Genomic DNA, 111157 nt, shown 5'->3' with positions numbered 1-111157 from the left:
CCGAACGGCGCGCCGGGCAGGAGCCGGGGCAGTTCCTCGGAGAGGTCGACGCCGGTCCAGCCCAGGTTGGGGGCGGTCAGTACCACGTTCCGTTCCGTGTCCACCAGTCCCGGTACCGTCAATTCCCCGCCAAGAAGTTCGACGCCGGACGCCGCCGCCGCTGTTGCCGCGCGTTCGGCCATGTCCACGAGGAGGGGCAGGATTTCCGCGGGCCCGCTTCCGCGGTTGCGGCGTTCGACGCTTTCGTGGAAGGTCAGTTCCCCGGCGAAATCCAGCACGCCGACGGCGAGGTGGTCCACGTTGATTTCGGCGGCGAGGACGCCGCGGGCCGGGTTGAGCATGAGCCCCGTCCCCGGCCGCCCGCGTTCCCCGTCGCGGGCAAGGCTGTCCTCCCGCACCAGGCCCGACTCAAGCAGATCCGCCACCAGGCTGGACACCGAGGCCTTGGTCAGCCCGCTGTCCGCGGCAAGCCGGGCGCGCGTCACCCCGCTGTTCCGGTGGATTCCGGCGAGGACGAGCGCCAGGTTCTGCCGGCGGACGTCGCCGACCCGTCCGGCGGTGCCGGCGGTTCCGGCGGATCCAACGCCGGGCGTGGCGGGCGTCAGCTTCCTGTCTCCGTGCGCCAGCTGTGGCGCGGCTCGAAGCCCAGGAGCCGGCGTGCTTTGTCGATGCCGAGCAGGGTCTCGTGCTCGCCAAGGTTCCTGGTCACGCGGACATTCGGGAAGACCTCGGCCGCGAGGGAGGCGGAGGAGCGTTCCATGACCGTGTCCGCTGCGGCGATGACGTAGGCCTCGAACCCCGGCCGGGCGGCGAGGAGTGCTTTCTCAACTGCCTGGGCACCGTCCCGTCCGTCGATGTAGCCCCATAGGTTCCACTTACGGGCCCGCGGATCATTGTCGAAAGACGGGAACTGCGCATAGTCTCCGGGGTCCATGACGTTGGAGAAACGCAGGGCGGAGATACTCAAGCGCGGGTCCCAGCGGCACAGCTGGCGGCCCATTTGCTCCTCGAGGTGCTTCACGAGTGAATACGTGCTCTCGGGGCGTGCTTCGTACTCCTCGTCAACGGGGATGTACGGCGGGTCCTGGTCGAACGGCAGGCCCAGCACCGTTTCGCTGGACGCGTAGGCGATGCGCTTGATGCCGAGCCGCCGTGCGGCCTGGAAGACGCTGTGCGTTGCGAGGATGTTGTTGCGGAACGTCGCGGCGTCCGGCACGAGTCCCGGCGCCGGAACCGCGGCGAGATGGACCACGGCGTCAACCCCTTTGTGGCGGTCGTCGACGCCCGCCATCGCGTCGATCACCTGGCCGTAATCCGTCAGGTCCGTCTGGATGAAGCCGGGGTCGCGGTCCCCTGCGCGGTCCAGGTTCCACACTTCATGGCCGGCCTCACGCAGATACCCGAGGGTGACCCGCCCGAGTTTCCCGCTTCCGCCTGTAAGCGCGATCTTCATTTAGTTCCTCCGGCCGAGTAGGGGTAGACACGCAAGCACAGCCTACCGATTTCATGTTTGGGGGCGCAGCAGAACTTCACCAGCCAAGAACTTCACCAGCCACCAGTGCCGCCGCTTTGCCGTAGTTCTCCAGGATCTCCACCCGGAAATCCGGCTCGGGCATGGCATCGAGGGCAACGGGCCAGTCCGGCCGTTCCCCTGCGAGCGCCCACGCCGCCTGGACCGCAGCACCCCGGGCAACGTATTCACCCGGGCTCGGCACCACGACGGGAAGCTCGAACACCTGGGCCGCGATACGCTGCACGGCGGGATTCTGCACGGCACCGCCGATCAGCAGCAGCCGTTCGGCGCGGCCACCCTGGGCACGCAGCGCATCTAGCCCGCCGGCGAGCCCGCAGAGCATGCCTTCGATGGCTGCCCGGGCGATGTTCGGGCGGGTGGTGGAGGCGATGCTGAGGCCGTGGAAACTTGCCTTCGCATGCGGCAGGTTGGGGGTCCGCTCCCCCTCGAAGTACGGCACCAGCACCACGCCGCCGGCTCCCGGTTCGGCCTCAAGGGCGAGCCGGGAGAGTTCGTCGAAGTCGACGTCGAGCACTCCCGCCACCGAGCTGAGCACGCGGGCGGCGTTCAGCGTCACGGTGATCGGGAGGTATTCGCCGCTGGCGTCCGCGAAGCCGGCCACGGTACCGCTAGCGTCCTGTCCGGGCGAGGTGTCGACGGCGAAAACGGTACCGCTGGTGCCCACTGACACAACGACGTCGCCGGCCTTCGCCCCGAGGCCGAGCGCCGCGGCGGCGTTGTCGCCTGCGCCCACGCCCAGCAGGATTCCCTCGGCACCTCCCACCCGGGACGTGCCGAAACAGTCCTGATGGATCCGCCCCGCGGCGTCGCCGGGACCCAGCACGCGCGGCAGGATCACGACGCCGGGCACGTCGCCGCCGTCGGAAGCGGCGCCGGCTTCCCGGGCGTCCCGGCCGAAAGCCAGCTTGAACAGCCCAAGGTCATAGCGGCCGGTCAGCGGGCTCCAATACCCGGTGCCGCTGGCGTCCGAACGGTCCGTGGTGAGGGCGTCCAGGTCCGGCCCCAGCGGGCTCGAGCCCGCCGGGCCGTAGCCGCGCAGGCGCCAGGTGAGCCAATCGTGCGGAAGCGCGACAGCGGCCACCCGGTCCGCCAGATCCGGTTCATGGTCCCGGACCCAGCGGACCTTGGTGACGGTGAAGGACGCCACGGGCACCAGGCCGGTGCGCCGGGCGAAATCCTCCGCCCCCACTTCGGCGGTGAGGTCCGCCGCGGCGCCCGCCGAACGGGTGTCGTTCCACAGCAGGGCCGGGCGGATCACGTTGCCGTCGCGGTCCAGCAGCACCATGCCGTGCTGCTGGCCGCCGACGGACAAGGCGCTGACATCTGGCAGGCCGCCGGCATCGTCGAACGCCTCGGAGAGCGCCCGCCACCACTCGTCCGGATGGACTTCCGTGCCTTCCGGGTGGCTTGCGCGTCCCTGGCGGAGCAGCGCGCCGCTGTCCGCGTCCAGGACCACCACTTTGCAGCTTTGGGTAGAGGAATCAACCCCGGCAACGAGTTTCAAGGAAGCAGCCGGCACGGTATCAGCGTGCTCCGAGAAGGTGTTCGATGAAGAGCTGCTGAAGCTTCACGAAGCCGAAGCCCTTGCCGCCGAAGTAGGCGTCGGCGTCGAAGTCCTCGTAGGAGGACTTGTCCGCGCGGAGCTGCTCGTAGCCTTCGCCCGGGTTCAGGGTGGGTTCGTTGATTTCGGAGACGCGGGACGCCTGGAGCGCGGCCTGGACCTCGGGGTCGGCGCGGAATGCCTTGGCGCGCTCCTTCAGGAGCAGGTAGGTCTGCATGTTCGCGGCCGCGGAGTCCCACACTCCGTTGATGTCCTCGGTGCGGCTGGGCTTGTAGTCGAAGTGGCGCGGGCCCTGGTAGGAGGGTCCGCCGTCGGGTCCGCCGTTTTCGAGCAGGTCCACCAGGGAGAAGGCGTTCTGCAGGTCGCCGTGGCCGAACACCAGGTCCTGGTCGAACTTGATGCTGCGCTGGCCGTTGAGGTCGATGTGGAAGAGCTTGCCCTGGTACAGCGCCTGGGCGATGCCGTGTGTGAAGTTCAGGCCGGCCATCTGCTCGTGTCCGGTCTCCGGGTTGATGCCCACCAGCTCGGGGCGTTCCAGGGTTTCGATGAACGCCAGGGCGTGGCCGAGGGTGGGCAGCAGGATATCGCCACGGGGTTCGTTCGGCTTCGGTTCGATGGCGAAACGGATGTTGTAGCCCTTGTCCGTGACGTAGTCCCCCAGGAGGTTCACGGCCTCGCGGTAACGTTCCAGGGCTCCGCGGATGTCCTTGGCGGCGTCGTACTCGCTGCCTTCGCGGCCGCCCCACATGACGAAGGTTTCGGCGCCCAGTTCGGCGGCGAGGTCGATGTTGTCCAGCACCTTGCGCAGGGCGAAGCGGCGGACACCGCGGTCGTTGCTGGTGAAACCGCCGTCCTTGAACACCGGGTGGCTGAACAGGTTGGTGGTGACCATCGGAACCACCATGCCGGTGGACTTCAGGGCGCCCTGCAGGCGGTCGATTTCGCGCTGGCGGTCGGCCGCCGAGCAGCCGAAGGGGAAGAGGTCATTGTCGTGGAAGGTGATGCCGTAGGCGCCGAGGTCGCTGAGCCGGTTGACGGCTTCCACGGTGTCCAGCGGCGGGCGGGTGGCGGAACCGAACTGGTCCTGGGCCTCCCATCCCACGGTCCATAGACCGAAAGAAAACTTGTCTTCGCGGGTGGGCTGAATCGTCATTGAGGGCTCCGGGGTGCTTGGGGTGGGCTTGCCACGCTTATTTGTTTCGCTATCCAACATATTATGGATTTCCGTGATGTCAACCACTTGTGCCAGCAAATCTGCCGGAACTCGCTAAGGTTGAAAGCCCGCGAAAACCCTAGCCTGACACCAACCACCGCTGGTATGTTGTTGAGAACATCAAATAGGACACCTCGGACGAAGGATTCAACCGTGACTGATCAACTGGTAGCCGAACGCAACTGGGCAGGGAACTACAGCTACCAAGCCCCGCAGATCGCCCATCCGGAAAGCGTGGCGGAACTCCAGGCCCTGGTGGCCGGCGCACGGCACATCCGGGCGCTCGGGTCCCGGCATTCCTTCAATGCCATCGCGGACACCACGGGAACCCTCGCCGTGCTGGACCGCCTGGAGCCCGGGATCAGCGTGGATGCGGACAAGATGACGGTCACGGTAAGCGGCGGCACCCGCTACGGAATGCTTGCCACGGAACTGCAGCGCCAGGGTTTCGCCCTCCACAACCTCGCCTCACTGCCGCACATTTCCATCGCGGGAGCAGTCTCGACGGCGACCCACGGCTCCGGTGACGCCAACGGCAACCTCGCCACCGCCGTCGCCGGCCTCCGGATGGTCACCGCCGACGGCGGCCTGATCACGGCCCGCCGCGGGGACCCGGACTTTGACGGCATGGTGGTGGGGCTGGGCGCCCTCGGCATCGTCACCGAGCTGACCCTGGACATCGAGCCAAGCTTCGAGATCTCCCAGAACGTCTTCGAAAACCTCAGCTGGGAGGACGTTCTGGCGGATTTCGACGCCGTGACGTCCTCGGCCTACAGCGTCAGCCTCTTCACCGACTGGAGCGGGGAAACCATCAGCCAGGCGTGGCTCAAGCGGCGCAGCACCATTCCCGGGCAGGACGCGCCGGCGGCATTCTTCGGCGGCGTTCCGGCAACGGAGGCCAGGCACCCGCTTCCCGGGGTGTCCGGCAGCAACTGCACCCAGCAGCTTGGCGTCCCCGGGCCGTGGTCGGAGCGGCTGGCGCATTTCAGGATGGAGTTCACCCCGAGCCAGGGCGACGAACTGCAGAGCGAATACTTCATCCCCCGCGAGCACGCCGTGGAGGCCCTGCGCACCATGCGCAGGCTCTCCGATGTGGTGACGCCCCTGCTGCTGATCGGCGAAATCCGCACCATGGCCGCGGACAGTCTCTGGCTGAGCCCCAACTACGGCCGCGACAGCATCGGCCTGCACTTCACCTGGCGCCAGGACCAGCCGGCCGTGGAGGCCGTCCTTCCGCTGATCGAAGCGGAACTGGCCCCCTTCGCGGTGAGGCCGCACTGGGGCAAGCTGTTCGACGCCGGTGCTGCCGCCGTCGCGCCCTTGTACCCGCGCTTCGGCGACTTCGTCGCCCTGGCTCAGAAGCTGGATCCCAGCGGCAAGTTCCGCAACGGATTCCTCGACCGCACCGTGTTTGGCAGCTGATATTCTCGCGATGATGTCCGCAACAGCCCGTCCCGCCGCAATGGCCGGCGACCTTGATCCGTCCCGCCGGAACAACCTGGCCTTGATTTCGTCCCTGGTCCACCACCACGGCGTCCTCAGCCGCGCGGAGCTGACCAAGAGGACGGGGCTGAACAGGTCAACCGTGGGCACCCTGGTGGGGCAGCTCGTGGCCCTCGGTCTCGTCTACGAAAGCGCGCCGTCCGGGGAGGGGCAGGTGGGCCGTCCCAGTCCGGACGTCCGGCCCGATCCCTCCACGGCAGCGCTGGCCGTGAATCCCGAGGTGGACGCCGTCACCATCGGGCTGGTGAGCCTGGGCGGAAAGGTGCAGAAGAAGATCCGCTTCGCCACGGAGCGGATTCCCACGGCCAAGGAAGCCGTGAACATTGCCGCCGCTGTCATCGCCGGGATGCGCTCCGAGCTCGATGCCTCCTACCGGATCACCGGCATCGGCATGGCCGTTCCGGGCCTGGTCAACAGGGCGGACGGGATGGTCCGGCACGCGCCGCACCTGGCCTGGCGGGACGAGCCCGTGGCCCGGATGATGAGCGAGGCCACCGGCTATCCCTGCCTGGCGGACAACGACGCCTCGCTGGGTGCGGAAGCCGAGCTGATCTTCGGAGCCGGCGCCGGACGCGGCAACCTCGTCTACCTCAACGGCGGCGCCAGCGGCATCGGCGGCGGCATCATTGCGGACGGGGCACTGCTGCGCGGCTCCGCCGGATACGCGGGCGAATTGGGGCACACCTTCGTGCGCACCGACGGCAAGGGTTGCCATTGCGGGGCCACCGGATGCCTTGAGACCGAAGTGTCGCAGTCCCCCCTTTTTGAGCTGGCCGGGCTGGAAGGCGGCGACGCCGGGCAGCTCGAAGAAGCGCTGCGCGCCAAGGACGGCCCGGAGCTGGGCGCGGAAGTCGCCCGGCAGCTGGGCTTCCTGGGAATCACCCTGCGGAACGCGGTCAACACCTTCAACCCGGACACGATCGTGCTCGACGGCTTCCTGGGCGTCCTCCATTCCCTTGCCCCCGGCACCTTGGAAAACCTGCTCCGCACCCAGGCCCTGGGCGCAGCGGACAAGACCAGAATCAAGCGCGCTGCGCTGGGGTCGGACCTGATGATGATCGGGGCCGCCGAGCTGGTGTTTGCCCGGTTCCTGGCGGACCCCGCCGGGGTCAGGGAGCTTCCGGTCCCCTCGGCAAAGGGTCGCGGAGCCTGAAAGCCGCGGGCACGGCAGCCGGCGCCGCCACATAAACGTCAGAGGGCAGTGAACACCAGCGACGCGTTGTGCCCGCCGAAGCCGAAGGAGTTGTTCAGCGCGGTGCGGAGCCGCGCCGTCCGTGGCGCGCCGGCAACGACGTCCAGCTCCACTTCCGGGTCAAGCTGCTCCAGGTTCAACGTGGGAGGAACGGTTCCGGTCTCGAGTGCCCGGATGGTGAGGATTGATTCGACCGCCCCGGCCGCGCCGAACATGTGTCCGATTGCGCTTTTCGGCGCCGTCACAAGCGCGCCGGTCCCGACAGCCCGGGCGATTGCCGCTGCTTCGCCGACGTCACCGACCGGTGTACTCGTCGCGTGGGCGTTCACGTGGTCGATGTCCGCGCCGGTCAGTCCGGCCATCCGGATCGCCGCCGCCATGGCGCGTTCCTGCTCGCTGCCGTCGGCGAGGGGTGCGGTGATGTGGAAGGCATCCGAGGTAATCCCCCACCCGGCGAGTGTGGCGTGCGGGCGGTGCCCGCGCGCAACAGCGTGATCCGCGCGCTCGAGGACCACTATCCCGGCGCCCTCGCCGAGCACGAAGCCGCGCCGGTTTACGTCGAATGGCCGTGAAAGCGTAATCGGGTCCTCATCGCCGGGTTTCGCAAGTGCCTGGGATTGGGCGAATGCCGCCATCGCAACCGGCGTCACCGCGGCCTCGGTGCCACCGGCGATGACGACATCGGCCTCGCCCGCGACGATAAGTCGCGCGGCCGCCGCGATTGCCTCAGCGCCGGACGCGCAAGCTGAGACCGTTGTGTACGCCCCGGCACGGGCGCCGAATGCGATGCTGATCTGCGCGGCGGCACCGTTGGCCATGAGCATCGGCACGGTCCGCGGCGAGACCCGTCGCAGGCCAGCGGCACCGAGTACATCGTGCGCGTCGAGGAGCGACTCGATTCCGCCGATGCCGGTGCCCACGACCACAGCAAGCCGGTCGCCCTCCACCTGGGGAGTCCCGGCGTCTTCCCACGCCTCGCCCGCAGCGACCAACGCGAGTTGCTGATTGCGGTCGAGCCGGTTTGCCCGGACGCGGCCAAGCGCCGCGTCAGCGTCGAGGGCAGCGTCCGCGGCGACGCGGATCGGAACCTGCTCCCACAGGGCGCCGTCCCGCTGGAGCCTCCGCACACCGGAGCGCCCAGCAACGAGGGCTTCCCATAGGGCGCCGACGCCGTGGCCGAAGGGGGAAACCGCGCCATAGCCGGTGATCGAGACTTCCACGTAGAACTCCTTACTTGTATGGCAAACAAGTAAAGTTGTATCACGTACAATTCTGGATGTGGAAATCAGAGTGGACAGCCCGCAACTCCCCCGCGGAGCGGCGACCCGCGCGAAAATTCTCGCCGCCGCGGCCGAACTGCTCAGCGGCGGGGCACGCGGAATCACCGTGGGCGAGATCGCCCGCGCAGCCGGCGTGTACCCGAACCAGATCACACATCACTACGGCTCGAAGGATCGCCTGGTCCTCGACGCTGCGTTCAGCCTGCTCCTCCGCGATACCGCGCGGCTCCAGACCGCCGGAAGGCGCGCCCGCTCCGCCGGCCAGTTCCGGCAGGTGCTCGCGCGCACCGCCCTGGTGATGCCATCAACAACACTGGCGGTCCGCGCCCTGGCCACGGCAGGGAACGACGATGCACAGCGGGAACGCGTCCGCACCCTCCTGGAACTGCTCTTCCGGCAATCGGAGCGGTACCTCGAGCGGGTCATCATTGAGCGAGGGTGGACCAGCCGCAGCGGGACTGGCCGCGACACGCGAACGTTCTGGAGCGCGGTCTTCGGGGCAACCCTTCTCGCAGACGCCGGTGCAACGGGCGGTCCCTCGGACCTGGACCTCGCCAGCACAATATCGGTCGACTGAGGAAGGGTCCGGGTAGCACCACCAGCCATATGCGGTCATCGGCGCCTCCGAAGCGATCGACCGCAACGACACCAGCCTGTGGACCCGCAAGTAGGGGCTCCTCGCGCGGTGGTTCAGGGAGCAGTGCGTTCCGCCGGCGGAGCGACGGGCGCACTGCTGCGGCCGTGAAGCCGCCCGCTCAGCTCGGCGTCGAGCGTTTCCTGCGCCACGCGCATCCCCTCGGCGTAGACAGGGTCCCGCAGGCGCTCCCACATCAGCTCTTCGGGGACATCCTCCACATGGCTCACCACCCACCAGATGTTGCCGAAGGGGTCCTTGATTCGCCCTCCCCGCTGCCCGAAAGCACTATTGGACAGCTCGGTGACCACCCGGGCGCCGGCGGCCACTGCCTTCGAGAATGTCGCGTCTGCGTCGGGGACGAACACGCGCAGGAGGCTCGGCATCGCCGGCCAATCCGGGCGGCGATCGAAGCCCAGCACCACCGTATCGCCGACCCTTATTTCGGCATGCCCCACCAATCCATCTTCCGTGACCACCCGGGCGAGCTCCTCGCCGTCGAACACCTGCGCAACAAAGGCGAGGAAGGCCCCGGTGTCGTCAGTGACGACCCACGGGGCGAGCGTGGTGTAGCCGGCGGGAGCGGCATTTTCCTGCCTGGACATAAGCAGTTCCTTTCGAAGCTGTTTTCCTCGGTATCAACGAACGATAGACCTCAATCAGGTCTGTTGCTGTCCTGAATCGCGGCGGGATTTAATGCCCGGCAGCAGAAGGTCAGGGCGACGTCGTCGATTGCCTTCCGGAGGTCCGGCGCGTCCGGGCGCGCCCGCGCCGTAAAGGTGTCCACCACGAGATTGGCGACGACGGCGGCCACGTCACCTGCCGGGGCGGCGCCCCGCTGGCTCGCGACGTTCGCCGCGGAATACTCCGCGGTGGCGTTGATCAGGCCGGTCTGGTCCTCGAAGCGCCGGATGACGGTCTGAACAGTGACGCCCGAACGCTCGACGACGGCGGCAAGGGGGACTGACTCGAAATTTCTGACGTGTATGGGGTGTTCCCTCGCGGAGCGTCCTGCTCTACGCTCGGGTCCGATGCATCAGTCGTTGGGGGACCACATTCCGGGGCAGGCTGCGATTCATGAGCTCTTGTCGCAGCGGCAGCGCGATGCGCCGGTCTCCTTGCTCGGACGCATCTTCGGCGCAAACCCCCTCAGCACGGAGACTCGGCCTTGGTTCCAGGGTGCGCTCGGGGAAGTGGCTGTAGGAAAGATCCTCAGTTCGTTGGGGCCGGAGTGGACTGTGCTGCATGCTGTGCCTGTCGGAGTAGGTTCCTCGGACATCGACCACGTGGTTATCGGCCCGGGCGGCGTCTACACGATCAACACCAAGAACCACACGGGCCAGCCGGTGTGGGTGGCAGGGCGAACCCTCATGGTCGCCGGCCAGCGCAAGCGCCACATTCCAAATGCGGAGTTCGAAGCTCAGCGTGCCGCCAAGTTGCTTTCGGCAGCGACGGACAGGCCGGTTGGTGTGACCGGACTCGTGGTGGTTGTTTCACCGAAAACCCTGGTCATCCGGGAGCGGCCCTCAAATGTTGTGGTGCTGTCCGATCGCCAGCTGTCGTCCTGGCTTCGCCGGCGGCGAGCGGTGCTTTCGGGCGAGGACGTCCAAGGAATCACCGCGGCGGCAATCAACTCACGAACGTGGCACCGGAATGCGCCGGTTCTCGGCGACCCCGCTGAGCTCGGGGCACGCTTTGAAGAGCTGAGAAGGCAGGTGAACAGGGCGGCGCTTCGTCGGCTTGGGTGGGTGCTCGGATTCCTTGCGGCGGTGGTGGCGGGGCTCCTCTTCCCCGCGTTGCTGCGGTAGCTCATCGACTCATTTGGACACCCTTAGCCCCCCGACGCACAAACGGACTGGCGCTACGGGAATTCCCGCAGCGCCAGTCCGTTTCCGCAGCGTAAAGCCCTACAGCACCGTGGTCCGCGAAAGGGACAGGTTTTTCGTCTCGCGGAAGAACAGGATGACGACGACGGCGGACACCACCGCGACGCCCATCAGGTAGAACGCTGGGGCCAAGGGAGTCCCGAAACCGGCGACGAGGCCGGTGGCCACGAACGGTGCGGTCCCGCCGAAGAGCACGTAGGCCAGCGTGTAGCCGATCGCCGAACCGGAGGCGCGCACCGAGGACGGGAACATCTCCACCAGTGCCGGCACATTGGACGTACCAATCACGGCCACCAGGGCGCCCAGGATGCTGGTGCCCACAATCGCCCAACCCAGGCCAAGCGGCATGATCGCGAAAGCGGGGATGGTCATCACCACGAAGCCCAGGCAGGCGGTCAACAGCATCTTCTTGCGGCCGAAACGGTCGCTGGCGCGGGCGGCCAGCGGGCAGGTGATGGTGTAGACGAGCATGGTGACCATGCTGGTGATCATCGAGTCCGTGCTGGAGTAATGCAGGCTGGATGTCATGTAGGCGATCATGTAGCTGCTCATCAGGTAGTACGCCACGGCGTTGGTGATGCTGTATCCGAAGAGGGTGAAGATCTGGCGTGCGCAGAGCCGGATGGCGTCACCCAGCGGCTTCTTGGCCACCTCACCTTTCTTCTCCAGGCCGCGGAATACCGGGGTGTCGTCCACCCGGGAGCGGATGTACAGGCCAATCAGGCCCAGCGGCGCGGCCAGCAGGAACGGAATCCGCCAGCCCCAGGCCTGCAGGTCCTCGGTGCTCAGATTCGCGGTGATGGCCGCGCCCAGCAAGGCACCAGCCACGGAGGCCAGGCCCACGGTGGCCGGGATGATGCTGGCATAGGTGGCGCGCTTGCCTGCCGAGGCATACTCCACGATGAAGGCGGAGGAACCCGTGTATTCGCCGCCGGTGGTGAAGCCCTGTACGGCCCTGAAGAGGAACAACAGGATGGGCGCCCACACCCCAATCACCGCGAAGGGCGGCAGGATGCCGATGCAGAAAGTGGCCGCGCTCATGATCAGCACACAAAGGCCCAGCATCTTGTTGCGGCCGATCCGGTCACCGTAACGGCCAAAGAACGCAGCCCCCAACGGACGTGCGATGAAGCCGCCGGCGAAGATCGCCCACACGGCCAGCAGGGCGGCCGTCGTCGAATAGCTGGGGAAGAAGAGCTTGGCGATCGTCACGGACATCACGGCGTAGGCGGCCGAATCGAACCACTCCACGAAGTTGCCGATGGCCGCCGCGGCGGCGACGCGCTTGAGGTTCCGCCGCGGGGAGGTTTCGGTTTCGACAGGATTCACAGTCAAGGTTTTCATGAGGGCTGTCCTTCGTGTTGGGGAGTGGAAGGGACGGGGTTGGGGAGGGCGCGGAGCTGGGCCCGCTGGACCTTGCCGGTTGCCGATTTTGGCAGTTCCGGGAGGTATTCGATGAATCGGGGGTAGGCGAAGCGGGAGAAGTTTTCCTTCACGTGGGCCACGATCTGCCGGTCAAGTTCTTCGCCGGCGGCATGCCCGGGAGCCAGTTGGATCCAGGCTTTGATGGACTGGCCGCGCAGCGGGTCCGGGACCCCGGTGACGGAGACGTCCCGCACGGCGTCAAGTTCACGGATCACGGCTTCGAGTTCGTAGGGGCCCACCCGGTAGCCGGAGGTCTTGATGACATCGTCCGTCCGGCCGAGGAACCAGAAGTAGCCGTCCTCGTCCATGTAGGCCTGGTCCTTGGTGTGGTACCAGTCCCCGCCGAATGCTGCCGCGGACGCCTCGGGCATATTCCAGTATCCCAAGGGGAACTGCGGGTTGCAGTTGCTGCGCAGGCAGATCTCGCCGGTTTCGCCCTGTGGCACCTCCTGTTCGTTGTCATCCAACAGCAACACGACCCAGCCGGGCAGCGGTCGTCCCATGGAACCGGGTTTCACGGGCACGCCGGGGAAATTGCCCAGCAACGGGTAGGACTCGGTGGAGCCGTAGTAGTCCATCAGGGTCACGCCGAACTGCTCCCGGAACCAGTCGATCAGATCCGGCGTCAGCGGCTCATTGGAGGAACAGACCGTCCGCAGGGACAGCGGGAAGCGGGCTCCGGCGTCGGGCACGTCCTCCCGCATTTTCCGCAGGAAAGTAGGGTTGACCAGCGCGCTGGTGACGCCGTGGCGGCTCATGCTGTCCAACAACGACGCCGGCTCGAAGCCGCCCCCGGGCCGGAACACCAGATGGGTGGCGCCGGCACGCAGCGGGCCCATGAGCTTGGCCATGGACCAGGCCCAGTCCCCCGCCCCGTAGAAGACGTCCCCGTCGCCGAGTTGGTGGCAGTATTCGAACTCGTTGTGGCCCAGCAGGGTGCGGTGCGCGTGGACGATCCCTTTGGCCCGGCCGGTGGTGCCCGAGGTGTAGAAGATCAGCGCGGGATCGTCGGCGCGCGTTTCGACGTCCTGGAATTCGGTGGGGGCCGCGGCGATGTCCGGGCTGTCGACGTCGATGAAGCGGCCTTGGTAATCCTCGAACAGGTGCCTGGCGGAGTCCTCGGCGATGATCACGGTGGCGCCGCTGTCCTCCAGCCGGAAGCGGATGGGCTCGGCCGCCCAGAGCAGCGACATGGTGACCAGCACGGCACCGGTGCGCAGCACGCCCAGGTACACCGCGGGAGTGTCCGCGCGCTGCGGCAGCAGCACTGCAACCCGGTCCCCCTTCTTAACTCCCGCCACCTGCAGGGTGGCGGCCACTTGCCGGGAGCGGTCCTGGATTTCGCCCCAGTTCACTTCGCGGTGGCCTTCGACGGCGGATTCCAGGATGAGCGCACGCTTGTCCCGCGGGTGACGGTCGGCGACGTCGGAGGCCATGTTGTAGAACTCCGGAACCTCCCAGCGGTGGGCTTTCACCATCTCGGCGTAGCGGTCTTCGGTGAGTTGGGTGGTCATTTCCCTGGTCCCCTTCAGCCCTTGCGACCGGCCAGGAAGCGGGCCATTTCACGCTGCGGTTCACCGGTTCCATAGGCCTCGCGGTGCACGCGCTTGGCTTCGGCCATGGCGTCGCTGAGGTCGTCTTCTTCGAGGCTGCGCAGGCGGTTCTTGGTCAGGCGGACCGCTCCCGGAGGAAGGAGGCTCAAGCGCGAGGCGAGTTCCTTCGCGTAATCCAGCACCGCGCCGTCGTCGGCCAGGTAGTTCAGCAGGCCCAGCCGCTGGGCTTCGGCGGCGTCCACCAGTTCGCCGGTGAGCACGAACTGGGAGGTCTTGGATTTGCCCAGGATGCTCCACATGGCCCAGATGCCGGTGATGCTGGGGATCCCGGAGAGGACCTCGGGCTGGCCCATGCGGACCTTGGAATCGCCCACGCGGAGGTCCGTGAGGAGCGCGTACTGGAAGCCCGAGCCGGCGGCCACGCCGTTGACGGCCGCGATGGTGATCTGGTCCAGGTCCCGCACGGCGCGGTAGAGGCGGTCGAAACCGTCGATCCAGGCCTCGGCGGCGGCGTGGTCCTCGGGGTCCATGGTGGTGGTTTCGGCGAGGTCCTGGCCGGCGCAGAACGCGCGGCCGCTACCGGTGAGGATCACGGCGCGGATGCCCTGGTTGCCCTTGAGGCCTTCAAGGTGGCCGATCAGTTCACTGCGCATGGAGGCGGTCCAGGCGTTGAGCTTTTCCGGGCGGTTGAGGGTGATGATGGCCGTCTGGCCGGACTGTTCGAAGAGGACGTCCTGGGACATTGGGTTCCTTTGTTCTTGTTCTTGGCTTGTGTCCCATCAGAGCACCGCGGGATGTGACCCGTCTAACATCAAAATCCACTCGCCTCGATACCAAACTGATATGGTGCGCGGCATGGATATCCATCATCTGAAGTACTTCGTGGTGCTCAGCGAGGAGCTTCACTTCGGCCGCGCGGCGCAGCGCCTGCACATGGCGCAGCCGCCTCTTTCCCAGCGGATCAAGGACCTGGAGAAGGAACTCGGGGTGCTGCTGTTCCACCGCCGGCGGACCGGTGTGGAGCTGTCCGAAGCCGGGGCTTTGCTGCTGGAGCATGCCCGGGCCGTCCTGGACAACGTGGCCCTTGCGCAGGAATCAATGAGGCGGATCCGGCCCGGGACGTCAGGTGTGCTGCAGGTGGCGGTGCCGCCGGATACGAATCCTGTTGCGCTGTCCGCGATGGTGTCTTCGTTCAGCTCGCTTGCCCCCGATGTGCTGCTGAACCTGCACGAGCTCACCACTGTTGAGCAGGTGGAGCGATTGCGCGACGGCGAACTGGACGTTGCGGTGGTCCGTCACCCTTTGAGCGCGGTGGGCTTTGAGTCGGGGCCGGTGTTCTCGAAGGCTTTGGGGGTGGTGCTGAATGCTTCGCATCCCCTAGCTTCTTTGGATGCGGTGCCGCTGGGCGAGCTTGCTGGGAATCCGTTGATCATCTTTCCCCGGCATATGGCCCCGCCGCTGTACGACTCGTTCCTGCAGACGTGCCGGGATGCTGGATATCTCCCGGCGGCGATTGTGCATGCCAGGAACCAGCACTTCACGCACGGCCTGATCCTGGCCGGCCGTGGTGTGCACTTCAACGAGGAGCCGTGGACACCGTTGCCTGCGGGGATTGTATGGCGGCCGTTGGTTGGGGATCCCTTGGCTTGGCGGACCTCGGCATTGTGGCTGAAGAGCCGGCGGTCAGCGGAGACGGATGCGTTCGTGGAGGCAGTTGGGGTTGGGTTGGGGGCTGGTGGGCATGGGTGAGCAGGCAGACACTGTCGAGACCGGCTTCTGAAAATGAGGCTTCCAGGAACAAAGAGGAAGCCAGCTTGCAGCATCGTATTGGTACTGCCCGGTGATTGCCGCCATGGCCAGGGACGCTCAAAGGCCAAGATCGAGCCGAACCGCTGGAAGCATCACTCGAAACGGATGTTTTCTCAACAGAGGCCGCTGAGCGGCGGGCGACGATGAAACCATGAAAGGATCATTGCCATTGCCGCCTCACCCTTCGAGGGTTTCTGGCAAACTGTCGCCATGACGGTGGGTCAATGGCTGTTGGACAACTTCTGGAACAACACCCAGCTGCTTATAGATTTCAGCAAGCGCGGCGGAGTCATCATGGCGTTTCTGGGCGCAATCATTGCGGCGCCCGAAGGTTTCAGGCATCGCATCCGCTGGATACTCAAACCATTGGCTCGGATCGGAACTGCCATCAACAAGATGTTGCAGTTGTTTCGACCGCCCCCTCAGGAGGTCCGCCCGCAGGGGTTCGATGCAAGCCGCTCAGGCAATGGCCGCCTTACGATATTGGATGGCTTCCATTGGGAACCGGCAGCAGATCCCATCCAGAAGCTGGATTGGCTCAAGGAAGGCTTGGAGAATCTTCGCGCTGCGCTGCAGGCGGAAGCGCAGCACCGGGGCACCGCGATCGACAGCGTTCAGAGTGAGCTTGCGGAAATTGATGGCAGGCTCAACTCTGAAATCAATTATCTTCTACGGCTGATAAAGTCCTCGGAGGCCAAGACAACCCAGATTGATTCGCTTGGGCTTGGACCTATCGCAGCCGGAATTATACTGAGCGGCATTCCTGAGGACGTGGCCCACTGGGGTGCTGCAGGCTGGATCTTCTGGGGAGCCTGCGCCACGGTAACCCTCCACGCCCTGTATTCAAGCTTCAGCAAGGGGCACCTGATCACGAATAGGACGGCTTCGCCACTGCGAACAATATGCCCAAAACGGACAACCATAATACCCGCCAGACCGCCGTCAGAGAAATTTACCTCACGGTCCGCTTCAACAATCCGGCACGAAGACCTCCCAATTCTGAGACTATGGTCAAGTGACGAAGAACCTACTGCCCGAAGACTTCGTGGAGCCCGCAGAACCGAACCACGAAGCCTTCCTTCTCTATTTCGACCAATTCGTCTGGATCGAACTTGCCAAGGCGCGGAAGTCGAGACTGGGGCCATACTGGAAATTGCATCAAGCCCTTGAAGAGCATTGCCACTCCAAGAAGATCCAAATCGCCCTTTCCGCGACCAATTACCTCGAACTTTGGCACAGACGCGAGCACGGATCTCGATCCGATATCGCAAGGGTCATGCGCGACTTCACGAAGTACGTGACTCTGAAGGCTGCCCACAGCGTTCAAGCGGAGGAAATCAGGCTAGCTGTCGAGCACTTCGCAAGTGGTCCACGTCCCTCGATCAGCTCTATCGAACGGTCCTTCATCCTAGGCTCCGGCGCGAATCACGCTTTCGGATCTAGCACCGGAAGATTTCGCTTCGTCGAAACACTCGCTACAGAGGAATCCGAAGAAGGCGAAGCAGCTCCCGTTCCTGAGTCGTTCGCAACTCTCGCCCGCGAATGCGAACCAGGAATGTGGGAATGGTTGAACCTTGTCGGCATCGATGATTCGTACGACATCGAAGGAATTGACTATCGTCCAGGTCATCGCATTGGCACTGAATTCGCGGACCACAAGAATCAGGTGAATCCGTTCGTAAAGTTCGTCAACAGCGACTCATCCTTCATGTACCGGCTCCTCATCCAGAGAGAACTCGCGGCCATGAGAGACCTCGTGGTTGAAGAGTTCGGTACTGAGACAGCATTCAGGAAATATTTCACCGGCCCCCCGCGAGGAATAGCATTTGTGAATCATGTTCCAACCGCAAATACGAAGGTCGAACTGGAGTACCAGTCCTTGGCTAACCCGAACTATCGCTATAAGCAGCATGATCGAGGCGACATCCTCGCCGCTTCTCTGGCATTGCCTTATTGTGATGCAATCTGGCTCGACAAGCACTGGACGCACACCGCAAGATCGGCGCGGCTCAGTCAAGAGTACGGAACACGAATGATTGAAAGCGCGTCAGATTTGCTCGATCTACTGGAATCACCTGACTTATCTCTGGGTCAGCCACATCGTCAAGCCTGCCCCTAACCCTGCTGTAAGACGAAGCTGCGGACCTTGCGAAGGTCACACGAACGCGCCCGGCCAAGAGCACGGCGGATCATGCGGGCATTTCCGGCCCTGTCGCTGATTAGCCATGGGGAGCGCCCCGTACTCAGTCTTGAAGAGCTGGAGCAGACCTGACTCAACGCATTCCGGATCAAAGCCAGGTGTTGGAGCCCAGCAAACAACGAGCCGGGTCACCGCTTCCTCAACCTGCCAAATGGCCCGCCCACCCCGATGAGTCACGTCCTCGCCGGCGCCATAGCGTCGGTAAAGACTCAATCGCCCCCACAGAGTAGTACCGCCACTAATTCCACCGGCCTTACCTAAATACAGGACGGGCGTCGGCAACTCCCATCTGGGTTGCAAGTTCGCCAGCGAGTAGGCAGGGTCTTTGCCTTGGTGCCAGAATCCTGAACTTGCCTTGTTGAGCCGCACTCCTTCTTGAGGGGGTCGTAGCACGGCGTAGACGCCCTGAGTGAGGAGCCCAGGCATAGATTCTTCCAGCGCTACGAAGGGGACAAATCCACCGAACCCTGTTCCAGCTAGACCTTCAGCCGTGAACTCCATGTCAACCTCCAATAGGCACAGGGGCCCGGAACCTTCTGTTCGCCATAATGAACCCTGAGACGAGGTTCGGCCAGAGGCAAGAGTTGTCGGCGTGATCCATTAGAAGGCCAATGGAGTGTAACTGCTGCCGGCCACCTTGGTATCCCAAACCACGCCTCCCCACGTCACCCCTTGACTCCCCCACCCCACCTTCCCTACACTTTTCATAAAGCAGAATCTAAATTCCACAAAGCGGAAACCTAAGAAGAAGCTGAAGCGGAACCACGATCCAAAGCCCCTCCTCGGAAGGACACCTACGATGACGTACACAGTGAACTGCTCCATCCTGCTGACGGAGCTGCCCCTGCTCGAGCGCCCGGCCGCCGCCAAGGCTGCCGGTTTTGACGCCGTCGAGTTCTGGTGGCCGTTCGACACCTCCGTCCCGTCGGATGCAGAAACGACGAAGTTCGAAAACGCCATCAAGGACGCCGGCGTGCAGCTCACCGGCCTGAACTTCAACGCCGGTAACATGCCCGGCGGCGACCGCGGCCTGGTCTCCTGGCCCGCCCGCTCTTCCGAATTCCAGGACAACATCGACGTTGTTGCGGGGATCGGTGAGCGCCTGGGCTGCAAGGCCTTCAACGCCCTCTACGGCAACCGCGTTGACGGCGTCTCCGCCGAAGAGCAGGACGCCATCGGCGCCGAGAACCTCGCCAAGGCAGCCCAGGGCGTGGCCCGCATCGGCGGCATCGTCCTCCTCGAACCGGTCAGCGGCGCACCAAAGTACCCGCTCCTCACGGCGCAGGATGCACTCGCCGTCATCGCCCGCGTCAAGGAAGAGTCCGGCGTCGAAAACGTCAAGCTGCTGGCCGATTTCTACCACCTGGCAGTCAACGGCGACGACGTCGCCGCCGTGATCGAGAACCACGCCAAGGACTTCGGCCACATCCAGATCGCCGACAACCCGGGCCGCGGCGCCCCCGGCACCGGCGAACTCCCGCTCGGCGAATGGATCGCGCGCAGCCGCGAACTCGGCTACGAAGGCTACATCGGCCTTGAGTACAAGGAACCGCAGGAAACCGCCTTCGCCTGGGCCATCCGCGAACGCGCCTCCCGCTAACAGCGGCCCACCAAGCCAACCAGCACACCTGAGTTAACAAAGACTTTTCAGCAAAGGATTCACAATGAGCAACGTTGCAGTCATCGGCCTCGGAATCATGGGCCTGCCCATGGCCATCAACCTCGTCAAGGCCGGCCACACCGTCACCGGTTTCAACCGTAGCCAGGACAAGATCGACAAGCTCGTCACCGAAGGCGGCAAGGGTGCTACCAGCATCGCGGACGCCGTGAAGGACGCCGACGTCGTCATCACCATGGTGCCGGACTCCCCCGATGTCGAGGGTGTCGTCAGCGGCGAAGAAGGCGTGTTCGCCAACGCCAAGCAGGGCACCCTGTGGATCGACGCTTCCTCCATCCGCCCGGACGTCGCCGTCCGCCTCGCCGAAGCCGCCAGGGCCGCCGGCATCCGTCCGCTGGACGCCCCGGTCTCCGGTGGCGAGCAGGGCGCCATCGACGCCGTCCTGTCCATCATGGTGGGCGGTTCCGCTGAAGACTTCGAGGCAGCACAGCCTGTCCTCAACGCCGTCGGCAAGACCATCGTGCACGTTGGCCCCTCCGGCTCCGGCCAGACCGTCAAGGCTGCAAACCAGCTGATCGTGGCCGTCAACATCGAGGTCCTCGGTGAAGCCATCGCCTTCCTCGAGGCCTACGGCGTGGACACCGACGCCGCCCTCAAGGTCCTCGGCGGCGGCCTGGCCGGCTCCAAGGTCCTGGACCAGAAGGGCCAGAAGATGCTCGACCGCAACTTCGACCCCGGCTTCCGCCTCGCCCTGCACCACAAGGACATGGGCATCGTCACCTCCGCAGCCCGCGAGGCCAACGTCTCCATCCCGCTCGGCGCAGCTGTCGCCCAGCTGGTCGCCGCCACTGTCAACCAGGGCGACGGCGGCCTGGACCACTCGGGACTCTTCAAGCAGGTCCTGCAGCTCAGCGGCCGCAAGTAACCGAGCCGTAAGTAAGCCAAGTTGAGTGCTCAGTTGTGGCGGGCATTCCGCGGAATAAGCCACCAGAACTGAGCACTCAACGGGCAGGAAGGCCCCCGAAACCGCGGGGCCTTCCCTCAGTACACCCAAAACCGCCCCGCGCAGGGGCAAACAAACAGACTTTCAAGGAGCACACAATGGCAAAGATGCGCACCGTTGACGCGGCAGTCGCCATCCTGGAAAAGGAAGGCGCCATCGAGGCGTTCGGCCTGCCCGGCGCGGCAATCAACCCCTTCTACTCCGCCATGCGCAAGCACGGCGGCATCCGCCACACCCTGGCCCGCCACGTTGAAGGCGCCAGCCACATGGCCGACGGTTTCTCCCGCGCCAAGGACGGCAACATCGGCATCTGCATCGGCACCTCCGGCCCCGCCGGCACCGACATGATCACCGGCCTGTACGCCTCCTGGGCCGACTCCATCCCGATGCTCTGCATCACCGGCCAGGCCCCCGTTGCCAAGCTGCACAAGGAAGACTTCCAGGCCGTGGACATCGAGTCCATCGCCAAGCCGGTCACCAAGATGGCCATGACCATCCTGGAACCGGGCCAGGTTCCTGGCGCTTTCCAGAAGGCCTTCCAGCTGATGCGCTCCGGCCGCCCGGGCCCGGTGCTGCTGGACCTGCCCTTCGATGTGCAGATGGCCGAGATCGAATTCGACATCGACACCTACGAACCGCTCCCCGTGGAGAAGCCCAAGGCCAGCCGTAAGCAGCTGGAAAAGGCCCTGGACATGCTCACCGCCGCAGAGCGTCCGCTGATCGTCGCCGGTGGCGGCATCATCAACGCCGGCGCCTCCGCGCAGCTGGTGGAGCTGGCCGAGATCCTGAACGTTCCGGTCATCCCCACCCTGATGGGCTGGGGCGCCATCCCGGACGACCACCAGCTGATGGCCGGCATGGTGGGCCTGCAGACCTCCCACCGCTACGGCAACGAAACGCTCCTGCAGAGCGACTTCGTGATCGGCATCGGCAACCGCTGGGCCAACCGCCACACCGGCGGCCTGGACACCTACACCGCGGGCCGCAAGTTCGTGCACATCGACATCGAGCCCACCCAGATCGGCCGCGTGTTCTCCCCCGACTTCGGCATCGCGTCCGACGCCGGTGCCGCCCTGGACGGCCTGCTGGAAATCGCCCGCGAACGTAAAGCCGCAGCAAGCCTGCCGGACTACTCCGCCTGGGTTGCCGACTGCACCAAGCGCAAGGGCTCCCTGCAGCGCAAGACCCACTTCGAGAATGTGCCGATCAAGCCGCAGCGCGTCTACGAAGAGATGAACAAGTCCTTCGGCAAGGACACCACCTACGTGACCACCATCGGCCTGTCGCAGATCGCCGGCGCGCAGCTGCTGCACGTCTTCGGCCCGCGCAAGTGGATCAACGCCGGCCAGGCAGGCCCGCTGGGCTGGACCGCTCCGGCCGCCCTCGGCGTCGTGCGCGGCAAGCCGGGCGAGACCGTTGTTGCCCTCTCCGGTGACTACGACTTCCAGTTCATGATCGAAGAACTGGCCGTGGGCGCACAGTTCAACCTGCCGTACATCCACGTGGTGGTGAACAACTCCTACCTGGGCCTGATCCGCCAGTCGCAGCGCGGCTTCGAGATGGAACAGAACGTCTCCCTGGCGTTCGAGAACATCAACTCGCCGGAAACCAACGGTTACGGCGTGGACCACGTCAAGGTCACCGAAGGCCTGGGCTGCAAGGCCATCCGCGTGGAAAACCCCTCCGACCTGCCCGCCGCCTTCGACAAGGCCAAGGCGCTCATGGAGGAATTCAAGGTTCCCGTGGTGGTCGAAGTGATCCTGGAAAAGATCACCAACATCTCCATGGGTGTTGAGATCGACGGCGTGAACGAGTTCGAAGAACTGGCCGAGCGCGGCGAGGACGCCCCCACCGCGATCATCGCGCTGCTGGACTAATCGCGGAACGCACCAAACAGGAAAGTACAAGGAGGTACGGAATGCGTGTGGTCATCGCCCCGGACAAGTTCAAGGGCTCACTGTCCGCGCCCGAGGTCGCCCGGCACCTGGCGGACGGCCTGAAGGCCGGCTTCGCCGCGGCCGGTGTCGCGGACACACTGGAGACCTCACTCATTCCGGTGGCCGACGGCGGCGAGGGAACCCTCGACGCCGCCGTCGGCTCAGGCTTCACCCGCCGCAGCGCCACGGTCACCGGCCCGCTGGGCACGCCGGTGACGGCGGACTTCGCGGTCCGCGGCAACCAGGCCGTCATCGAAATGGCGGCGGCCTCCGGGCTGGCCCTCCTCCCGGACGGCGCGCTGCTTCCGGAAAACCGCAGCTCCACGGCGAAGGAAGCCACCAGCCTGGGCACCGGCGAACTCATCCGCGCCGCCCTGGACCTGGGCTGCCGGAAGATCATCCTCGGCGTCGGCGGCAGCGCGAACACCGACGGCGGCGCCGGCGTTCTGCAGGGCCTCGGCGCCCGGCTGCTGGACGCCGACGGCAACGAACTCGAACCCGGCGGCGGCGCGCTGGCCCGCCTGGCCGGCATCGACTTCTCCGGCCTGGACGTCCGGCTGGAGGACAGCCGCTTCGTGCTGGCGTCCGACGTCGACAATCCCCTCCGCGGGCCGCTCGGCGCCCCGGCGGTGTTCGGTCCGCAGAAGGGCGCGACGCCGGAAGATGTCACAGTGCTGGACGCCGCACTTGCCCGGTTCGTCGAGGTCCTCGGCGAAGAGATCGGCGACCGCGCCGGACGTGCCGCGGAGGCACCGGGCGCGGGCGCGGCAGGCGGCGTGGGCTACGCCGCCATCGCAGTGCTGGGTGCGGCACGCCGGCCGGGGATCGACGTCGTCCTCGAATTCACCGGGCTCGCCGCACAGCTGGCAGGTGCCGACCTGGTGATCACCGGCGAAGGCAGCCTGGACGAACAAAGCCTGCTCGGCAAAACCCCCATGGGCGTGGCCCGTGCAGCGGAAACCGCGGGCATTCCCGCAGTGGCCGTCTGCGGCCGGACCACCCTGAGCCAGGAGCAGCAAAGCGACTCGGGATTCCGTCAGGTCCTTCCCCTGACCAGTATTGAATCCGACGTCGAAGTATGTATAAGGGAAGCAGGAACCTTGCTCGAAAAGCTGGGACGGACCATCGGCGAACAGCTGGCGGCTACGTCCCGCACGAAGGAGTCTCTCAATGTCTGAAAGCTTTGACCTGGTCATCCGTGGCAAGCGGATCCTCACCACTGCTGGCATCGCCGCCCGCGAGGTCGGCGTCCGCAACGGCGTGATCGCCGCCATCGAACCGCTCGGCAACGGCCTTGCCGGCGGCGAAGTCATCGACCTGGCCGACGATGAAACCCTCATCCCGGGCCTCGTGGACACCCACGTCCACGTCAACGAGCCCGGCCGCACCGAGTGGGAAGGCTTCGCCTCCGCCACCCGTGCCGCGGCAGCCGGAGGTGTCACCACCATCATCGACATGCCGCTGAACTCCATCCCGCCCACCACCACCGTGGAAGGCCTCAAGCTCAAGCGCGAGGTGGCCGAGGACCAGGCGTTCATCGACGTCGGATTCTGGGGCGGCGCGATCCCCGGCAACAAGGCCGATCTGCGCCCGCTGCACGACGAGGGTGTGTTCGGCTTCAAGTGCTTCCTGCTGCACTCCGGTGTGGACGAATTCCCGCACCTGGACCCGGACGAGATGGAAGAGGACATGCGCGAGCTGAAGTCCTTCGACTCGCTCATGATCGTCCACGCCGAGGACTCCCACGCGATCGACCACGCCCCGCACCCGGGCGGCGACCACTACGCCACCTTCCTGGCCTCCCGCCCCCGCGGTGCCGAGAACAAGGCGATCGCCGAGGTCATCGAACGTGCCCGCTGGACCGGCGCCCGCGCGCACATCCTGCACCTGTCCTCCTCGGACGCCCTGCCCATGATCGCTTCGGCCAAGCGCGACGGCGTCAACCTCACCGTTGAGACCTGCCCGCACTACCTGACCCTCATGGCCGAGGAAATCCCCGACGGCGCCACCGCCTACAAGTGCTGCCCGCCCATCCGCGAGGCATCCAACCGCGAACTGCTGTGGAAGGGCCTGGAAGACGGGACCATCGACTGCATCGTCTCGGACCACTCCCCCTCCACCCTTGACCTCAAGGACCTGGAAAACGGCGACTTCGCCGTGGCCTGGGGCGGCGTCTCCTCCCTGCAGCTGGGCCTGTCCCTGATCTGGAGCGAGGCACGCCACCGCGGCATCACCCTCGAGCAAGTGGTCTCCTGGATGTCCGCCAAGCCCGCCGCCCTGGCCCGCCTGTCCAACAAGGGCCAGCTGGCGCTCGGATACGACGCCGACTTCTCCGTGTTCGCAGCGGACGAAGCGTTCGTGGTGGACGTCAAGAAGCTCAAGCACAAGAACCCCATCACGCCGTACGACGGCAAGGCGCTGTCCGGCGTCGTCCGCAAGACCTACTTGCGGGGCTCGGTGGTGGACGGCCAGACTCCCGGCGGAAAGCTGATCCGCCGCGGCGGCGTCTAAGGCGCACGCGATGGCCGTCAACGCCCATACGCTTCCGCCGGCCGGCGCGCGCCAGGCCTTGCGCGCCGGCCATCACCCGGGCCCCTTGGCGGGTGCCCGGCCGGGCCACCACCCCGGCGTCCGCCCCGGCTTGGCTCCCGGGGTCCAGGCCCGCGGCCTGGCCGTCTGGGTGGAGCCCGCCGCAGGCCAGGACATTGACCCGGAGATCTGGGCCAAGGCCGCGGAAGCGGTGCTCGCCCGGGCCCGCCGGCTGGCTCCCCAGGCCGAGCTGCACCTGCGGCACGGCGCCGCGTCCGGCGTCGTCGCCCAGCCGATCGCCCTGTCCGGCCGGCGCAGCAGCCTCGCCGTGGATCTGGCAGCGGACACCGTGCTGCTCGACGGCGTCCCGGTCACCTTCACGTTCATGGAGCACAAGCTCCTGCGCTACCTCGTGGAGAACCTTTCCCGTCCCATCCCGCGTGAAGAATTGCAACGCTTCCTGGAGTCACTCGACTGCCCCGGCGCGGCGTTCCGTTCGATCGACGTGTATGTTGGACGCGTCCGGCGCAAGCTGGGCTCAGCCCGCAACGCCATCGCCACAGTACGCGGCGGCGGTTACCAATTTGTGCCCGGACCCGGGTCCACAGTGCGCGGGCCGGCGGAATACTGCATCTAGGCAGACCGTTATTTGTATGAGAGATCGCCGGCCACGGCGGTTACCCGACTAGTCAAGGATCACAACATGACCCAGAAACTCCTCGCCGGAACCCAGGCCCCCGATTTCGCCCTGCTCGACTCCACCGGCCAGAAGGTTTCGCTTTCCGATTACCGCGGCCGCAACGTGATCGTGTACTTCTACCCGGAGGCTTCCACCCCCGGCTGCACCACGGAGGCCTGCGACTTCCGCGACAGCCTGGCCAGCCTCCAGGGCTCCGGCTACGAAGTCCTGGGCATCTCCCCGGACGCGCCGGAGAAGATCGCCCGCTTCGTTGACGAATTCGCACTCACCTTCCCGCTGCTCTCCGACGAGAACCACGCCGTGGCCTTGGCCTACGGCGCCTGGGGCGAGAAGCTGGTGGACGGCGAAGTGGTGGACGGCCTGGTCCGCTCCACCGTGGTTGTCAACGGCGAGGGCAACGTTGTCCTCACCCAGTACCAGGTGAAGGCCCAGGGCCACGTCGCCGAGCTGAAGGAAGAACTCGGCGTCTAGTTCTCCTTTCGTTTCGCGCCGCGCTTCCTGACCTTCTTTGCGCAGCAACTGCCCCGACACACCGTCATCCACGGAGTGTCGGGGCAGTTCGCGTTTCAAAGAAGGTCAGGACGGACTCCCTGAAGCAGCCCTACTTTTGCGGTGGCAGCAATCCGTCACCCGGAAGATGCAGCAGTTTCCTGTCCCCCAGCGGCTTGTCCAGGGTGATGGCACCGTCATGTAGAGGCAAGAACGCTGGGCATGGAATCGCGGTGGTGCTCGGTCGGTAGATCGGGACGATGGCCACGGCAGAGTCAGTCTGTGCAACAAGGACACCCCGGTCCCCGTCACAGCCTCCGCCCCAGGAATACCGGATCACCAAGTGCGTGCCGCTGTCATCGATCGACAGCAAGCGCCAGTCCCTGATGTGGTCCTCGTCCTGACGGTAGGAGTCGACGAGGGGAGCTGGGTCTGGCGTTTTCTGGCCGGGGGCAAACCCCTCTGGCTTCAAGGGATCGGGCGTTCCCTGATCCCAGAGGGACTTCGGAATCCCCGCGGGCGGTGCTTGTTCCGGGGTGCAGGCCGGTGCCAGCAACAACACAAGCGCCAAGGAAAAGTACAGAACGGTCTTGCTTCTTGCTTTCACCGCAAACATGTCCGCCCCCATGCGGCCGAACCCATCAAGTCCCTAGAAGCTACGCCCAGCCGGCATCTGCCGCAAGGCTGCGCCCTGCCGTGGGCTGCCCTGCCCATCGCGGCTGTCCGCGGAACCGTGCAAGGATGGCTGGAGGACTGTACGTACCGGAAACCGGGGGAAACATGGACTGCACGGGATCGAATGACGCACGACGCCGGAGCCGCCTTGCCTTCGCGGCGACCCTATCGCTTCTGGGAACCGCGCCCCTGGCGGCCTGCACCGGGCCGGCCGCCCCGCAGCCTTCCGGCAGCCCCAGCGCATCCTCTCCCGCCGGCGCCGGACCCGTGGCAGAAAGCTTCGCAAAATACGAAGCCGTGCGGACCGACGTCGTAGCGGCGCTGGAAAAGAAGCTGCCCGGCATCAGCTGGAACGTCGACTCCCCGGCCACCATGCAGCGCCGGAGCGACGGGACCTGCATGCTGTTCCTGGCCAAAATGAAAAGCCCCAGGGACATCGTGGAACCTTCGAAGAAGTTCCACGATGTCTTCGCCGCCGCCGATCCGGTGCTCGCAAAGCACGGTTTTGAAGCATTCGGCGGAACGGACAAAGTGCCGGGCGGCTGGCTGGTTGCCAGCAGCAAGGACGACGCCGGTGCCGCCCTTCGGATCGAGTCGAAAGGCATGGCCTACGTGCGCCTCAGCGTCCCGGTGACGTCCGCGGACTGCAGCCCGACGGAGATTCCCGCGGACTGAGCGGCGACAGCTACCGCCACCTTGGCGCACTCCGACGTCGAATAGAAGCGCCAGATCAGTAGGGGTCCAGATCAGTAGGGCGCGAGCTGGCAGCCGTAAGAGAAGGCGGCGTTGCTGCCCACGTGGATGCCTACCACCTTGCCGTCAGAGAGGGCCACGTAGGCCGATCCCGAATCACCAGGCACGGTGACCTTGGCATCAAGGCGAATGAACGTATCGAACCAGGCATAGCTGCCGGGAGCCGGCCACTGAAGTGTCGTCGCGTAGACCAGGCTGGAGATCTTTGCCTTCCGGATGGTGCCGGTTTCCTTGCCGACCAGCACGACTGATTCCCCCGGCACTGGGGCGCGGACGCCGCTGGGGGTGCCGATCTGCGTGATTTCAGGGGACCCCACCAACGGCGTGAGGTACGTCCAGGCCAGATCCTGGGTGTTGTAGTGCGGATACGGCTCGGTGGAGGTGGGGTAGGTGACCACGGGAATGAATCCGTTGACGACGCCGATCTTGTTGTTCGCCCCGATGCTCGGCTGGTAGACGTCGGCACCCGCATTGGTGTTGCAGGCGATGACATGGTTGTTCGTCATCAGCCGGTATTTGGACGCCCACACGATGTTGACGCCGAGCGTGCCGGTCCCGGGCATGTTTTCAGCCTTGATCTGGTAGCCGCCCTCGGCTGGCCGGATCCTCTCGTTGTTGACGTCGAGCCGCGGCTCGCCGACCTCGACGACGTCCGTGGGGACGGTGACGTCCAGCACCGCACCATCCGCGTCCAACACGTGGGCGGCGAACGCTTCCGGAATGGGGAAGTCATCCTCGCCAAGCTGGGCTGCGGGCACTTTCTTCACCACATGGACCACAATCGAGCGCTCATCCGTCGCCTGGCCATTAACGGTTTTCGTGCCGACGTCCAAGCCGACAATATTGGGCCGCGACAGCCAAGGCTTGGCGGCCTCGATCAGTGCAGCATCGCTTGGAGTATTTTCAGCAGGGCTCATGGCAGTAACGCCTCTCAAGGAGTGCGGCTTCCCCCATGCCCTCCGGCGGTGCCGCTGCCCGGCCCGGAAGACCCGATGACGGACCGAGCACACCCCCCATGGTGCGGCTCGCGCGGGGAGTGTGACTCGGTCCGTTTAATTACGTTACAAGCTGTAACAGGATGGTAGGCCTGCGCTGCGGCAAAGGCAACCAAGGGGCCCGCGCCCGGGCCCACGCCAGGTTACCCGGCGGTGTTCCAGGCCTCCTCGGACACCGGGATCCACCAGTCACGGCCCGGCCCCGAGCCCACATACGCGGGCCAGCGGAAGTCCGTGGGCGCGCTGAAATCGGCAGGCAGCAGCGGCGGCACGGCACCGCGGCGGGCTTTCTCGGCGTCGAACTCGGCCTTGGCCTGGGCCAGAACGCCAGGCGAGGTGAGCAGGTCCAGCACCATGCCGGCCACCATCTTGCCTGTGGCCGTGATGGTGGGGTCGATGGTCTCGGGGATGCCGCCCAGCGCGGTCATGGCCCAGCCCGGGTAGGGCTTTCCGTCGGGCGACGGCGCCAGCGTGGGACGAGCCGTGTAGAAACGGATGGTGGGCGCGTACCAGGTCATTTCCACGTAGTCGTCGCTGGTCCAGTTCAGCTGGGTGGCCGGGATGTGGCGGCGCAGCTCGGCCTCCGCGTCGGCAGGGCTGATGAGCTCCGCCGTCGCCGGATGGAAGGGGTCCTCCATTGGCTCCACGCCGCAGGAGGTCTGGATTTCGCGGCCGATCTCCCTGGCCCGCTCATCCAGCACCGGGGCGCCGACGGCGGCAATGTTCTCCCACGCCAGCTGCGCCACCGTGCGGTTGGCGATGCCGGGGCGGTTGCGTGCCACCCAGCGCGAGCTGACGGTACAGTGCGACGCCGCCGCGGCCAGTTCGGCGTTCCGGTCCAGCACCGCGAGCACCGAGTCCGCCTCGGCGACGCCGGGACAGCGCCAGGAGTACTGGATCTGGGCCAGGCCCGCGGGCTGGTTATCCGCCGTCGCCTGCCCCGCGGTGAGGATCGCTTCGGAAAGCGACCAGCCGCCGGCCTGCGGGAGCATCGAATCCTGCGTGGTCTTGGTGAGCGAGAACATCGTGAACAGGGCCGCGTCCGCGCCGGGCGCCCGGGCGGCCGAGTGCGAGGACGGGATGGGGCTGTCCCCGTAGGTGTTGTTCCAGTCCTCCGGGTTGTCGCAGGTGAAGGTGTAGATCTTGCTGTAGTACGCCCCGCAGTGCGTGTCCCAGCGGGCGGTGTTGCACAGCGGCAGCATGTAGAAGGGGTGGTAGGAGATGATTGCGTCAAGGTTGTCGTAGTAGCCGCGCAAGCCGTGGACCACCTTGGAGCCTTGCACCTTCTCCGCCGGCTCGCCCGTGTAGACGAGCGTGCCGGGGATGTTGTGCCGCTCCATGGCGTCCTTGGCCGCGAGGAACCCGGCCAGCGTGGAGATGCCCAGCGCCGAATGCGGATCCGTGTGGCCCGGAGCGAAACGTGACATTCCCTGGCGCGGTTCACGTTTGGTGGACGCCGCCTGGCAGTTGCCGGGGATGGCATCGTATTCGGCGTAGCCCAGGATCCGCGGGCCCGGCCCGGCGGGAGACGTCCATTCGGCGGCGAAGGCGGTAGGCATGCCCGCGCTGCCTTCCTCCACCGTGAATCCGTGCCCGCGCAGAGTCTTCACGTACCAGGCGCACGATTCGTATTCGCGCCAGGCCGGCTCCGCCAGATCCCAGATGGTGCTGTGCCAGGCGGACAGCTCGGCCTTCCGCCCCTCCACCCAGTCCCAGGCGGTCTTTTTCAACTCGCTCATGTTGTTTCCCCCTCAGATGCTTACGTGAACCAGACTGGGTCCCTTGACGGCCATGGCCTGCTTCACGGTGGCGGCGAGATCGTCCAGGGATTCCACCGCGAAGCCGGTCAGCCCGAAGCCCTCGGCCATCCGCACCCAGTCCGGCTGAGCCAGCTCCACGCCCACCGGTTCCAGGTCGCGGTCCGCCATGTTCTGCTTGATCTCGCCGTAGCCGCCGTTATCGACGCAGATGATCGGAAGGTCCACGCCCTGCTCCACGGCCGTGATGAATTCCTGCACCGCGAACATCAGCGCACCGTCGCCCAGCAGGCACACCACCGGGCGGTCCGGGGCTGCGACCTTGGCCCCGATGGCCGCCGGCAGCCCGTAGCCGAGTGTGGCGTACGCCGGGGTGTACAGCAGCTGGTGCGGCTGCTGCATGGGGAAGAACGAGGTGGTGCCGAAGTAGGTGATCTGCGAGGAGTCGCCGGCAACCACCGTGTCCGCGGGCAGCACTTCGGCAAGGATCTCGTTGATCTGCGACAGCACCGGCGCCATGCTCCGGGCCTCCGCACGCAGCCGCTGCCGCAGCCCGTTCAGTTCAGGTGCGGTGCCCGGCTCGTGTCCCTTCAGCGCGGCAAGCAGTTGGGGCACGACGGCGGCCGCATTGCCTTCCAGCCCGATATCCGGCACCAGGTTGCATTTCAGCTGGACCGCATCGATGTCGATCCGGATGCACTTGCCCTCCGGGACGATCTTGCCGCCCCAGAGCTCGGACTCCCCCACCTTGGAGCCGACCACCAGCAGGGCGTCGGCACCGTTGCAGAGGTCCTGGGCGGCGGCGAGCCGGACTTCCGAGCCCAGCGAAAGCGGGTGGGTTTCGGGAATGGCGCCCTTGCCGTTGATGGTGGTGACCACCGGCGCCTGCAGTGCCTCGGCGAGCGCCAGCAGCGCGCCGCTTCCTGAACCGCCGCCGGTTCCCAGCGAGCCGCCGCCGGCCAGGATCACCGGGTTGGACGCCCGGCGGAGGATGTCTGCGGCGGCGGCGACGGCGTCGTCGTCGGCCCGCTTCGGAGCGCCCAGCGGGCGGGCCTCCAGCGCGCTTTCCGGAACGTCGCTGGGGCCTTCCAGCACGTCCAGCGGGATCTCGATATGCACGGGCCGCGGGCGTCCGTGGGCGAAGAACGCGAAGGCCTCGTGGATCAGCTCCACGGCCTCGCTGCCGCTGGCCACGCGGGTGCTGCGGACGATCAGGGCACGGACCGCGCCGGTGGGGTCGCGGGTTTCGTGCAGCAGGCCGATGTCCGAGAACTCGCTGCCGCGCGGGGCTCCCGGGGACAGGATGATCATGGGCCGGGACTCGCAGTAGGAGGTGGCCGCGGCGGACAGCGCGTTCAGCAGCCCGGGCCCGGAGGTGGTGATCACGACGCCGGGAAGCCCGGTGAGCTGGCTCCAGCCGTCCGAGCCGTACCCGGCCCCCTGCTCATGGCGGTTGGTGACGGGGTAGATGCCCAGCGGCTTCAGGTGCCGGTAGAACTCGAGGTTGTGGGTGCCGGGAATGCCGAAGATCGTGTCGATCCCGTAATTCCGCAGCGTGGTCATGACGGCGAGGCCGACGTTGTTGCCAGGGATGGTCATGGGGGTCCTTTTGAATCTGTGGTGGTCAGAGCACGGGTAGTCAGAGCACTTTGGAGAGGAAGGCCTTGGTGCGTTCGTGCTGCGGGTTGGAGATGATCTCCCGGGGATCGCCGGCCTCGACGATCACGCCGCCGTCCATGAACGCCACCACGTCCGCCACTTCGCGGGCGAAGCCCATCTCGTGGGTGACCACGATCATGGTCATGCCGTCGCGGGCCAGGGCCTTCATCACGTCCAGCACCTCGCCCACCAGTTCGGGGTCCAGGGCCGAGGTGGGCTCGTCGAAGAGCATGAGGTCCGGCTTCATGGACAGCGCCCGGGCGATGGCCACGCGCTGCTGCTGGCCGCCGGAAAGCTGGGCCGGGTAGTGGCCGGTGCGCTCGGCCAGGCCCACCTTCGCCAGGAGTTCGCGGGCCTCCGTTTCGGCCTGCTCGCGGGGCACTTTGAGGAGCTTGACCGGGCCCATCATCACGTTCTCCAGGGCGGTCATGTGGCCGAAGAGGTTGAAGGACTGGAACACCATGCCGATCCTGGAACGGCGCTTGTTGATGTCCTTCTGGTGGGCCTCGATGAGCCGGTCCCCGTGGACTTCGTAGCCGATCATCCGGCCGCCCACCAGGATGGTGCCGGAGCTGGTGGTTTCCAGGTGGTTGACGCAGCGGAGCAGGGTGGACTTGCCGGAACCGGACGGCCCGATCAGGCAGGCCACCTGCCCGGCCTGCACGGTGAAGTTGATGCCTTTGAGGACCTCCACCCCGGAGAAATCCTTGTGCACATTGAGGAACTGGACTTCGGACATGGAGCTTATGCCTTTCGTGCCTGGAGCACGTTGCCCCGGGAGTACCGCTTCTCGATGCGCGACTGCACCAGGGAGAGGAGGGTGGTGAGCAGGATGTACCAGAGGCTTGCCACGATCAGCAGCGGGATTTGCTGCAGGTTGCGGGCGTAGATCTGCTGGGCGTTGTAGAGGAGGTCGCCGACGCCGATCACGATCACCAGCGAGGTGGTCTTGAGCATGGAGATGGTCTCGTTGCCCACCGGCGGCAGGATGATCTTCATGGCCTGCGGGATCACCACGTGGCGCAGGGTTTCCATGCGGCTGAAGCCCATGGCGTGCGAGGCCTCGGACTGCCCGGCGGGCACGCCCATGAGGCCGGCGCGCACAATCTCGGCCATGTAGGCGCCCTCGTTCAGGCCAAGGCCCAGGATGCCGGCCACGAAGAGCGGCAGCACATCGTTGGTGTTCCACTCCACCAGCATGGGTCCGCCCGGGATGCCGATGCCGATGGTGGGAAACAGCACCGCGGCGAAGCCCCAGAAGAGCATCTGCACCAGCAGCGGGGTGCCGCGGAAGAACCAGATGTACGCCCCGGCCACTCCGCGCAGCAGTCCGTTGTCGGACATGCGCATGACGGCGACCACCAGGCCGATCACGAAGCCCAGGATCATGGCGATGACGGTGAGTTCGATCGTGGTGAGCAGGCCGTTGAGGATGCGGACGTCGAACAAGTATTTGGCCACGGTGGGCCAGCCGAAGCCCGGGTTGGTGACGATGATGTAGGAGCCCATGAGCGCGAACAGCCCCACCACCACCATGGCAATGAGTTGCCCGGGACGCTTGCGTTTGAGCACCGGCCGGGAGGCAAGCTCCGCGAAGTCCGGCCGGGATTCGGCGACGGCGGTCCGTTCGGTCACGGTCATGACCCCACCGTCGGGTTGACCTCGGCCTTTTTCACGATGCCGGACTTCAGGTTCCAGGACTCCATGATCTTGGCGTAGCTGCCGTCATCCATGAGCGACTGGATGGCCGCCTGGAACGCCTGGGCCAGGCCGCCGTCGTTCTTGGTGCTGACCACGCCGGAAAGTGAGGGCTCCACCAGGATCGAGTCCACCGAGGTGAAGGCGTCCGGCTGGATCTTGGCGTAGTAGGCGGTAAGGGCGTTGTCCGCGATGAGCGCCTGGGCGCGTCCGGCGGTGACGGACTGGTTGACGTTGTCCTGCTGGGGCAGCAGGAGGGCGGTGGGCTTGTCCTTGCCGGCGTCCACGCACTTCTTGTCGAAGGCGGGAAGGACGTTCAGTGCCTGGGTGGTGCCGGTCTGGGCCGCTACGGTCTTGCCGCAAAGGTCCAGTTCGGAGTTGATGCCCAAGGGGTTGCCCTTGCGGACCATCACGGAGGTTCCGCCCTGCATGAAGCTGACCATGTTGACCTTGGCCTTGCGTTCCTCGGTGATGGAGAAGGCGGCCCAGGAGGCGTCGTAGCGCTTGGCTTCAATGCCCGCGATGATGCCGTTGAAGTCGCCCTTTTCGATGGCGATGGTCACGCCCATCTTCTTGGCCACGGCCAGCGCCATGTCCGGCTCCAGGCCGACGATGTTGCCCTTTTCGTCCGTGAAATCGATAGGCGCGTAGGTGGGGTCCGTGACCAGGGTCAGCTTGCCCTTGGACTTGATGCCGGCGGGGACGAGTTCCTGGACCTTCGGATCGGCCTGCACGGCCTGCGCCAGTTCCTGGCCGCTCTTTGCGCCCTGTCCGTTTGCAGCGCCGTTGCTGCCGGCGGCCGGGGAGGGGCCTTCGGTGTTGGTGCAGGCCGTGGTCAGCGCAAGGAAACTGATGGCGGCTGCCGCGATGAGCGTCCGCTGTACGCCTTTGAGCATCATTGGGGGATCTCCAGTTCGCTTCGGGTTGAAATAACAATATGTTCAACTTATTGTGAGATCAGCCACAATACCTGTCAAGGGACTTCCACCGGAACAGCGGCGGGTTACGTGGCACCATCGTGGAGACGGACAAGGGCGCCCACAAAGCGCCCGCAGGGAACGAAGCCGCCGGAACCACCGCCGTCGGGAAGCACCAAAGGAGCAGGGGCATGAAGGAAGCAGCAGTGAAGGAAGCGGCCGGGGCCAAGCGCACCCGGAGTGTCACGGCGGAGGCCATGGCCGAGCGCCGCGCCAGCATCCTGCACCATGCCTCGCAGGTCATTGCGCGCGGCGGCGTGGAGGGGTGCTCCTTCGCTGAGCTCTCCGAAGCCACCGGCTACAGCATCGGCATGATCCAGCACTATTTCCGGCACCGGGAGCGGCTGATCGGCGCGGCCGTGGAGTACCGGATCGAGGAATCCCTGGCCGAATGGCAGCGCATCTACGACCGCGGCGCCAACGCCCTGGAACGGCTCCACGACCTCCTGACCTTCTCCATCCAGGGCGACACCCCGTTCGAGGAAGCCTGGGGATTCTGGCTGCAGATCTACGCCGCCGCACACAAGAACGCAGAGATCCGCGAAAGCGTGGCCTCCGTGTGGAATTCCTGGCGCGGGCTGTTCGTACGGGCCCTGGAGGAGGCCGCCGGGGAGAAACTCCTGCGGCCCTCCATCGACGTGGACGAGCTGGCCACGCTGCTCCTCGCCACGATCGACGGGCTCTCCATCCAGGCCCTGAACGGCATCCACGCCACGTCCCCGGACGAACTGGTCACCACGCTGCACCGGTTCGCGGCCCGGGAATTCGGCATCGATGCCGAAGAATTCATCCGCAACAAGCGCTCCAAACTCGTGGACGCACGCTAGCCCACCGTCAGGAAAGGACCGCTGTGGAGGAACGCTACAGCCGCATGGCCGCCGAGGCCGTGGAGATCTGCCGCGAGCTGATCCGCATCGACTCCACCAACACCGGCGATCCCGCCACCACGGGCGACGGCGAGTCCCGCTGCGCCGCGCTGCTCCGGGAACTGCTGGCCGACGTCGGGCTCCGCGGCGAGCTGCTCGAAAAGGTGCCGGGCCGCGGCAACCTGGTGGTCCGGATCAAGGGCAGCGAGCCCGGAGCCCCGGCCCTGCTGGTGCACGGACACACAGACGTGGTCCCGGCGGACCCGGACGATTGGTCCGTGGATCCGTTCTCCGGCGAGCTCAGGGACGGTTGCATCTGGGGCCGCGGCGCTGTGGACATGAAGGACATGGTCGCCATGACCGTGGCTGCCGTGCGGCAGTTGCGCCGGGAAGGTTTCGTGCCGCGGCGGGACATCGTGCTGGCCTTCGTGGCGGACGAGGAAGTCGCCGGCGAACACGGAGCCGCCTTCCTGGTCGAGGAACACCCGGATCTGTTCAGCGGCGTCACCGAAGCCATCGGGGAAGTCGGCGGATTCTCCCTGGAAGTAGCCGCTGAGCTGCGGCTTTACCTCTTGGGTGTCGCGGAGAAGGGCGTCGCCTGGGCCACGCTCACGGCCAACGGGAGCACCGGCCACGGCTCGATCGTTCCCAACCAGGACAACGCCGTCGCCCGCCTTTCCGCCGCCCTGGCCCGGATTGCCGGGCACCAGTGGCCCTTGGTCCACAGCGGTACTGTGACGGCGATGGTGGCGGGCCTGGAGTCCGCGCTGGGCCGGCCGCTGGATCCGGACAGGCTCGACGACGAGCTCGCCTCCCTGGGGCCGCTCGCCGCAATGCTCCTCCCGGGGCTGCGGACCACCACCGCGCCCACGCAGTTCCACGCCGGATACAAGACCAACGTGGTCCCCGGGACGGCGGTTGCCACCGTGGACTGCCGGATCGCGCCCGGCACCGATGATGCCTTCAAGGAGCAGTTCATGGAGCTCGTCGGCCCGGGTATCGAGGTGAGCTGGGAAGAAGGGCGTTCGCTCGAAGCACCCGCGGAAGGCGCCCTGCTGGACTGCATGCGGGAGGCGATCACCGCCGTTGACCCTGAAGGGCATGGGCTGCCGTTCGTCATCTCGGGCGCCACGGATGCCAAGGCGTTCTCGCGGCTGGGGATCAACTGCTACGGATTCTCGCCCTTGCGCCTGCCCGCTGGCTTCGACTTCGCGGCGATGTTCCACGGCATCGATGAACGTGTTCCGGTATCGGCGCTCCAAGCCGGCACGCGTATCCTGCTGCGCTTCCTGGCCGCCCAGTAGTTTCCTTTTTTCCTGCGGGGCGCACCGACGCGCCCCTCAACCGACCTAGTAAAGGATCCACCATGACCGTCACCGCCACCCCCTCCCACCTGGACAAGATGGCTGCCCGCGCGGCCGGCTTCCAGCCCTCCCCGGTGCGGGCCGTCTTCGACGTCTCCATGCAGCCAGGCATGATTTCCCTGGCCGGCGGCAACCCGTACCTGCCGGCCCTGCCGGTGGAGGGCATCGCGGACCTGGCGCGCGCCGTCGTCGCCGAGCGCGGACTGGAGGCCCTGCAGTACGGATCCGGGGCCGGGACGGAGGAACTGCAGGCCCTGATCTGCCAGGTCATGGAACTTGAAGGCGTCACCGCTCGCCCGGAGAACATCCAGGTGACCGCCGGCTCCCAGATGGCGCTGGAGCTGGTGACCAAGCTGTTCTGCGACCCGGGCGACGTGGTGATCGCCGAGGGCCCCACCTATGTGGGCGCGCTGGGTGTGTTCGAAGGCTTCCAGGCCGAGGTGGCGCACGTTGCCATGGATGAACATGGGGTCAATCCGGAACGCCTGCAGGAAGTCATCGCCGGGCTCAAGGCAGCGGGCAAGACCATCAAGTTCTTCTACACCATCCCCAACTTCAACAACCCCTCCGGCATCAGCCTGTCCCCGGAACGCCGGCAGCGCGTGGTGGAGGTCTGCCGGGCCGAGGGCGTGCTGATCGTGGAGGACAACCCCTACGGGCTGCTCTCTTTCGAAGGTTCCGCCGCACCCGCCCTCCACAGCCTGGACCCGGAGAACGTGCTCTACCTGGGCTCCTTCTCCAAGATCTTCGCCCCGGGCCTGCGCGTGGGCTGGGTGGTTGCCCCCGAGGACGTGCGCGGGCGCCTGCAGATCGCCTCCGAGGCCACCACCATCTGCCCATCCGTCCTGAGCCAACTGCTGGTGGAGAACTACATTTCCTCCTTCGACTGGCGCGGACAGATCGCTTCCTACAGCTCCGTGTACGCATCGCGTTGCCGGGCCACCTTGGACGCCCTCGCAGCCCACATGCCCGACGGCACCCGCTGGACCACGCCCACCGGCGGCTTCTTCACCTGGGTGACCCTGTCTGAGGGGATCGACACCGAACAGGTGCTGGCCGCCGCCATTGATGCCGGCGTCGTGTTTGTCCCCGGCAGTGCGTTCTACGCCGACGGCGGCGGCACCAACCAGCTGCGCATCGCCTTCTCCTTCGCAGACGAGGAGCAGCTCACCGAAGGCGTGCGGCGCCTGGGCGAGGCCATCCGGAGTGTGTAGCCCTGGCCACCCCGCCGATTAGACGGTTCCCGCACCACTAGACGGTGGCCGCCGTCGAACTGTGCGGGAACCGTCTATTCGGGTTTTCCACATAGTGCTGTTTCGGAGTCGCGAGGCCCGCTCCGGCCACGGATTCTGGATCCATGCCACGCCGTGAATTGCCGCAACTGCCCGCCGGCTCAGACCTCTGGCGCACGGAAGAACTGATCCAGGCCGGCTTCACCTGGCCAACCATCAGGCGGCTGGTCTCCGAAAATGACATCGTCCGCCTGCGCCGGGGCTGCTACGCCCGGGCAGCCGCCTGGGCCGAGCTGGACAAACCGGGACAGTGCCGGCTCCTCATCGCCGCCCATGCCCACGGCACCCTGTGCACTTCGAAAGGCGGCTTCGCGTACAGCCATACCTCTGCCGCACGCCTGCACCGGCTCAAACTCTGGAACGTCGACGGACACATCCACCTGACCCAAGGCACCGCCCCTTCGCCGGTGTCCCATGGCGCCGACGTCGTGGCGCACACCCGGGTGCTGTCCGGCAGGGAGATCGTGAAGATCGACGGGCTGCCCTGCACGTCCCTCGAGCGTACAGTCGTGGACTGCTGCCTCATGCTCAACTACAAGCAGGCCCTCATCCTGGTAGACCATGCACTGCGGCTTGGCGCTGACATGGACCAACTCCGCGAAGCCTGCGCCAAGCTCGCCGGGCGAAACGGCGTCAAAACCTTCCGGCGGGCGCTCGAGAACGCAGACCAGCGGTCGGAATCACCCGGGGAAACCCTCACCCGGGAGTTGCTGGCACGCCTGAAACTGCCCATGCCCGACCTTCAGGTGGAGGTGTCCAGCCGCGAAGGGCTCCACCGCATGGACTTCGCGTGGAAGGACTTGAAAATCGCTTTGGAATTCGACGGCAAGGCAAAGTACTTCGACTACAAGCCCACGGAAAAGGTGATCTTCCAGGAGCGGCTCAGGGAAAAAGCCCTCATGGAAGACGGCTGGTGCTTCATCCGCATCCAGTGGAAAGACCTCTTCCACGAACAGGAATTCAAGGCACGCGTCCTCCGCGCACTCGGCGAGCGCCCGTATGGCAAAGCTGCTTAGCTCGGCCAATTAGACGGTTCCCGCACCAGTAGACGATGGCCACCGTCTAGTGGTGCGGGAACCGTCTAAATGGGCAGCCCGCCAGGAGAATCCCTAGCCCCCGTACACCCGCACGCCGTTGACCCAGGTCTCCACGACGCCGATGCCGCTGATCTCGCCCTCGGCCACATCCAGCGGGTCGGCCGCGAGGATCACGAAGTCGGCGAGCTTGTGCGGTTCCAGGGAACCGAGTTCGTGCTCGCGTCCCATGGCGCGGGCGCCGTTGATGGTGTGCGCGCGGAGGGCCTCGACGGCGTCGATCTTCAGCTGGTCCCCGCCCAGCTGCACGCCGGAGCGGGTCAGCCGGGTGACGGAGGTCTGGATGGCTTCGAGGGGGCGGGGGTCGGCCACGGGCGCGTCCGAGCTCATGGTCACCGGCACGGCAGCGGCCACGAATTCGCCCAGCGGGTTGAAGCGCTCCCCCGGCGAACCGATGGCGTCGGTGACCCCCGGTCCCCAGTTGTAGTAGTGCTGCGGCTGGTTGACGGGCATGATCCCGAGCTCAGCCATCCTGTCGATCTGCTCCAGGGTGGGCAGGCCGCAGTGTTCGATCCGGTGGCGGTGGTCCTCCCGCGGCGACGCCTCAAGCGCGGCGGACACGGCATCGAGGACCAGCTGGATGGCCGTGGGCGACTGGGCGTGGGTGGCGGTCTGCAGGCCGGCACCGTGGGCCTTGGCCACCAGCGCCTTGTATTCCGCCGGCTCGTGGTACAGCGACCCGGTGCGGCAGGGATCGTCCCGGTAGCCCTCGGGGAAGTACGCCGTCCAGCCGCCCAGCGTGCCGTCGGCGTACAGCTTGATCCCGGCGAAGGACAACAGGGAGTCGCCGAACTTGTCCACCAGGCCCAGCTCCAGCACCTCGTCCAGCAGACTCGACAGGAAGTACGCATTCACCCGAGCCACCAGCTCGCCGCGTTCCACGAGGTCCAGGTAGGCCCCGAATTCGCGCTTGGTCACCTGGCAATCGCCGATCGTGGTGACACCGTGGCTCAGGAATTCCCGCTGGGCGTGCAGGAGCTGGGAACGGTGCTGTTCCTTGCTGTCGCCGAGGTGGAAGTTGGGCCCGTGGTGGCCCAGTTTCACGCCCTCCGCGCCGGTGAGGATGTCGCAGGCGGCGTCCGAAAGCTCACCGGTCAGGGAGCCGTCGGCGTCCCGGAAGAAGGTGCCGCCGGGCGGGTTGGGGGTGTCCTTGCCGATTCCCGCCTGCTCCAGCACGTAGCTGTTGACGACGCCGCCGTGGCCGCTGGCGTTCATCACGTACACCTCGCGGGTGGTGGAGACGGTGTCGAACTCCTGGCGCGTGGGGTGGCGGCGTTCGGCCAGGTTGCGGTGCTCGTAGCCATAGCCGCGGATCGGCGTATCACCGGGATTTTCCTCAGCCGCTTTCGCGAGCAGCGCAAGCATGGTGGGAATGTCCGGCGCGGCGTCCGGCCCGCAGTCCACCCAGGACAGCAGCTGCCCGTACATAAGCGGGTGCGCGTGCGGGTCGATGAAGCCGGGCACCAGCGTGCGGCCCTGGAGGTCGACGACGGCGGGGGCCGCCGCTGTCAGTTCACTCGCCGCCGCGCGGCACTGCTCCAGGCTCCCGACGGCGGCGATCCGGTTGCCGATGACCAGCATCGCCTCCGCGGTGGAGTTCTGTTCGTCGACGGTGCGGATGCGTCCGCCGTGGAAGAGGGCCGCCGCGGGGGCGATGGTGGAGGTTTCGTGGGATGCCAGGCGTGACATGGGTAAAGACCTTTGCGTGTTGAAGATTGATGGACGCTGCTGTTAATGGACGTGGCTTTTAATGGACGTGGCTCAGGAACTTCCTGGTGCGTTCGTGCTGCGGGTTGTCGAAGAAGTCGTCCGGGGCGGCCTGCTCCACGATCACCCCGCCGTCGAACAGGGTGACCTCGTCGGCCACGCGCCGGGCGAAGCGGACCTCGTGGGTGACCACGATCATCGTCATGCCGTCATTGGCGAGGGATTCCATGACGTCCAGGACTTCGCCGACCAGTTCGGGGTCCAGCGCCGAGGTTGGTTCGTCGAAGAGCAGCACGTCGGGATTCATCACCAAGGCCCGGGCGATGGCGACGCGCTGCTGCTGGCCGCCGGAAAGCTCGGAGGGGAAGTGCCCGGAACGGTGGGACAGGCCCACCCGGGCCAGCATCGCCATTGCCTGTTCCTCGGCGTCCTTGTGGTGGATGCCTTTCACGCTGGTCAGGCCGAGCATCACGTTGCGGCAGGCCGTCAGGTGCGGGAACAGGTTGAACTTCTGGAACACCATGCCGATGTTGCGGCGCTCCTTGGCCAGTTCGCGCTCCGGAAGGGGAACGGCACGGCCGGCGCCGGCCCGGACTCCCGTACCCCGGACTCCCGGTTCACGCATCCCGATGCGCCGCCCGTGCAGGAGGATCTCGCCGTCGTCGGCCGGTTCCAGGAGCGCCATCAGGCGCAGCATGGTGGACTTGCCGGAACCGGAGGGGCCGAGCACGGCTTTGACCTGTCCCTTGTGGATGTCGAACTCGACGCCGCGCAGCACGTGCTGGTCCTCGTAGCGTTTGTGGAGCTTCCGGACACTGAGGACGGGGCTTCCCGGGGCAACTGCCTCGTTCATGAGAACACCCCCTGGCCGACGTTTTCCGGCTTGGGCAGCTTCTTGGATCGGATCCGTGAGGTCCATACGAATTTCTTCTCCACTCGGCTCTGGACCAGGGTCAGCAGGCTGACGATGATCAGGTAGTAGACGATTGCCGCGGCGTAGTACTCGGCATAGCGGAAGGTGATGTTCACTCCCACCTGGGCGGTGGTCAGCAGTTCCTGCAGCGAGATCACCGAGGCCAGCGAGGAGAACTTCACCAGGCCGATGAACTCGTTGCCGGTGGGCGGCAGGGCGATGCGTATGGCCTGCGGAAGGATGACCTTCAGCATGACCTTGGCCGGGGACATGCCCAGCGCACGGCCGGCCAAAGCCTGGCCTTCATCCACGCTGAGCAGGGCCGAACGGATGATCTCGGCCATGAACGCCGCTTCCACCACGCCCAGGCCGATGAAGGCGGCGATGAAGGGCGAGAACCATTCCTGGCGCAGCACCGGGAAAAGCTGCGGCAGCGCGTTCCAGATGATGAGCAGCACCAGCAGGGCCGGAATGGCGCGGAAGAACCAGGTGTAGAGCCCGGCTGTTCCCTGTGCCACGCGGTTCCGGGAGGTTCGGCCCAGGGCCACGATGAAGCCGATCACGGTGGCCAGCACCAGGGACAACACCGCAACGGCGACGGACAGGAAGGCGCCGCCCAGGTAGTTGGGGTTGACCAGCTGCGCCAGGAAGATGCCGACGTCGAATTCCATCAGGACGGTCCTTTCAGTACGTGACGCAAGGGCTCAGTGCTTGACGTCGACGATCGCCGGATCGAGCTTGTTGGCGGTGGCGATCTTGGCGAGGGTGCCGTCGTCGTGCAGGGCCTTCAGTGCCTCGGCGACCGCCGGGCTGAGCTGGTCGCCTTTGCGGGTGAAGACGCCGAAGCTGGTGTCCGGCGGGAAAACGCCGGGCGCGACGGCGAGCTTGCCTTCGTTCTGGGAGGCCATGTAGGCGGCGGCCACGTTGGTTTCGATCAGGGCATCGGACTTCCCGTTCAGCACGGCCAGCACGGTTTCGGCGGTCTTCGGGTATTCGGTGAGGCGCGGTTCATCCTTGCCGGCGGCCTTGCACTCGTCTTTGAGCTGCACAATCCGGGCAGCGTTGGCGGAGGCGCTCTGGGCCGCCACCGAATGGCCGCACAAGTCCAGGGGCTTCTTGAACGTCCCGGTGTTGGACGGAGCCGCCAGGATCGCCGCGCCGGCGTTCATTACGGGCGCAGCGTCGGCAACTTCGAGGCGGGCCTTGCTCATGTAGAGCCCGCCGAAGATCGCATCGCAGCGGCGGGTCTGCAGGCCGGGCATGAGGCCGTCGAAGGTGGTGACCTCGAACTTCGTCTCCACGCCCCAGTGCTTGGCAAGCGCCCGGGCGGCATCGGCGTCGAAGCCCACGATCTCGCCGCTGGAACCATTGGCGTAGTACTCCAGCGGGGCGTACTCCGGATCGATGCACAGGGTGAGCTTGCCGCTGTTGGCCAGGCCCTTGGGAGCCTTGTCGGCAGGCTGGCCGGACTGCGAGGAGTTGGCGGCGCCGGAGCAGCCGCTCAGCAGGAGGGCGAGGGCGGCTGCGGCGAGCGCGGGCTTGGTGAAGTTGGGCATGTGCGTCTCCAATGAACGGTCGGATGCGAATGAAGGCTTGATGCGGCTGCGCGACGGCGGAGGGGAGCCGGTGTGGCGCTGGTCACGATAGTAGCGAAATCGAAGAGCAAATCAAGCGATTCCGTTGTGCAGCTCATATTTGACAGAGATTTTGCGCGAAGTTTCGGAAAATCTCCACTAAAAGACGTGCTGCCGCTCCCTCGCGTGACACTATTGGGCCGCGGGCACTAGGGTGAGAGCCATGCACTCTCTGGACGAGCGGCTGATCCGCCTCCTGCAAGCCGACGGACGCGCCTCGTTCAGCGACCTCTCGAAGCAACTCGGTGTCACCCGTTCCACCGTCACGGCCAAGGTCAATGAGCTGCTGTCCACGGGCGAACTTCGGATCGTGGCGGCCGTGCATCCGCGCCTGCTGGGCCTGACCGCCGTCGCGCATGTCTCCATCCAGCTCAGCGGCTCCGCGCAGGCCGCCCTCGACACCCTCGCGGGAATGGATGGCGCGGTTTTCGCGTCAGTGACCACCGGGAAGTACGGCGCGGTGGCCGAACTGCGCCTGCCGACCATGGAGCGCCTGTACGAGGACATCGAAACGCTCCGGTTCGCCGACGGTGTGGCCGCCGTCGACGTCCTGATGTACAAGGATGTGGTGCGCAGCCTCTTCCTGGGCCAGGAACCACCGGACCCCGGCCTGGAACTGGACCATACAGACCTGCTGCTCATGGGTGAACTCCAGGCGGACGGCCGGCTGGGCTTCGAGGCGCTGGGCGAGAAGGTGGGGCTCTCGGCGAGCGCGGCCCGGGTGCGGGTGCTGCGCCTGCTGGAGGCCCGGGTCATGCAGATCGGACCGATCCTGAGCCGCTCCGGGTCGTCACAGTCGCTTGCCTTCGGATTCGGCATCTCCACCTCGTCCGGCACCGGGGAAGCCATCGATTTCCTCGCGGCAACGGAGGGCGTGGAGTTCATCGCCACCTGCTTTGGCCGCTACGACCTCGTGGCCACCGTGGGCGTCGCTTCGCCCGACGAGATGCACGGCATCTTGGACCGGCTCCGGGCGCTGGACTCCGTGGCGGGCGCCGAATCCTGGCTGCACCTGAAGATTGTGCAGGAGCGCTACGACAAGCCGCTGGACAAGATCCTCGCCTCGAGGGCCACGCCTGCCAGGTAGCTCCGCACCCCTCGTGCGCACGGGCCCGGAGTGGGACACTTATGCCCATGAACTTCGAGGAGCCCTTGGAGATGGCGCAGTGGTGGCGGCGGCTGACGCCTGCAACGCAGCAGTGGCTGATCGACAACAACGGCGACGCCGTCCCTGCACACATCGTCAGGGAAATCGTGGACGTCGGCGGTTCGATCGCTTCCGAGGCCTGGTGGTCCGGCGAGACGGATTCCAGCGGCTTCCACTTCTCCGACGACGCCGTCGACTGGATCGAGGCCGTCGGAAACGGCGAGACGCCCGACCGCTAGCGTCACCGACCGCTAAGAACCCGCCCGGCGAAACCCGGAGCGCGCGGCGAACCCCCTCAGGCCTTCGCGAGCGCGTCCTCCAGCGCACCCAGCACCAGGGCGACGGCGGCCGGGGAGGCATTCGGCCCCATGGTGCCGATCCGCCAGACCGAATCCTTGAACGCCCCCACCCCGGCGCCGATCTCCATGCTGAAGTTGCGCAGCAGGTACTCGCGGACGGCGGCCGAATCCGCGCCGTCGGGCACTTTGACCGTGGTGAGGCTGTCCAGCCGGCTGCCTTCGGCCGCGAACAGTTCCAGGCCGAGCTCCTGCAGCCCGGCACGCAGGGCGGCACCGGCCGCGTGGTGGCGGGCCTGCACCGCTTCGAGCCCTTCGGCGAGGATCCGGTCCAGCGCGGCTTCCAGTCCGGCGATCATGGTGACCGGTGCCGTGTGGTGGTACGTGCGGCTGCCCGTGGCGGCGCCGGCGTAACCGCCGAGCAGGCCGATGTCCAGGTACCACGAGCGCGGATCGCGGATGCGGCGCTCGAAGGCCCGCTCCGACACCGTAAACGGCGACAGCCCCGGCGGCACCCCCAGGCACTTCTGCGTCCCTGCATAGCCGACGTCGATCCCCCACTGGTCGGCCAGCAGCTCCAGGCCGCCGATCGAGGTCACGGCGTCGGCGATCAGCAGGGCGTCGCCCTTGTTCGCGCCGAGCGCGGCGATGTCCGAGATGACACCTGTGGAGGTTTCCGCGTGGACGGCGGCAATCACCTTGGGCGCCGGATGCGCCGCGAGGACGCGTTCGACGTCGACCGCCTGGCCCCACTCATGGTCCACCCGGACCACCGTGGCACCGCAGCGGCGGGCAATCTCGCACATGCGCTCACCGAACAGTCCGTTGACCGCGACGACGGCCACGTCGCCGTCGGACACAGTGTTGACGAACGCGGCTTCCATGCCGCCCGAACCGGTGGCACTCAGCGGCAGGGTCCGCGTGTTCGCCGTTCCCCAGACGGTCCGGAGGCCGGCGCAGGTGCGGTCCAGCCGTTCGATGAACACAGGATCAAGGTGGCCGATCACCGGATAGGACAGGGCGGCCATGGCCTCCGGGTAGGCGTTGCCCGGGCCGGGGCCGAACAGGAACCTGGACGTCAGGATGGCTGGCATTGGCGGACTCCTTCTCGCGGCTTGGGGCAATTCTGCCCCAGCCCCGCCGCGGGCGGTACGCTCAGGCCGGGAACCTTGGCGCGACCCTTGACAGCGGCGCCGGAACTCCGCTTGACTATTACGCATGCTGAAATAACAGTTCCATGATGCGGAAGGTTCGGGCGTGCAGCGGCAGCCCGGCACCCATCCGGCACACCGCCGGAGTTCCGCATAGCCGTCACCATGGATGCCAGCATTTGCACGAGGGATGATCAAGCATGCAGCTTGCACTATTCAACAGCGCAGACCGGGCGGACGCCGTTGGAGTCCTTCGCCCTTGCCTCGACGTCGAGCGCTGGGTGGGGGAAATCGCCGACGCCCGGCCGTTCAGCGGCAAGGATGACCTCCTGGCCTTCGCCAAGGACGCTGCCACCCCGTTCACGGCGGCGGAACTCAAATCCGCACTCGCCCACCACCCGCGCATCGGCGAACGCCCCCAGGCCAAGACCGCCGAGGCAGCCTTGTCGCGTTCGGAGCAGTCCGGAGTGGATCCCAGCGACGACGCGACCGCCCGCGCCCTGGCCGAAGGCAACCGCGCCTACGAGGAGAAGTTCAACCGGGTCTTTCTGATCCGGGCCGCCGGCCGCAGCGCCGCGGACATCCTGGCGTCCCTCAACGAACGCCTGGAGCACACCCCCGAAGAAGAAGACCGCATCGTGGCCCAGCAGCTGCGCGAAATCGCGCTGCTCCGCCTTGAAGGAGTAATCGGCGCATGAGCGTTTCCCAGATCACCACCCACATCCTCGACACCGGTTCCGGCCGCCCGGCGGCGGATGTCGCCGTCGTGCTGTCAGTGTTCGACGGCGGCAGCTGGACTTCCGTAGCGGAAGGCACCACGGATGCCGACGGCCGGATCAAGAACCTCGGCCCCGAGCGGGTCCCGGGCGGCAAGTACCGGCTCAACTTCGCCACGGGCGCGTACTACGCCGGCCTCGGCACGGAGACCTTCTTCCCGGAGGTCGACCTGAGCTTCACGGTCTCCGACGCCGGCGAGCACTACCACGTGCCGCTGCTGCTGAGCCCCTTCGCGTTCTCCACGTACCGCGGCAGCTGACCGCACGCCCGCACCGCCCTGCGGGGCGGGCGTGCGCGGCGGGAACCGGTAGGCTGGAAGGCATGGTTTCTGAGGACTCGAACATCACCGGCAACTCCGCGGACGGCGTCCCGGCCAACGAGCCGGAGCGGCGCATCACGGTGCGCCGCGCACCCCGCTTCGTGCCGTTCATGGTGCTCGGCGGGCTCCTCGGGATTGTGGTTGCGGCGTTCGTGGCGTTCGGTTTGCCGGCCGATCCGGAGTTCGACGCCGGCGCGGTGTTCGGTTTCTTCACCGTCGCCTTCGCGGCGGGCGGCGTGATCCTGGGCTGCATCGTGGCGCTGGTCCTGGACCGCATGAGCTTTCGCCGCCGCGAGCACGCGATCGTGGAAGCCGTGGAGGAAGAACCCGGCGAGGACTGACATCACACCGTTGTAAGGGTCACATTCCGCGTCCGGGGAAAATACCACGCCCGGGACATGAGACAATCGACCAGTGGCACGTGGCGACGGAAAACTTTCTCATGATCTTCTCCCCGGCGAAAAAGGACCCCAGGACGCTTGTGGCGTCTTCGGAGTCTGGGCCCCTGGCGAAGAGGTAGCAAAACTCACCTATTACGGGCTGTATGCGCTGCAGCACCGCGGACAAGAGTCGGCTGGCATCGCGACCAGTGACGGCAAGCGCATCAACGTCTATAAGGACATGGGCCTCGTGTCCCAGGTCTTCGACGAGACCACCCTGAACACCCTCACCGGGCACCTCGCCGTCGGCCACTGCCGCTACTCCACCACCGGAGCCAGCCACTGGGCCAACGCACAGCCCACCCTGGGCGCCACCAGCACCGGCACGGTGGCCCTGGCGCACAACGGCAACCTGACCAACACCGCCGAACTGCGCGAAATGATCCTGGAGCGCAACAACGGCCAGCTCACCGGCGAAATGAAGCAGGGCAACACCTCGGACACTGCCCTGGTCACGGCCCTGCTGGAGGGCGAACCCGGCAAGACCCTCGAAGAAACCGCCATGGAGCTGCTGCCCAAGATCAAGGGCGGCTTCTGCTTCGTGTTCATGGACGAAGGCACGCTCTACGCCGCCCGCGACACCTACGGCATCCGCCCCCTCTGCCTTGGCCGGCTGGAGCGCGGCTGGGTGGTGGCCTCCGAGCAGGCCGGCCTGGCCACCGTGGGCGCCAGCTTCATCCGCGAGATCGAGCCCGGCGAGTTCATCGCGATCGACGAGAACGGTGTCCGTTCCCAGCGCTTCGCAGACGCGACGCCGGCAGGCTGCGTTTTCGAGTACGTGTACCTGGCCCGCCCGGACGCCGCCATCAACGGCCGCTCCGTGTACGAGTCCCGCGTGGAGATGGGCCGCCAGCTGGCCCGCGAAAACACCCACGCGGCCGACATCGTCATCCCGGTCCCGGAATCCGGCACCCCCGCCGCCGTGGGCTACGCCGAGGAATCCGGCATCCCGTTCGCGCACGGCTTCGTGAAGAACGCCTACGTGGGCCGCACGTTCATCCAGCCCTCGCAGACCCTGCGCCAGCTCGGCATCCGGCTCAAGCTCAACGCGCTGGAGTCCGTGATCCGCGGCAAGCGCGTGGTGGTTGTGGACGACTCGATCGTCCGCGGCAACACCCAGCGCGCCATCGTACGCATGCTGCGTGAGGCCGGCGCCGCCGAGGTCCACATCAAAATTTCCTCCCCGCCCGTGCAGTGGCCGTGCTTCTACGGCATCGACTTCGCCTCCCGTGCGGAACTGATCGCCAACGGCGCCACGATCGAGGAAATCTCCCAGGCCATCGGTGCCGACTCCCTCGCCTACATCTCCGAGGACGGCATGATCGGGGCCACCCAGCAGCCGCGCGAACGCCTCTGCACCGCGTGCTTCACAGGCAGGTACCCCATCGAGCTCCCGGGCTCCGACAAACTGGGAAAGAACCTGCTGGAGCGCACCGACCTCGGCGGGCTGCCGGCGTCGGACTCCGTGAACGATTCAGAGGACCCGGCAGAGAAGCCGGGCGCAACGGGCTGCGATCCAGGACCCGACGCCGAGTTTGAGAATCTGCTGACCGACGCCGACAAGAAAGAGTCTGTATGACCTCCGCCTCCCCCGCCGCTGAGAACAACGCCGGCATCACCTACGCCTCCGCCGGCGTCGACGTCGAAGCGGGCGACCGCGCCGTCGAGCTCATGAAGGACGCCGTCAAGGCGACGCACAACGCCTCGGTGCTGGGCGGCGTCGGCGGTTTCGCCGGCCTGTACGACGTCTCCAGGCTGCTGACCTACAAGAAGCCGCTGCTGGCCACCTCCACCGATGGCGTGGGCACCAAGGTCGCCATCGCCCAGGCCATGGACATCCACGACACCATCGGTTTCGACCTGGTGGGCATGGTTGTTGACGACATCGTGGTGGTCGGCGCCGAGCCGCTCTACATGACCGACTACATCGCCTGCGGCAAGGTGGTACCCGAGCGCATCGCCGCCATTGTGCGCGGCATCGCCGCGGCCTGCTCCGTGGCCGGCACCGCCCTGGTGGGCGGCGAAACCGCCGAGCACCCGGGCCTGTTGGGCGAGCACGAGTACGACGTCGCCGGTGCAGCCACCGGTGTTGTCGAGGCCGACGCCCTGCTGGGACCGGACCGTGTGAAGGCCGGCGACGTCGTCATCGGCATGGCCTCCTCCGGCCTGCACTCCAACGGCTACTCCCTGGTCCGCCGCGTCATCAACCACGCCGGCTGGGCCCTGGACCGCCAGGTCTCCGAACTCGGCCGCACCCTGGGCGAGGAACTGCTCGAACCCACCCGCGTGTACGCTGCGGACTGCCTGGATTTGGCGCGTGCCTTCCCCGTCAATTCCGGCACCGCCGCGAAGGGCAGCGTGAACGGCTTCAGCCACGTCACCGGCGGCGGCCTGGCCGCGAACCTGGCACGCGTGCTGCCGCAGGGCCTCGTGGCCACGGTGGACCGCTCCACCTGGGAACTGCCGGCCATCTTCAAGCTGGTCTCCGAGCTCGGAAACGTGCCGCTCGCGGACCTGGAGCGCACCCTCAACCTGGGTGTCGGCATGGTGGCCATCGTGTCCCCGGCAATCGCCGACGCCGCGGTGGCCCGCCTCAATGAGCGCGGCCTTCCGTCCTGGATCATGGGCACCGTGTCGGCGGATTCGGATGCGATCGTCAAGACCGGCCCGGATTACGTCCAGGGCGCCAAGGGCGTCGACGGCGGCGCGGTCCGCCTGGTGAACGCCTACGCCTAAGCAGGAACGCAAGGAGGGGGGGGGGGGGGGGGGGGGCCCGCGGGGCCACCCCCTCCCCCTACGCTGCACCCAACGGCGGGGGGGGGCTGTGTATCCCACAACGCCCCCCCCGCTCCTTTTTGCAGCCTTAGGGCTTTTGCACCCCTACAGCACTTGCACCCCTACAGCACTTGCACCCCTACAGCACCGCGGACAGGAAGGCCCGGGTCCGTTCGTGCTGCGGGTTGTTGATGACCGATTCCGCAGGGCCGTCCTCGATGATCCGGCCGTCATGCATGAACACCACACGGTCGGCCACGTCCCGCGCAAAGCCCATTTCATGCGTCACCACAATCATGGTCATGCCGGTTTTGGCGAGGTCCTTCATGACCCGCAGGACCTCCCCCACGAGTTCAGGATCCAGCGCGGATGTGGGCTCGTCGAACAGCATGAGTTTCGGCCGCATGCACAGGGCCCGGGCGATCGCCACGCGCTGCTGCTGGCCGCCCGAAAGGTGCCGCGGATAGGATGCAGCCTTGTCCTTCAGGCCCACTTTTTCCAGCAGGTCCAGCGCCCGACGCCGGACCTCGTCCTTGCGCTGTTTGAGTACCCTGAGCGGTGCTTCCATGAGGTTTTCCAGGACGGTCATGTGCGGGAACAGGTTGAAGTGCTGGAAGACCATCCCGATGTCGGTGCGGTCCGCGCAGATCTCGTTGTGTGACTGCTCGTGGAGTTTGTTGCCTTTCAGCCGGTAGCCAACCGCCCGGTCCTCCACCCACAGCAAGCCGCCGTCGATCTTTTCCAGGTGGTTCACGCAGCGCAGGAAGGTGCTCTTGCCTGATCCGGAGGCCCCGATCAGGCAAACGACTTCACCGCTTTCCACTGCCAGGTCGATGCCTTTGAGGACCTCGTTGCTGCCGAAGCTCTTGCGGACGCCTTCGGCCCTCACAAGGGGCGTGGCCGGCTGAGTCACCGCCGGGCTCATCGTCTCGGTGGTCATGATGCTTTTCCCTTTCCGGTGGCCAGGGGGGCGTGGACCCTGAAGTATTTCCGCAGCCGCTCCATCGCCGTCGGCGGAACGGAACGGGACGTTCCGCGGGAGAAGCGGCGTTCGAGATAGCTCTGGCCCACGGTGAAGACGGTGGTGATGATGATGTACCAGATGCTTGCGACCATCAGCAGCGGAATCACCTGCAGGTTCTTGGAGTAAATGATCTGTGACGAATACAGCAGCTCGGGGACCGCGAGGACGCTGACCAGGGACGTCATCTTGAGCATGCCGATGAACTCATTGCCCGTTGGCGGAATGATGACCCGCATGGCCTGCGGCAGGACCACGCGCCGGAGGGTCTGGAGCCGGGAAAGTCCGAGCGCTCCGGCGGCTTCGCTCTGGCCGTGGTCAATGGACTGGATTCCGGCGCGCACGATTTCCGACATGTATGCCGCCTCGTTCAGGCCGAGACCCAGGATCGCAGCGGCCAACGGGGTGATGAGCTGGTTGGCGTCGAGGCTGACCCCGGGAATGCCGAAGGTGATTTCCGGGTAAAGGGCGGACAGGTTGAACCAGAAGAGCAGCTGCACCAGCACGGGGGTTCCCCGGAAGATCGTGACGTAGGCTCCGGCCGAGGCCTTGACCACGGGGTTGGCGGACAGCTGCATCACGGCCAGGAGCACGCCGAGGCCGACGCCCGCCGTCATGCACACAACGGTCAGGAACAGGGTGATCCCGATCCCGTTGACGATCGTCACGTCGCGGAAATACAGCGCCACCTTGTCCCATCCGAAGCGCGGGTTGTTCACGGCCGAGGCAAGCAGGAGCGCAGCAAGCAGGACAACGGCGCTGCCGGCCACCCAGCGCCAGGGGTGCCGGGCGGGCACCACCGTGTATTGTGCCGTGCCCGTTGCCGCGGGAGTGCTCATGAGCCGGCTCATCGGGCACCGCTTGCGTCAACGGCATCAGGGTTCACGGTCACGGACTGCGGGATTCCGTACTTGGCATTGATCTGCTTGTAGTTCTCACCGGCAACAATTGCCTTCACTGCGGCCACAATCGCCCCGGTGAGCGGCGATCCCTTCGGCATGGCGATGCCGACCGGAGTCGGATCGTAGTCCTCACCGCCCGCCAGTTCGAAGGCACCGCCGGAGAGCTTGCTGGAGTACCCCATGGCAATGGTGCCCGACAGGACGCCGTCCACCCGCCCGGACATGAGGGCCAGGTTCGCTTCGTGCTGTGACGGGAAGAGTTGGATGTCGATGGGCTGGTTTCCGGAGTCTACGCATTTCTTCGAGAAGGCCGGGAGGGTTTCAATTCCCTGCGTGGTTCCCTTCTCGCCGCCCACCTTCATGCCGCAGAGCCTCATCGGGTCCAGCGACAGTTTCCGCGGATTTCCGGCCTTGACCGCAAGCCCGGAACCGCTGCTCTGGTACACGGCGAAGTCGGCGTTCTTCATGCGTTCCGCGGTGACGTTGAAGCCCGAGATTCCGACGTCGTACTTGTGTGAGCTGACCCCGGGCAGGATGGTGTCGAAGGTCGCGGGAACCATCTGGATCTTCAGTCCCAGCGTTTCGCCGAGTGCCTTCGCGAAGTCGGCATCCCATCCGACCACGGTCTTGTTGTCACTGGCATAGAACTCGTAGGGCGCGAACGTGGGGTCGGTTCCCACCACGAGGGTCCCCTTGGTCCTGATGCCTGAAGGCAGCAGGCTTGCTGCCGCGGCGTTGAACGGTGCGGAGGAGACTTCCGCGTTTTTCTGCGCGACGGCGGTGGCACCGGCTTCATTGCCGGCGTCAAGGGATGCAGTGGTGCAGGCGGATAATCCGACGGCCGCTGCAAGGAGCAGGCTGCCGCTTGCGATGGCTCTAGGACGTAGCATGATTGCCTTTCGGTGGGGTTGTTCCGTGGTCAACGGCGATGTTGACCAGGGTGGTGCCGATAGTGACGACGGTGGGGTGCCGCACGACTGCGACCACCCCGTCCATGGGTGCATGGAATTCCTTTGCGGGCCGGTCCAGTTCCTCCACAGGGTGGACCCGGGCCACAAGCTGGCCAGCCCTGACCCGTTGACCCAGTTCCGCCACGGGTTCCATGAGCCCGGCCATGGTGGAATGGACGGCCGAGTCCCCGGTGAGCTCGATCCACTGAACGGCTTCAGCCCGGACGCTCCGGGAGCCCTCGTCCTTGAGCACGCCCCAGTGGTCCAGGAGGGAGCGGAGCCCGGCCCTGGCCCGCCGCAGAATCGGAACAGAGACCGTTCCCCGGCCGCCGAGTTCCGTGGAAATCATCGCCACGCCTGCCAGATCGGCGGCGCCGCTGATCGAGCCGGTCTTCATCATGGGCTTGACCGCCACGGAGTACGGCGCATTGAAGGCCTCCACCGCGGCGACCTTCGCTGCCCAGAGCTCCGGCGTGGGGCCAAGGTAGACGAAGGAGGATGGCACATATTCCGAAGCCGTCCCTCCGGAATGGATGTCCAGGACGTAGTCGGCCAGGGGAATGAGTTCCTCGGCCACGATCGCGGCAATTTGCTCAGCCGGACCACCGTCGGCGTTGCCGGGCATCGCCCGGTTCAGGTTCTTGCGGTCCACGCTGGCAACCCGGCGCCCCTCCCGCACGGCGCAAATGTTGAGGGCGGGCAGCACGATCAGGCGGCCGGTGACGGCGTCGGCCTCGACTGCCCGGATCAGTTCCTGGAGCAGGATCTGCCCTTCGAATTCGTCGCCGTGGGTTCCGGCGATCAGCAGTGCGGTCGGCCCGTCTCCGCCGTTGATGACCACGATGGGCGAGGGAATCACCGCGGCGTCGTTCTCATTGTCCGAGTAGTCGATTTCGAGGTACCCGAGCTGTTTGCCGGGAGCGGCGAAATCGATGCCGGGGATACGTGGAATGGGAAAAGTCATGGCTCAGCTTTCGCCGGGTTGGAAGAATTGGATTCACTGTATACAGTGAATACCGTGATGTAAAGCACGTAGGATTAATGAGAGTCCTGCACCGGAAAGGAAGCACAACAATGCCTGCGCAAGCTGCCAGGAACGCACGGCCACTGAGCGAACACATCTACGAGCGGATCAGCGATGAGATCGTCAATGGCGTGATTGCCCCGGGTGCTCCGCTGGTCCAGGAGCAACTCGCCAGCGAATACGGTGTCTCGCGCACACCTGTCCGGGATGCCCTGACCCGCCTTGTCCATGACGGCCTGGCCACACTCGAGCCCGGCGCCGGCTATTTCGCTACGACGCTGACCCGCTCGGAAGTCGAGGAGGTCTACGAGGTCCGCAAGGCCCTGGAGATCATGGCGATCCGGCAGTTCGGAGCCCGGTACTCGCACGTCGAACTCGCCCGGCTGGAGCTGCTGATTGCCGAGGGCGCCGTGAGCGCCGACCCGGAAGAATTATTCACGGCCACGCGGGCTTTCCATCTGGGACTGGCGGCACCGGCCAAGAACGGCTTCCTGCTCAAGACCCTGCAGTCCGTCTGGGACAACCCGGTCCAGCGCCTCATCACGCGTTCCTACCCGTTGGACAAAGCCAAGCTGGACCGGGTTGCAGATGACCACCGCCGCATCCTTGCAGCCGCCCGGGCGGGCGATCCGGACACCCTGATTCCGCTCCTGGACCTGTGCCACGAAAAAGAGTAGCCCGGCAGGGAAAAGAAGGGCCCCTGGAACGGAATGATTCCAAGGGGCTAAGGACACCACAGCACTGGGGCCGACGGCAGCGGGACCGGAGGCACCGGCCAGGCGCGCATGAGGGGACGGCCCATGAGGGGACAAGATTCAGGCAGTCCCCTCGGCAGCCTGGAAGGCCTGCACGATCGACCTGGGAATCTGGCCGCGGCTGCTGAGCTCGTATCCCTGTTCCATCGCCCACCGGCGGATCCTGGCGGTCACGGAAAGCGGTGCTTCCTTCTTGCCTTGGGCCACCGCGGCGGCCGCCTTCCGCCTGCCCGCGTTCATGAACACTCCAAGATAGGAGCGGAAGGCCGCAGCGTTCGCCGAAGACAGGTCCACTTCGTAGTCGATGCCATCGACCGCGAACCTCACCCGCTCGTCTGCGCTGCTCCCATCCAGGTCGTCAAGCAACAGGAAGTCAATCTGCTTGTTCATGGCCAACAGTCCTTTCATCTTGGGAGGGTGTAATCCGTTGATTTCCGGAAGACGTTTCCGGAAGGGAATGAATGTCAGTGGGCATGGCGCGGATCCGATCGCTTACGGGGCCGCGGCCTGGTAGTGCGCCAGCACCTGCGCCGGCGTGAGGGCGGTTGTGTCATAGACGGCGATGTTGTCCAGCTGGCCGTCAAAAGCCGTGAGGCCGGCGCCGGGCCAGCCGGTGAGGTCCCCGTTGCCGAATCGCCAGTACCCGGTGTAGCCGCTCCGGGCGGTGGTGACGGCGGCCGAGGAGGCCACGGAGGCGCCGTCGACGTAGAGGTTCATTCCGACGGAGGAGAGGGTGACGGCGGCGTGGTGCCAGGCGCCGTCGTTGTAGGCCGACGGCGAGACGATGGTCTGCATGGTGCCGCCGGGAGCGACGCCGAAGACGAGCTTTCCATCGATCCGCATGTAGAGGTTGCGGTCGTTGACGCCGGTGGCCGTGTTCTTGGAGTCCTGGAATCCGGCCAGCTTCCCGCCGAGGATGGAGCTGGTCTTGAACCACATGTCGTAGCTGAAGACGGCAGGACCGCTGCTGGAGGTGCTGGTGGCGATGTACCGGAGACCGGAAAGATCTCCGCTGCTGCCGGCGTCTCCGGCACAGGGAACCGAGTTGCTGAGGGCGGCCGTCGTGCGGAACGTGCCGTCGTTGCCGCTGCCGGAACTGTCGGTGACGGCGGTGGCGGGCTTCGGGGAATCGTTGAAGCCGTAGAAAAGGGACGGGGAGTCGGCCAAGGCAGCAGCCGTGCAGCTGAAGAACGCCCTGGAGGAGAGGGTGTTCGCCTGGTTGGGACTCGTGCCGGAGAAAGCCGCGTGCGCCAGGGGCGCGGTGGTGAGTGTCACGCCGGCGAGGCCGGCTGCTGCAGCAACGAACAGCACCGCGCAGCTTGTCCGCCGCGCCGGAACGAGCCAGGCTTTCCAGTCTGTCCGACGGCGGCCCCTGGACTTCACATCCTTCCGGCCGGGCCGGACAAAGTGCCTGTCCAGCCTTGTCAGGGCAAAGGCCCCGGCCAGCAGCACAGCGCCGATGAAAACCAGCGGCCATTGCCCTCTGCCCAGCCAGACTATCGGCAGTCCGACCGCCGGGATTCTCAAGTAACCCACGCCGTGCACGGCCGAGGGCCACACCTTCGAAGAGTCATTGGCCGCGTTGGCGTCGCCGCGCAGGACGAGGGAACCGTCCGGATTCACCGCGGCGATGCGGTGCAGGCGGAGCCGGCCCGCGTGGTCCGGGTCATCCACCAGGACCACACGCCCGGTAGTGAGGCTCTCTGCCCCCATGGGCCGGGAGACCACTACATCGCCCACTGAGATGGCGGGTTCCATGGAGCCGCTCACCACGGTGGTGGGCTGCCAGCCGAGGATGGCGGGCACGGACGCCCACCCCATCATCATGACTGCGACAATCACCACCACCCGCCCCAGCGCGGCGCCCAGAACGCGCAGCCACTGCTGGGAAATGGAGTGCCCTTTCGGATCCCCCGTGCTGCCGGCAGGCGCAGTAGCATCCGCTGCGGCTGCTTGTTCTGTCGGCAACATTCGGGGGCTCCTACAGGGTGGGGCGGGTGGTGGCAAGCACGGAGGGATTAGCTCTGGGACTCCCAGGTGAATCCGATGGAGGCGGTGTCACCCTGGTACGGGTTGTCCGCGGCCGGAGAACCTGCAGTGGCGAAGGTCCAGTCGATCTTGTAGGTACGGGAACCGCCGGCGGGCAGCGCGTAGGAATCAGCACCGGTTGCGTAGCTGGTCGAAGCGGCTGCGAAGGACGTCAGCGAGGTAGTGGCGACGGCAACGGAGCCGGCGGTGAATCCGGTGCAGGCGCCGTTGGCCGGGGCCGCGCCCGGGAAGCTGCCGCTGGTGACGGTGACGTTGATGCGGTCACCGAGGTTCTTGGTGCCCTTGCTGTAGCTGGAGGCGTACAGCTTGAGGGTGCTGGCCACCGTGGCCGTGGTGGAGACGGTGATGCACTTGCTCCCCGCATCCCCCGGCTTGATGTTGGAAGCCGAGAACAGCGCCGTCCCGGCTGCGTCGTTGGTCAGCGCCAGGCTGCCGGAAGCCCAGCTGTTGCCGGCGTTGTTGGTGGTTGCGCTGAACGCGGAGTAGGAAGCTTGGGACACGAGCAAGCCGCTCACGACCAGTGCGGCAGGAACGGCAGCCCATTTTGCGATGACTGCTGCGTGAACTGAGGGACGCATGGTGACTCCTGGAAAACTGGGGGCCGATTGAGACCAAATCGGGTGAACGCGCTGTTGCGGGTTCAGGGTCCAGCTTAGCAATTTTCACTTGATCGTCAAGCAGTATTTTTATCAAGCTACATTTTCATCAAGCAAAAACGGGTCGTCCGGCTTGTAACCGGTAAAAAATTCGGGACAGTTCTACGACTTACCCGTATACTGAAGTAACTTTCTCATCAAGATATTTAGGGAGACCGGCCATGGCCAGCTCAGCTGATTACGTGCCGTTCGTCCTGTTGCTGCGGCAGCTCCAGCTCACGAGCGGCAACTTGAGGGCGGGCATCGCAAAGGAACTCGGCATCAGCATGGCGGAACTGAACGCCCTCTCCCATGCCGCCGACCAGGAAGGCCTCACCCCCAAGAAGCTTTCCGAACTGATGGATTTCACCACCGGTTCAATGACCACCATGATCGACCGGCTTGAGCGGGCGGGCCTGCTGTTGCGGCAGCCGCACCCCACCGACCGCCGCAGCCTCCGGCTGGCACTCACCCCGGGCGGGCGGCAAGCGATGCGATGGGTCAACAGGCTGTACCTGGACGCCGTCATCGCCGCTTTCAACGCCAGCCCGCACAGTGACCTTGCCGCTCAGACGGAGTTCATCGAAGCCCTGTCGGCATCGCTCGACGCATCGACTCCCCGGGGAGCAGGCAAGTCCGCCAGCTGAGCCCGAACGGCGGCCCAGGCACGCAAAACACCCGCAGGGTGCGCCGATGGGCGCACCCTGCGGGTGAAGAACTGTGCTTCCCGGTTCGTTCCGGGTATGCGGAAGTCCGGGAGGTGAAAGTACGACGGCGGTGGCGTCACCGGTGCCGGGCGGCACCGCATGCGCCCGCTAGCCGATGCGGCGCGAGTCTACCTCGTCGTCTTCGTCATCCTGTGCGTACTTGTCCGCATAGGCCGAGTAATCCGGCTCCGTGGGATCGTCATCGAAGTGGCTCGCCGCACGACTTGATGGCCCCGTCAGCTCGCGCTGAAGGGCCGAATAGTCAGTGTTCGGGGAGTAGTACTTGATGTCCCGAGCCTGCTTGGTAGCTTTTGCCTTTTGACGGCCGCGCCCCATGGCGTGACCCCCTTTTGTACTTGGACCGGAGGTGGTCACCTTGGCGATCGGTGAGGCCCCGGAATGTTTGGTCAATTTGTCGTATGTCTAGATTACATGCTTTCGGCAGCGACTGCGTGCCACCGGGCCTGCCCTTGGCACCCCGGCGGCCCCGCATGAACAACAGCAGGCGGGGGCAGGCAAAACTTGGGTAGAGTCTCCCAAGGTGAGCTTCACACGCACGAAAGGCACGGATTCGGACATGGGCCAGGAAAACCCCTCCCCGGACAACATGGAGGAAGGTCGCGGCGACGCGGTACCCCCCGCCCGGCCTGCTCCGTCGCGCGCCCGGATGGACCTTGCCACGCGGCAGCGCCTGATCATCGGCGGCGTAGTACTGTTCGTGTTGCTGCTGATCATCGCCGTGATTTGGACCCTGGTTTCGGTCCTCGGCAACCGTCCCGAACCGGGCGGCTCCCCCGGCGCCACAGCGTCATCCAGCCGCGGCCCCCTGCCCGCGGACATCGAATCCAGGGACTACCGGGTGGGCGACTGCTTTTCCGACTTCGATTCCAATGCGAGCAAGGGCCACGCCGTCGAATGCACCACGCCGCACTCCGCCCAGCTCGGCGCCGTGTTCAGCTACAAGGCGGACGACAGCTTCCCGGGAAGCAACGCGCTTAGGGACAAAGGCCGCGAAGTCTGCCGCACCGTGATGCTGAACGAGGCTTCCCGGAAATACGTACTGCTCCAGCAGAATGTCTACCCGAGCTCCACCAGCTGGGACAGTGGTGACCGCCGCGTGGACTGCTTCATCGTGGTGGACTCGGGCAACACCCTGAAGGAAAGCGTCCTCCAGAAGTAGGGTTACTTCCGGCGGACCACCAGGCCGCTGCCGGCGGGAGCGCCGCCGTCGGGCCCGGCAAGCGCCTCGAGTCCCTCGATGGTGAGTTCGTCGACGTCGGCCGCGGTGTCCACCAGTACGGTGTCACCATCAGCAATCGCACCGCCCAGGATCTCCTTGGCGAGCCGGTCGCCGATTTCGCGCTGCACGAGCCGGCGCAGCGGCCGCGCACCGTAGGCCGGATCGAAGCCGCTCATCGCCAGCCAGGCCCTGGCGCCGTCGCTGACCTCCAGGGTGAGCCGGCGGCCGCGCAGGCGCTTGGCGAGTTCGTCCACGTGCAACTCCACGATGTCCGCCAGTTCATCCAGGCTCAGCGGATCGAACAGCACGATCTCGTCCAAGCGGTTCAGGAATTCCGGCTTGAAGGACGCCCGCACCACGGACATCACGGCCTCCTGCTTGGCAGCGGCATCCAGGGCCGGGTCCACCAGGAACTGGCTGCCGGAGTTGGACGTCAGCACCAGGATGGTGTTCCGGAAATCGACGGTGCGGCCCTGGCCGTCGGTGAGGCGGCCGTCGTCGAGCACCTGCAGGAGGATGTCGAAGACCTCGGGGTGGGCCTTCTCCACCTCGTCCAGCAGCACCACGGAGTAGGGCCGGCGTCGCACGGCCTCGGTGAGCTGGCCGCCCTCCTCGTAACCGACGTAGCCCGGAGGGGCGCCGACCAGGCGGGCCACCGAGTGCTTCTCGCCGTATTCGGACATGTCGATCCGGACCATGGCGCGTTCATCGTCGAAGAGGAAGTCCGCCAGAGCCTTGGCCAGCTCGGTCTTGCCGACGCCGGTGGGGCCGAGGAACAGGAAGGAGCCCGTGGGCCGGTTGGGATCGGAGATCCCCGCGCGTGCCCGGCGGACGGCGTCGGAGACCGCGGTGACGGCCTTGTGCTGGCCGATCAGCCGCTTGCCGAGCTCTTCCTCCATGTGCAGCAGCTTCTGGGATTCGCCCTGGAGCATGCGTCCGGCGGGAATGCCGGTCCAGGCGGAAATGACCTCGGCGATGTCGTCCGCGGTGACTTCCTCGGCGACCATGAGGTCCGGCTTCGCTCCCCCGCCGGCCACTCGGGCGGACTCCTCCTCGGCAGCCGCGCTCAGCTCGCGTTCGAGTGCGGGCAACTCTCCGTAGAGGATGCGCGACGCCGATTCGAGGTCGCCTTCGCGCTGGTACTTTTCCGCGGCGGAACGCAGTTCATCAATCTTCGCTTTGAGGTCACCCACCCGGTTCAGCCCGGCCTTCTCCGCTTCCCAGCGGGCGTTGAGCGCGGCCAGGGCTTCCTTCTTGTCCGCCATGTCCGCCCGGAGCGCGGCAAGGCGCTCCACGGAGGCGGCGTCGGTTTCGCCCTGGAGGGCGAGCTCTTCCATGGTGAGCCGGTCGACGGAGCGGCGCAGCTGGTCGATTTCCTCCGGCGCGGAGTCGATCTCCATGCGCAGCCTGGAGGCGGCTTCATCCACCAGGTCGATGGCCTTGTCCGGCAGCTGCCGGCCCGAGATGTAGCGGTTGGAGAGCGTCGCGGCAGCCACCAGCGCGGAGTCCGCGATGGCCACCTTGTGGTGCGCCTCGTAGCGCTCCTTGAGCCCGCGCAGGATGCCGATGGTGTCATCCACGCTCGGCTCACCCACGTAGACCTGCTGGAAACGGCGCTCCAGGGCAGGGTCCTTCTCGATGTTCTCGCGGTACTCATCCAGGGTGGTGGCACCGATCAGGCGCAGCTCGCCACGGGCCAGCATGGGCTTGAGCATGTTGCCCGCATCCATCGCGCTCTCGCCGGTGGCGCCGGCGCCCACAACGGTGTGGATCTCGTCGATGAAAGTGACGATCCGGCCTTCGGAGTTCTTGATTTCTTCCAGCACGGCCTTGAGGCGTTCCTCGAATTCACCGCGGTACTTGGCACCGGCCACCATGGAGGCGAGGTCCAATGCGATGAGGGTCTTGCCGCGCAGGCTCTCCGGGACGTCGCCCGCCACGATGCGCTGCGCCAGGCCTTCCACCACGGCGGTCTTGCCTACGCCGGGCTCACCGATCAGCACCGGATTGTTCTTGGTGCGGCGGGAGAGCACCTGGACCACCCGGCGGATTTCGGAATCGCGGCCGATCACAGGGTCCAGCTTGCCCGAACGCGCGACGGCGGTCAGGTCCGTGCCGTATTTTTCGAGCGCCTGGAAGGTGTTTTCCGGGTCCGGCGAGTTCACCTTGCGGTCGCCGCGGACACCCGGCAGGGCGGCGAGCAGCGCTTCATGGGAGGCTCCGGCGTCGCGCAGCAATTTCCCAACGGCGTCATTCCCGGCGGAGAGGCCGAGCAGCAGGTGTTCGGTGGAGACAAAGGAGTCTCCGAGCTTCCCGGCTTCGCTTTCGGCGGCCTTGATGGCTTGCAGCGACGGACGCGAGAGCTGTGCCTGCTGCACCGAGCTGCCCGACGACGACGGCAGCGCCTTGATCGCGGAGCTCGCCTGGACACTCACCGCGTCCGGGTCCGCGCCGGTGGCGCGCAGGAGCGCGACGGCGACGCCCTCGCGCTGGTCCATCAGCGCCTTGAGCAGGTGGGCCGGCTCGAGTTGCGGGTTGCCCGCCGTGGAGGCGTTCATGGCTGCCGCGGAAAGAGCCTCCTGGCTCTTGGTGGTGAATTTGACGTCCAAAAAAGAGCTCCTTTCGGGAAGCTGTGGTCTCAAAAGTTGAGTCAAGTGACCTTTATAAACTTGAGTCTATCACGCTCAACTTTGTTTTACTCCTTCTTGGATCCATGCTTGCCCACCGCGGAACGGCTGTCCAGCGATCTGCCCGACGGCCCTTCCGCCCGGGCAAAAATAGAGTACTGGCCACCCTGCCGGGAGGCTCAGGCAAGTCCTAGGATCAAGCTGTGACCGGAGGGATTTCCCCGACGGCGCGAGGAGAAAAAGGACCTGTCATGGCGAAGTTCGTAATCCTCTACATCGGCTCAATGTCGGCCGAATCGCAAATCGCGGAGAGCACTCCTGAACAAGCCGAAGCCGGCATGAAGGCCTGGACCGACTGGGCCGCCAAGACCGGCGACGCCTTGGTTGACTTCGGCACTCCGCTGGGGACAGGCAAGGAGGTTTCCAGCTCGGGCACCTCGGACACCACCACCGGCGTCGGCGGCTACAGCATTCTCCAGGCCGATGACCTCGACGCCGCAGTGGAACTGGTGAAGGACCACCCCCATTTCATGAGCATGGAGAGTGCGACCATCCAGATCTACCCGGCACTCGACATTCCTGGGATGTAGCTTCAAACCGAGGGTCCGGCCCGTGTGCTGCATCCGGAAACGCAGCGCATGGACCGGACCCAATTCCGATCAAGCGCCGTAACATGTGGCCATGGCTACCTACACCGTTTCCCGGTCCGCCCTCATCCCGGTCCCCGCGTCCGCGATCTTCCCCCTGGTCAACGACTTCCACGAATGGACCAAGTGGTCTCCGTGGGAAGGCATCGACCCGAACCTCAGGCGCAGCTACTCCGGCCCCGAATCGGGCGTCGGCGCCAAGTACGCGTGGAGCGGCAGCGGCAGGGTAGGCGCGGGCAACATGGAGATCGTCGGTTCGGACGAACCTTCCCGGGTCCAGCTCCGCCTGGAGTTCACCAAGCCCTTCAAAGCCGTCAACCCCACCCTCTTCACCTTCGTCCCCGAGGGTGGTGCCACCCGCGTCACCTGGGCGATGACCGGCGAGAACAAGACCCTCCTCTCCAAGGTCTTCGCCCTATTCATGAACATGGACAAAATGGTGGGCAAGGACTTCGAAAAGGGCCTGGCGTCGCTGGGGGTTGAGGCAGCCAAGCGCGCTGGCTGAGGCGCCCCTTGCCGGGTCCTCCGGCGGGGCTACACTTTGGCCATGGCCGTCTACGTCGACCCGCCCCTGTGGCCCGCACACGGGACCGTGTTCTCCCATCTGGTGTCGGACACTTCCCTTGAGGAGCTGCACGCCTTCGCCGCCGCGGCCGGGGTTCCCGAGCGGGCCTTCGACGGAGACCATTACGACGTTCCGGAACGCCGCTACGCGGACCTCGTGGCCGCCGGGGCGATTGCCGTGGAAGCCCGAGTGCTGGTGCGCAAGCTGATTGCCAGCGGCCTGCGGATCCCGGCCCGGCAGCGCAGCAAGGCACTCTCCGTCCCGCTGCTGGAGCGCTGGAACTCGGTCCTCCCGGGACATGAGGAACTCGGTTTCGAACTGCTGGAACGCTGGGGCGAAGACCACCGCAAGTACCACAGCCGCACCCACCTGCTGGCCGTCCTGGAGGCCCTGGACACGTTGACCGAACCGGCCCTGCCCGCCCGCACGGTGGCCCTGGCGGCATGGTTCCACGACGCCGTCTACGAAGGTCTCGCAGGCCAGGACGAGGAAGAATCCGCCGTCCTCGCCGAGAAGCGCCTCACCGAGGCCGGCCTGCCCGCCGGAGACGTCGCCGAGGTCGCCCGTCTGGTCAGGCTCACCGCAACGCATGACCCCGCGCCCGGAGACTATGCCGGTGCCTTGCTCTGCGACGCAGACCTCTCCGTGCTGGGTGCCGAACCGCCGGCGTACGCCCGCTACCTGGCTGATGTCCGGGAAGACTATGCGCACGTCAGCGACGCCGACTTCGCCGCCGGGCGGGCCGCCGTCGTACGCAGCCTTCTGGCACTGGACCCGCTCTTCCACAGCAGCCGCGCCAAAACGCTCTGGCTGGACGCCGCCCACCGCAACCTGCAGGCGGAGCTGCAGTGACCGCCGGGGCCGTGCACCGGCAACAGCCGTACCGGATCAGGTTCGAATGGGGGCTGGACGGCGCCCGCACCATCACTGCCGGGGCGGACCTCGCCGTGGTGGTGGACGTGCTGTCGTTCAGCACCTGCGTTAGCGTCGCCGTCGAGCGCGGCGTCCAGGTCTACCCGTACCGCTGGAAGGACACCGGCGCCGAGGACTTCGCCGTGCACCACCACGCCACCCTGGCGGGACCGCGGAACGGGGGCGGACTGAGCCTGTCGCCGTCGAGCCTGCGCGATACCCCTGGGCTGGAGCGGGTGGTGCTGCCCTCCCCCAACGGCTCGGCCATCTGCCATGAACTGGCCGCCGAGGTGCCGCTGCTGGCGGCCGTGTGCCTGCGCAACGCCGCCGCCACCGCCGACTGGGTGCTGGCCACCCTCCCGGAAGATGCGGTGATCGCCGTGGTTGCGGCCGGCGAGAAATGGCCCGACGGCGGGCTCCGGCCGGCCGTCGAGGACCTGTGGGGTGCCGGTGCGTTCCTGGCCGGGCTGGTTGCGGCCGGGCGCGAAGTCTTCACCCCGGAGGCTTTCTCCCCCGAGGCCCTGACAGCGGCAGCCGCCTTTGACGCGGCCGAACCCGCCCTTCCGGAGCAGCTGCGGGGCTGCTCCAGCGGGCGGGAACTGATCGGGATGGGCTACCCGGACGACGTCGAGATCGCCGCCGGGCTGGACGCCGCCTCCGCGGTGGCCGTGTTCCGGGACGGGGCGTTCAGGCGGGTTTAGGCCTTGCTGCCGATCCAGTTCCGGATGACTGACTCGAGGGCAGGCTTCTTGGCCTCGAAATCCGCGGCGTCCAGGAAGCGGGCAACGCGCGACACGTCGCCGTCGCCCTCTAGCAACCCGGAGCTGTCCTCGATCGCTGCGCCCTGGTGGAACATCAACGTGACGTTCTTCTTTGCCTTCGGGAAAAAGGACGCGATGTTTCCCTTGTACATGAAGGTCGGAGCCTGCCATTTGATGGCTTCGCTGATGCCCGGGTCCACGGACAGGATGAAGGCACGGACGTCCGAAACGAGCTGCCGCTGCGGGTTGTCGTACTTGTCCAGCCAGGCATCAACGTCCGGATTCCTGTTTTCCATGGCGCCCGCCGTTAGCGGTAGTTGCTCGCGAACGGCCGGTTGCTGGGCACGATCTGCTTGCCGAGCGGCATGAGGGACACCGGGATGAGCTTGAGGTTGGCGATGGCCAGCGGGATGCCGATGATTGTGACGGCCATGGCGACGGCCGTGACCACGTGGCCGATCGCGATCCAGATCCCGGCCACCAGCAGCCAGATCACGTTGCCCAGGAGCGTGAACACGTTGCCGGAGCCGGGTTTGTCCACCACAGTCCGGCCGAAGGGCCACAGGGTGTAGGCGGCGATCCGGAAGGACGCGATCCCCCACGGGATGGTGACGATCAGGACGCAGCAGATGATGCCGGCGGCGAAATAGCCCAGTGCCAGCCAGAACCCGCCGAAAACCAACCAGATGATGTTGAGGAGCGTCTTCATGCCTACCATTCTCCCGCGCGGAGGGCCCGGAGGGGGTAGGGGTTTGCCCTGAACGGCCCCTGAATTCGGTCAGTTGGGCTGCTTGGCGGCCTTGACGAAGGCGCGGACCTTCGCCAGGTCCTTCACGCCGCGGGATGATTCGACGCCCGAAGAAACGTCCACGCCCCACGCACCGGCGGCGTCGACGGCGGACGCCACGTTCTCCGGGGAAAGTCCCCCGGCCAGCAGCCATTTCCGCCCGGCAAGGCCCTTTTCCCGCATCAAGGCGTAGTCCCAGGCTTCGCCCGAGCCGGGGACGGCGGCGTCCACCAGCAGCAGTTCCTCGCCCCAGTCGGCGAACTCGCCGTCCGCGGCACCCAGGGTGACGGCGCGGATGAGCCGCATTCCGGCGTCGTGCACTGTGCGGACATCCTCCGGCGTGCGGCTGCCGTGCAGCTGGACCCATTCCAGGCCGGCCGCACGGGCGGCGGCGATGGCGTCGGCGGCGCTTTCGTGGCGGAAGACGCCGACGGCGGTAATCCCCTCCGGCACGCCGGTCAGCAGCGCGCGGGCCTGCTCCGGCGAGACCTCGCGGGGGCTTCTGGTGAGCACGAAACCAACGGCGTCCGCGCCACTCTCGACGGCGGCCTGCACGGATTCGGGCGTGCTCAGACCGCACACTTTGACGAACATTCCCGCGCCTCCAGCGATGATTCCGGACAAATCTCTCCCTCAAGACGGTAGCAAGCCGTGCCGCCCGGTTCCGAATGGTGACCGTAGGTAGGGTGGTGCCATGGAGATCATCCGCTTTTCCGACATCCGGCCCGAACCCTGGCGCAACGGCGGCGGGGTGACCCGCGAGCTCGCCAGCCATCCGAAGGCGGCCTCCGCTCAGGACGACGCCTGGGACTGGCGCGTTAGCATCGCCGAGGTCTCGACGGCCGGGGAGTTCTCGAAGTTTCCGGGCATGGAACGGGTCATCACGGTAATCGACGGTGAACTGCTTCTCCTGACCGTGGACGGTGAGGAACACCCGCTGGAAAAGTACCGGCCGTTTCGGTTCTCCGGCGAGGCCGACTCCGGCTCCGCCCTGCCTACCGGCGACATCCGGGACCTCAACGTGATCGCCCGCGCGGGGGCGTTCAAGGGCTACACCTCCATCATCGAGCTGTCCAAGAAGCGCGCCCACCCGGTGTTCGAAGGCCAGCTGGCCGTCCTGCTCGAGGGCAAGGCATCCGTGGTTGATGGAATGGACCCCGAGGATGAGGATTCCGGGACTCCGGCCGCTGAGCCGGTCGAGCTGGGCCGCTACGACGCCGTGGTCGGCTCGGACCGCCGCAGCCCGGAACTCCTGGGGCGCGGCTTCGTGGCCGTGGTGTCGATCGACCGCGTTACGGCTTAGCCCAGGGGTGACGGCAGCGCCGTCACCTTTTCAGCCGTCACCTTTTCAGCCGTCACCTTTCCAGGAGCTCCCGGTGCGGCGTCCAACCGACGGGAAGCGGCCCGCGGATGTCCGCCCGTTTCCGGTCTTCTGCTGCGGACCAGCCTTGGGCAGCCTCCGCACCCGCCTGGCCCACAGCCCCGCGGGCCACCCTGAAACCCACGTCCTCCAAGACCGCATCCGGCGCGCTGCCCCGCCGGACCGCTGCCCGGCAGCTCCACTCGGGGTCGGCCCAACCGCCGCCCCGCAGGCTCCGGTAATCGCCGTAGCGGGCGGTGTCGGCGTAGTCCCAGCACCACTCCCAGACGTTGCCGAGCATGTCGAAGAGGCCAAAGCCGTTTGCCGCTTTGAGCGCGACCGACAGCGGGCCATCCACGCCGTCCGCCGCCGTCCAGGCGATCTCCGCCAAGGCTCCGTACCGGGGGGCGGCCGTTCCCGCCGTGCAGGCCCATTGCCATTCGGCTTCCGTGGGCAGCCGGAAACCATCGGCGCCGACGTCCCACGTGATGTTCCTGCCCTCGAACCGGTAGGCGGGCGTATACCCCGCCATGGCGGAGGCTGCGTTGCACCAGCGGACGGCACCGAACCAGGTGACGGCGTGCGCCGGAATCTCCGGCGCGGACCGTGCCCCCAGCCCCAGCACGGCCGACCATTCCGACTGCGTGACCTGCGTCCTCGCGAGAGCGAAGGAATTCAGCTCAGCCTTGCGGGAGGACGCAGAACGCGCATCGCGCAACTCCACCGAGCCGGCGGGAACCTCGAACAATTCGGGCATCCCCGCAGTCTACCCAGCGTCTGCAAAGCCTGCCGCCCGGGCTTTGCTAGCCTAGAAACAAGGCCCTGAATCCGGGCCTCCGGACGACGGTTCAGTACCCGGCACGCGACAAGACTGGCCAAAAAGGAAAAGTCATGTCGTGGATCGTCCTCATACTTTCCGGCGCGCTCGAAGCCGTCTGGGCCGCAGCCTTGCACCGTTCCAAGGGTTTCCGCCGCCCTGTGCCTTCCCTGGTTTTCCTCGTCTCGGTCATCGCCAGCACCGGCGGCCTGGCCTTCGCCATGCAGGACATCCCCACCGGCACGGCCTATGCCGTCTGGGTGGGCGTGGGCGTGGTCCTCACCGCCGCCTACGCGATGGCCGCCAAGGTTGAACGCCCGACGGCGGCCCGGCTGGCGTTGCTGGCCGGGATCGGCGCGTGCGTGGTCGGCCTGAAGGTGGTGGCGTAACCATGTCGCAGCGGATTTCCTGGCTTGTGTTGCTGGCTTCCGCCGTCCTTGAAGCCGTGTGGGCCACGGCGCTGGGTCTATCCGAGGGCTTCAGCCAGCTGCTGCCCTCCGTGGTTTTCGCCGTGACCGCAACGCTGAGCATGCTCGGCCTGGGTTTGGCCGTGAAGCGGATTCCCCTTGGTACCGCCTACGCCGTCTGGGTGGGAATCGGCGCTGCGTTGACGGTTGCCTGGGCCATGGCCACCGGCGTCGAGCCAGCCAACCCGCTGAAGCTACTTTTCATCGCGGGAATCGTGGGCTGCGCGGCCGGCTTGAAGGCCCTACCGTCCGGGGAACCAGCCCAGGAACCGGCCGGGGAAGGTGCCCGCGACAAGCGGGACGCCTGACGTTCCCTCCCGGTTCCTTTTGGTGCCACCATCGGGGAACCCCGGAATCACGCGGTTCCCCGGCGACGTTGCCCGGCCGGGGAAGGAGCAAGCGGGAAGGAAGGGCGCGGCCGCCGTCGTAATCCCGGAATACTTCGGCGCGGGGCCGGGTTCTTGCCAACGGAAGGCCCACCCGCAGCAATCCCCGACGAAACGGAGAACGCATGGCACCCGAGAACACCCCTGCAAGCGTCCAGCTCGGCGACGGCCTCACGGTCAGTCCCCTCGGCTTCGGCGGAATGGCCCTCACCGGGGTCTACGGCGACATCGACCCCGCGCAACCACTCAAGACCCTGCACCACGCCGTCGACGCCGGCATCACCTTCATCGACACCGCGGATGTCTACGGCCAGGGCAGCAACGAAGAACTCATCGCGCAGCTGCTGAAGGAGCGCCGCGACGAGGTCCAGCTGGCCACGAAGTTCGGCATCCTGGGCAACGTCCGCACCGGCTACAGCGAGGTCCGCGGCGATGCCGCCTACGTCAGGCAGGCCGCGGAGGCCAGCCTGCGTCGCCTCAGCACGGACACGATCGACCTCTACTACATGCACCGCCGTGACCTCCGCGTTCCGATTGTGGAAACCGTGGAGGCCATGGCAGAGCTTGTCCGCGAGGGCAAGGTGCGGCACCTTGGCCTGTCCGAGGTGACGGCCGAAGAACTCCGGGAAGCCAGCGCCGTGCACCCGATCGCCGCGGTGCAGAGCGAGTGGTCCATCTGGAGCCGGGACGTGGAGCGCAACGTGGTCCCGGCCGCGAAGGAGCTCGGCACTGGCTTTGTCCCCTACTCCCCGCTGGGCCGCGGCTTCCTCACCGGGACCGTCAACGCCAGCGACCTCGGCGAAGGCGACTTCCGGCACCGGATCCCGCGCTTCGCCGACGGCGCCATCGATGCCAACCAGGCCGTGGTGGCCGCTGTCCGCTCCGTCGCCGCCGAGCTGTCTGGAAGCACGGGGCTGGACGCAACCCCCGCGCAGGTGGCCCTCGCCTGGCTGTTCGCGCAGGGCCGCCGCCTGGGCCTCCCGGTGGTCCCGATCCCTGGCACCCGCCGCCCGGAAAGGCTGGACGAGAACCTCGGCTCGCTGTCCCTCGAGCTGAGTGCCGCCCAGCTGGACGTGCTCGACGGCGCCGCCTCCGCCGTCGTCGGCACCCGTTCCGCCGACCCAAGGTGGGTGTCGCAGGGCCGCGAGTAGCGTTCCGTAGAGTGGGTGGATGGACTCACTCATTCACTCACTGCGGGACATCACCATCCGGCGGATTTCGGTCAGCGGGATGGACAACAACGTGTACCTGCTCACGGCCAAGGCGAGCGGGGCGCAGCTCCTGATCGACGCCGCGGACGAGCTGCCGGCGATCCAGGCGATGCTGGCGGAATCGGCAGCGGACACCACGGCCACGCCGAAGCTCGCCCTGATCGCCACCACGCACCAGCACTGGGACCACGTCCGTGCGCTGCCGGAGCTGGTGGCGGCCACGGGCGCGAAGACCGCGGCCGGGGTGGACGACGCCGCGGCGCTGCCCGTGCCCGTGGACGTGCTGCTGGAGCACGGCGATGTGGGGAACTTCGAGGGCTTCGACATCACGGCGGTACACCTGCGCGGCCACACCCCCGGCTCGATCGCCTACGTGTACCAGGACCCGGACGGCCCGGCCCACATCTTCAGCGGCGACTCGTTGTTCCCGGGAGGCGTGGGCAACACCCAGAACGACCCCGCGCGTTTCACCTCGCTGCTGGACGATGTGACCGAGCGGCTGTTCGGCGCCTACCCGGACGACACGGTGGTGCACCCGGGCCACGGTAAGCCCACCACGCTCGGCGCCGAACGGCCGCAGCTGCAGGAGTGGCGCGAGCGCGGCTGGTAGGCGGTCCCGAACCTTGCGAGGCCTGCTCTACGTCCTTTGGCGTGGCCATTGGACGTAGAGCAGGCCTCACAACGTTGGTGGGCCCACGCCGGCAGGGTTCCCTGGCCGAGCTTGCGAGGCGAGGGTGCCGGTGGGGACTAGCGGCCGCGGCGCTCGTTCGACGCCGGAGCCGAGGCCCGGCGCGGACCCTTGCGGGCGGGGCGCCCGGAGTTGCCCGAAGCCGAGCCGAAGGAACCGCCCGAGGTGCCGCCGGTGTTGGAGGACCAGACTGCCTTGCTGCCGCCGCGGGTGGCAGTCACGGATTCCGAGCGCGGGGTCGAGCCCGAACGGGAACCGGCCGCACGCTGACCGGTGGCGGGGCGACCGCCCCGGCCGCCCTTGCCCGCGCCCTGGCCCTGGGCTGCCGGAACGTCGTTCCGGTGGGTGGACGCGGCGTTGCCGCGGCCGCGGGAGTTGCGGGCGACGTCCTCGTTCGCAGCGGAACGGCGGTCGGCACGGTTCAGGTCCGTGCGCACGGGCTCGGCCGAAACCTTGCCGCGTCCGCCACGTCCGCCGCGGCCACCCGCGGTGGGTGCGGCCTGGCCGGAGCGGCGGGCCCGCTTGCGCTGCGCGTTGGCACCGGTGGAGCTGCCCCCGCCCTGCGGCTGGGCCTTGGCTGCCAGCAGTGCCGCACGGGTGCGCGGATCAACCTTCTCGGCGATGTCGCCCACCAGTTCGGCCACGAGCGGCGAGTTGGCGGTGACGCGTTCGAAGGAGACCTCGACGCCGGCTGCCTTCATGAGCTTCTTGACGTCCTGCTGCTGCTCGGGAAGCGTCAGCGTGACCACGGTGCCTTCGGAACCGGCGCGGGCCGTACGGCCGGAGCGGTGCAGGTAAGCCTTGTGCTCGGTGGGCGGGTCCACGTGGATGACGAGTTCGACGTCGTCGACGTGCACGCCGCGGGCCGCGACGTCGGTGGCCACCAGGACGCGGACCTCACCCGAGGAGAACTCGGCGAGGTTGCGGTCGCGGGCGTTCTGCGAAAGGTTGCCGTGCAGGTCCACAGCAGGGATGCCGACGTCGGTGAGCTGCTTGGCCAGCTTGCGGGCGTGGTGCTTGGTGCGCATGAAGAGCACGCGGCGCCCGGTGCCGGACGCCAGTTCGACAATCAGCTGCTTCTTAACAGTCTGGTCGTTGGCCACCAGGACGTGGTGCTCCATGGTGGTCACGGCGGCCTGCGGGTCATCCACGGAGTGGGTCAGCGGCTTGGACAGGAAACGGTGGACCAGCTTGTCCACACCGTTGTCCAGGGTTGCCGAGAACAGCAGCCGCTGGCCCTGGGACGGGGTCATGTCCATGAGCTTGCGGACCACCGGGAGGAAGCCGAGGTCTGCCATGTGGTCGGCCTCGTCCAGCACGGTGACCTCGACGGCGTCGAGGGTCACGATGCGCTGGCGGATGAGGTCTTCCAGGCGGCCCGGGCAGGCGATGACGATATCCACGCCGGCGCCGAGTGCCTTCTCCTGACGGGCCTGGGAGACGCCGCCGTAGATGACCGTGGTGTTCAGGCCCATGGCCTTGGCCAGCGGCTCCACCGTGGCGTTGATCTGGGTGGCCAGTTCGCGGGTGGGCGCCAGGACCAGGCCCATGGGGCGTCCGGGCTTGCGGAAGTAGGCGGCCTCGCGTTCGGCCAGGCGGGCCACCAGCGGGATGGCGAAGGCGATGGTCTTACCCGAGCCGGTGCGGCCGCGGCCCAGCACGTCGCGGCCTGCGAGGGTGTCCGGGAGGGTCTTGACCTGGATGGGGAAGGCTTCTTCGATGCCGTCGGCCGCGAGGGATTCAGCGATGGCTTTGGGCGTGCCAAGGGCAGCAAAAGTAGTCATGTGTTCGTGGGGTCTTTCTGGCGGCGCCCTTGCGGGCATCGGCCCCCGACGCCGGTTGGGCCAGGGGTTCGCCGAGGAAAAGTCAGTGGTCAACCGCCGGGCGGAAAGCCGGGGCCGGGACCGAACGCGTTCATCGACGCAGGATATGCCTCTCACATGAACAAGGCCCGCAATATGCGGGCCCTTCACTGCACATCAAGTTCCTCCAGTCTAACAGGGGCCGGACCGGGGGATTTCCACGGCCCTTCGGGAGCGCCCTGCTGACGGCTTCCCGCCTGCGCTGGCTTGGCGAGCCTGCTGCCCCGATTAGACGGTTCCTTCACCGCTAGATGGTGGCCATCGTCTAGTGGTGCGGGAACCGTCTAAATGGAGGGCCATCCGATTCCGGCTGCCAGGCTCACTCCCGGACCGCGGGAATTCCACCGCCGGCGGATAGCGGCGGTTTCCGGCGTCGGCGGGGCAAGATGGAGGCACGACGAAAGGAAGCTGACGTGGATCACAGCGCGCACGGAACCCATGGAGAGCACAGGGATCACGACGGCGGCACGCGAGTCTTCGGGGAAGGTGCCGAAAGCGCGGAACAGCTCTGGGACGACAGGTACCGTGAGCAGTCGCGGATCTGGAGTGGCAGGCCGAATCCACAGCTCGTGGTGGAAACGGCGGGCCCGGCTCCCGTACACAACGCCACCGCGCTGGATCTTGGCTGCGGCGAAGGCGCCGACGCGATCTGGCTGGCACAGCAGGGCTGGGCGGTCACCGCCGTCGACGTTTCCGCCGTCGCGCTTGAACGTGCGGCCGCGCACGCTGCCACCTCAGGTGTGGAGATCAGCTTCCAGCGGCAGGACCTGGCAACGTGGCGGCCGGACACGGGTTTCGGGCTGGTGTCGTCCCAGTACCTGCATTCGCCGCTGCTGGACTGGCGCGCGTCCGTGGCGACGGCAGCCGGGGCTGTGGCGCCCGGCGGGACGCTGCTGGTGGTGGGCCACTACCCGCAGGGCCAGCACGCTGCGCGGGAGACGTTCTACACGCCGGAAGAGCTGGGTGCAGCGCTGGAGGGTGTCCTCGATACCTGGACCGTGAACGTCCTTGAGACGCGCGAACGGATCGTCACCGGTCCGGACGGCGAGAGCAAAACCCTCGTGGACACGGTGCTGCGGGCAACCCGGAGCTGAGCCCACTCACCCGGGCGGGCGGCAGTCAGTTGGGCGTGAGGACCGTGGTGCGGACCCCTGCCGCGGTTCCGGCCGCCCGCGGCGAGACGAGCAGCCCGACGACGGCGATCACCGCCGTCAGCGCGAACACCCCGGCGAAGGCGTACCCCGACCCGAGCATGTTGAAGACCATGCCTGCCATGGCCAGGGCAAGGGCGCTGCCGATGGAGTCGGAGATGGACAAGGCCGAGCTGTTGAAGCCCTGGGCGTCGGGCTCGGACAGGCCGATGGTCAGGGTGCTCAGCCGGGGGAACATCAGGCCCATTCCGGCGCCGCCGAAGGTCCAGCAGATGATGGCCGGCAGCGGCGGCCAGGCGAAGACCACGGCCGCAAACTCCAGCAGCAGCACCGCAAGCACCACCCACGTGCCGGTCCGGATGGCCACGGCGTTGCTGATCCGGGCACCCCAGCGGCCTTGGATTCCCGAGGACGTGGCCCAGGCCAGCGCCGAGCCCGTGATGGCGAGGCCCGCGAACGCCGGGGAGAAACCGTAGCGTTCGGTAAGCAGGTACGGAAGGTAGACCTCGGCGCCGAAGAAGGCCGCGGCCACCAGGCCGCGGAGCAGGATCACGCTCGGCAGCCCGCGACTGGCGGTGAGGGTGCCGCGCGGCAGCAGCGGACGGGCGGCGAACAACGCAACGATCAGGGCGGCGATGGCCAACACCCAGCCTGCCACCGGGACCTGCCCGGACAGGTTCAGGGCGAGGACCGCGACGCCGGCCAGCACCGCCCAGCCGATCCGGCCCAGCTTCCACGGGACAACTGTCCCGGACGCGCCGCCGTCGGCCGGTCCGCGCATCTGGCGCAACGCCGGAACGGTCATCGCCAATGCAGGGACCACGAGGGCCACGACGCCCAGGAAGACCCAGTGCCAGCTGATCAGCTCGGCCACCACGCCGGCAGCGAACGGTCCCACCATGGACGGAACCACCCACACGGCGGCGAAAGCGGCGAACATTTTCGCGTGCAGCCGTGCGGGATAGGCGCGGGCAATCATCACATAGAGGGCCACGGTCATGGCGCCGCCGCCGAGGCCCTGCACGAAGCGGCCGGCGACGAACACCTGCATGGACTGGGCCGTTCCCGCGATGAGCAGACCGGCCGTGAACAGCACCACCGAGGCGTAGAGCGGCCCCGCCGGTCCGCGCCGGTCCGCCCAGTTCCCGGCCACCACCATGCCCACCACGCTGGTAGCCAGGGGCGCCGCGAAGGCCAGGGCGTAGAGCTCCAAGCCGTCCAGTTCGAGGCCCACCCGCGGCATGATCGTGGTGACCGCCATGGCCTCGAAGGCGACCATGAACACCAGGGCACAGGAACCCACGGTGGCCAGGAGGTAGGGGCGGCGCAAAATCCCGGCCGAAAGGTCGTCGTGGGGCATTGGCCAAGCGTAGCAACCCGGTGATTTTTCTTGTTGCCTTCCGGGAGGAAACAACCAGCTGCGATCAGCTTGCGGCGGCTAAGCCGTCGGGTTCAGTTCGGCGACGGGGACCACGACGGCGCCGCTCGCCGTCGTGTCCGGGTTCAGCATCCAGCCCACGCGCTTGGCCGAGCTGAGGACCACCACGCTTTCCACCAGCTCGATGCCGGGAATGCGCTGCTGCAGGGCGAGTTCGGCGTTCATCACGTCCGAAAGCGAATGCAGCCACATGACGATCACGAAGTTGGTGCGGCCGGTGGTCGATGCGCTGAGCCGCAGGTTCCGGAAGCCTCGCAGTTCGGCGGCCGCGGCCTCGTGCTGGCCCGCCGGAACGTTGGCGAACCACAGGCAGGTCACCGGGTAGCCGGAGAACTTCTGCGCCACCTCGCAGCGGAAGGACAGCACGTGGCTGGCGAGCAGCCGGTTGAGCTGGCGCTGCACGGTGGCGGGGTTCCGGCCCAGCGCACGGGCCATGTCCGCTGCCGTCGCCCGGCCGTCCTGGGCCAGGAAGGGGATCAGGTCCAGATGGCTCTGCGGCAGGTCCGGACCCACGCGCGCCCCGGCCGGCGAGGATTCCGGACCGGCGAGGGCCTTGAGGGCGGCCTGCTGCGAGCGGTCCAGGACGTTCAGGCGCCAGGCATGGCCGCCGGTGTGCAGGCGGGTGCAGAGGGAGGTGCGGTACTTCTGCAGCCCTTTGATCTCCTTGAACTGCGGCACCACGGAATCGGTGAATGCGGCAAGGGTGGGCGTGATGACGGTGAGGATCAGGTCGCGGTTGCTGGCGGCCTCTTCGACCGTCACGACCTCCGGAATCGCCGCCAATGCCGCGGTGACGTCCGCCCTGAGCCGCATGTCGCAGTCGATGTCCACCAAGGCCAGGCACATCTGCTTCGGGTCGCCGATCAGATGGGCAGTGGTCCAGGCCGCCCCGGCCGAGCGGAGCCGCTCCCAGCGGGCGGCCAGGGTGGTGGCATGGACGCCGAGCACCCGGGCAGCATCGGACCAGCTGATCCGCGGGGCAATCTGCAGCACGCTGATGAGGTCCAGGTCATCTTCGCTCAGTTCCATCGCCACCCCTTCCGCCATGCGCGATTCCTGCGGAAATCATCCCACTTATGAATTTTTCCTGCCATTTGGCCGGATGTGAACGGCATCACTCCACAATTGCTTGGAGAGGATTTACCGACCATTCGGAAAGGCAGACCACATCGTATGACCATCGCCGCAGACGCCCGGGAGCTCCAGGAAGACATCGTCCGGTTCCGCCACGAACTCCACCGCGAGCCCGAAATCGGCCTGGACCTTCCACGCACGCAGGAGAAGGTGCTCAAGGCGCTCGACGGACTGCCGTACGAGATCACCCTGGGTGAAAGCACGACGTCGGTCACCGCGGTGTTGCGCGGCGGCGCACCGGGCGCCCCGGCGGAGAAGCCGGCCGTGCTGCTGCGCGCGGACATGGACGCCCTGCCCGTGCAGGAGCGCAGCGGCGTCGACTACACCTCCACAGTGGATGGCGCCATGCACGCCTGCGGACACGACCTGCACACCGCCATGCTCGCCGGCGCCGCGACGCTGCTGGCCGAACGCCGGGAGGAGTTGGCCGGAGACGTGGTGCTCATGTTCCAACCCGGAGAAGAAGGCTACGACGGCGCCGGGCACATGATCCGGGAAGGCGTACTGGACGCCGCGGGCCGCCGGGTGGACGCCGCCTACGGCATGCACGTCTTCTCCGCGATGGAACCGTACGGCCAGTTCTGCACCAAGCCTGGCGTAATCATGAGCGCCTCGGATGGCCTGTTCGTCACGGTGCTCGGCGCCGGCGGGCACGGGTCCGCGCCGTTCGCCGCCAAGGATCCGGTGACGGCGGCCGCCGAGATGGTCACCGCGCTGCAGGTGATGATCACCCGGCAGTTCAACATGTTCGATCCGGTGGTCCTCACGGTCGGGGTGCTGCAGGCCGGGACCAAGCGCAATGTCATCCCGGAAAGCGCCCGCTTCGAAGCGACCATCCGGACCTTCTCCGATGCCTCCCGCGAGCGCATGATGAAGGCCGTCCCGGCACTGCTCAAGGGCATCGCCGCCGCCCACGGCCTCGACGTGGACGTGGACTACCGCGGCGAATACCCGCTCAGCATCACCAACGAAAACGAAACCACCACCGCCGAAAAGACCATCCAGGAAATGTTCGGCGAGTCCCGCCACACCCGCTGGGCCACCCCGCTCAGCGGATCGGAGGATTTCTCCCGCGTCATGGCCGAGGTGCCCGGCACATTCATCGGGCTCAGCGCCGTCCCGAAGGGGGCGGACCCCCACGCCGCCGCCTACAACCACTCCCCCTTTGCCACGTTCGACGACGGCGTGCTGGCCGACGGTGCAGCGCTCTACGCCGAACTGGCTGTCTCCCGCATCGCCGCCCTCGCCGGCGCCCGCAACTGAATCCCCAACTCCCCCTTTTGGAGCATGACATGACCACCACAGGGACCCAGACCCCCGTCCAGGAACACAAGTCGCACCTTCGCACCCTCATCGGCACCGGCATCGGCAACGCCGTCGAATGGTACGACTGGGCCATCTATGCCACCTTCGCCCCGTTCATCGCGGGCGCCCTGTTCAGCAGCGCCGACCCCACCTCGGCAATCCTGTCCACCCTGGCGATCTTCGCCGTCGGCTTCGTGGCCCGACCCTTCGGCGGCTTCGTGTTCGGCTGGATCGGCGACCGGATCGGCCGCAAGACCTCCATGACCTTCGCGGTCGCCCTCGGGGCCTTCGGCAGCCTGCTGATCGGCGTCGCGCCGACCTTCGAATCGGTGGGCGTGTTCGCCTCGATCATGCTGCTGTTCGCCCGGCTCGTCCAGGGCCTGGCGCACGGCGGCGAGCTGCCGTCGTCGCAGACTTATCTTTCGGAAATGGCCCCGAAGGAAAAGCGCGGCTTCTGGGCAACGCTCATCTACACCTCGGGCACGGTGGGCATCCTGCTGGGAACCCTCCTGGGCGCGGTCCTGTCCGCGGCACTGACCAAGACGGACATGGCCGCCTGGGGCTGGCGCGTCCCGTTCATCCTCGGCGGGTTCCTTGGCATTTACGCCCTGGTGATGCGGGCCCGGATGAAGGAGACGGAGGCATTCGAGGCCGAGACCGTCAAGGAGAAGCACGATCCGATCTGGCCGCAGATCTTCCGGCACCGCAAGCAGGCCCTGCAGGTCATCGGCCTCACCGTGGGCCTGACGGTCATCTACTACGTCTGGGGCGTCGTGGCCCCGAGCTACGCTTCCACCACGCTCAAGATGGACCGCGGCGCAGCGCTGTGGGCCAGCGTGGTGGGCAACGTCGTGTTCATCGCGGCGCTGCCTTTCTGGGGCAAGCTTTCGGACCGGATCGGCCGCAAGCCGGTGCTGATCGCCGGTGCCGGCGGTGCCGCGCTGCTGCACTTCCCGATGACTTGGCTGCTGAAGGATTCCCCGTGGCAGCTGGCCGTGAGCATGTCCGTGATGCTTTTCTTCGTGGCCGCGAGCGCCGCGATCGTCCCGGCCGTCTACGCCGAACTGTTCCCCACCAAGATCCGCACCGTGGGTGTCGGCGTCCCCTACTCCATCTGCGTCGCGGCGTTCGGCGGAACCGCCCCCTACCTGCAGAGCTGGCTGGCGAGCACCGGCCAGGGCAACCTGTTCAACGTCTACGCCGTCGTCCTGCTGGCCATCGGCATCGCCTTCGTGTTCACCATCCCGGAGACCAAGGGCAAGGACCTGACGCACTGAGCTGACGTACCCGTACCCCCGGGGCGGCGCCACAAAGCGCGACAGGCGCCGCCCGGTGGCGCTGGTCACGCGGATTCCGGAGCCAAGGCCAAGAATCTCTTACGAATCACTGGCAGATGTATCAGGAAAGCACACTCTTCCCCTAGCTTGGGCCCATGACGAACACCTCTTACGACGTTGTAATTGTTGGTGGAGGCCACAACGGCCTCACGGCCGCGGCCTACCTCGCACGGGCAGGCAAGAGCGTGCTCCTGCTTGAGCGCGATGACCATCTGGGCGGTGCGGCCGTCTCGGCCGCGGCCTTCGAAGGTGTGGACGCGCGCCTGTCCCGGTATTCGTATCTGGTCAGCCTGATGCCGAAACGGATCATCGAGGAACTCGGCCTGGACATCGAGCTGGCCCGCCGGCGCTATTCCTCCTACACGCCTGTTCCCGGCAACACCACCACCGGCCTGCTGATTGACGGAGCGGACGCCGGAGCCACCCGGGAATCCTTCAATCGCGCGGCCGGCAACGATGCCGACTTCGACGCCGTGCAGGAGCTCAACGCGGACACCGGCCGCCTGGCCCGGGCCCTGTTCCCTACTTTTTGCGGGCCGCTGCCCAGCCGTTCCGAAGCCCGCAAGCTGCTCGACGACGACGCCCTGTGGGACGAGTTCATCGAGCAGCCGCTGGGCCGGGCCATCGAGCGGCGCTTTGCGGACGACGTCGTCCGCGGCGTGGTGGCGACCGACGCACTCATCGGTACCTTTACCTCGCTGGACGACCTCAAGCTGGACGCCAACCGCTGCTTCCTCTACCACGTCGTCGGGAATGAAACGGGCGACTGGGACATCCCGATCGGCGGCATGGGTGTCGTTTCCCGCGAGCTGGAGCGGGCGGCCAGGGAGGCGGGTGCAGAGCTGGTCACCGGGGCCGAGGTCACGTCAATTTCCGACGACGGCGGCGTCCGCTACCGCCTGAACGGTGACGGACCCAACGGTGGGGAGCACGCCGTCGAGGGCCGGCGTATCCTGGCCAATGTCGCGCCCTGGGTGCTTGACGGCCTGCTCGGCAAACAGCACGTGGATGCGGACCGGCCCGAAGGCGCCCAGGTGAAGGTCAACTTGCTCCTTGCCAGGCTCCCCCGCCTCAACGACGAATCCGTGGCCCCCGAGGCTGCTTTCGGCGGAACGTTCCACATCAACGAAGGCTACGGACACCTTGAGGAGGCCTTCCAGGAAGCACTCCGGGGCGGCATTCCGGACCCGCTGCCGTGCGAGATCTACTGCCACTCCCTGACGGACCCGAGCATCCTCTCGCCCGAACTCGTCGAGGCCGGGGCCCAGACCCTGACCGTCTTCGGCCTGCACGTACCCGACCGCTGGATCACCGAAGAAAACAACGACGCACGCCGCGAGGAACTCCAAGGGGCCGTGCTCGCGTCCCTGAACTCCGTGCTTGCCGAGCCGATCGAGGACCTCATCCTCAAGGACGCCAACGGCAAACCCTGCATCGAGACCAAGACCACCCTGGACCTTGAGCACGCCATCAACATGCCCGGCGGCAACATCTTCCACGGCTCACTCCAGTGGCCGTTCCTCGAAGACGAAGCACCCCGGAACACCGCGGCCGAACGTTGGGGAGTCAGCACCGGGAACCCACGCATCCTCGTCTGCGGCTCCGGTGCGCGGCGCGGGGGCGGCGTGAGCGGTGTCGGCGGCCACAATGCCGCGATGGCCGTGCTGGAAGACCTCGCTGAGTCGTAAGGAAGCGCGTACCGCCCCTGTGGCGCGCAGCGCGGGATCCAGCTCTGCAATTCCTCAGGATTTGCCGCAGTTCCTCAGGATTCATCAAGGATTTCCCTTGATTCGCCAATCCCGGCCGGCCCTTTGCCACCATTGTCCTAGGAAGTGGTGACAACGAGCCGGCCACCGGTGAACAAGGAAGTAGCCATGAAAATCCTGCAGCCGCACAAAACCATTGAGGAATCCCGGTCATGAGGGCCCGGCGCTGCCAGGTCCATGAGCTGCACGCCTGCACCGACGCCGAATGCCTGCGGCGGGTACGCGAACTTCTCATCCGGATGTGGGAAACGTCGCCCGATGTCGCCGAACCGGACCGGACAATGTTTGAAACCGCGGTCCTGAAGATCGCAGCCGGCATCGCCCGGCACGGCGCCGAAGGCGACCGCCCCTGCAACCTGGTCCTCGAGGTTTATCCCCACCGTCTGGACGCCCGCTTCCTGGGTGCCCGGTTCAGGGACGACAACTACTGGGCCCTCGACCGGACACGGAGGGCCGCCTGACCTCCTTTGACGCGGCAAGGCCCGCGACACACCGTCTTTGACGGTGTGTCGCGGGCCTTCGAGCATCAAAAGGGGTCAGGACTGCGGCTAGACCAGCTGCTCCTTGCGGGTCTCCGGAGCCCAGACGATCGTCACCACCATGCCGAGCAGGAGGACTCCGGCCAGCCAGTACATCGACACCGGGATACCCCAGGCGTCCAGGCTCAGCGGCAGGAAGAACGTTCCGATAGCGGAGGCGATCCGGCTGAGCGCATTCACCAGGCCGACGCCGGAAGCCCGGATCTCCGTCGGGAACAGTTCCGGCGGGTAGACCTGGGTGATGTTGGAGGCACCGGACATGACGAATGTGTAGATGGCGAACGGAATCATGATGTAGAGCGCGGGCAGATCAGCCATGGCGCCGAGGGCAGCGAGTGAGACCGCCAGGATCAGGAAGGTCCAGATGGTGAACCCACGCCGGGGCATCTTCTGGACGAACCACAGACCCACCACGCCGCCGGCCAAGAGGAAGAGGTTGATGACCAGGTTCTGAAGGTCCGCGTCCTCGATCTTCAGCTGGCTCAGGATCGTCGGCACGAACGTGTAGATGGCGAAGTACGGCAGGACCTGGGCACTGTAGAACAGCGAGCCGAACGCGGTGCGCCTCCACATGGTCTTGCTGAACAGCTCGCGGTAGCTGCCCGAACCGGAGCTGACTTCGAATTCGGCGGGGTTGAGTTCGACCTTCAGGTGCTTGCGGACGATGGCGCGGGCTTCTTCCACGCGGCCCTTGCTGATGAGCCACCCGGGCGACTCAGGCGTGCCGATACGGACGATCAGAACGACGACGGCGGGGATGAAACCGCTGGCGAGCAGCCACTTCCAGGCGTCAGGATCGGCGTTGGCGTAGGTGCTGAGGACATTGGCGATCACGTAGCCGACCGTCCACAGCACTGTGAGGGAAGCCAGCATGAGCCCACGGTGGCGCCGTGGCGCGAATTCAGACAGAAGGGTGGGGCCGACGGCGTAGTCGGCACCGAGCCCGAATCCGATGAGCAGGCGGAGTATGAAAAGCACTTCCACGTTGGGCGCCCAGAACTGCGCCAGGGATGCCACAGCGATGAGGGCAAAGTTGAGGACGTAGACGCGTTGCCTGCCGATGATGTCACCAACCCGCCCGAGGCAGAGGCTGCCGAAGAAGAGACCGATGAGGGCGGAGCTTGCGAGCATCCCCTGCCAGAATCCGTCCAGATGCATCTGGTTGGAGACAGCGGGAAGGACGCCGCTGATGATGCCCAGCGCGTAGCCGTCGGAGAAGTTTGCGCCGAAAGTCATCGCCGTGACTTTGAGGTGGAAGCGGCTGAAGGGAACCTCGTCGAGGTTCGGGTAGAGATTTCCGGTCTTGATCGCCGACATTGCTAGGCCTCAAATCCTGTGAGCAGGTGAATATGTTGAATCGCTTGGGCCAGGTCGCTGCCCAAGGAACGGTCGCGTGGATCCTCGGTTGCCAACAGGCTGCGCGCCTGGGCGAAGTACTGTCCCAACACCGTGTCCGGCAAGGGCTCCCTGTCCTGGAGGATGAGCGCACGGACGGATGCGAGCAGCTCGCAGGCAAGGACGACCGTTGCGGCGTCGATGCACTGTTCGAGCTGTTCGACGGCCTGTGTTGAGAAACTTGCGTGATCCTCGGTTCCGCGCGAGATCACGACGGAGCCGAGGGAGGCCGGGTGCGCGGCGGAACGTAGCCGGGCGAGGGCGGCCGCCGCGTTGTACTCAAGGAGCATGGTGCCGCTGCTGCCCGGTTCACCGGCCGACAGGAAGGGGCCGAGGCCCGTCATCTCGGGGTTCGAGAGGTCGTTCAGGCGGGCCAGGGACAGGTGGGCAACGCTGGACAGCGCCAGCTTCGCGTGGTCGACCGCCAGCGCCAACTCCAGGGTGTGGAAGTTCGCATTGTGGAAGACATCCTGGCTCTCGACGCTGACGTAGGGGTTTTCAGCGGCGGAGTTCAGCTCGACCTCCAGGACCCGGGTCAGCATGTCCAGTGCATGGCTGAGGGCGCCCGCCACCTGGGGCATCGCCCGGAACCCGTAGGAGTCCTGGACGCGCTTGCTGTCCCAGTGCTGCTCCGACAGAAGGGTGTTCATCTCGCCGGCAACGCGCATCTGGCCCGCATGGGGCCGGGCCTTGTGGACTTCCGGGGCATACGCCTCGAGTGATCCGCGGACCGCCAGGAGCGAAATCGCAGCCACGCGTTCGTAGGTGGCGAGCCAATCATTCAGGGTGCCTGTGAGCAGGGCAGCCCGGGCGATGGTCATGGAGTTCGTCGAAATGAAGGGAAGGGCATCCCCCTCATGTGGCTGCCAACTGGCCTCGGTACTCCCGTCAGCCAGCTCGGCTTCCCCCATGAGTCCGAGGGCGATGTCTCCGAAGGCGCTCAGGTCCCCCGTCCCGATGGCGCCGAAGGCACGGACCTTGGGCAGCCTCGCGTTGTTGAGCGAGGATACGAGGGCCTGGACGATATCGGGATGCATGCCGGAGCCGCCGCGGAGCAGCTGGTTCAGCCTCACGAGGACTGCGGCGCGGACGGTGGAAACGGGAAGCCAGGGGCCGGATCCGGTGGCGTGGCTCCGGAGGAGGGTGACGTCCTTGTCACCCCGCGGGCCGTCGACGCTGATGCTCCGGTTTGCCCCGACGCCGGTGGTGCGGCCGTAGACGGCGCGCCTGCCGGCAACGTTTTCGATGGCGCTCCATGACTGCGAAACGAGGACCGCCGCGGCGTCGTCGACGTCGACGGGCCCAGCCGACCTGGCCAGATCAACCAAGCGTTGGCAGCTCAGATGCTGGCCGCCCAGCACCGTGGCCGTCTGCGCGAGGCTCTGTTGGTTCTTCATGTACATCATGTCCTTGGTTTGCTTCGGGCCTGAGCCGAAGCAGTTGTGGATGAAACTGCCGCAAAACACCAAGGGGTGCCCGTCCAACGGATCGCTGGAGCACAAATCTCTTTGTCGGATGCCCCAGCAGGCGGATTCGCGTGTCCTGAACGCGAGGCCGGCCTGCCACCCGGAGGATCACCTGGGAGTGAACTGCGTCATATGCAATTGAACCTGCTGCGACGCCTCAATGGGGGGCTTCGAGGGATTAATGGGTCTCAGTACTGAGACAGGCTGCCATATCAGCCCGCCGAGCGGGCAACGCCCAGGCGTTTCGTCAGCTCTTGTGCGCACTCCGTGACCTGCTTGGCGTACTGCCCGCCAAGCTTTTCGATCTCCGGTGCCACGCCATGCCGGCCCCAACTGGTCCGGTCTTGAGACTCGGAGCTTGAGAAGCGGGCGATGTCGCTGGCAGGCACGGTCAGCGCGACGCTGGCCACGGGATGGGACGAGCGATCGAACACCGGAACGCCGATGGAAAAGAGGCCGTCGGTTACCTCTTCAGCCTCCCAGGCGTAACCAACGCGACGCATCTGGTCCAGGAGCGCGATGAGTTCCGGCACGGAGGCGGGTCCGCGGCCGTTGCGAAGGGGCAGGTCGTGCTGCCCGGCATAGAGCGCCGATACCTGGGCCGGGGTCATCCACGCCATCATGGCCCTTCCGCTTGCCGTGAGATGGGCCGGGAGGCGGACATCCTTGCCCGTCACCAGGGAGGGCCTGCGGGGAGCGCGCTGCTCGATGATGTAGATGACCTCCCGCCCGTGCATCACGCTGAGATGGGCGGTGTTGCGCGAACGCTTGACGAGGCCGGCGATGGGATGCTGGGCGATGCGTTGCAAGGGGACCTGCCGCGCGTAGCCGGTTCCCAGTTCGTGGGCCACGGCACCGAGGGCGTAACGGTGCTCTTCGGGGAGATGGGTGACAAAGCCTTCGCGGACCAGGGCCGTCAAGAGGTGGTAGGTGGTGGACCGGGGAAGCCCCACCTCCCGCGAAATGGTCGAGGCCTGCACGGGCGCGATCTGCGTTCCGATGAACTGGAGCACGGAGAGGACCTCGTAGGCGGAAGGAACCTGGGAGGAAACACGCGTGGTAGCCATGGTCCCATTCTTCCGCGCCTTGCCGGCGGGGCCGAAGTCCAGGGAGGAACGCCCCGCCGCTTCCATCCGGAGGCGGCGGGGCGTCCGCGTTCGGTCATGCCTCGCGCGCGTCCCTGTCTCCGGCCAGCGGTGTCGCCAATGGGCGCCTTAGGCGTCGTTTGGCTGTTCCGATGACGGTGTCCAAGATGATGAAGGCCAGCAGGCTCCAGCCCAGCAGCGGCACGAACAACCCGAGAGCGACCATCATGATGATCATGGTGAGGATTCCGGCCCACTGGGCGCGCAGGAACGCGCCCCGTGGCGCGGGGCGGCCGAAGGCCCAGGTGCTGCCGCGGGTGGGACGCCGCTTCCACCACATCACGTAGCCCCAGGAAACCATGGCGGCCAGGCCGACGGCTACGGCGAGCAGGACGAGCTGGTTCGGCAGTCCGAACAACAGCCCCATGTGCGCGGCGATTCCCCAGCGGGTGAGCTTGGCAGCAAGGTTGAAATCGTTGAAGTCGAGCCGGTTGGTGATCCGGCCCGTGGCCGGGTCAATCGCGACGGCGCTGGCCGAAGCCGGCCACTCCCTGCCGGCTTCGGTTACGGACCAGGCCTTGCCGGGCGTGGCCGGGGGCTTAATGTCGATCATCGGTGCGGTAATGATGTCGGCGCGGGCGGCCCGTGCCACGGTGTCGAACACCGAAGGATCGATTTCCGGGGCAGCGGCGGACGGGGTGGCAGAGCCGTGGCCGGAGTGGTCTCCTGCCGCCGCGGAAGCCGGTCCCTTCAGCGAGGTGGACAGGGACGGGGTGGTCCAGTCCAGTGCAGTGCGCAGGGTGGAGATGTTGGCACCGGCGTTCGCCGACCAGGTCAGGCCTGTTGCGGAGAGGAACACGAACGCTACGAGCAGGATCGTTCCGGTGGTGCCGTGCAGCCAGACGATCCGGCCGCGGCGGGATACCTGGCGTGGTTTTGTTGCCGCCGTTTTGTTGTTGGTGGTCCGCTTGCGGCGGATCCTGTCGATCCAGAGCAGCAGGCCGCCGAGGGCGATGACCCACAGCCAGGAGGCCGCGAGTTCACTGTAGACCCGTCCGGGCTCGCCGAAATTCAGGGACCGGTGGAGGTTGGAGATCCAGGACCGCAGCGGCAGGGCACCGCTGCTGCCATACGTGGGAAGGTCTCCACGGATTTCCGCCGTGCCCGGGTCAACGAACAGCGTCCGGTATTGGGATTCTCCCAGGGAAGGATCGGCGAACAGCACCCGGGTGGTGTCTTCCGGACCGGGGGCCGGGCGGACGCTGACCGGGACCGCGCCACCGGCATGTCCGACGGCGGATTTCACCTGGGTCGAGAGCGGCAGGGGCTGGGCAACGGCGGGGACGTGCAGTTCCCGGGTGTAGATGGCTTGTTCCAGAGTAGGGGCCATCGCGTAGAGGCCGCCTGTGACGGCGGCGATGAGCAGGAAAGGCCCGGCGAGGATACCGGCATAGAAGTGGATCCTGAGCATGAATGCCCGGAACCAGCCGGGATCCGCGGACGGGCGCGCCGTACCCAGGACGGGGGTCAGTGGAATGCCCTGCGCTCCGGCAGGGGGCTTCGTCAGAAGGGTCATGAACGTGGTCTTTCAAGTGTTTTCGGCGGGCGGCGCAGGGCACGCCCGGGAGCGGTACCGCGACAAGAGTGCGGCCCGCAAAGATCAAGGCGTCGCGGGGCAGCACGGAGCCACCCGGGACGGAGTGTCCGGCCCGGTGTGAATGGCCTGTGCTTTGTGGGGTTAGTTGCTCTTGGCGGGGCGAGTGCGTGCCAAGGCGGTGACGCCTGCGGCCAGGCCGATCAGGCCCGCTGCAAGGCCGAACCAGCCGGCGGTGGATCCACTGTCATCGGATGCTTTCGCTGCCGCAGGTGCCGGGGTCGCGGCCGGGGATGCCGTGGCCATCGCGGATGCGGCCTCGTCGCTGGCGGTAGTCACGAACGAAGGGGCCGGGTGCTCGGGCTCGGGCTGGCCTTCGACGGTCTTCTCATCCCACTTCACCACCTTGCCATCGGTGTAGGTCTGGGTGGCCGGCAGCGTCACGGTGGTGCCGGCGTCGGGCAGGACGCCTACCGAGATCGAAAACGCCTGGTATTCGTTCTGCCCGATCTGGTGCGTGGCATCGGCGGTCCACACCACCGAGGTGGCGGCCTTGGTTACGGTTGTTCCGGCAACCGTAACGGGTTGGGGCAGGGTGCCGGTGATGACTTCAGCCGTCCAGCCCTCGACTGGTTTCACGGACACCGAGGTGAATGGGGTGTCGGTGGGGAGCGCGACTTCGAGTTTGTTGGTCTTGGCCGTGGGCGACTCGTTGGGGACGTTGAAGGTCAGGTGCGTATAGCCGCCGGCGGCCGGGTCGTCGGGATCAACGTGGACATGGGCGGAGGCGGCAGAGACACCCAAGGCGAGCAGCCCGGCAGCCATCGTGGCGGCGCAGGCGGTCTTGAGGGTACGGCGGAGGGAGGTCTTCATGGCAATGATGCCTTTCACGAAGGAAAAACGGTCAGGAAGCCGGCCAGGACTGTGTCCCGCCGGTGAAGCAACGATCTGCCGCCGGTCCCTGCCCGTATGTGAAAGGGGTCTCAGGCGGCGCGCACCAGAACCGGCGGACCACGCCTGGCCGGCAACCGTCGGCCAAGGCGGTCCACCGGCAGCACGGCAGGTGCCGGGCACGGGCCGGGGACACGGGCCGGCTGGATGGTTGCAGGAGCCAGCAACTGCACAAGGGGCCGTAGCCAGGCGCCCAGCGCGGAGAGCGCCTGTTCACCGCGGGCGAGCACCAGCGCGGTGCCCAGGGTCGCCACCGCATGGGCGGCGAACATATGCCAGTCGTTTACCGCGGCGTGGGCCGGAGCGGCAGCGCTGAACGCCTCCGGTGTCAGGATGGCTGGCGTGTGGCCGGCGTGGCCGGACACCACCGTTACCCCTGAGGGAGTCCCGTCGGACAGGGCGTGGAACGCCCAGTGAAGCCAAGCCTGTCCGGCACCGAGCAGCCCGGCCAGGACCGGCAGCGACAAACGGACCTTCGTCATCACGGCCACAGGGAGCACTGTCAGGGCACAGAGCGCCGTCAGAATGGCAGGCTCGGGCAGGCGACCGCCGCCGGTGAGGTGCCCGCCTGCAGCCAAGCCCAGAATGATGAAACTGATCAACCCGGTGCGGAGGAGCCGGAAAGAAGCACGCGTCGTCATCGGCGGTCCTTTCCGGGTTCACGACTCAGGGTGGGGATTCCCGTAAATTCTACGGTCGCGTCGGTGCAGCGGCCTCAGAGGGAGCAATCATGACAAGCTGCAATCGACTTCTATTCCTCGTCGCCGGAGTCCTCGACCGGTTCAGCGGCGGAGTCGTTGCCGGACAGGCGGCGCCGCACATACAGGCCCCCGGCGAGCATTCCTGCCGCCAGCACAACTGCCACTGCGGCTACTCCCCAGGGAAAGCCGTCCGTTTCGGCTGGTTTCGGCGAAGCGCTCGGCGCTGCGGATCCGGGCGGGGAGCCCGTCCCGGCGGTGAACGAGAACGTCCCCTCGATCGGATGCGAATCGGAGGACACAATGCGCCAGACGACAGTGTAGTGGCCCTTCGGTGCGCCGAGCTGAACGGCCTGCGAGACATGGTTATCCACGATGGCCACCGGGCCATCGGCCTGGTTCGTGCCGCTCTCGTCCTTGACCAGGACCTGGGAACCGAGCGCGATCGGAGTGTTGTTGAACGTCAGCCGCACAACGGACGGAACCGCGGCGACCACCGCCCCGTCGGCCGGATCGGTAGCTTCGAGCACGTCATGCGCAGCCGCCGGCGGCACAGGCGCCAAGGCAAAAACCGCCAATAGTGCCGCAAGGAAGGCGCCCGTCAACGCTCGCGGCCCGCGCCCGGAACGGTATCGAGCATCCACGCCCAATCCTCCTCAGTCACTCGACAAGATTTCTACCCAGTGTAGAACCCAATGCTCCGGCAGGCACCAGCGCTGACGGACCCTCCTCCGCAACCGGGCAGCAGGCCTTTACACCGTTCCGCTTTCGCCATGCTCTTGAACTGCAAGCTGGCGGCACGCTGCCACGGCGACACGCTGGCAGAAGCCTTCGCCTTCGCCGACCAGCTCGTGCACGGCGCCGTCGTCGAACAGTTCGCGGGCGCTGATCCGCTGCTGCTCCGCCAGTTCCCGGGCGTGCGTGGTGTCCCCGTGCACGATCAGGCTGGCGCCTTCGGGCGGCAGCGGCGCCAGCCAGGCATGCTCCGCGGCCACGGTGCGGCGGGCAGCCGCGAGCGCCAGCGCCCCGCCGCCGGTGCCCTCGCCCATCAGGATGGCCACGGTGGGCACCGTGAGCTGCAGGAGCCCGGCGATGCAATCGGCGATGCCCCCGGCGATCGCGGCTTCCTCGGCGCGGACCGACAGCTCGGCGCCCGGAGTGTCGACCACCGTGACCAGCGGCAGCCCGAGGTCCTGCGCCAGGCGCATGCCGCGGCGGGCCTGCGCCAGCCCGGCGGCGTCGAGCACCGCACCGGCGCGCTGGGCCGCACGGTCCTGCCCGACGACGACGACCGGTCGGCCGGCAAGTTCGGCCGTTCCGGGCAGTTCGGCCAGCACGACGGCGGTGCTCGCCGAAAGGTCCCCGCGCCCCGTGCCGGAGAGCCGGACAGTGCGGCCGAAACCGGCGTCGAGCAGTTCCGCCAGCCCCGGACGGCCGGGTACCCGGGTGCGCAGGACCGAGTCCCATGCGGTGCCGGCGCGCTCCCCGGGGACGAAGGCGTCGCTCGCTTCTGCAAACGCCGCGGATTCCCGGCCGGCCAGGATCCCCAGCACCCCGGCGGCGAGGTTCCGGAAGCCCGCGACGTCCAGGACGGCGTCGACCGTTCCATGCGAGAACAAGTGCCCGCTGTGCTGGATGCCGGCGGGAAACTCTTCACCCTTCAGCCCGGCGTAGACCTTGGGTCCGAGGAAGCCCACCAGGGCGCCGGGCTCCGCTACGGTCAGGTGGCCCAGGGACCCCCAGGACGCGAAGACCCCACCCGTGGTGGGATGCCTCAGGTACGACAGGTAGGGCAGGCCGAGCGCTTTGTACGCCGTGAGGGCCTCGGTGATCCGCACCATCTGCAGGAAGGCGAGCGTGCCCTCCTGCATGCGGGTGCCGCCGGAGGCCGGGGCGGCGATGAGGGGCAGCCGGCGCCGGCCCGCTTCCTCGATCGCCGCGACGATCCGGTCCGCCGTGGCCCGGCCGATCGAGCCGCCCAGGAAGGTGAACTCGCTGGCAAGCACGGCGACCGGATGCCCGTCGATCAGGCCCTCGCCGCTCAGGACGGCTTCGTCGGCGCCGCTGCGTTCGCGGGCCCGTTCCAGGTCGTCGAGGTAGGACCGCGCGGCGCCGGCCGGCACGGTGGCGGGCCGGTCCCAGCTGCGGAAGCTGCCGGAATCAAGGAGCTGCCCCAGCAGTTCGGCGCCGCCCAGCCGCAGCGGCCGGGCACGTCCGCTCTCAAGCACCGCCGTCATGGTGTCCCCGAGCCGAGCAGAGCTCCCTCGCCCAGCCAGACACCCTCGTCCAGCCAAGCGCGGATGCTGTCATCGTGCTCGCCCAGCCGCGGCGGGGCGCCGTGCTGGAGACGGGTGGTCTCGGTGCCGTCGCCGTCGAAGAAGCGCAGCGGGGAACCCGGGATCTCGATCCGGCCAAGCGTGGGGTGCTCGATGTCCAGGAGCAGATGCTGGCTGCGCGTCTGCTCCCAGGCGAAGACTTCGTCCAGGGAACGTACCCGGCCGGCCGGAATGCCTGCGGTTTCCAGCCGTGCGAGGAGTTCCTCCGATCCGGTCTCCGCGAAGGCGGCCTCGATGGCTTCAACGAGCGCCGCCCGGTTGGCCACGCGGGACTGGTTGTCCTTCCAGCGTTCGTCCGCGGCTGGCAGCCCGAACTCCGCGGCGAAGCGCTGCCACAACCCCTCCGAACCCACGGCGATCTGCACCGCTCCGCCGGAACAGCGGAAGAGCCCGTACGGCGCGATGGACGGGTGGTGGTTGCCCTGGGCCTGCGGCACTTGGCCGCCCACGGTCCAGCGGGTGCCCTGGAACGCGAGCACGTTCACGATCGAGGAGAGCAGCGAAGTCCGCACCACCTTCCCGCGCCCGGTCTGTTCCCGTTCCAGCAGGGCCGCGAGCACGCCGTAGGCGCCGTGGATGCCGGCCAGCACATCGCCGATCGGCACGCCCACTCGCTGCAGGTCCTCCGGGCCGGAACCGGTGAGGGACATCAGTCCGGCCTCGCCCTGCGCGATCTGGTCGTACCCGGCGCGGCGGCCTTCCGGACCGTCGTGCCCGAAGCCGCTGATGGCCAGTACGACGAGCCGCGGGTTGAGGTCCTCCAGGGTGGCGGGGTCGAAGCCCAACCGGTCCAGGGTGCCGGGGCGGAAGTTCTCGATCAGCACGTCCGCCCGGCGCAGGAGCTCGCGGAGGGTTTCCTTGCCGTCCTCGGACTTCAGGTCCAGGCGCAGGGATTCCTTGTTCCGGTTGCAGGAGAGGAAGTAGGTGGACTCGCGGCCTTCCGGGGTGTCCACGAAAGGCGGCCCCCAGCCGCGGGTGTCGTCGCCGCCGTCGGGATTCTCCACCTTGATGACCCGGGCGCCGAGGTCGCCGAGCATCATGCCGGCGTGCGGTCCGGCGAGCGCGCGGGAGAGGTCGACGACGAGCTTGCCGTCCAGCGGTCCGTTTGCGATGCCCGTCATGCCTGGACCCCGACGGCGGGGCGGCCGGGAAGCGATTCCTCGCCGTCGTCCGCCGTGACCTGGACGGCCAGCGGATTGCGGCGGCGCCGGATGAACTCGCCGATCACAAGGACCAGGAGGTTCGGTGCGAGCGCAAGGAGACCGGAGTCGATCCCGCCGGTGGGGATGTTCCCGAAGGTGATGACGGCGACCGTGAGCGTTCCGGTGATGATGCCCAGGTTGACCGGGACCGCGCCGACGCGCACCTTGCGGCCGATCGCGATCGCGACGGCGGGAGCCAGCTGGGTGAGTCCGCCGTAGGTCAGCAGGAGCAGGGCACCGATGTCCGACTTCGCGAGGCCGAAGGCCAGTGCCAGCCCGACGGCGACGGCGACCACCACGTGGTTGAGCCGGAACCGCAGCTTGGGGTTCTTGACCGTCAGCAGGTTGTTCGAGACGAGCGAGGAGATGCCCATGGCGATGGCGCCGGCGGGGACCATGGCTGCCGCGGCGCCGCCGATCGCGATGACCGCGATGAGGGGCTCGGGCAGGGTGTGCTGGGCGACGCTGAGCAGGACCTGGTTGCCCTTGGTCTTGGGGTCGAGGATGAGGGTGGCGGCGATGCCGGCGGTGATCGGGATGAGCAGGAGGAACTGGTAGACGGCGAGCCACTTGACGTTGTCCCGGAGCACGGCGCCGCTCTTGGCGGCCAGGACCGGCGGCCACAGGTGCGGGAACGTGTTGAGGCCGGCGCCGATGCTGGTGACGAGCACGGAGGTCACCCAGAACGTCGCGTCGAAGCCCGGCCGGTTGATGGTGAGGTAGCTCGGTGCCGTGTCCATGACCTTGGCGAAGATGTCCGGGATGCCGCCGATGCCGGCGATCACGCCGGCCAGGACGATCACCAGCGCAGCGAGCATGGCGAAGTCCTTGAAGACGGCCACCTTGGCGAGGCCGCGGATGCCTGCCCAGATCACGAAGACCACCACCAGGACGCTCGCCACGGCCATGCTGTAGCCGCGCGCCGATTCACTGCCCGTGGCGAGCTGGACGATCAGGCCGAGGCCGGTGATCTGCAGCTGCAGGTAGGGGATCAGGAAGATCGCGCCAACAAGGGCCACGGTCCTGCCCAGTGCCTTGCTCTTGAAGCGGTCCATGAAAAAGTCCGCCATGGTCAGGTAGCCGCGGTTTGCGCCCAGTTCGCGCTGCCGGGGAACCACGAAGTACTGCACGATGCAGGTGATGGTGAGGTAGGCGACGGCGAACAACGCGGCGACACCGCCGCCGAAGGCGATCCCGGCTAGTCCGAGGAAGCTGAAGGTCGTCAGTGATTCGCCTGCCTGGAGGAACCAGGTGGTCCAGCGGGGAAGGTCACGCTTGCCGACCGTCCAGCCGGAGAGCTCGGTCTGGCGGCGGCGGCCCGCGATGCCGAGGGCACCGATGCCGATGATTCCGATGATGATGGCGACGGTAAGCATCAGTGGCCCTCCGGTCCGTTCGAGCCGAGCGCCGCGCGGCGCTGCTCGGAAAGTTCAAGTTCGAGGCGGTCCAGTTCGGCGCCGCCTTCGCGCAGGTAGCTGCGCTCGATGACCTGCAGGGCAGCCACTGTGGCGATGATCATGAGGCCCATCCAGACGATGGCGGCGGGCAGGCCCAGCCACAGCGTGGGAGTGGAAACAAAGGGCAGGAACGGCGTGACGATCATGCCGAGGACGGGGACCGCGGCTATGGCAAGCCGCTTGGGCGATGCGAGGGTGGTGCTCATAGGACTGCAGCTCCTTGGGGACGAACGGCTGAGCAGGACGAGAGTTGTTCGAAGGCCGAAGCGAGGCGGAGCAGGCGGACATCGCTGCCGCGTGCGCCGATCATCTGGAGGCCGACGGGGAGGCCGGAGGGCGTGAAACCGGCCGGGACGGACAGCGCCGGGAGACCCAGCGGGGTGAACAGGTAGGGGGCACGCATCCAGTCGAGGTAGCTGGTCAGCTGCTGCCCTTCGATTTCGGTGGGGTATTCGATGTCCGCGTCGAACGGTGCGACTTGGGAGGCCGGGGCGATCACCAGGTCGTACCGGGTGAAGAACTCCGCCGCTTGCCGGATGAGGCGGGTCATTCCTTCCTCGGCCCGGAAAACGTCCCGGCCGCTCAGTTGCGCCCCTTCGCGGATGTTCGCGGCGAGGAAGTGGTTGAAGAGTTCCGGGTCCGCCGCGAGGTCCTCGCCCAGGGCGGCGTCGAAGCTGGCGGCCCTGAGCACCCGGAAGACTTCCTCCGAACCGTCCAGGTCCGGGCAGGCGAGCTCGACGTGTGCGCCGAGCGCCGCCAGCGCCTTGGCCTGCGGGTCCAGGACATCCAGGACTTCCCGGGCCACCGGGATCCGGCCGCCGAGCGTGGGGGCGTAGGCGATGCGCAGCCCGGCGAAGTCCTGCGGGGACGGCTCGTGCATGAGGTCGTCTTCCGCGGGGAAGAAGGAGAACGGATCATCCGGCGTGGCACCGCGCATGGCGGAGAAAAGCAGCGCGGCGTCTTCGGCGGTGCGGCCCATCGGTCCGGCGATGCCCAGCGGGAAGAAGACGTTGGGGCCGTCGGTGTTGGGGACCATACCCGGTGTCGGGCGCAGGCCCACCACGTTGCAGAACGAGGCCGGGTTGCGCAGGGAGCCGCCCATGTCGCTGCCGTCCGCGATCGGCTGGAAGCCGGAGGCCAGGGCGGCCGCGGCGCCGCCGCTGCTGCCGCCGGCCGACTTGGAAGGGTCGTAGGGGTTCCGGGTGGTGCCGAAGAGCCGGTTGAAGGTGTGGGAGCCAGCCGCGTACTCCGGGATGTTGGTCTTGCCCACCCGGATGGCTCCGGCGTCCAGGATGCGCTGGACGTGCAGGTCGTTCGTCTCCGGCACGAAATCGGCGTGGCGCGGGTGGCCGAACGTGGTCCGCATCCCGGCCGTGAGGGCGGTGTCCTTGAAGCTGATGGGCAGCCCGTGGAGCGGGCCGATCGCTTCGCGGGCGGCGAGCTTGCGATCAGCTTCCGCGGCGGCCGTGCGGGCACCGTCTTCGTCGAGGGTGACCACGGCATTCACCAGTGGGTTGAGGCGGTCGATCTGTTCGAGGTGGGCTTCCAACACCTCGACGGCGGATACCTCACGGGAGCGCAGAAGCGCGGCAAGCTCCACAGCCCCGCGGTATACCAATTCATTCGTCATGATTCATTAAGCCTTTGCTTTGTTTCCGTTTGAGCCGTTCATTCGGCTCTACTGGAGTTAATGAATCACCATAGTGGTGCCAATCACATTTGGCTAGAGGCTTGTCGAAAGTTTCTTTTGGCGCACGGCACTGTCACGCCCGGCAGACTGTGGGCGCGCGCGGAAGGGGAACAGGGCGCGGAAACCGCGGCAGACCGGCGTCGGGAACGCCAAAAAGGCCGCGGCACGTGACGCGCCGCGGCTACGGGAACAGCGTCAGGAGCGTTCGGGCATGCGCACGCCGCCGCGCTTGTACGCGCGGACGATCAGCGAGCTGCGCACGGCGAGGGCGCGTTCGGCCCAGGGCGACTCAAGCATGAAGGCGCGCAGCTCGTTCAGGCCGGCGAGCGTCACGTTGGCCATGAGCTGGAACTCCCCCAGGGCCATGGCGGCGTAGCGCACGCAGGGCTCGCTGCTGAGCAGATGCCCGACGGCGGCAACGTCCGCCGGCGCCGTGCGTACCCAGATGACGGCTTCGATGGGCAGGCCGATGTCCGCAGGCTCCACGATGGCCCGCACGCTCAGGGTGCCTGCCTCGAGCAGCGCATTCAGCCGGCGCCGCACAGCCGGGGCGGAAAGCCCCACAGCTTCTCCGAGTTCGGCCACCGGGACGCGTCCGTCCTCAATCAGCAGCTGCACCAGGCGGGTGTCGACGTCGTCAAGGATGGCGCTGGCACTCGGCCGGGACGGCGGCGAGGGAACGTCCTGCAGGGCCGCGGTTTCCTCGGCGGTGATCGGTCCGGGATGCCAGTCCGCCACCGTGCGGTAGTACTCCAGGAGGGGCCAGGCGTTGACTTCGGTGACGCCCTCGATCTCGGGAAGCTCCGCCAGCACCAGGCTGGACAGCCGCCCGGGCCGCGCCTGGACCTCGAAGAGCAGGCGCGTGGGGCTGGTGAGGGCGTAGAGGAAATTGGCATCCGGATCCTTGGCCAGTTCCCCGGCGATGCCGGCCAGCCTGGCAGGCTCGCACTGGACTTCCACCAGGTGCGTGGGCCCGAGTGTCACGAGCCCGGCAACCCGCACGGTCCCGGACTCAAGCAATGCCATGCCGCGCCGGGTCACGGTGCTGAAGGACTCGCCCAGCACTTCCGCGATGCGCCGCCAGGAGGCGCGGCCGTTGATCTGGAGGGCGCCGACAATCCGTCGGTCCAGCCCGTCCAGCTCGCGCAAAGGTGCGTTCATGACCATCCACCCGATTATGCCGCGTTGCCGGCTGCACCGTTGCACCCGCGCTGCTGCGGGGGCCCGGACCCCGGCAACCTCCGGAATTCAAGCGGCCGTCCTAAAATCATATTTTCGGCATGCCTAAATATTCGGTATCCTCGTAGGCAGACGCCCTGACCATAAGGACCATCGCAATGGCTGCACCCACAATCACCCGAACGCGCACCGGACCGGCAAAGGTATGGTCGCGCCTCCTGCTCCTCGGACCGGCATTCGTGGCCGCCATCGCCTACGTGGATCCTGGCAACGTCGCCGCGAACCTCACGGCCGGGGCGAGCTACGGGTACCTGCTCGTGTGGGTGCTGGTCATGGCCAACGCCATGGCGGTGCTGGTGCAGTACCAGTCGGCGAAGCTGGGCCTGGCCACGGGCATGAGCCTGCCGGAGATCCTCGGGAAGCGCCTGGGCACCAAGCGGCGGCGCCTCTACTGGGCCCAGGCCGAAATCGTTGCCGGAGCTACCGACATGGCCGAGGTCATCGGCGGCGCCGTGGCCCTCAACCTGCTGTTCGGACTTCCCCTGCTGGCCGGCGGTGTCATCATCGGCCTGGCATCGATGGCGCTCCTGGCGCTTCAGTCGCAACGCGGGCAGAAGAGCTTTGAGTACGCCATCCTCGTGCTGCTGGGGGTCATCGCCGTCGGGTTCATGTCCGGTTTGTTCGTCAACGCGCCCGACGGCGGCAGCGCCCTGGGCGGGCTGCTCCCCCGTTTTGAAGGCACGGACACCGTCCTGCTCGCCGCGAGCATGCTGGGCGCCACCGTGATGCCGCATGCGATCTACCTGCACTCAGCACTGGCCCGGGACCGGCACGGCTTCTCCGAGGACCCCGCCGTGCGGACACGGCTGATCCGCGCCACGCGTTTCGACGTCGTCGGAGCCCTGCTGCTGGCCGGCGTCGTGAACATCTCCATGCTGCTGCTGGCGGCCTCAAGCCTCCGCGGCATCGAGGGAACGGACACGATCGCCGGCGCCCACGCCGCCGTCACGTCGGCCCTGGGCCCGGTAATCGGTGTGGTCTTCGCCGTCGGTTTGCTGGCTTCCGGCCTGGCCTCGACGTCGGTGGGCTGCTACGCGGGCGCCACCATCATGGGCGGCCTGCTGAAGGTCCGCGTCCCGCTGCTGGCCCGCCGGGTGATCACCCTGATTCCAGCCCTGATCATCCTGGGGGCCGGCATCGAGCCGACCCTGGCACTGGTGCTCAGCCAGGTACTGCTCAGTTTCGGCATCCCCTTCGCCCTGATTCCGCTGATCCGGTTGACGGGCGACCGCACCGTCATGGGCATCCACGTTGACTCCAGGGCCTTGAAGATCGCGGGCTGGACAAGCGCCACCCTGATCGTGGGACTGAACTGCGTGCTCATCGCGCTCACGGTGGCCGGCCAGTCCTGAGTCCCGGAGGCGCGGTTCCCCGCGCCGCCGTTCAGGCTTCGACCGGCACAGGTGCCAGCAGGGCCGCCATCAGGTGCGGTGCGAAATCCTCTTCGAGTTCCAGCACCAGCTGGCAGTGGGCGCCGGCCTGCTCCGGATACCCGAGGTGCACGCCGCGCAGGTCGCAGACCGTCTGCCCGCGGCCCGGCCCGTTGCCGGCGTCGACCTCCACATGGACTACAGGCGCGGTTCGCAGCGCGACGGCGTCGACGGCCACCGCTGCGGCGAGCGGATCGTGCATCGCCGAGCAGGCGCGGCCGAAGATGCCTTCGTAGAAGCCGTAGTAGTAGCCCAGCATCTCGCCCAGGGCGCGGGCCAAGGGGCTGTCCGAGGCGAGGAGTTCGATGCGGTGTTCCTCCTCCAGCACGTTGCTCATGGTCACGTCCAGCGGCACCAGCTTGATGTTCCACGGGGCAGCGAAGACTTCGCGGGCTGCCTCGGGATCGTTGCCGATGTTGGCCTCGGCCAGCGGGCTGATGTTGCCCGGGACCATCGCGGCGCCGCCCATGATGGTGATCTCGGCGACCAGTTCGGGTAGCCGCGGTTCCAGGCGCAGTGCCTCGGCGATGTTGGTCAGCGGGCCGATGGCCAGCACGCGCAGTTCGCCGGCGTTCCCGCGGGCCAGGCGGACCAGCATTTCGGCGGCGGTTTCGGCCAGCGGCGCTGCATCCGACTTGGGCAGCGCCACCCCGCCGATGCCGTTGGCGCCGTGCACGTGCGGCGCGCCGCCGTCGAAGGCCCTGGCCTGGAAGTCGTGGGCACCCACGGCCACCGGGATCTCAGGACGCCCGGCCAGGCGAAGCAGATCCAGGGTGTTCACGGCGCCGGTGGCGGCCGCCACGTTCCCGCTGACGCTGCCGATGCCGAGCAGCCGGGCCTCCGGCGCGGCCAACAGGTAGGCCAGGGCCAGGGCGTCGTCGATTCCGGTGTCGCAGTCCAGGTAGAAGGGCAGCATGTCTGGGTATCTCTTTTCTGTGGGAGGGTGCGGGCTTAGGCGGAGGCGTCGGGCGCAGGGACCAGGAGGCTGACCAGCAGGGCCGCCGCGGTGATGCCCACCGAAATCCAGAGCGCGACGCCGTAGCCGCCTTGGGTGCCGAGGCCGGCGAAGGGTGCCACGAGGACTACGCCGAGGCTGGCCCCGGTGCCGAAGGAGGCGCCATTGATGCCGGGCAGGGAGCCCGGGGCTTCCTTGGGCGAGAGGAGCACGGAGAGTCCGTTGATGGCGGTGAGGAAGAAACCGTTGTAGAAGATGCCGAGGGCGGCGACGGCGGCCAGGACCGCCCACTCGTTTCCGGCGAAGAGGGCAGCCGCCACGGCGCAGGCGAGGCTCAGCGCGGTGCCGATGCGCAGGGTCCTGATCCAGCCCATGCGGCCCGTCAGCCAGCCGGCCAGTGGCGCGGCGAAGACGCCGATGAGGGCAGCCGGGGTGAGGAAGAGCAGGGCCGAGAGCGAGGCGCTGAAGCCGAAGCCGTTCTTGCCGTCCTGGCTGAGCAGCACCACGGTGAAGTTCATGATCGCGAAGATGCCGGCGAGGGTGAGCACGGTGGTGGCGATGACGGTCCAGACCTGGCGGGAGCGCAGGTGGTGCACGGCGATCAAGGGCGAACTGCGGCGCTTTTCAGCGGCGCAGAAGGCGATGAAGGCGGCCACGGTCCCGCCCAGCAGGGCGAGCGCGGGGACGGAGGTCCAGCCCGCGGAGGAGCCGGTGCTGACGAAGTAGCTAAGGCAGACCAGGAACGCCGAAAGGAAGGCCGCTCCCCACCAGTCCATGCTTCCCGTGCTTATGTTTCCGCTGGCGCTGGCGGTGCTGCGGGCAGGGACGAAACGGATGATGCACACGGCGGCGATCGCGGCGAGGGCCAGGACCACAAGGAAGATCGACTGGAAGCCGAAGGCCTCAGTCATCAGCCCGCCGGCGTAGCCGTCGAACCCTGCGATTCCGCCGTTGACCGCGGCGATGATGCCTACCGAGGTCCCGAAGGAGCGGGCGTCAAGGTTTTCCCGGAGCACGATGTAGGCGAGCGCGAAGATGGCGCTCGACACGCCCTGGAGGAAGCGGCCGACGACCAACAGCGGAAGGCTGGGGGCGAACAGGCAGAGTACGCTGCCCACGGCCATGACCCCGAGCACCAGCAGGAGTGCACGGCGGCGGCCGATGAAGTCGCTCCAGCGGCCCATGATGGGCCCGGAGATGGCGCCGGCAAGGAAGAACATGGACTGCACCTGGGCCACTGCCCCGGCGTCGGCACCGAAATGCGCGCCGATCTGGGGCAGCGCCGGGGTGACCATGCTGGCGTTGAGCTGGAAGGACAGCACGCCCAGCAGGAGCGTGGTGATCAGGACGGCGGCCTTGGGGCGGCGGCCGGCAAGGTGGGCTTCGGCGTCCTGTAGTTCAGCGGGGCCTTGGGAGGCAGGCGCGTTGGCGGGTGAGGAAATCACAACAAACTCCCTTGTTCGTCGGGCGGTGTTTCTCGGGTTGGGGTTGGGGCTGACAGGAACCCTCGGTGGATTCGAGTTGTTATACAAGCATGTATTACGAACAAGTACAACATTTAAGTGTGAAAATGACTACACTGTCCCCCATGACTTCTTCGAACCGCCGCGCCCTCACCGTGCTCGGCAGCATCAACCTTGATCTCATCGCGACGGCGGAGCGCCTCCCGACGGCGGGCGAAACCATCGGCGGCGGCGCACTGAGCAGGCAGCCGGGTGGCAAAGGCGCCAACCAGGCCGCCGCGGCAGCCCGCCTGGACGGCTCGGCCCGGATGATCGGCGCGGTGGGCGAGGACGACGCCGGCCGGGAAATGCTCGAGGCGCTCACCGCCGCGGGAGTGGACGTGTCCGACGTCGCGCACCGCAGCACGCCCACTGGAACCGCGCTGATCGTCGTCGACAGCGCCGGTGAAAACCAGATCGTCGTCTGCCCCGGCGCCAACGGCGAGGTGTCCCTGGACGGCATCGCCTTCGCCGAGGACGAAACGCTCCTCTGCCAGCTCGAGGTGGGCCTGGACGTCGTCGTCGAGGCTTCCCGCAAGCACCGCGGGTTCTTCGCCCTCAACGCCGCCCCGGCGCAGTCCCTGCCCGCCGAACTGGTGGAACGCTGCGACCTGGTGATCGTGAACGAAACCGAATACGAACTCATCCCCGAGCTGGCGCACGCCCGCCTGGTGGCCGTGACTTACGGGAAGGACGGCTCGGCCCTGTTCCGGGACGGCAAGGAGGTGGCCCGCGCCGCCGGCCGCAGCGCCACCGTGGTCAACACGATCGGTGCCGGCGACGCCTTCTGTGCCGCCTTCGTGCTGGGCCTGCGCAACGGCCTGTCCGACGAGCAGGCACTCGCGGCCGCCAATGCGGTGGGGGCCGACGCCGTCGGGCAGCACTCTTCGCAGCCGGAGCTCGGGCGCCTGGACTCCTATGTCGGGGCTGCGTCCGCGTGACGGTGGCCGACACAAACACCGCCCTCCGCATCCGGACGGCGGAGACGAACGATTTCGCCGAGATCCGGCGCATCACGCTCGCCGCCTACCTCGGCGCAGGCCACGTCAGCGAAGGCCACCCCTACCTCGCCATCCTGGGCGACGTGGAACAACGCGCGGGCCACGCCGAGCTGTGGATCGCTGAATGCGACGGCCGGGCCGTGGGCTCCGTGATGCTCACCCACCCGGGCCGGAAATACACCGAGGTTGCGCTCGACGGCGAGATCGAGTTCCGCATGCTGGCCGTGGACCCTGCGGCGCAGGGCCTGGGTGTGGGCCGCGAGATCGTCCGGCGGATCCTGGACCATGCCCGTTCGCTCGAAGGCGTGGAGGCCGTGGCCATCACGAGCGGCGCCTGGATGACACCGGCCCACCGGCTCTACGAATCGTTGGGATTCAGCCGGGTTCCGGAACGGGACTGGAGTTTCGACGGCGGCCCGAGGGATCTATGGGTCTTCCGCCACGGGCTGCGGTAACGGAGTGCCACCTTTCACACTCCTGGGCGTCCGAACCCGTGGGGCCAGAACTTGCTTGGCTCGTCGAACTCGCCCTGGTCTTCGGTCTCGACAACCACCCCGGCAATCACGAACCCTCGCCGCCCGCCACACTCGATTTCGAAGAACTTCAAGCCGTCATCCGGCAACATTCCGGTTTCATCGATGATCCGCTCCACCGCTTCCGGACCGGCGACCGTGACTACAAGGCCTTGCATGAGGGTCTTTGGCATGAACATGGCCTCCACGCTCTGAAACAGGACGTCGATCCGGGTCCTCACGGTCTCATCGGGAAACACCGACTTCGTGCTCCGCAGGAGGAGCCGCTTCAAACTGACCGAGTATGCCCAGACCTGGAACCGACGGTCGGGACGGTCTATCAGCGGCCCGTTCATGGCGCGAACGGATTCGGCTTCGCGCCCATAGGCGCCTTGCTCGATGGCAGCCGACACCAAGAATTCCATGCCCTGCTAAGAACCGACCATTGTGTCATCGATTCATCCTCCGCCTACTCCTTGGTCAACGCCGAAAAAATAGCAAACTTGGCGAAATAAAAGCGCTAGCGAACGAAGGGACCATTCGTCCGGTCTCTATCCGTGGCCCGGTGCCGCGCCTAAGCCCCCGGGCAAGCAACGGGAACTGTAGGGATCACGCCCGACGAAATGAAGCCTTCCGAACTCCGAGCGACGGCTCTAACAAGCCCCTTCTATCTCGAAAAATTCAAACTGTCGGGATCGGGCGGAGCCTCATCCGTAACCCAGGGTCGCTCAAGATCGGAAATCCGCCCGCCGGTAAGCCAAACAATCAATTCCCCAGTCGTCGTTCCATTCGAATCGACGATGGCTGGAATTTCTGCAAGAGGACCATCGGGCTGCATCATCTTTTCGACCTCTTCCGGCACATCGAAGCGAGCCCACCGACCAGGTGTCTCGTCAACGAGACGGGCAGGCTTCGCTTGCTTCGCAAACACTTCCGAGTTGTCTCCCGATGGATTGTCCGAGATTCGGTTCAAGAGGGACAGGATGTACGGTGGCAATTTCGGATCATTGCTCATGCCATATCGACGGTCGTAGTCAAGACCTGCAACCTACGGACGGCCACAACCCGTTGGTTATCGAGCTTCTCGCCTAAGAACCTCTTCGCCTAGTCGTTGACCATCTGCCGTGGTGTCAAGCCAGACGACCTCTCCGGGCATGACGAAAGGATTAGGCTGAGCAGTCCACTCCCTGACAATCCGTGCGACCGCTTCCTCGGGGCTACAGTTCCAAGGGTGATGCCCTGATGTATCGATCTCGCCGGGGGTAAGAAACCCAGCAAGCAGTAGCCTTGAGATTAAACCGATGGACAAGTCCCGTAAGTCCTCGGGATCCGAAATTCCTGATCTACGGGCGAGATCGATGACCTCGGCCGCGCTCACCCAATCGTCGCACGCTCGCGCGAGAAGATCCTCAGAGAGAGTTCTGGCGCTCTCCGGAGTTGTCATTTTTAGATGTGTATCTTTCTAATGGTTCCATAAGGGAATCTAACGTCGATCCCGCGGCCACCGGTCTTGGAAGTTTCTCCGAAACCGATCCTAGCGCCGTCGGGGCGTTCGACCCACGAGCCTTTGTAATCCTGCACTTCGGTTGGCACTAGGCGAGTATTTTCTTGCCGGCCCCTCGTTAGTCCGCCCAGCACGGCGGGAACAGGTCCCTTGAATTCTTCCCTTATCCCCGCGGCTGCCCCATTGGGTGATGCCGCGCCTGGGCTGCTTGTCTCCTGGCGAAACCCGCTGTGGGGTATGCTCACCTCGAATCGAGCATCGGATCTAGCTGAGGGGGATCACGTGCCGATCGATCAAGCGCGCCTAGCTATTGGCGTCCGGGGCGGAGAACGCACGGGCCCGTCGGATGCCGCTGCTCTTGCCCGGTCCGGGATTGCCGGCTGGGCGGCGCGGCTCGGGTCCCCGGGTCCCGAGGACCCGTCCTCCCGCCGGATGGCCCATCTGGGCGGGGTCGTGTCGATTGTGGTTCTGATCCTGTATCTCCTCTGGCGGGTGTTTTTCACGCTGCCGGCAGGCGGGGCGAACCTGGTGATGGCTTGGATCCTAGTGACTTTTGAAGCGCTTCCCCTTCCCGGCCTGATCCTCAAGGTTCTGTCGCTCTGGAATATCGACAGCCGGCCGCCCCCACCGGTCACCGAGCCGCCTGGGGGAATGCGAGTGGCGGTGCTCATCCCGACCTACAATGAACCCGTCGAGGTGCTCTCCCCGACCGTCGCAGCGGCCTGCGCCCTGCAACCAGCCCATGAAACCTGGGTGCTGGACGACGGAGACCGCGAATGGGTCGCCGAGATGTGCGAGGCGTTCGGCGCCAGGTACGTCAGGCGCGAGGTCCATGACCACGCCAAGGCCGGGAACATGAACCATGCCCTGGGGCTGATGGCCGAGGAGAAAGCCGCCGGGGCCGATGGCATCGACATCATTGCCGTGCTTGACTGCGACCACGTCCCCTTGCCGACGTTCCTGACCGCCACCCTGGGCTGGTTCGAGGACGAAAAAGTGGCCCTGATCCAGGGCCCCCAGTCCTTTTATAACAGCGGCGCTTTTGATGACGACGGCATCACCGGCGAGCAGGGGATGTTCTTCAACGTCCTCATGCCTTCCCGCAACGTTCCCGGGGCCGGGCCGTTCTGGTGCGGATCAACATCGCTGCTGCGCGTCAAGGCGCTCCTTGAGGTCGGTGGTGTGGCCACTGAGACAATCACCGAGGACATGCACACCACCTTGAAGCTGATCCGCCTCGGCTGGAAGACCGTCTACCACCACCAGACCTTGGCAGTAGGCCTGGCCCCGTCCACCCCCGACCAGTACCTCCTGCAACGCCGGCGATGGGGCATGGGAGCCATGCAGATCCTGGTCCACGAAAAGCTGTGGGCAGCCAAGACTTGGATGTCCTGGCGGAACTACCACGAATACCTCAACGGCACGCTCTGGTGGCTGGAGGGCATCGGCACCCTCGTCGCGTTCCTGGTCCCCGTGGTGGTGATGTGTTCCGGGGCGCAGACATCCACCGCCGGGCCCGTAGAGTTCACCGCGGTATTCATCCTGATGTTTTCCCTCCGACTGTGGGGCTCCAGACGGCTGATGCGCCGGGAAATCCACTGGCCCACCGCGTTCGCCCTCCGGATCTTCCGTGTCCCGGTCGGCCTAGCCTGCCTGTGGTGGCTCGTCACCCGGAACGTCCTGGAATTCGAAGTGACACCCAAGGGCGGCGCCGGCCGTCGCCAGCGCGGCAGGACACCCGCAGTCCTCACCGGCATGATGATCGCCGTGGCTGCGATTGTTCTCTACGCCGCCGCAGGAGTGCTCGGCTGGGTGCCCTGGACATCGTCGCCGGGATCAACGGTGGCTGCGGGTTCCTGGCTGGTGCTGGCCGCCGTCGTCCTCTGGCTGGGAACACGGCGGATCCGCGCAGCGGAATACGCAACCTCCCGACGCAATGCCCACCGCATCGCGGTGAGTGCCCCGGTCCGGATCAACGGCGCCGCGGGCGAACTCCTGGATATTTCCGTGGGCGGGGCCGCCGTGCGGTTCCCGCAAGGGATCCTGCCGGCGTCGGGCACAGTCCGGCTTGAACTGCCCGGGCAGAGGCCCCTGGCCCTCGAGGTCGTCCGGGTGGTTTCCGTGCCGGACGGCAGCCAGACGGCCTCGTTGAAGGCAGCGGAATCTGACTGGAGGGCATACCGGGGCTTGTCGCTCTGGCTGTTCCATACACCCGACGGCGTGCTGCCGCACTTCCCGGCCGGCGTGCCAGCGGTCGCCTCCTTGCGGTCCTCTGACCTCTAGGACAACCACCGCAGGATGCTCGCCTTTGAGGCTCACCCCTCCACGTACCGGTCCCGGCCTGCGCGGTAGCCGAACACCGCCGCCAACGAACCCACCGCCAAGAACAGGACACCGGCCGCAGCGAAACCGCCCGTGGCTTGGTGCAGCTGGCCCACCAGCAACGTTCCTACAGACCCCACGCCGTAGCCGACCCCCTGCATCATGCCGGAAAGGTGCGCCGCAGTGTGGGCGTCCCTTGTGCGCAGCATGATCATGGTCAAGGCCACCGCGGTGAGGCTGCCTTGGCCCAGGCCCAGCAGTCCCGTCCACAGCCATGCCAGCTCCACCGGCCCGAAGATGCTCAGCGCGAAGCCACCGCCCGTCATCAGCGCCACCACCAAGTTGATCGCCCGCTGGTCCCTCAAACGCGCCGCCAGGCCGGGGGCGAACAGCGAACCGAGCATCTGCAGGGCGATCGAGACGGACACGATCAGCCCGGCGGTGCCCCCGTCGATCCCCCGCTCGCGCAGGATAGGCGCCAGCCACGCGAACACGCTGAAGGACATCATGGCTTGCAGCAGCATGAAGACGGTCACCTGCCAGGCGACAGCCGAACGCCAGACATTCACGCCCTCCACCCGCAGTCGGTGCCGCACGGCGGGCTGGCGCAGCGCCAGAGGAAGGAACAGCAACAGCACGACGGCGGCAGGCAGCGCCCAGAACCAGAGCGCGGAAGTCCAGTGGCCGGCTGCGCGGAACACCGGATAGGTGAAGCCGGCACCGAGCGCAGCGGAGGCGCAGATCGCCGTCGTGTAGAGACCTCCCATGAGGCCGAGCCGGTGCGGGAAGTCGCGCTTCACGAGGCCGGGCAGCAGCACATTGCACAGGGCTATCGCCGCACCGCAGGCGGCGGTTCCTGCCAGCAGGGCGGGCAAATGGCCGGCCCCGGGGAAATCAACGGGACGCAGCAGCAGCCCAAGGCCCAGGACGGCCATGGCGCCGAGCAGCACCCGTTCGGCACCGAAGCGACGGGCCAGCACCGGGGCCAGCGGCGCGAACACGCCCAGCAGCGTGACCGGCACCGTGGTGAGCACCACCACCGCCCAGCCCGGCAGCCCGGCGTCGGCCGTGATCTCCGGAAGCACTGCCGAGAAACTGGAGAACACCGTCCGCAGGTTGAGGCCGATCAGCACCAGGCAAACGCCCAGGTACACGAGGCCTTTCTTCGTGGAGACCCGGGTGGGTGCCGCGGCCGGGACCTCATCGATTTCGGCGTCGACCAGCAGTTCGGGGTTATCGGAGGCGTTGCGAGTCACGCTCCGAAATTTACACGCCGCTGCTATTTCACCGTTCGTTTTCCAAGCCTAAAGTTGTCCCAGCAACACAGGTCTCGCTTCGCCGTCCCGTCGGAAAAGCTGGAGGCCCCATGTCCCGGAACCATCCCTCACCCTCCCCGGAATCCGGCAGTCCCCGGACGGGTGCGGTCTCCCGCAGGATGCTGTTGGGAGCCGCAGGCGCCGTCGGGCTGGCTGCCGCCGCGGCCGCAGAGGCCTCGGCAGCGCAACCCTTGGGAGCACAGCCCTTGGCAGGGCAGCCCCCGGCAGGCACCCCGCGACTGACCTTTGGCGTGGCGACCCCGGGCGGCCCGCTGGACACCGCCGGCCTGAATGAGGTGACGCGCCTGGCCGGCGAGGCACCGCGGCTGCTCCTCTTCTACGAGGACTTCCAACAGTCCGTTCCGCTCGCCGAGGTGCGGGCCAGCCTGTCCCGTGGAGCCCGGCCCGTGATCACCTGGGAGCCCTGGGTCTGGGGTGGCGGCCTCCAACAGCCGGCCTATGCCCTCTCCAAAATCGCCGCGGGCGCCTTCGACAGCTACCTCCGCTCCTGGGCCACAGCCCTGGCCCCCTACGGAAACCAGGTGACCATCCGTTTCGCCCACGAAATGAACGGCAACTGGTACCCCTGGTGCCCCGGCGTCAACGGCACCACCGCGGGCGACTACCTGGCCGCGTGGAACCACATCCACTCGCTGTTCGAAGCCAACGGGGCCCGGCCGCTGTGGCTGTGGTCCGTGAACGATCCCTTCCCCGGTTCCGTGCCTCTCGCCGAGGTGTACCCCGGAAACGGCGTCGCGGACCAGCTGGGGCTGGACTCCTACAACTTCGGGACGAGCCAGAGCTGGTCCACCTGGAAGACGCCTTCGCAGGTCTTCGCCCCAGGGCTCGGCGCGCTGCGCGCACTCGGCACCGGCAAGCGGATCGTCATCTCCGAAACCGCCTCCAGCGAACTCGGCGGTTCAAAACCCAACTGGATCAGGGACGCCATCCCGTACCTCGACGCACAGCCGGACGTGGACGCCTTCATCTGGTTCCATTTCCTCAAGGAAACGGACTGGCGGATCAACAGCAGCCGGGCCTCGGCCACGGCGTTCAAGAGGGCCCTCGCCGCCCGTACCTTCGCCTGAGCCAAGCCCTGCGGCGCCCCGGCCTCCTGACGCCCGCCCGGGCGGGCCGTTTTACCTCCCCGAATTTTGGCGACCTGCTGAAATTTCGGCGGGTCAACTAAAACCAGGCAGGCTGCACCGGAGGTTATGCACAGGCCACCTCTGCGGCGCCCCGGCCCCCTGACGCCCGGCTATCCTGAAAGGGATGAGCACCCCCGATATTCCGCAGTCCCCCATGCCCCGTCCCGTCACCCCCGGCAGCCAGGCCTCTTTCGGCACCTACGGCGGCCGTCCGGTCAGCTTCGTGCGCCGCGGGACGCGCCTGCAGGGCCGCCGGCAGCAGGCCTGGGACGAGCACGCGGACCGCTGGGTACTGGACGTGCCGCGGCACGTCGCCAATACTTCCGTGCACCCTGATTACGTGTTCGACGCCGAAGCGGAGTTCGGCCGCAAGGCCCCCCTGATAGTGGAAATCGGCTCGGGTCTGGGCGAGGCCGTCTGCCACGCAGCCGAAGAGAACCCGGACAAGGATTTCCTCGCGGTCGAGGTCTACACCCCCGGACTGGCGAACACCCTGATCAAGATCGCCAGCCGCGGCTTGGACAACGTGCGCGTCGTCGAAGCGAACGCCCCCGAGGTGCTGGCCAGCATGCTGCCCGCCGGCTCGGTCAGCGAGGTCTGGGTCTTCTTCCCGGACCCCTGGCACAAGTCCCGGCACCACAAGCGCCGCCTGATCCAGCCGGAGTTCGCCGGCCTCGTGGCCCGGGTCCTCGAGAAAGGCGGTCTGTGGCGGGTCGCCACCGACTGGTCCAACTACGCCGTCCACGTCCGGAACGTCCTGGCCGGGTCCGCCGACTTCGAGAACCTGCACGACGGCGAACGCTCCGGTCCCGAGAGCCCGCTCACCAAGGTGTGGGAATCCGGCGTCGAATCCGTGGTGGGCGGCGCGCCCGTCAAGGAGGGCCGCGCACCGGTGAGCACCGAACATACCGGCCCGAACGAAGGCGTGGACCACGTAGGCGGATGGGCTCCGCGCTTCGACGGCCGCATCCGCACGAGCTTCGAGAGCAAGGCCCACGAGGCCGGCCGCATGATTTTCGACCTCTGCTACCGCAGGATGTAACGGCACAAATATTGGGGGAAAAATGAGCCATCAGGAAGCACCGGCCTACAGTCCGCAGCGCCCGCCGTCGGCGCAGCAGCAGCCGTCCCAGCCGTCACAGGACAGGCGGGGCCTGGCCGCGGGGATCGCAAGCATTGTGTGCGCGGTGCTGGCGCCGGCGGTGGTTTACGTGAACCTCCTCGTTTTCGTGATCTTGATGATTTTCGAGAAGGTGCCTCCGATTGCAGATGTTCTGGTGGTGGCCGGGGTGCTGGACCTGCTCGCCATCGGCTGCGGCGTGCTCGCGATCCGGCGTTCCAGGCGCATGAACGCCGGACGCATCACAGGCACCATCGGCCTGTGCATCACGGGGTCGTTTGTCTTGTATGTGCTGGCGTCGTTCCTCATTTCCACCTTCTCCGGGACAGGCCGCTGATGCCCCAGGTACGCGCGGAGCGGTTCATCCGCCTCGACCCCGAAACGGCATTCGCCATGTCCCAGACCACCGGCGCCTTCCGCCTGAAATGGGACCCGTTCATTTCCGCGCAGTCCTTTGCCGACGGCGCCACGGCCGCCGGCAAAGGCGTCCGCACCCGCACCGTCTCCCGGACGGGCCTGCGCATGGTGAGCGAATACGTCTCGTACGCCCCGCCCAGGAACGTGGGCATGACCATGGTGGCCGGGCCCTGGTTCTTCGAAAATTTCGGCGGCGGCTGGCGCTTCACCCCCGACGACGGCGGCACCCGCGCCGTCTGGAAGTACACCTTTTCCTGCAGACCGGCTTTCCTGAAGCCGCTTGCGGAACGGATCGGCGGCTGGCTGCTGGGACGGGAAATCGAACGGCGGATCGACGCCTTCGCGAAGGCCTGCGAGGACCCGGAACTGCTGGCCGAATTCCGGCGGGGGCAATGACTGTCAGCCAGGATCAGGAACGATCCGAATTGATCCCCGGCAGCCTCCCGGCGGACGCCTATCCAGGCCGGGAACAGATCAGTACGCACTGGGCTTCACTCGGATACCCAAGTGAAGCCGTGGCGCGGCATTGGGAAAGCCGTTCGTGTGGAGCCTTAAGTCTTCGCATGGCCTACCGCCTCCTCTTGGATCACCTGATCGATCCGGCTTCGCTCACCGAGGAACTGCTTGCCGACGGCGCGTACAGCGAAAGAAAAGGATGGCTACATGCAGGGCTGGCGGCCCACGCAAGGAGCACGGGGCTCCAAGCAGAGCTTGTCACCTTCAACGATCCGGGGGACTTCGCCGGATCGTTGCGGTCCCCCGGTGTGTGCATCGCCTCCGTCGGGAGATCCTTTGATGAGCCGGGCACTCAGGGACACCTGGTCCTCGCGTCCGGAATCACCAAGAATGGACAAGTCAAAGTGCACGACCCCAACGGATCGAGCGCTCCTGGCGGAGACAAACGTGTGCCTCTCGATGTCTTCTGGGAACACTTTTCGGGGCGGGCCCTCTATCTCCGTGAATAGGACCGCCCATCACCAACTTTGCCCCGCCCCTCCACCGCCCGGTACCCTGTGAAGCGTGCAGCCCGATGGCGGCACGCGCTTATGATCTGCGGCGGGAGAGTCCTGCCGGTACATCCAACAGGCGCCGTAGGAGCAAACCCTCCCCGGGAATCTCTCAGGCCCATGTACCGCCGCGGCAAGGCACCTCTGGAAAGCAGCCCGGCTGAACACAGCAACCGGGCTCACCGACGGGGCAAGCCCCTCCTGCACAGGAGCGGCGCGGAATCTCTCAGGTCCAATACAGAGCGGGGAGGAACCACATCATCGTGGCGCCCCCGCGCCACCTGAGTCCTGGAGTTCCCCATGACCCTGGCACCTGAAGGCCGCAAGTTGCTGCGTGTTGAGCAGCGCAACAAAGCGGTCCCGGTCGAACGCAAGCCCGAGTGGATCAAGGCCAAGGTCCAGATGGGGCCCG

At 66.8% G+C, this 111157-nt stretch carries 108 protein-coding genes, 1 pseudogene and 3 riboswitches (1 of these 112 cut by a window edge); of the genes and pseudogenes, 52 read left to right on the top strand and 57 right to left on the bottom strand.

Annotated elements, in window-relative coordinates:
* The 4 genes from ACNQPB_RS00545 to xylA form a co-directional block, all read right to left on the bottom strand.
* On the bottom strand, positions 1–485 hold the 5' end (the start) of the coding sequence (locus tag ACNQPB_RS00545; protein ID WP_498748197.1) for an ROK family protein. It extends 616 nt beyond the left edge of the window; 485 of the gene's 1101 nt are visible here — the first part of the coding sequence; its start codon is at positions 483–485; its stop codon lies off the left edge, out of view.
* Between the two features lie 116 nt (positions 486–601).
* Positions 602–1453: an NAD-dependent epimerase/dehydratase family protein gene (locus ACNQPB_RS00540; RefSeq protein WP_498748195.1), complete on the bottom strand. Its 852-nt coding sequence runs from the start codon at positions 1451–1453 to the stop codon at positions 602–604.
* Positions 1454–1529: 76 nt separating this feature from the next.
* Positions 1530–3038: a xylulokinase gene (xylB, locus tag ACNQPB_RS00535; protein ID WP_498749048.1), complete on the bottom strand. Its 1509-nt coding sequence runs from the start codon at positions 3036–3038 to the stop codon at positions 1530–1532.
* 19 nt (positions 3039–3057) lie between these two features.
* Positions 3058–4248 carry a xylose isomerase gene (gene xylA, locus ACNQPB_RS00530; protein ID WP_498748193.1) on the bottom strand — a complete coding sequence of 397 codons (1191 nt, stop codon included), beginning with the start codon at positions 4246–4248 and terminating at the stop codon, positions 3058–3060.
* 213 nt (positions 4249–4461) lie between these two features.
* On the opposite strand from xylA, the gene ACNQPB_RS00525 reads away from it, so the two are divergent.
* Positions 4462–5730, top strand: a complete 1269-nt coding sequence (locus tag ACNQPB_RS00525) for an FAD-binding protein (protein WP_498748192.1) — start codon at positions 4462–4464, stop codon at positions 5728–5730.
* Between the two features lie 13 nt (positions 5731–5743).
* Positions 5744–6964: an ROK family transcriptional regulator gene (locus ACNQPB_RS00520; protein WP_498748190.1), complete on the top strand. Its 1221-nt coding sequence runs from the start codon at positions 5744–5746 to the stop codon at positions 6962–6964.
* Positions 6965–7002: 38 nt separating this feature from the next.
* Here ACNQPB_RS00520 and ACNQPB_RS00515 read toward each other — a convergent pair whose 3' ends face one another.
* On the bottom strand, positions 7003–8223 hold the full coding sequence (locus ACNQPB_RS00515; protein WP_498748188.1) for a beta-ketoacyl-[acyl-carrier-protein] synthase family protein: 1221 nt from the start codon (positions 8221–8223) through the stop codon (positions 7003–7005).
* Positions 8224–8281: 58 nt separating this feature from the next.
* Between ACNQPB_RS00515 and ACNQPB_RS00510 the strand changes: the two genes are divergently transcribed.
* Entirely contained in the window at positions 8282–8860 is a 579-nt protein-coding gene (locus ACNQPB_RS00510) for a TetR/AcrR family transcriptional regulator (protein ID WP_498748187.1), read from the top strand.
* 113 nt (positions 8861–8973) lie between these two features.
* Here the strand turns inward: ACNQPB_RS00510 and ACNQPB_RS00505 are convergent, their stop codons facing one another.
* On the bottom strand, positions 8974–9522 hold the full coding sequence (locus ACNQPB_RS00505; RefSeq protein ID WP_498748185.1) for a VOC family protein: 549 nt from the start codon (positions 9520–9522) through the stop codon (positions 8974–8976).
* Positions 9523–9572: 50 nt separating this feature from the next.
* The gene (locus ACNQPB_RS00500) at positions 9573–9731 is read right to left on the bottom strand and encodes a hypothetical protein (RefSeq protein ID WP_498748183.1); all 159 of its coding nucleotides are present in this window, start codon (positions 9729–9731) and stop codon (positions 9573–9575) included.
* Between the two features lie 172 nt (positions 9732–9903).
* Here ACNQPB_RS00500 and ACNQPB_RS00495 point away from each other — a divergent pair, with 172 nt between their 5' ends.
* On the top strand, positions 9904–10725 hold the full coding sequence (locus ACNQPB_RS00495; RefSeq protein ID WP_498748181.1) for a nuclease-related domain-containing protein: 822 nt from the start codon (positions 9904–9906) through the stop codon (positions 10723–10725).
* A 99-nt stretch (positions 10726–10824) separates the two neighbouring features.
* Here ACNQPB_RS00495 and ACNQPB_RS00490 read toward each other — a convergent pair whose 3' ends face one another.
* From ACNQPB_RS00490 to ACNQPB_RS00480, 3 genes are read right to left on the bottom strand one after another with little or no spacing between them, the layout of a single operon-like run.
* Entirely contained in the window at positions 10825–12147 is a 1323-nt protein-coding gene (locus tag ACNQPB_RS00490) for an MFS transporter (RefSeq protein ID WP_498748179.1), read from the bottom strand.
* Complete coding sequence (locus ACNQPB_RS00485; protein ID WP_498748177.1) at positions 12144–13742, bottom strand: acetate--CoA ligase; 1599 nt, start codon at positions 13740–13742, stop codon at positions 12144–12146. The genes ACNQPB_RS00490 and ACNQPB_RS00485 overlap by 4 nt, the downstream gene beginning before the upstream one ends.
* A 14-nt stretch (positions 13743–13756) precedes the next feature.
* Positions 13757–14524, bottom strand: a complete 768-nt coding sequence (locus tag ACNQPB_RS00480) for an enoyl-CoA hydratase/isomerase family protein (protein WP_498748175.1) — start codon at positions 14522–14524, stop codon at positions 13757–13759.
* Positions 14525–14636: 112 nt separating this feature from the next.
* Here ACNQPB_RS00480 and ACNQPB_RS00475 point away from each other — a divergent pair, with 112 nt between their 5' ends.
* Complete coding sequence (locus tag ACNQPB_RS00475) at positions 14637–15530, top strand: LysR family transcriptional regulator (protein WP_498748174.1); 894 nt, start codon at positions 14637–14639, stop codon at positions 15528–15530.
* Between the two features lie 237 nt (positions 15531–15767).
* On the opposite strand, the gene ACNQPB_RS00470 is transcribed toward ACNQPB_RS00475, so the two are convergent.
* Entirely contained in the window at positions 15768–15932 is a 165-nt protein-coding gene (locus ACNQPB_RS00470) for a hypothetical protein (RefSeq protein ID WP_498748172.1), read from the bottom strand.
* A 673-nt stretch (positions 15933–16605) separates the two neighbouring features.
* On the opposite strand from ACNQPB_RS00470, the gene ACNQPB_RS00465 reads away from it, so the two are divergent.
* The 8 genes from ACNQPB_RS00465 to bcp all read left to right on the top strand — a co-directional run bounded on the left by ACNQPB_RS00465 (position 16606) and on the right by bcp (position 26048).
* Positions 16606–17709 (top strand): hypothetical protein, encoded by a 1104-nt coding sequence (locus ACNQPB_RS00465; protein WP_498748171.1) that lies wholly within the window; start codon positions 16606–16608, stop codon positions 17707–17709.
* An 880-nt stretch (positions 17710–18589) separates the two neighbouring features.
* Positions 18590–19390, top strand: a complete 801-nt coding sequence (locus ACNQPB_RS00460) for a hydroxypyruvate isomerase family protein (protein ID WP_498748169.1) — start codon at positions 18590–18592, stop codon at positions 19388–19390.
* 64 nt (positions 19391–19454) lie between these two features.
* The gene (locus tag ACNQPB_RS00455; RefSeq protein ID WP_498748167.1) at positions 19455–20333 is read left to right on the top strand and encodes a 2-hydroxy-3-oxopropionate reductase; all 879 of its coding nucleotides are present in this window, start codon (positions 19455–19457) and stop codon (positions 20331–20333) included.
* Positions 20334–20509: 176 nt separating this feature from the next.
* The gene (gcl, locus tag ACNQPB_RS00450) at positions 20510–22288 is read left to right on the top strand and encodes a glyoxylate carboligase (protein ID WP_498748165.1); all 1779 of its coding nucleotides are present in this window, start codon (positions 20510–20512) and stop codon (positions 22286–22288) included.
* A 41-nt stretch (positions 22289–22329) separates the two neighbouring features.
* On the top strand, positions 22330–23526 hold the full coding sequence (locus ACNQPB_RS00445; RefSeq protein ID WP_498748164.1) for a glycerate kinase: 1197 nt from the start codon (positions 22330–22332) through the stop codon (positions 23524–23526).
* Positions 23519–24859 (top strand): allantoinase AllB, encoded by a 1341-nt coding sequence (gene allB / locus ACNQPB_RS00440; protein ID WP_498748163.1) that lies wholly within the window; start codon positions 23519–23521, stop codon positions 24857–24859. The genes ACNQPB_RS00445 and allB overlap by 8 nt, the downstream gene beginning before the upstream one ends.
* 10 nt (positions 24860–24869) lie before the next feature.
* On the top strand, positions 24870–25514 hold the full coding sequence (locus ACNQPB_RS00435) for a winged helix-turn-helix domain-containing protein (RefSeq protein WP_498748162.1): 645 nt from the start codon (positions 24870–24872) through the stop codon (positions 25512–25514).
* A gap of 66 nt (positions 25515–25580) precedes the next feature.
* Positions 25581–26048 (top strand): thioredoxin-dependent thiol peroxidase, encoded by a 468-nt coding sequence (gene bcp, locus ACNQPB_RS00430; RefSeq protein ID WP_498748161.1) that lies wholly within the window; start codon positions 25581–25583, stop codon positions 26046–26048.
* A 130-nt stretch (positions 26049–26178) separates the two neighbouring features.
* Here the strand turns inward: bcp and ACNQPB_RS00425 are convergent, their stop codons facing one another.
* A complete protein-coding gene (locus tag ACNQPB_RS00425; RefSeq protein ID WP_498748159.1) occupies positions 26179–26682 on the bottom strand; it encodes a hypothetical protein in 504 nt (167 codons plus the stop codon).
* Positions 26683–26807: 125 nt separating this feature from the next.
* On the opposite strand from ACNQPB_RS00425, the gene ACNQPB_RS00420 reads away from it, so the two are divergent.
* On the top strand, positions 26808–27416 hold the full coding sequence (locus tag ACNQPB_RS00420; protein ID WP_498748157.1) for a hypothetical protein: 609 nt from the start codon (positions 26808–26810) through the stop codon (positions 27414–27416).
* A 71-nt stretch (positions 27417–27487) separates the two neighbouring features.
* Here ACNQPB_RS00420 and ACNQPB_RS00415 read toward each other — a convergent pair whose 3' ends face one another.
* The 6 genes from ACNQPB_RS00415 to ACNQPB_RS00390 form a co-directional block, all read right to left on the bottom strand.
* Complete coding sequence (locus ACNQPB_RS00415; protein ID WP_498748156.1) at positions 27488–28411, bottom strand: trypsin-like peptidase domain-containing protein; 924 nt, start codon at positions 28409–28411, stop codon at positions 27488–27490.
* Positions 28412–28632: 221 nt separating this feature from the next.
* Positions 28633–30228 carry a zinc-binding metallopeptidase family protein gene (locus ACNQPB_RS00410; protein WP_498748155.1) on the bottom strand — a complete coding sequence of 532 codons (1596 nt, stop codon included), beginning with the start codon at positions 30226–30228 and terminating at the stop codon, positions 28633–28635.
* Positions 30229–30240: 12 nt separating this feature from the next.
* Entirely contained in the window at positions 30241–31845 is a 1605-nt protein-coding gene (locus ACNQPB_RS00405; protein WP_498748153.1) for a thiamine pyrophosphate-binding protein, read from the bottom strand.
* A gap of 40 nt (positions 31846–31885) precedes the next feature.
* Positions 31886–32644 carry an amino acid ABC transporter ATP-binding protein gene (locus ACNQPB_RS00400; protein ID WP_498748151.1) on the bottom strand — a complete coding sequence of 253 codons (759 nt, stop codon included), beginning with the start codon at positions 32642–32644 and terminating at the stop codon, positions 31886–31888.
* Positions 32645–32649: 5 nt separating this feature from the next.
* A complete protein-coding gene (locus tag ACNQPB_RS00395; RefSeq protein ID WP_498748149.1) occupies positions 32650–33546 on the bottom strand; it encodes an amino acid ABC transporter permease in 897 nt (298 codons plus the stop codon).
* Positions 33543–34502, bottom strand: coding sequence for an ABC transporter substrate-binding protein (locus ACNQPB_RS00390; protein WP_498748148.1), 960 nt, complete (start codon positions 34500–34502; stop codon positions 33543–33545). The genes ACNQPB_RS00395 and ACNQPB_RS00390 overlap by 4 nt, the downstream gene beginning before the upstream one ends.
* Before the next feature lie 209 nt (positions 34503–34711).
* Here ACNQPB_RS00390 and ACNQPB_RS00385 point away from each other — a divergent pair, with 209 nt between their 5' ends.
* From ACNQPB_RS00385 to ACNQPB_RS00370, 4 genes are all read left to right on the top strand, one after another.
* Entirely contained in the window at positions 34712–35407 is a 696-nt protein-coding gene (locus tag ACNQPB_RS00385) for a TetR/AcrR family transcriptional regulator (protein ID WP_498748146.1), read from the top strand.
* Between the two features lie 23 nt (positions 35408–35430).
* Positions 35431–36750: a M20/M25/M40 family metallo-hydrolase gene (locus ACNQPB_RS00380; RefSeq protein ID WP_498748144.1), complete on the top strand. Its 1320-nt coding sequence runs from the start codon at positions 35431–35433 to the stop codon at positions 36748–36750.
* 62 nt (positions 36751–36812) lie between these two features.
* On the top strand, positions 36813–38024 hold the full coding sequence (locus ACNQPB_RS00375) for an aminotransferase-like domain-containing protein (protein ID WP_498748142.1): 1212 nt from the start codon (positions 36813–36815) through the stop codon (positions 38022–38024).
* Between the two features lie 143 nt (positions 38025–38167).
* On the top strand, positions 38168–39118 hold the full coding sequence (locus tag ACNQPB_RS00370; protein ID WP_498748141.1) for a type IV toxin-antitoxin system AbiEi family antitoxin domain-containing protein: 951 nt from the start codon (positions 38168–38170) through the stop codon (positions 39116–39118).
* Positions 39119–39211: 93 nt separating this feature from the next.
* On the opposite strand, the gene ACNQPB_RS00365 is transcribed toward ACNQPB_RS00370, so the two are convergent.
* From ACNQPB_RS00365 to ACNQPB_RS00350, 4 genes are read right to left on the bottom strand one after another with little or no spacing between them, the layout of a single operon-like run.
* Positions 39212–40885: an amidohydrolase gene (locus tag ACNQPB_RS00365; protein ID WP_498748139.1), complete on the bottom strand. Its 1674-nt coding sequence runs from the start codon at positions 40883–40885 to the stop codon at positions 39212–39214.
* A gap of 58 nt (positions 40886–40943) precedes the next feature.
* On the bottom strand, positions 40944–41756 hold the full coding sequence (locus tag ACNQPB_RS00360; RefSeq protein WP_498748137.1) for an amino acid ABC transporter ATP-binding protein: 813 nt from the start codon (positions 41754–41756) through the stop codon (positions 40944–40946).
* On the bottom strand, positions 41753–42487 hold the full coding sequence (locus ACNQPB_RS00355; RefSeq protein ID WP_498748135.1) for an amino acid ABC transporter permease: 735 nt from the start codon (positions 42485–42487) through the stop codon (positions 41753–41755). The genes ACNQPB_RS00360 and ACNQPB_RS00355 overlap by 4 nt, the downstream gene beginning before the upstream one ends.
* A gap of 33 nt (positions 42488–42520) precedes the next feature.
* Complete coding sequence (locus tag ACNQPB_RS00350; protein ID WP_498748134.1) at positions 42521–43372, bottom strand: ABC transporter substrate-binding protein; 852 nt, start codon at positions 43370–43372, stop codon at positions 42521–42523.
* Between the two features lie 241 nt (positions 43373–43613).
* On the opposite strand from ACNQPB_RS00350, the gene ACNQPB_RS00345 reads away from it, so the two are divergent.
* Positions 43614–44537: an Lrp/AsnC family transcriptional regulator gene (locus tag ACNQPB_RS00345; protein ID WP_498748132.1), complete on the top strand. Its 924-nt coding sequence runs from the start codon at positions 43614–43616 to the stop codon at positions 44535–44537.
* Between the two features lie 47 nt (positions 44538–44584).
* On the top strand, positions 44585–44836 hold the full coding sequence (locus tag ACNQPB_RS00340) for a hypothetical protein (RefSeq protein ID WP_498748130.1): 252 nt from the start codon (positions 44585–44587) through the stop codon (positions 44834–44836).
* 56 nt (positions 44837–44892) lie between these two features.
* Here the strand turns inward: ACNQPB_RS00340 and ACNQPB_RS00335 are convergent, their stop codons facing one another.
* On the bottom strand, positions 44893–45987 hold the full coding sequence (locus tag ACNQPB_RS00335) for a pyridoxal-phosphate-dependent aminotransferase family protein (RefSeq protein WP_498748128.1): 1095 nt from the start codon (positions 45985–45987) through the stop codon (positions 44893–44895).
* 257 nt (positions 45988–46244) lie between these two features.
* On the opposite strand from ACNQPB_RS00335, the gene uraD reads away from it, so the two are divergent.
* The 5 genes from uraD (at position 46245) to purM (ending at position 50316) form a co-directional block, all read left to right on the top strand.
* Positions 46245–46742: a 2-oxo-4-hydroxy-4-carboxy-5-ureidoimidazoline decarboxylase gene (gene uraD, locus ACNQPB_RS00330; protein ID WP_498748126.1), complete on the top strand. Its 498-nt coding sequence runs from the start codon at positions 46245–46247 to the stop codon at positions 46740–46742.
* Entirely contained in the window at positions 46739–47080 is a 342-nt protein-coding gene (gene uraH, locus ACNQPB_RS00325) for a hydroxyisourate hydrolase (protein WP_426299960.1), read from the top strand. Before uraD ends, uraH begins: the two co-directional genes overlap by 4 nt.
* Before the next feature lie 62 nt (positions 47081–47142).
* Positions 47143–47481, top strand: coding sequence for a hypothetical protein (locus ACNQPB_RS00320; RefSeq protein ID WP_498748124.1), 339 nt, complete (start codon positions 47143–47145; stop codon positions 47479–47481).
* A gap of 73 nt (positions 47482–47554) precedes the next feature.
* Positions 47555–49159, top strand: coding sequence for an amidophosphoribosyltransferase (gene purF, locus ACNQPB_RS00315; RefSeq protein WP_498748122.1), 1605 nt, complete (start codon positions 47555–47557; stop codon positions 49157–49159).
* Positions 49156–50316, top strand: coding sequence for a phosphoribosylformylglycinamidine cyclo-ligase (purM, locus tag ACNQPB_RS00310; protein WP_498748120.1), 1161 nt, complete (start codon positions 49156–49158; stop codon positions 50314–50316). The genes purF and purM overlap by 4 nt, the downstream gene beginning before the upstream one ends.
* A 178-nt stretch (positions 50317–50494) precedes the next feature.
* On the opposite strand, the gene ACNQPB_RS00305 is transcribed toward purM, so the two are convergent.
* The 4 genes from ACNQPB_RS00305 to ACNQPB_RS00290 are packed head-to-tail and all read right to left on the bottom strand — an operon-like array spanning position 50495 to position 54192.
* Positions 50495–51295 carry an amino acid ABC transporter ATP-binding protein gene (locus ACNQPB_RS00305; protein ID WP_498748119.1) on the bottom strand — a complete coding sequence of 267 codons (801 nt, stop codon included), beginning with the start codon at positions 51293–51295 and terminating at the stop codon, positions 50495–50497.
* Positions 51292–52215, bottom strand: coding sequence for an amino acid ABC transporter permease (locus tag ACNQPB_RS00300; RefSeq protein WP_498748117.1), 924 nt, complete (start codon positions 52213–52215; stop codon positions 51292–51294). The genes ACNQPB_RS00305 and ACNQPB_RS00300 overlap by 4 nt, the downstream gene beginning before the upstream one ends.
* Positions 52216–52223: 8 nt before the next feature.
* A complete protein-coding gene (locus tag ACNQPB_RS00295) occupies positions 52224–53168 on the bottom strand; it encodes an ABC transporter substrate-binding protein (protein WP_498748115.1) in 945 nt (314 codons plus the stop codon).
* Positions 53155–54192, bottom strand: coding sequence for a succinylglutamate desuccinylase/aspartoacylase family protein (locus ACNQPB_RS00290; protein WP_498748114.1), 1038 nt, complete (start codon positions 54190–54192; stop codon positions 53155–53157). The genes ACNQPB_RS00295 and ACNQPB_RS00290 overlap by 14 nt, the downstream gene beginning before the upstream one ends.
* A gap of 110 nt (positions 54193–54302) precedes the next feature.
* Between ACNQPB_RS00290 and ACNQPB_RS00285 the strand changes: the two genes are divergently transcribed.
* Entirely contained in the window at positions 54303–54929 is a 627-nt protein-coding gene (locus tag ACNQPB_RS00285; RefSeq protein ID WP_498748113.1) for a GntR family transcriptional regulator, read from the top strand.
* Between the two features lie 138 nt (positions 54930–55067).
* On the opposite strand, the gene ACNQPB_RS00280 is transcribed toward ACNQPB_RS00285, so the two are convergent.
* From ACNQPB_RS00280 to ACNQPB_RS00270, 3 genes are all read right to left on the bottom strand, one after another.
* A complete protein-coding gene (locus ACNQPB_RS00280; protein WP_498748111.1) occupies positions 55068–55397 on the bottom strand; it encodes a histone-like nucleoid-structuring protein Lsr2 in 330 nt (109 codons plus the stop codon).
* 102 nt (positions 55398–55499) lie between these two features.
* A complete protein-coding gene (locus ACNQPB_RS00275; RefSeq protein ID WP_498748109.1) occupies positions 55500–56978 on the bottom strand; it encodes a LamG-like jellyroll fold domain-containing protein in 1479 nt (492 codons plus the stop codon).
* 47 nt (positions 56979–57025) lie between these two features.
* Positions 57026–57634 carry a hypothetical protein gene (locus ACNQPB_RS00270; RefSeq protein ID WP_498748108.1) on the bottom strand — a complete coding sequence of 203 codons (609 nt, stop codon included), beginning with the start codon at positions 57632–57634 and terminating at the stop codon, positions 57026–57028.
* A 239-nt stretch (positions 57635–57873) separates the two neighbouring features.
* Here ACNQPB_RS00270 and ACNQPB_RS00265 point away from each other — a divergent pair, with 239 nt between their 5' ends.
* Positions 57874–58338 (top strand): MarR family winged helix-turn-helix transcriptional regulator, encoded by a 465-nt coding sequence (locus ACNQPB_RS00265; protein ID WP_498748106.1) that lies wholly within the window; start codon positions 57874–57876, stop codon positions 58336–58338.
* Positions 58339–58506: 168 nt separating this feature from the next.
* On the opposite strand, the gene ACNQPB_RS00260 is transcribed toward ACNQPB_RS00265, so the two are convergent.
* On the bottom strand, positions 58507–58734 hold the full coding sequence (locus ACNQPB_RS00260) for a DUF3073 domain-containing protein (protein WP_498749046.1): 228 nt from the start codon (positions 58732–58734) through the stop codon (positions 58507–58509).
* A gap of 205 nt (positions 58735–58939) precedes the next feature.
* On the opposite strand from ACNQPB_RS00260, the gene ACNQPB_RS00255 reads away from it, so the two are divergent.
* Entirely contained in the window at positions 58940–59578 is a 639-nt protein-coding gene (locus ACNQPB_RS00255) for a septum formation family protein (protein WP_498748104.1), read from the top strand.
* 2 nt (positions 59579–59580) lie between these two features.
* On the opposite strand, the gene clpB is transcribed toward ACNQPB_RS00255, so the two are convergent.
* Positions 59581–62247, bottom strand: a complete 2667-nt coding sequence (clpB, locus tag ACNQPB_RS00250; protein WP_498748103.1) for an ATP-dependent chaperone ClpB — start codon at positions 62245–62247, stop codon at positions 59581–59583.
* 269 nt (positions 62248–62516) lie between these two features.
* Between clpB and ACNQPB_RS00245 the strand changes: the two genes are divergently transcribed.
* The 4 genes from ACNQPB_RS00245 to ACNQPB_RS00230 all read left to right on the top strand — a co-directional run bounded on the left by ACNQPB_RS00245 (position 62517) and on the right by ACNQPB_RS00230 (position 65090).
* Positions 62517–62855 (top strand): YciI family protein, encoded by a 339-nt coding sequence (locus ACNQPB_RS00245; RefSeq protein ID WP_498748101.1) that lies wholly within the window; start codon positions 62517–62519, stop codon positions 62853–62855.
* A gap of 91 nt (positions 62856–62946) precedes the next feature.
* Positions 62947–63417 carry an SRPBCC family protein gene (locus ACNQPB_RS00240; RefSeq protein ID WP_498748099.1) on the top strand — a complete coding sequence of 157 codons (471 nt, stop codon included), beginning with the start codon at positions 62947–62949 and terminating at the stop codon, positions 63415–63417.
* Between the two features lie 42 nt (positions 63418–63459).
* Entirely contained in the window at positions 63460–64329 is an 870-nt protein-coding gene (locus tag ACNQPB_RS00235; RefSeq protein ID WP_498748098.1) for a DUF4031 domain-containing protein, read from the top strand.
* Positions 64326–65090 (top strand): 2-phosphosulfolactate phosphatase, encoded by a 765-nt coding sequence (locus ACNQPB_RS00230; RefSeq protein ID WP_498748096.1) that lies wholly within the window; start codon positions 64326–64328, stop codon positions 65088–65090. The genes ACNQPB_RS00235 and ACNQPB_RS00230 overlap by 4 nt, the downstream gene beginning before the upstream one ends.
* Here the strand turns inward: ACNQPB_RS00230 and ACNQPB_RS00225 are convergent.
* The 3 genes from ACNQPB_RS00225 to ACNQPB_RS00215 form a co-directional block, all read right to left on the bottom strand.
* Positions 65087–65446: a DUF1801 domain-containing protein gene (locus ACNQPB_RS00225; RefSeq protein WP_498748094.1), complete on the bottom strand. Its 360-nt coding sequence runs from the start codon at positions 65444–65446 to the stop codon at positions 65087–65089. The two genes, ACNQPB_RS00230 and ACNQPB_RS00225, sit on opposite strands and share 4 nt — an antisense overlap.
* Positions 65447–65457: 11 nt before the next feature.
* Entirely contained in the window at positions 65458–65859 is a 402-nt protein-coding gene (locus tag ACNQPB_RS00220; protein ID WP_498748092.1) for a YccF domain-containing protein, read from the bottom strand.
* Between the two features lie 69 nt (positions 65860–65928).
* Positions 65929–66531 (bottom strand): phosphoribosylanthranilate isomerase, encoded by a 603-nt coding sequence (locus ACNQPB_RS00215; protein WP_498748090.1) that lies wholly within the window; start codon positions 66529–66531, stop codon positions 65929–65931.
* A gap of 100 nt (positions 66532–66631) precedes the next feature.
* On the opposite strand from ACNQPB_RS00215, the gene ACNQPB_RS00210 reads away from it, so the two are divergent.
* A complete protein-coding gene (locus ACNQPB_RS00210) occupies positions 66632–67240 on the top strand; it encodes a HutD/Ves family protein (RefSeq protein WP_498748088.1) in 609 nt (202 codons plus the stop codon).
* A 52-nt stretch (positions 67241–67292) separates the two neighbouring features.
* Here the strand turns inward: ACNQPB_RS00210 and ACNQPB_RS00205 are convergent, their stop codons facing one another.
* Positions 67293–68054 carry a formylglycine-generating enzyme family protein gene (locus ACNQPB_RS00205; protein ID WP_498748086.1) on the bottom strand — a complete coding sequence of 254 codons (762 nt, stop codon included), beginning with the start codon at positions 68052–68054 and terminating at the stop codon, positions 67293–67295.
* A gap of 57 nt (positions 68055–68111) precedes the next feature.
* Positions 68112–68177, top strand: a riboswitch (guanidine-III (ykkC-III) riboswitch).
* A gap of 11 nt (positions 68178–68188) precedes the next feature.
* Here ACNQPB_RS00205 and ACNQPB_RS00200 point away from each other — a divergent pair.
* The 4 genes from ACNQPB_RS00200 to ACNQPB_RS00185 all read left to right on the top strand — a co-directional run bounded on the left by ACNQPB_RS00200 (position 68189) and on the right by ACNQPB_RS00185 (position 70788).
* Positions 68189–68503 carry a DMT family transporter gene (locus tag ACNQPB_RS00200; RefSeq protein ID WP_498748085.1) on the top strand — a complete coding sequence of 105 codons (315 nt, stop codon included), beginning with the start codon at positions 68189–68191 and terminating at the stop codon, positions 68501–68503.
* 2 nt (positions 68504–68505) lie between these two features.
* Positions 68506–68889, top strand: a complete 384-nt coding sequence (locus tag ACNQPB_RS00195) for a DMT family transporter (protein WP_498748083.1) — start codon at positions 68506–68508, stop codon at positions 68887–68889.
* 203 nt (positions 68890–69092) lie between these two features.
* Positions 69093–70118, top strand: a complete 1026-nt coding sequence (locus ACNQPB_RS00190; protein WP_498748081.1) for an aldo/keto reductase — start codon at positions 69093–69095, stop codon at positions 70116–70118.
* A 19-nt stretch (positions 70119–70137) separates the two neighbouring features.
* Positions 70138–70788 carry an MBL fold metallo-hydrolase gene (locus tag ACNQPB_RS00185; RefSeq protein WP_498748080.1) on the top strand — a complete coding sequence of 217 codons (651 nt, stop codon included), beginning with the start codon at positions 70138–70140 and terminating at the stop codon, positions 70786–70788.
* A 137-nt stretch (positions 70789–70925) separates the two neighbouring features.
* On the opposite strand, the gene ACNQPB_RS00180 is transcribed toward ACNQPB_RS00185, so the two are convergent.
* A complete protein-coding gene (locus ACNQPB_RS00180) occupies positions 70926–72650 on the bottom strand; it encodes a DEAD/DEAH box helicase (protein WP_498748078.1) in 1725 nt (574 codons plus the stop codon).
* Between the two features lie 491 nt (positions 72651–73141).
* On the opposite strand from ACNQPB_RS00180, the gene ACNQPB_RS00175 reads away from it, so the two are divergent.
* Positions 73142–73822, top strand: a complete 681-nt coding sequence (locus ACNQPB_RS00175; protein WP_498748077.1) for a class I SAM-dependent methyltransferase — start codon at positions 73142–73144, stop codon at positions 73820–73822.
* 25 nt (positions 73823–73847) lie between these two features.
* On the opposite strand, the gene ACNQPB_RS00170 is transcribed toward ACNQPB_RS00175, so the two are convergent.
* Both ACNQPB_RS00170 and ACNQPB_RS00165 read right to left on the bottom strand, forming a co-directional pair.
* Positions 73848–75239, bottom strand: coding sequence for an MFS transporter (locus ACNQPB_RS00170; RefSeq protein WP_498748075.1), 1392 nt, complete (start codon positions 75237–75239; stop codon positions 73848–73850).
* 78 nt (positions 75240–75317) lie between these two features.
* Positions 75318–76346 (bottom strand): Lrp/AsnC family transcriptional regulator, encoded by a 1029-nt coding sequence (locus ACNQPB_RS00165; RefSeq protein ID WP_498749045.1) that lies wholly within the window; start codon positions 76344–76346, stop codon positions 75318–75320.
* Between the two features lie 144 nt (positions 76347–76490).
* On the opposite strand from ACNQPB_RS00165, the gene ACNQPB_RS00160 reads away from it, so the two are divergent.
* The 4 genes from ACNQPB_RS00160 (at position 76491) to ACNQPB_RS00145 (ending at position 81320) form a co-directional block, all read left to right on the top strand.
* A complete protein-coding gene (locus ACNQPB_RS00160) occupies positions 76491–77714 on the top strand; it encodes a M20 metallopeptidase family protein (RefSeq protein WP_498748073.1) in 1224 nt (407 codons plus the stop codon).
* A gap of 29 nt (positions 77715–77743) precedes the next feature.
* Positions 77744–79033: an MFS transporter gene (locus ACNQPB_RS00155; RefSeq protein ID WP_498748071.1), complete on the top strand. Its 1290-nt coding sequence runs from the start codon at positions 77744–77746 to the stop codon at positions 79031–79033.
* Between the two features lie 155 nt (positions 79034–79188).
* Positions 79189–80781, top strand: coding sequence for a phytoene desaturase family protein (locus ACNQPB_RS00150; RefSeq protein ID WP_498748069.1), 1593 nt, complete (start codon positions 79189–79191; stop codon positions 80779–80781).
* Positions 80782–81011: 230 nt separating this feature from the next.
* Complete coding sequence (locus ACNQPB_RS00145) at positions 81012–81320, top strand: hypothetical protein (protein WP_498748067.1); 309 nt, start codon at positions 81012–81014, stop codon at positions 81318–81320.
* 87 nt (positions 81321–81407) lie between these two features.
* On the opposite strand, the gene ACNQPB_RS00140 is transcribed toward ACNQPB_RS00145, so the two are convergent.
* The 13 genes from ACNQPB_RS00140 to ACNQPB_RS00080 all read right to left on the bottom strand — a co-directional run bounded on the left by ACNQPB_RS00140 (position 81408) and on the right by ACNQPB_RS00080 (position 96439).
* The gene (locus tag ACNQPB_RS00140; protein ID WP_498748065.1) at positions 81408–82715 is read right to left on the bottom strand and encodes an MFS transporter; all 1308 of its coding nucleotides are present in this window, start codon (positions 82713–82715) and stop codon (positions 81408–81410) included.
* 2 nt (positions 82716–82717) lie between these two features.
* Positions 82718–84190: an aromatic amino acid ammonia-lyase gene (locus ACNQPB_RS00135; protein WP_498748063.1), complete on the bottom strand. Its 1473-nt coding sequence runs from the start codon at positions 84188–84190 to the stop codon at positions 82718–82720.
* A gap of 281 nt (positions 84191–84471) precedes the next feature.
* Positions 84472–85326 (bottom strand): IclR family transcriptional regulator, encoded by an 855-nt coding sequence (locus tag ACNQPB_RS00130; RefSeq protein WP_498748062.1) that lies wholly within the window; start codon positions 85324–85326, stop codon positions 84472–84474.
* Positions 85327–85420: 94 nt separating this feature from the next.
* Positions 85421–86920, bottom strand: coding sequence for a PepSY-associated TM helix domain-containing protein (locus ACNQPB_RS00125; RefSeq protein WP_498748060.1), 1500 nt, complete (start codon positions 86918–86920; stop codon positions 85421–85423).
* Between the two features lie 162 nt (positions 86921–87082).
* A complete protein-coding gene (locus ACNQPB_RS00120) occupies positions 87083–87811 on the bottom strand; it encodes a YcnI family copper-binding membrane protein (protein ID WP_498748058.1) in 729 nt (242 codons plus the stop codon).
* Between the two features lie 110 nt (positions 87812–87921).
* Positions 87922–88530: a hypothetical protein gene (locus tag ACNQPB_RS00115; RefSeq protein ID WP_498748056.1), complete on the bottom strand. Its 609-nt coding sequence runs from the start codon at positions 88528–88530 to the stop codon at positions 87922–87924.
* Between the two features lie 110 nt (positions 88531–88640).
* Positions 88641–89231 (bottom strand): copper resistance CopC family protein, encoded by a 591-nt coding sequence (locus tag ACNQPB_RS00110; RefSeq protein WP_498748054.1) that lies wholly within the window; start codon positions 89229–89231, stop codon positions 88641–88643.
* Positions 89232–89339: 108 nt separating this feature from the next.
* A complete protein-coding gene (locus ACNQPB_RS00105) occupies positions 89340–90824 on the bottom strand; it encodes a carboxyl transferase domain-containing protein (RefSeq protein WP_498748052.1) in 1485 nt (494 codons plus the stop codon).
* On the bottom strand, positions 90821–92044 hold the full coding sequence (locus ACNQPB_RS00100; RefSeq protein ID WP_498748051.1) for a CaiB/BaiF CoA transferase family protein: 1224 nt from the start codon (positions 92042–92044) through the stop codon (positions 90821–90823). The genes ACNQPB_RS00105 and ACNQPB_RS00100 overlap by 4 nt, the downstream gene beginning before the upstream one ends.
* Positions 92041–93501: a sodium:solute symporter family protein gene (locus ACNQPB_RS00095; protein ID WP_498748049.1), complete on the bottom strand. Its 1461-nt coding sequence runs from the start codon at positions 93499–93501 to the stop codon at positions 92041–92043. Before ACNQPB_RS00095 ends, ACNQPB_RS00100 begins: the two co-directional genes overlap by 4 nt.
* Positions 93501–93788, bottom strand: coding sequence for a hypothetical protein (locus tag ACNQPB_RS00090; RefSeq protein WP_498748047.1), 288 nt, complete (start codon positions 93786–93788; stop codon positions 93501–93503). Before ACNQPB_RS00090 ends, ACNQPB_RS00095 begins: the two co-directional genes overlap by 1 nt.
* Complete coding sequence (locus tag ACNQPB_RS00085) at positions 93785–95212, bottom strand: amidase family protein (protein WP_498748046.1); 1428 nt, start codon at positions 95210–95212, stop codon at positions 93785–93787. Before ACNQPB_RS00085 ends, ACNQPB_RS00090 begins: the two co-directional genes overlap by 4 nt.
* Positions 95213–95467: 255 nt before the next feature.
* The gene (locus tag ACNQPB_RS00080) at positions 95468–96439 is read right to left on the bottom strand and encodes an Lrp/AsnC family transcriptional regulator (RefSeq protein ID WP_498748044.1); all 972 of its coding nucleotides are present in this window, start codon (positions 96437–96439) and stop codon (positions 95468–95470) included.
* Between the two features lie 170 nt (positions 96440–96609).
* On the opposite strand from ACNQPB_RS00080, the gene ACNQPB_RS00075 reads away from it, so the two are divergent.
* Positions 96610–97863 (top strand): Nramp family divalent metal transporter, encoded by a 1254-nt coding sequence (locus tag ACNQPB_RS00075; protein ID WP_498748042.1) that lies wholly within the window; start codon positions 96610–96612, stop codon positions 97861–97863.
* Between the two features lie 31 nt (positions 97864–97894).
* On the opposite strand, the gene ACNQPB_RS00070 is transcribed toward ACNQPB_RS00075, so the two are convergent.
* Positions 97895–98857 carry a nucleoside hydrolase gene (locus ACNQPB_RS00070; protein WP_498748040.1) on the bottom strand — a complete coding sequence of 321 codons (963 nt, stop codon included), beginning with the start codon at positions 98855–98857 and terminating at the stop codon, positions 97895–97897.
* Between the two features lie 35 nt (positions 98858–98892).
* The gene (locus ACNQPB_RS00065; protein WP_498749044.1) at positions 98893–100338 is read right to left on the bottom strand and encodes an MFS transporter; all 1446 of its coding nucleotides are present in this window, start codon (positions 100336–100338) and stop codon (positions 98893–98895) included.
* A gap of 146 nt (positions 100339–100484) precedes the next feature.
* Between ACNQPB_RS00065 and ACNQPB_RS00060 the strand changes: the two genes are divergently transcribed.
* Together ACNQPB_RS00060 and ACNQPB_RS00055 are read left to right on the top strand one after the other, a co-directional pair.
* A complete protein-coding gene (locus ACNQPB_RS00060) occupies positions 100485–101339 on the top strand; it encodes a ribokinase (RefSeq protein ID WP_498748038.1) in 855 nt (284 codons plus the stop codon).
* 2 nt (positions 101340–101341) lie between these two features.
* Entirely contained in the window at positions 101342–101854 is a 513-nt protein-coding gene (locus ACNQPB_RS00055) for a GNAT family N-acetyltransferase (RefSeq protein WP_498748036.1), read from the top strand.
* A 14-nt stretch (positions 101855–101868) separates the two neighbouring features.
* Here the strand turns inward: ACNQPB_RS00055 and ACNQPB_RS00050 are convergent, their stop codons facing one another.
* Both ACNQPB_RS00050 and ACNQPB_RS00045 read right to left on the bottom strand, forming a co-directional pair.
* A complete protein-coding gene (locus tag ACNQPB_RS00050; protein ID WP_498748034.1) occupies positions 101869–102324 on the bottom strand; it encodes a hypothetical protein in 456 nt (151 codons plus the stop codon).
* A 254-nt stretch (positions 102325–102578) separates the two neighbouring features.
* Positions 102579–102926 (bottom strand): hypothetical protein, encoded by a 348-nt coding sequence (locus ACNQPB_RS00045; protein ID WP_498748032.1) that lies wholly within the window; start codon positions 102924–102926, stop codon positions 102579–102581.
* 1035 nt (positions 102927–103961) lie between these two features.
* Between ACNQPB_RS00045 and ACNQPB_RS00040 the strand changes: the two genes are divergently transcribed.
* Positions 103962–105698: a glycosyltransferase family 2 protein gene (locus ACNQPB_RS00040; protein WP_498748030.1), complete on the top strand. Its 1737-nt coding sequence runs from the start codon at positions 103962–103964 to the stop codon at positions 105696–105698.
* A gap of 32 nt (positions 105699–105730) precedes the next feature.
* Here the strand turns inward: ACNQPB_RS00040 and ACNQPB_RS00035 are convergent, their stop codons facing one another.
* Complete coding sequence (locus tag ACNQPB_RS00035) at positions 105731–106993, bottom strand: MFS transporter (RefSeq protein WP_498748028.1); 1263 nt, start codon at positions 106991–106993, stop codon at positions 105731–105733.
* Between the two features lie 110 nt (positions 106994–107103).
* Here ACNQPB_RS00035 and ACNQPB_RS00030 point away from each other — a divergent pair, with 110 nt between their 5' ends.
* From ACNQPB_RS00030 to ACNQPB_RS00005, 6 genes and pseudogenes are all read left to right on the top strand, one after another.
* The gene (locus tag ACNQPB_RS00030; protein ID WP_498748026.1) at positions 107104–108141 is read left to right on the top strand and encodes a glycoside hydrolase family 26 protein; all 1038 of its coding nucleotides are present in this window, start codon (positions 107104–107106) and stop codon (positions 108139–108141) included.
* A 184-nt stretch (positions 108142–108325) separates the two neighbouring features.
* Positions 108326–109243, top strand: a complete 918-nt coding sequence (trmB, locus tag ACNQPB_RS00025; RefSeq protein ID WP_498748024.1) for a tRNA (guanosine(46)-N7)-methyltransferase TrmB — start codon at positions 108326–108328, stop codon at positions 109241–109243.
* Positions 109244–109265: 22 nt separating this feature from the next.
* The gene (locus ACNQPB_RS00020; RefSeq protein WP_498748022.1) at positions 109266–109658 is read left to right on the top strand and encodes a hypothetical protein; all 393 of its coding nucleotides are present in this window, start codon (positions 109266–109268) and stop codon (positions 109656–109658) included.
* Positions 109658–110134, top strand: a complete 477-nt coding sequence (locus ACNQPB_RS00015) for an SRPBCC family protein (protein WP_498748020.1) — start codon at positions 109658–109660, stop codon at positions 110132–110134. The genes ACNQPB_RS00020 and ACNQPB_RS00015 overlap by 1 nt, the downstream gene beginning before the upstream one ends.
* A 167-nt stretch (positions 110135–110301) precedes the next feature.
* Positions 110302–110703 carry a hypothetical protein gene (locus ACNQPB_RS00010; RefSeq protein ID WP_498748018.1) on the top strand — a complete coding sequence of 134 codons (402 nt, stop codon included), beginning with the start codon at positions 110302–110304 and terminating at the stop codon, positions 110701–110703.
* A gap of 82 nt (positions 110704–110785) precedes the next feature.
* Positions 110786–110883: riboswitch (glycine riboswitch) on the top strand.
* A gap of 1 nt (position 110884) precedes the next feature.
* Positions 110885–110996, top strand: a riboswitch (glycine riboswitch).
* A gap of 49 nt (positions 110997–111045) precedes the next feature.
* A pseudogene (locus tag ACNQPB_RS00005) lies at positions 111046–111157 on the top strand (lipoyl synthase); the annotation flags it as partial.

Origin of the sequence: Curtobacterium sp. LFS079 (assembly GCF_047977865.1) — a bacterium.
GTDB lineage: Bacteria > Actinomycetota > Actinomycetes > Actinomycetales > Micrococcaceae > Arthrobacter.
The sequence above is the reverse complement of the archived record's forward strand: the minus strand, read 5'-3'. Positions and strand labels throughout refer to the sequence as shown.

Excerpts from the sequence above, each read along its gene's own strand:
- ACNQPB_RS00540 (WP_498748195.1), bottom strand. The coding sequence starts at position 1,453 with ATGAAGATCGCGCTTACAGGCGGAAGCGGGAAACTCGGGCGGGTCACC.
- xylA (WP_498748193.1), bottom strand. The coding sequence starts at position 4,248 with ATGACGATTCAGCCCACCCGCGAAGACAAGTTTTCTTTCGGTCTATGG.
- ACNQPB_RS00520 (WP_498748190.1), top strand. The coding sequence starts at position 5,744 with ATGTCCGCAACAGCCCGTCCCGCCGCAATGGCCGGCGACCTTGATCCG.
- ACNQPB_RS00505 (WP_498748185.1), bottom strand. The coding sequence starts at position 9,522 with ATGTCCAGGCAGGAAAATGCCGCTCCCGCCGGCTACACCACGCTCGCC.
- ACNQPB_RS00495 (WP_498748181.1), top strand. The coding sequence starts at position 9,904 with ATGGGGTGTTCCCTCGCGGAGCGTCCTGCTCTACGCTCGGGTCCGATG.
- ACNQPB_RS00490 (WP_498748179.1), bottom strand. The coding sequence starts at position 12,147 with ATGAAAACCTTGACTGTGAATCCTGTCGAAACCGAAACCTCCCCGCGG.
- ACNQPB_RS00485 (WP_498748177.1), bottom strand. The coding sequence starts at position 13,742 with ATGACCACCCAACTCACCGAAGACCGCTACGCCGAGATGGTGAAAGCC.
- ACNQPB_RS00480 (WP_498748175.1), bottom strand. The coding sequence starts at position 14,524 with ATGTCCCAGGACGTCCTCTTCGAACAGTCCGGCCAGACGGCCATCATC.
- ACNQPB_RS00475 (WP_498748174.1), top strand. The coding sequence starts at position 14,637 with ATGGATATCCATCATCTGAAGTACTTCGTGGTGCTCAGCGAGGAGCTT.
- ACNQPB_RS00470 (WP_498748172.1), bottom strand. The coding sequence starts at position 15,932 with ATGCCTGAAACCTTCGGGCGCCGCAATGATTGCGCCCAGAAACGCCAT.
- ACNQPB_RS00460 (WP_498748169.1), top strand. The coding sequence starts at position 18,590 with ATGACGTACACAGTGAACTGCTCCATCCTGCTGACGGAGCTGCCCCTG.
- ACNQPB_RS00455 (WP_498748167.1), top strand. The coding sequence starts at position 19,455 with ATGAGCAACGTTGCAGTCATCGGCCTCGGAATCATGGGCCTGCCCATG.
- gcl (WP_498748165.1), top strand. The coding sequence starts at position 20,510 with ATGGCAAAGATGCGCACCGTTGACGCGGCAGTCGCCATCCTGGAAAAG.
- ACNQPB_RS00445 (WP_498748164.1), top strand. The coding sequence starts at position 22,330 with ATGCGTGTGGTCATCGCCCCGGACAAGTTCAAGGGCTCACTGTCCGCG.
- allB (WP_498748163.1), top strand. The coding sequence starts at position 23,519 with ATGTCTGAAAGCTTTGACCTGGTCATCCGTGGCAAGCGGATCCTCACC.
- ACNQPB_RS00435 (WP_498748162.1), top strand. The coding sequence starts at position 24,870 with ATGGCCGTCAACGCCCATACGCTTCCGCCGGCCGGCGCGCGCCAGGCC.
- bcp (WP_498748161.1), top strand. The coding sequence starts at position 25,581 with ATGACCCAGAAACTCCTCGCCGGAACCCAGGCCCCCGATTTCGCCCTG.
- ACNQPB_RS00425 (WP_498748159.1), bottom strand. The coding sequence starts at position 26,682 with ATGTTTGCGGTGAAAGCAAGAAGCAAGACCGTTCTGTACTTTTCCTTG.
- ACNQPB_RS00420 (WP_498748157.1), top strand. The coding sequence starts at position 26,808 with ATGGCTGGAGGACTGTACGTACCGGAAACCGGGGGAAACATGGACTGC.
- ACNQPB_RS00415 (WP_498748156.1), bottom strand. The coding sequence starts at position 28,411 with ATGAGCCCTGCTGAAAATACTCCAAGCGATGCTGCACTGATCGAGGCC.
- ACNQPB_RS00410 (WP_498748155.1), bottom strand. The coding sequence starts at position 30,228 with ATGAGCGAGTTGAAAAAGACCGCCTGGGACTGGGTGGAGGGGCGGAAG.
- ACNQPB_RS00405 (WP_498748153.1), bottom strand. The coding sequence starts at position 31,845 with ATGACCATCCCTGGCAACAACGTCGGCCTCGCCGTCATGACCACGCTG.
- ACNQPB_RS00400 (WP_498748151.1), bottom strand. The coding sequence starts at position 32,644 with ATGTCCGAAGTCCAGTTCCTCAATGTGCACAAGGATTTCTCCGGGGTG.
- ACNQPB_RS00395 (WP_498748149.1), bottom strand. The coding sequence starts at position 33,546 with ATGACCGTGACCGAACGGACCGCCGTCGCCGAATCCCGGCCGGACTTC.
- ACNQPB_RS00390 (WP_498748148.1), bottom strand. The coding sequence starts at position 34,502 with ATGATGCTCAAAGGCGTACAGCGGACGCTCATCGCGGCAGCCGCCATC.
- ACNQPB_RS00385 (WP_498748146.1), top strand. The coding sequence starts at position 34,712 with ATGAAGGAAGCAGCAGTGAAGGAAGCGGCCGGGGCCAAGCGCACCCGG.
- ACNQPB_RS00375 (WP_498748142.1), top strand. The coding sequence starts at position 36,813 with ATGACCGTCACCGCCACCCCCTCCCACCTGGACAAGATGGCTGCCCGC.
- ACNQPB_RS00370 (WP_498748141.1), top strand. The coding sequence starts at position 38,168 with ATGCCACGCCGTGAATTGCCGCAACTGCCCGCCGGCTCAGACCTCTGG.
- ACNQPB_RS00365 (WP_498748139.1), bottom strand. The coding sequence starts at position 40,885 with ATGTCACGCCTGGCATCCCACGAAACCTCCACCATCGCCCCCGCGGCG.
- ACNQPB_RS00360 (WP_498748137.1), bottom strand. The coding sequence starts at position 41,756 with ATGAACGAGGCAGTTGCCCCGGGAAGCCCCGTCCTCAGTGTCCGGAAG.
- ACNQPB_RS00355 (WP_498748135.1), bottom strand. The coding sequence starts at position 42,487 with ATGGAATTCGACGTCGGCATCTTCCTGGCGCAGCTGGTCAACCCCAAC.
- ACNQPB_RS00350 (WP_498748134.1), bottom strand. The coding sequence starts at position 43,372 with ATGCCCAACTTCACCAAGCCCGCGCTCGCCGCAGCCGCCCTCGCCCTC.
- ACNQPB_RS00345 (WP_498748132.1), top strand. The coding sequence starts at position 43,614 with ATGCACTCTCTGGACGAGCGGCTGATCCGCCTCCTGCAAGCCGACGGA.
- ACNQPB_RS00340 (WP_498748130.1), top strand. The coding sequence starts at position 44,585 with ATGAACTTCGAGGAGCCCTTGGAGATGGCGCAGTGGTGGCGGCGGCTG.
- ACNQPB_RS00335 (WP_498748128.1), bottom strand. The coding sequence starts at position 45,987 with ATGCCAGCCATCCTGACGTCCAGGTTCCTGTTCGGCCCCGGCCCGGGC.
- uraD (WP_498748126.1), top strand. The coding sequence starts at position 46,245 with ATGCAGCTTGCACTATTCAACAGCGCAGACCGGGCGGACGCCGTTGGA.
- uraH (WP_426299960.1), top strand. The coding sequence starts at position 46,739 with ATGAGCGTTTCCCAGATCACCACCCACATCCTCGACACCGGTTCCGGC.
- ACNQPB_RS00320 (WP_498748124.1), top strand. The coding sequence starts at position 47,143 with ATGGTTTCTGAGGACTCGAACATCACCGGCAACTCCGCGGACGGCGTC.
- purM (WP_498748120.1), top strand. The coding sequence starts at position 49,156 with ATGACCTCCGCCTCCCCCGCCGCTGAGAACAACGCCGGCATCACCTAC.
- ACNQPB_RS00305 (WP_498748119.1), bottom strand. The coding sequence starts at position 51,295 with ATGACCACCGAGACGATGAGCCCGGCGGTGACTCAGCCGGCCACGCCC.
- ACNQPB_RS00300 (WP_498748117.1), bottom strand. The coding sequence starts at position 52,215 with ATGAGCACTCCCGCGGCAACGGGCACGGCACAATACACGGTGGTGCCC.
- ACNQPB_RS00295 (WP_498748115.1), bottom strand. The coding sequence starts at position 53,168 with ATGCTACGTCCTAGAGCCATCGCAAGCGGCAGCCTGCTCCTTGCAGCG.
- ACNQPB_RS00290 (WP_498748114.1), bottom strand. The coding sequence starts at position 54,192 with ATGACTTTTCCCATTCCACGTATCCCCGGCATCGATTTCGCCGCTCCC.
- ACNQPB_RS00285 (WP_498748113.1), top strand. The coding sequence starts at position 54,303 with ATGCCTGCGCAAGCTGCCAGGAACGCACGGCCACTGAGCGAACACATC.
- ACNQPB_RS00280 (WP_498748111.1), bottom strand. The coding sequence starts at position 55,397 with ATGAACAAGCAGATTGACTTCCTGTTGCTTGACGACCTGGATGGGAGC.
- ACNQPB_RS00275 (WP_498748109.1), bottom strand. The coding sequence starts at position 56,978 with ATGTTGCCGACAGAACAAGCAGCCGCAGCGGATGCTACTGCGCCTGCC.
- ACNQPB_RS00270 (WP_498748108.1), bottom strand. The coding sequence starts at position 57,634 with ATGCGTCCCTCAGTTCACGCAGCAGTCATCGCAAAATGGGCTGCCGTT.
- ACNQPB_RS00265 (WP_498748106.1), top strand. The coding sequence starts at position 57,874 with ATGGCCAGCTCAGCTGATTACGTGCCGTTCGTCCTGTTGCTGCGGCAG.
- ACNQPB_RS00260 (WP_498749046.1), bottom strand. The coding sequence starts at position 58,734 with ATGGGGCGCGGCCGTCAAAAGGCAAAAGCTACCAAGCAGGCTCGGGAC.
- ACNQPB_RS00245 (WP_498748101.1), top strand. The coding sequence starts at position 62,517 with ATGGCGAAGTTCGTAATCCTCTACATCGGCTCAATGTCGGCCGAATCG.
- ACNQPB_RS00240 (WP_498748099.1), top strand. The coding sequence starts at position 62,947 with ATGGCTACCTACACCGTTTCCCGGTCCGCCCTCATCCCGGTCCCCGCG.
- ACNQPB_RS00235 (WP_498748098.1), top strand. The coding sequence starts at position 63,460 with ATGGCCGTCTACGTCGACCCGCCCCTGTGGCCCGCACACGGGACCGTG.
- ACNQPB_RS00225 (WP_498748094.1), bottom strand. The coding sequence starts at position 65,446 with ATGGAAAACAGGAATCCGGACGTTGATGCCTGGCTGGACAAGTACGAC.
- ACNQPB_RS00220 (WP_498748092.1), bottom strand. The coding sequence starts at position 65,859 with ATGAAGACGCTCCTCAACATCATCTGGTTGGTTTTCGGCGGGTTCTGG.
- ACNQPB_RS00215 (WP_498748090.1), bottom strand. The coding sequence starts at position 66,531 with ATGTTCGTCAAAGTGTGCGGTCTGAGCACGCCCGAATCCGTGCAGGCC.
- ACNQPB_RS00210 (WP_498748088.1), top strand. The coding sequence starts at position 66,632 with ATGGAGATCATCCGCTTTTCCGACATCCGGCCCGAACCCTGGCGCAAC.
- ACNQPB_RS00205 (WP_498748086.1), bottom strand. The coding sequence starts at position 68,054 with ATGCCCGAATTGTTCGAGGTTCCCGCCGGCTCGGTGGAGTTGCGCGAT.
- ACNQPB_RS00200 (WP_498748085.1), top strand. The coding sequence starts at position 68,189 with ATGTCGTGGATCGTCCTCATACTTTCCGGCGCGCTCGAAGCCGTCTGG.
- ACNQPB_RS00195 (WP_498748083.1), top strand. The coding sequence starts at position 68,506 with ATGTCGCAGCGGATTTCCTGGCTTGTGTTGCTGGCTTCCGCCGTCCTT.
- ACNQPB_RS00190 (WP_498748081.1), top strand. The coding sequence starts at position 69,093 with ATGGCACCCGAGAACACCCCTGCAAGCGTCCAGCTCGGCGACGGCCTC.
- ACNQPB_RS00185 (WP_498748080.1), top strand. The coding sequence starts at position 70,138 with ATGGACTCACTCATTCACTCACTGCGGGACATCACCATCCGGCGGATT.
- ACNQPB_RS00180 (WP_498748078.1), bottom strand. The coding sequence starts at position 72,650 with ATGACTACTTTTGCTGCCCTTGGCACGCCCAAAGCCATCGCTGAATCC.
- ACNQPB_RS00170 (WP_498748075.1), bottom strand. The coding sequence starts at position 75,239 with ATGCCCCACGACGACCTTTCGGCCGGGATTTTGCGCCGCCCCTACCTC.
- ACNQPB_RS00165 (WP_498749045.1), bottom strand. The coding sequence starts at position 76,346 with ATGGAACTGAGCGAAGATGACCTGGACCTCATCAGCGTGCTGCAGATT.
- ACNQPB_RS00160 (WP_498748073.1), top strand. The coding sequence starts at position 76,491 with ATGACCATCGCCGCAGACGCCCGGGAGCTCCAGGAAGACATCGTCCGG.
- ACNQPB_RS00155 (WP_498748071.1), top strand. The coding sequence starts at position 77,744 with ATGACCACCACAGGGACCCAGACCCCCGTCCAGGAACACAAGTCGCAC.
- ACNQPB_RS00150 (WP_498748069.1), top strand. The coding sequence starts at position 79,189 with ATGACGAACACCTCTTACGACGTTGTAATTGTTGGTGGAGGCCACAAC.
- ACNQPB_RS00145 (WP_498748067.1), top strand. The coding sequence starts at position 81,012 with ATGAGGGCCCGGCGCTGCCAGGTCCATGAGCTGCACGCCTGCACCGAC.
- ACNQPB_RS00140 (WP_498748065.1), bottom strand. The coding sequence starts at position 82,715 with ATGTCGGCGATCAAGACCGGAAATCTCTACCCGAACCTCGACGAGGTT.
- ACNQPB_RS00135 (WP_498748063.1), bottom strand. The coding sequence starts at position 84,190 with ATGAAGAACCAACAGAGCCTCGCGCAGACGGCCACGGTGCTGGGCGGC.
- ACNQPB_RS00130 (WP_498748062.1), bottom strand. The coding sequence starts at position 85,326 with ATGGCTACCACGCGTGTTTCCTCCCAGGTTCCTTCCGCCTACGAGGTC.
- ACNQPB_RS00125 (WP_498748060.1), bottom strand. The coding sequence starts at position 86,920 with ATGACCCTTCTGACGAAGCCCCCTGCCGGAGCGCAGGGCATTCCACTG.
- ACNQPB_RS00120 (WP_498748058.1), bottom strand. The coding sequence starts at position 87,811 with ATGAAGACCTCCCTCCGCCGTACCCTCAAGACCGCCTGCGCCGCCACG.
- ACNQPB_RS00115 (WP_498748056.1), bottom strand. The coding sequence starts at position 88,530 with ATGACGACGCGTGCTTCTTTCCGGCTCCTCCGCACCGGGTTGATCAGT.
- ACNQPB_RS00105 (WP_498748052.1), bottom strand. The coding sequence starts at position 90,824 with ATGACGGCGGTGCTTGAGAGCGGACGTGCCCGGCCGCTGCGGCTGGGC.
- ACNQPB_RS00100 (WP_498748051.1), bottom strand. The coding sequence starts at position 92,044 with ATGACGGGCATCGCAAACGGACCGCTGGACGGCAAGCTCGTCGTCGAC.
- ACNQPB_RS00095 (WP_498748049.1), bottom strand. The coding sequence starts at position 93,501 with ATGCTTACCGTCGCCATCATCATCGGAATCATCGGCATCGGTGCCCTC.
- ACNQPB_RS00090 (WP_498748047.1), bottom strand. The coding sequence starts at position 93,788 with ATGAGCACCACCCTCGCATCGCCCAAGCGGCTTGCCATAGCCGCGGTC.
- ACNQPB_RS00085 (WP_498748046.1), bottom strand. The coding sequence starts at position 95,212 with ATGACGAATGAATTGGTATACCGCGGGGCTGTGGAGCTTGCCGCGCTT.
- ACNQPB_RS00080 (WP_498748044.1), bottom strand. The coding sequence starts at position 96,439 with ATGGTCATGAACGCACCTTTGCGCGAGCTGGACGGGCTGGACCGACGG.
- ACNQPB_RS00075 (WP_498748042.1), top strand. The coding sequence starts at position 96,610 with ATGGCTGCACCCACAATCACCCGAACGCGCACCGGACCGGCAAAGGTA.
- ACNQPB_RS00070 (WP_498748040.1), bottom strand. The coding sequence starts at position 98,857 with ATGCTGCCCTTCTACCTGGACTGCGACACCGGAATCGACGACGCCCTG.
- ACNQPB_RS00060 (WP_498748038.1), top strand. The coding sequence starts at position 100,485 with ATGACTTCTTCGAACCGCCGCGCCCTCACCGTGCTCGGCAGCATCAAC.
- ACNQPB_RS00045 (WP_498748032.1), bottom strand. The coding sequence starts at position 102,926 with ATGAGCAATGATCCGAAATTGCCACCGTACATCCTGTCCCTCTTGAAC.
- ACNQPB_RS00030 (WP_498748026.1), top strand. The coding sequence starts at position 107,104 with ATGTCCCGGAACCATCCCTCACCCTCCCCGGAATCCGGCAGTCCCCGG.
- trmB (WP_498748024.1), top strand. The coding sequence starts at position 108,326 with ATGAGCACCCCCGATATTCCGCAGTCCCCCATGCCCCGTCCCGTCACC.
- ACNQPB_RS00020 (WP_498748022.1), top strand. The coding sequence starts at position 109,266 with ATGAGCCATCAGGAAGCACCGGCCTACAGTCCGCAGCGCCCGCCGTCG.
- ACNQPB_RS00015 (WP_498748020.1), top strand. The coding sequence starts at position 109,658 with ATGCCCCAGGTACGCGCGGAGCGGTTCATCCGCCTCGACCCCGAAACG.
- ACNQPB_RS00010 (WP_498748018.1), top strand. The coding sequence starts at position 110,302 with ATGGCCTACCGCCTCCTCTTGGATCACCTGATCGATCCGGCTTCGCTC.